This window comes from Rhizobium sp. N324 (assembly GCF_001664485.1).
In the GTDB taxonomy this organism is placed as follows: Bacteria; Pseudomonadota; Alphaproteobacteria; order Rhizobiales; family Rhizobiaceae; genus Rhizobium.
The window spans coordinates 2882892-2994483 of the sequence record NZ_CP013630.1; the positions used below are offsets into that span (position 1 = coordinate 2882892).

Genomic DNA, 111592 nt, shown 5'->3' on the forward strand with positions numbered 1-111592 from the left:
CCAGGCTCGACCCCGGCGGCACCACCTCGCTACCGTCCCAGCCGAAGCTGTAGGCAAGGCGATGAACCGGCACCACTTCGCGAAACGAGCCGCGCGCAAAGCGGGCGCCGGTGACGTTGACGAGATAGAGCCCGCCCGGCTGCGGCTCGACCTCAGCTTCCGTTCCCATCCAGCGCAGGATCTTTTCCGGGTCGGTCATCAACGCAAACACTGCGGCCGGCGGCGCCGCGATATGCGCCTCGCGGTGAACGACGAGGGGCTCTTGCATATCTCTCTCCCATGGTTTGCTATGGTCTTCCCTCGCCTTGCGCGGGAACGGCGCGCTGCTGTTTTGACGGGGTGTCCTCATCGGAAGCATGTAGGCAAACGTGCACATTCAGCAAGGGCGATGGAGACATTGCCTCCGACGCTGGCTCGTCACCGTGCCCTTCGCGTGCGCCCAATGCACTCGCTCCTGTCGTCGCTCGCCCCCTCAACTGCCTTGCCCTTCGGGCCACTCGCGCCATTCCCATTCCCACACCACAATGAAAGCATTTCACCCTATTGCCAGCCGGCCACCTTCCCCCTATTGTCCCCGCCGTTCTCAGGGCGGGGTGAAAGTCCCTACCGGCGGTATGCAGTTTCGATTGCGAGCCCGCGAGCGCCTTCTAAGGAAGGGTCAGCAGATCAGGTGAGATGCCTGAGCCGACGGTCATAGTCCGGATGAAAGAGAACGCGCGTTCCCACCGCCCTTGCGGCTGTCGGGGACGTTCGTGATCGCCTTGGGTGATGTGTCTGTTCGCCAAAGGAGATTACCATGACACCCACCCGCTACGCCTTTATCAAAGCCAGCTGGCACGCCGACATCGTCGACCGCGCCCTTGACGGCTTCTATCAGCTCGTGCCGCCCGAGCAGGTCGATGTGTTCGATGTTCCCGGCGCATTCGAGATGCCGCTGCTTTCCCGTGATCTTGCCGCAACCGGGCGCTATGGCGCCGTCGTTGCTGCCGCTTTCGTCGTTGACGGCGGAATATACCGCCACGAATTCGTCGCCCAGGCCGTGGTCGACGGGCTGATGCGCGCCGGCATGGATACCGGCGTGCCGGTGCTGTCGGTTTCGCTGACGCCGCATCAGTATCAGGAAACCGAGCACCATAAGCAGATCTACCGCGCGCACTTCATCGAGAAAGGGCGGGAGGCCGCAAAAGCCGCGCTCACCATCGGGAAGACACGCGCCGCTCTTGCCGCGTAAGGCGGTTCCTCCGAACCGAGGCGGCGGGACCGATCCCGCCGTCTTCATCAGGTCAACGCCGACAGAATAATTGATTCGACGCCCCCGCCGCGCTGTGGTCCACTCCACCCCGACATGTATCGCCATTCTTAATGCATCCAGAACCCCAAGGAGCTGAAGATGAGCAATGCAATGCGCAGTGAACCCCCTATCGCAAATCCGAAAACACGGCCGGTCGACACCAAGCTCGAAGTGGTCGTCATCCCCGTTTCCGACGTCGACCGCGCCAAACGTTTTTACGACGGGCTCGGCTGGCGGCTCGACGCCGATTTCGCCAATGATGCCGATTTCCGGGTGATCCAGTTTACTCCGCCCGGCTCCGGCTGCGCGATCATATTCGGCAAGAATATAACCGCCGCAGAACCCGGCTCCGCCCAGGGGCTCTACCTCGTCGTCTCCGACATCGAGGCCGCCCGCCGCGACCTCATCGCCCGCGGCGTCGAGGTCAGCGACGTGTTTCATGACGCATCGGGCGTCTATGCCGGCAAGGACGACCCCTATCTCTTCGGACGGCTGAGGATTGCCGGCCGCGATCCCGATCACCGCAGCTATCGCTCCTTCGCCTCGTTCAAGGATCCCGACGGCAATGGCTGGCTGTTCCAGGAAGTCACGGAGCGCCTGCCCGGACGCATCGACGCCGACGAGACAGCCTTTGCAACGTCGAGCGATCTTGCATCAGCGCTGCGCCGCGCGGCCACCGCCCACGGCGAACACGAAAAGCGCAACGGCGGCAAGCACGACGAGAACTGGCCGGACTGGTACGCCGAATACATGGTCAGCGAACGGGCCGGCCGGGAGCTGCCGTTATAGATGGCGGTAGAGGGACGCAGACGCTCGTCGCGTCTGTGTTCCCTCTTAATAATGATGCAGTCCGCTTGCCTTTCGCTTGCCGCTCAAGGCGAGGCGAAGGACAATGGAGGACGTGCCGTGTGGCCCCCTCATCTGCCTGCCGGCATCTTCTCCCCGAGGGGAGAAGCGGAATCGCGGCAGCGCCTCGCCTCCCTTGAAACCTCGGCTTGCGAATGAAGGTCGTCCGGCCTACCCCCTTCTCCCCAGCGGGGGTCCGAAGGACGGGGCGAGACCCGTGGCTCGACCCAGGTCGATGCCGGCAGGCAGATGAGGGGGCCACACGGCACGTCTTTCATTGTCTCTCGCTTCACCCCGAGCGAAAGTGATGGCAAAAAAACCCGTCACCGCTCGAAAAAATCCCGCCACTGTTTCTCGCCAACCAGGCAATCCGTCACGGGCGCATCCCCCGCTATCTCCCGCACCGTCGCCGGCGGCGAAAGGCCGCTGATCTCCAGCACCAGCTTGCGGCGCACGGCGACGGCGAAATCCTCGATCTTGTGGACCGGCAGCACGAAGGCGCCGGGGCCGCCGATGACGCAATCGGCGTAATATTTGTCGAGCCCGTCGGGCGCATCGGAAGGCCGCAGCATGATGGCGAGGCCGTTGATGACCATGCCCGCTTCCACCGCCCTGTCGCGGGCTGGCGTCACGGGATTGCCGGAATTGTTCGGGCCGTCGCCGGAGACGTCGATCACCTCCCGCCGACCCCGGAAGGGACCAGCGATGATCATGCTGGCGCCTTGGGCGATGGCGGTGGAGATCGAGGTGCGCCGCTGCGTGGCGATCGGCCGGGCTTCGAGCTTGCCGGCAAAGGCGATCGCGTCCTCTTCCGTTTCGATCACCTGCCAGTCGATCACCGAATCCTGGACGACATAGCCTGCCCATTCGAAATAGCTGATAGCGATGCGGCCGGTCAGGCCGCCCTTCACCGCATCGATGAATTCCTTATGCTTGAGCGCCTCGACATACCCCTCGCGCTGAATGCCGATCTCCTCGAAATCCATCGACCGCGAGGTGTCGACGGCAAGCACGAGGCTGACGTCGACCTCGTTCGCGCCTGCCTGCGCGATCGGGGTGAGGCCAGAAAGACCCATGAGCACCGCAACTGTCGTCAGCATCGGTCAATCCCCGAGCCATCCAAGCCCGGCAACTCTAGCACACCTTGATCGAGGAAGGACGCACCGCCACGCGCGCGGCTTCAATTTTCGGTGATGAAATTGCTCAATGCAGCGGAAGCCACAAGGGGGTTTTCCATGCTTTCAGCGCGTCGAGGAAGACCTGCAGCCTGGCGGGCATGAAGCGGCGTGTGGGATAGACGGCATGGACGAAAATTGCCTCGGACGACCAGTCGGGCAGCAGCCGGATGAGTTCGCCGCTTCTGATCTTATCGTCGCAATAGGTGGAAGGCAGCAGACCGATGCCATGTCCACGGTAGGTGAAGGCGCTCACCGCTTCGAAATCGCGGCTCGAGACCGGCCCCGAAACCTGCTGGCGGACCAGCGTGCCACCGCTGACAAGCTGCCATTCCGCTTCGCCGTTGCGGCCGTTCAAGAGCACGCACTGATGCTCTTTCAGGTCATCGGGCCTTGATGGAAGCGTCCTGCCCTTCAGATAGTCCGGCGCGGCGACCAGATAGCGCACGCTTTTCCCGAGCCGCTGCGCGACGATCGAGGAATCCTGGAGTTCGCCGAAACGGATGCCGAGGTCGATATTCTCGGCGATCAGATCAAGGAACAGGTTGGTGACGAAGAGATCGACGTGGATCTCAGGATAGGCCTTCAGGAAGGCCGAGACGAATTCATAGAAGACCTCCTGTCCAAAGATGACAGGCACCGAAATCTTCAGGAGACCTTCCGGCTTTCGCTGCCTTTCGGTCAGCGCCTGCTCGGCATCGAGAAGATGGGCGAGCGGCTCGCTGCACCTGTCGTAGTAAGCCCGGCCCTGTGCGGTGAGGTTGAGCTTTCGGGTGGTTCTCTGGATGAGCGTCACACCGAGCTGCTCTTCCAGCGAGGTCACTTTCCGGCTGACGGTCGAGACCGGCATGGCGAGCGAATGGGCGGCGCGGCTGAAGCTGCCATACTGCGCCACCCTCACGAAAACCGCGATGTCGTTCAGGTCTGCCATGCAGCCATTTTTGCATGTGTGCAAAAGAGAATCCAGATATTTCCATCTAATCGAAGAATAGGGTTTTCGCCATATTCACTTGGCGAAAACGATCACAATCCGATGGAGGCGCATTCGCAGCAGCCCCATCCCGAGCGACCCCGCCTTCGTGAGGCCCGCGTTGCCCGGCCAAACTATGGAGTTCAACATGACTACTGGAAAGACTGTCATCGTCACGGGCGCCTCCCAGGGTATCGGAGCCGGGCTCGTCAACGCCTTCATCGAGCGGGGCTATAACGTCGTCGCCACCTCGCGTCAGGTCAGCGCCTCGGACGCCTTGCAGGCGTCGGACCGACTGGCACTCGTCGACGGCGACATCGGCGACGCCGAAACCGCCGCGCGGGTGGCGCAGACGGCAATCGACCGGTTCGGCGCGATCGACGCGCTGGTCAATAATGCCGGGATTTTCTTGGCCAAGCCGTTCGTCGATTTCACGATGACCGACTTCAGGCAGCTGTCCTCGACCAATCTCGAAGGCTTCATTCACCTGACCCAACTGGTCGTCAGGCAGATGCTCGCCCAGAAATCCGGCGGCAGCGTCGTCAGCATCACCACACCATTGACGGATCATCCGATCGCCGGTTTCTCCGCCTCGGTGTCGATGATGACGAAGGGCGGCATCAACGCCATCTCCAAGAACCTGGCGATGGAATATGCGAACGAGGGAATCCGATTCAATACGGTGGCTCCCGGCGTCGTCGACACGCCTTTGCACAAGGACAATCCCAAGGCTTTCCTCAGCACGCTGTCGCCGATGCCGGGCATTTCGAACGTCGGGGAAATCGCCGATGCGGTCGTCTTCCTGACCGAAGCTTCGCGCGTAACCGGGGAGGTGCTGCACGTCGACGGCGGCGCGCATCTGGGCAAATGGTAAACCACCCGCAAGCGCAGGCAGCCGGCGCAGAACGACGGCTGCAGGAACTTGGCATCACGCTTCCCCCGCCGCCGACACCCCTGGGGGCCTATGTCGAGGCGGTGAGGACCGGCAACCTGGTCTTCTTCAGCGGCATGTTGCCAGTCATCAACCGCCAGCCGCGCTTTGTCGGCCGCTTGGGCGGCGCGCTGACAGCCGAAGACGGCCGGAAGGCTGCTGAAACGGCGACGCTCAGCGCATTGGCGGCCGCCAAGGACTATCTCGGCTCGCTGGACAGGGTCGTCGGGATCGTCAAGCTTGGCGTCTACATTGCCACCGAAGGCGAGTTCCGCGACCACCCGAAGGTCGCGGACGGAGCGTCAGAAATCCTGCTCCAGGTCTTCGGCGAGGAAAAACTCTCCGGCCGCGTCGTTCTAGGCGTCGCCAGCCTGCCGCTCGGCGTGCCAATCGAACTCGAGCTCGTTCTTCAGGTCGAAGATTAAAAAATGCAGGGCGCGCTTCGGCGCGCCCTGCATTCTTGGCTTAGCTTACCCTCAGCCCGATCAGGGTGCTTCACCACACACCTTCACATCGCCACCAACAGCAGCACGTAAGCAATGACACTCACCATCAGGCCGCGAAATGCAAAGGTAACGCAGCGGTATTTGCTGCGGGCGATGGCGGAGAGGATATTGGCGTTTTCCAGATATTGGTCGAAGAGGTAGCGTTCGTCGCGCCTGAGTGCCGCGTCGAAGAACAGGTCGCGGTGGTTGTGCCAGGCGCCCCAGAACAGCGAAGTCGAGCTATCGAGACGGCGCGGCAGCACGACGAGGATCGCCGACAGAATGGAAAAGACCGAGGCTGCGGCAAGCAGGCCCGAGAACAGCATGTTGCCTGACGTGCCGGCGACATAACGGGCCGGGTTGAAAACTGCCCTCACCTCGCTGGAGCTCACCAGGAAGGCCAGCATGAATGTAAAGATATAGGCGGCCTTTTGATCGGATATCTTGATCTGATCATAGAATATATCATTGATTTTCTTGATATGGTCGAAATACTCGACGCCGATATCCGCGCTCGACGGCTGACTTAGCATAACCTCAGTTGCAGTTTCGAATTCGCTCACGTGAATACTCCACCCTCAAGTGTTTCCCTGATATTACACTTGGCGGCGAAAGCAAGAACACGTGTGCAACATGCTTGACTTTTCCACGCTACACGGACAAACGGGATGTGGGGATGGGGTCTGGGTCATGCGGGGTTATTCCAAGAACATCTGTCGCGCGGGGATGGCGCTGGCGCTTGCTCTGCCCGGTTTCGGGCCGTCGGCGATGGCCGAGCCGGTGCAACGTGCAACACCGGTCGCCGGTTCGGTCATCGCCCGCAAGGCAGGCGAAGAGGTCCGTTTCATCGACGTGTCGAACTGGCGTGTCGTCGATATCAATCAGGATCTCCTGACCGGGGACGTGCTGCGCACCAATGCCAACGGCCAGCTCGCCATCGTCTTTTCCGATCACACCCAGGTTCGCCTCGGCCGCAATTCCTCGCTGCAGGTCAAGAAAATGGCGGCCACCGGCGACACCACACTGGAGTTGCAATCGGGAACGATCTGGGCGCGCGCCGAGCGCGGCGGCCAGGGATTGACAGTCGAGACCCCTGCGGCAGCAGCCGCCATCCGCGGCACGGACTGGACGATGACCGTCGACGGCTCCAGGACCTCGATGATCGTGCTGGAAGGGCGCGTGGCGCTCAGCAACCCGCAGGGCAGCGTCGAGGTGAACGAGGGCGAAGGCGCGGTCGCCACCATCGGCCAGGCACCGCACAAGCTCATCAGCGTCAATCCTGATGATCGCGAACAGATGCTCTTCTATCTGGACCTGCGCGACGGCTTCAGCCTGATGCCGACCTCGCCGCTGCGGGCCGACCGCATGGCGACCGAACGGCGCCGCCTGCTGGCGCTGCCGCCGGAGCGCCGCAGCATCGAAGACTGGCTGGAACTTGCCGAAGTGCAGAGCGCCTTCGACGGGCGGCAAGCCGCAGCGGCAACGTTGCAGAACATTCGCGGCCGGAAGCTGACACTCGCCCAGCAGGCCCGCGTCGACCTGCTCGATGCCACCATCGCCGGCTCGGAAAAACGCTATGGCGATGCCGCCAGGCTCTTCCAGAAGGCGCTGCCGCATCTCGACCCGACACGCCGCAACATGGCGCAATATGGCGGCTATTTTTCCCGTTCGCTGGCTGACCCCGCCCATGCCGAACCGCCGCCGGCCAACACCACCGGCCCCTATGGCGCGATCATGCAGGCCTACACGACGGGATTTCTGGAAAACCCGCGTGCAGCCCTCGAAATTATCAAAAAAGCGGAACAGCGCTATCCCGATGACCCGACCTTGCCGGCGGTCCGCGCCCAGCTGGCGCAGCTCACCGATGACCGCGAGCAGATGAAGGAAGCGATAGAACGCTCGCTGGTGCTCGACCCTGATCATCCGATGGCGTTGTCGGCCCGCGCCAGTTACAGGGCGGCCTACGAAAGTGACATCAAAGGCGCGCTTGACGATCTGAACCGCGCCATCGAGCTTGCCCCCGGCGCGTCCGGCACACTGAATTCGCTCGGCTTGCTGGAGAGTTCGCGCGATGCCGATGGCGAGGCGGAAAAGGCTTTCAAGAAGGCGATCGAGCTCGATCCGCAGGATCCGCTGCTGCACGCCAATCTGGCGATGCTCTATCTCGATCAGTCGCGCATGAAGGAAGCCAAGCGCGAGATCGATACCGCGATCGCGCTCGATCCGTCCTTCGACATCGCCCTGCTTGTCCGCGGCCGCTACTACCTGCAACGCGGCGAGAGGGACAAGGCGATGCAAGACCTGCTCGCCGCCAGCACCGCCAATCCGGCACACTCGCAATCGCAGCTGATGCTCGCCGCCGCCCATTACGAAAAGGGCGACCGGCTTCCCGCGGAGCAGGCGCTCGAAAATGCCGATCGGCTCGATAAAAACGATCCCGTCATTTCCGCCTTCCGCACCGCCGTCGATATCGACGATTACGACGCCGACGGCGCAATCCGCAACGCCCAAGAGTTTCTCCGCCGATCCCGAGCGCGTGGGGGCGATTACAGCGGCCTCGGCGCCAATGCGAGCGCTGGTTCGACGCTCAACAACGCTTTTCGTCTGCAGGGCCTGGACGCCTGGGGCCGCTATTACGGCGATGCGGCATTCGACCCCTTTAAAGGCACCGGTTATGTCGACCAGTCGATCAAGGGCAGCATCTTTCCTTACGTGAACGCGACGAGCTTCAGCGATGACAATGTCATCCAGTACCGCGGCAACGCGTCGAGCTACTCATCCTTCATCCAGGGCCTGCTGCTCTCTCCGCATATGCTGTCGGGCCGTTCGCGCTCGGCATCGCTGTTCGATGTGCCCTTTATCGAAGGCTCGCTCGGCGGCGGCATCAACAGCATCGACGGCCACAGCCGCCGCATCGGCGAAGCCGATATCCAGGGCTATTCAAACGAGACGATCCCGATCAGCTTCTATGGCAACCTGACCTGGGAGGAGCTGGCGCTCGATCGCGACTACCGGGATTTCGGCGGCGTCCAGACGGACAACAAGCTGTTGAGCGCCAACGGTTACCTGACCGCGACCGTCACGCCCGACGATCGCGTGGTGGCCTTCGTCAACCATGGCAAGAATGATGGAACACTGAGCGCATTATCCTCAAACACCGGGTTCATGGAACTCGTGGCCGGTATTCCTTTTCCGCTGCCGCTCTACACAACAGAGGAAACCGCACGCGAAAGCACATATGCCGGCCTCGGCTGGAGCCACACGTTTGCGTATGAAAACGTGCTGAATGGAGCACTGCTTTATTCAGGAAGCAAGTCGAAGACGAGCAGCGCGCTTGATGTCGACCTCGACCCGCTGTTTATCCGCGCCGGGGTTCCCTTCATCATTCCCTTTACCAATGTCACTCAGGAGACCGAATCCAAAACCTATATCGGCGCTCTCAGCCATTCCATAGGCGCCGGACCTTTGACATTGCGCTACGGCATCGAAGGCGGCTGGATGGACGTCAGCAGCACGGTCGATACGACGCTCCTGGGCTTTACAGCTCCTCCCGATCACACCGAGAACACCATCGATATCGGCCGCGCCTATGTCGATGTGCTGCATGAGATCACGCCCGACCTCAAGGGCGAATATGCCTTGTTCGCCACGCGCCTTGAGGGCGACGGCATCGACATCAGCCGGCTGGAGCCGCGTTTCGGCCTCGCCTGGGCGCCGATTCAAAATCACTGGCTGCGGGCCGCCTTCATGCGTCAGAGTTTCGATGCGGCCGTTCCGACGCTTGCCCCGATCGGCATACTCGGCCTGCAGGCCAACCAGTTTTCCGCCAACCCGCAGGGCTATACGGATACGGTCGCCCTGCAATGGGACGCCGAATGGACCGACCGCTTCTTCACTTCGGTCGAATACCAGCATCAGGAACTGCACGATTTCTCCGTCGATTTTCCGCTGATCTCGCTTCCCTCCGATACCAGCCTGCCGATTTCGCGCGGCAGCATCGATCGCGCTGCCGTCACCGCCAACGTCGCGCTCGGCAACGGGTTCGGTCTTTCGGCCACCTATGCCTATATGGATTCGGAGAACAGGGACCCGCTCGAGCCGATCTATGGCGGCCCCCTTCCCTTCATACCGCAGAATTCAGGGCAGATTGCGCTGACCTGGGTCAACGAAGCCAAGGTCAAGGCAACAGTTGCCGCCAACTATGTCGGCGAGCGCGACGGCGATCGCTTCGGCACCAAGCTCGACGATTACTGGAGCCTCGACGCCCACCTCGTCTGGGAACCCTTCGACAAGCGCATGGAGTTCGAGGCCGCCGCCTATAACCTGCTCGACGACGATTTCGAGGTCACGCCCGGCGTGCCCGGCTGGGGCCGCGCCTTCAAGGGCACGCTCAAAGTCCGCTTCTGATGCGCACACAGGACAAGCCACGGCAGGCCGGGCTTGATGGCGGCCAAGTGGTAAGCCGCCGCCTCCGGCTGCTGGTGCTGTCGCTCGCCGTGCTGATTGCCATTTCGCTGCTGTCACGCCTGCCCGCCTGGTCGCTGCTGGAACTCAGAAGCTTCGACTATCTCTCGACCGTCGACGACCCGCGTCCGCCGCCGGGCGGACCCGTCATCGTCGCGATCGACGAGCCCTCGCTCGCCGATATCAACGCGCAATGGCCCTGGCCGCGCAGCCTGCATGCCGAGCTCGTCAGCCAGTTGCGTGCAGCCGGCGCCCGCGTCATCGGCCTCGACATCATCATGGCCGAACCCTCCAACCCCGGCAATGACGCGGCGATCGCCAAGGCCGTCGGTCCCGACACCGTGCTTGCCGGCGACGAAACGCTGATCGAAACACCGCAGGCCTCGCAGCTGATCCGCGCCACGCCGCTGCCGGCGTTGACGCAAGCGGGTGCGGTGACCGGCATCGCCTCGATCGATCTCAGCGGCGACGGCATCTTCCGCCGCATTCCGGGCTATGAGGACGGCTTTGCCGCCATGCTCGCCAAGGCCTCGGGCGCGGAGTCGGAGATCCTGCCGGCCGGCCGGCTGATCCAGTCCTTCGGCCCGGCCCGCAGCTACCCGACAGTCTCCTATTACCAGGCGCTCGACCCGGAGAATCTGCTGCCGCCGGGTTATTTCAAGGATCGCGTCGTCCTCGTCGGCCTCAGCCTGCAGAATGCGCCCGCCATCGACAAGGGTGGCGTCGACGCCTTCGCGACACCCTATACGGTTCACACCGGCAAGCTCGTCCCCGGCGTCGAAATCCAGGCGACGATTTACGACAATATCCGCTACGGCCTGTCGATCCGCGACGCACGCCTGCCGGCGGTCGCCGCCTGCATCCTGATCTCGGTGCTGCTGGCCGCCGCGACCGTCTGGCGCTCGACGGGATGGCTGACGATCGTGACCAGTGCGGCGGCTCTCCTTGCCTTCGCGGCCGTCAGCTTTGCAGGCATCCGGCTTGCCCATGTCTTCGTTTCGCCGCTCGGGCCCACGGTCGCCTATATCGCGGTCGCCTTCGGCCAGGCCGCCTTCGACTATGCGGAAGAGCGCCGCAACAAGCGCCAGATCATCCGCGCCTTCGCCCAATATATCTCGCCCGATCTCGTCCGGCGCCTGTCGAACGACCCCTCGCAGCTGAAGCTCGGCGGCGAGCGGCGCACGCTCTCCGTGCTGTTTTCCGATGTGCGGGGCTTCACCACCATCGCAGAAACGCTGAAGGATGATCCGGAGCAGCTGACCGGTCTGATCAACCGGCTGCTGACGCCACTCTCCGACGTGGTGATGGACCACGGCGGCACGATCGACAAATATATGGGCGACTGCATCATGGCCTTCTGGAATGCGCCGCTCGACGATCCCGACCACGCCCTCCACGCCGTGCGCGCCTCGCTCGCCATGCAGGCGGCGATTTCGCGGCTGAACAATCAGCTGGAGCGGGAAGCGGCGACACGCGGCAGCAAGCCGCACGTGCTGAAGATGGGCGTCGGCATCAACACCGGCGAATGCATCGTCGGCAATATGGGCTCGACCCGCCGCTTCGACTATTCCTGCCTCGGCGACAGCGTCAACCTCGCCTCGCGCCTCGAAGGCGCCTCGAAAAATTACGGCGTGGCGCTGCTGCTCGGCGAAGAAACCGCAAGACAAGTCGCCGCCAACTACACGGTGATCGAACTCGACCGCATCATCGTCAAGGGCCGCACCGTGCCCTCGCCCGTCTTCACCGTCGTGCACAAGGCCGATGCGAAAGCGCTGACCAACCACCAGGCTTTCATCGAGGCGAAATATGCCGGCACGCTCGCCCCGTCCGATCCGACCTTCGATAAGCTGGCTGCGGATATACCGGAGCTTGCCGGCTATTATGCGATGGTGCGGGATGCACTGACAGAAGGCGGGGAATGATTGTCATGCGTAGGGAACCTATGCTACCGGCGGCCACTTTCGGCTCTTCGCGGACATCAACGTCGCCGCTAAAAGCCCTTAGTGAAATTTGGAACCGGCACCATGCAGCAGACCATTACACTCAATGTTGGGCCGCATCTTTCCGATGATCAATGGAAAACGATCGGGGAGGTTTACCGCAGCATGGACGGTTGGGTCGAAGGTACCCAAATGCCCTGTTGGTACGGCGAAGAAGAGTATGCTGATTACATTACAGCATCAGCCGAACCAAGCGGCCTTATCCTCGAAGGCAATGTGGAGCCCGGTCTGTGGACGGGTTGGATATCAGTGATTTGTGCAAGGCTGACAATGACACTCGGGTTTCCGGTACATGATGCCACCATGTAGATGTAGCGCTCACCACCATATCCGAGTTTGGCCCGAAGCTGTCATTGTGGGGATTACAGTTTGGTTTCGTCCAGGTGCTGTGGTAGGCGGTTAGCAGGGGCCGCTTACTTTGTTCGCCACTCGCCAAGCCAAGGACTTTTCCACGCGAGCGATCTCGATCCTCGACGCTTTGCCTTTCTCAAGTATCAGCATAGCCGGTGTTGAACCATATGCACATGCTCTTCGAAGAGCCTCGAGAACAGGGCCATTTATGAGCAGATAATCACCCAGATCAACACAGTTAGGTTCGCCTGTGTCAATCAGATTGCCGTAAGAATCACACCGCTCAGTGTAGTGAAAATTGTTTGCTGCAGCTGAAAGCCGATTAACGGCAGCGGTCGCGCTGAACATGTCCCGGAAGAGACATGTGATAAGAAAGATACAGCCGACGAGCACGCTGACCCTGTAAAGGCCAAGAGCAAGACTAGGGTTGGCTTCATCATCCTGCATTATGTGCGCCTCGGCTTTGGGGCAGACGTAGAATACGATGGATACTATCGGCTTTGAAGATGATCGCAATGTCCGCTATTGGCGCACCGCGGTCGCCCGCATTCTTCTGACACCAGATCCCATTACTGACAAACACAGGAAGCGACGCGTGCCAGAATTCAGCTGTTGGTTTTGCGGCGAAACCATAGAAGAAGATGATGTAAAAGCCGTCCATATCGAAGTGTCCAACCTCTGGTTTGTCGGAGAAGATCAACCGACCCAAACACTCTGGGCTCATTCCGAATGCGCGAAAACAAAACTCAGTCATATGTACAGGTTTGATCCCGATGATCTCATCAACCCGCAATAAATAAACGCCGCGCGTTGCTCTTGTGGAAAGGCGCATTGGCAAGGGCCTGACGGCAGATGCGGCCATCCCGGCTGCGGCTCAGAATCCGCCGAGCACGGAGCCTAACGATCCGCAGGCCGCAGCCTTGCAATTTCAGGGGCAACGACTGCGATGAACAGTCCGGGATCGCCGAGCGCCCTCGCAGAGAGCATCGCGCCATGGACGGAAGCCATCAGCATTTGCGCCTGCTCTTCCGGCCGCCGGTCCAGCCGGAACAGGCCTTGCTCGACGCCTGCCTGCAGCACGGAGGTCAGCCATGCCGCCAGCCCCTGGAAATGGGCGCGGACGCGTGAGGCGACCTCGTCCGGCAGCATCTGCACTTCGCTCGCCAGCATCGCGCAGACGCAGAAAGGCTGCGAGGCATCGCGAATGCATGTGTGCCAATAGTTGATGTAGAGATGCAATTGGTCGGCGGGGCTTGCAGCCTGCTCGCGCAGCGACTGCAAACCCGCCTCCGCCTGCTTGACGTAACGATCCACCAGCACCGAAGCCAGCTCCGCCTTTGTCGGAAAATGATGGTGGATGCTGGCCTTCCTGATGCCGATCGCAGCCGAGATGTCGGCATAACTGAAGCCGTTGTAGCCGCCCGCCACGATGAGCGACTGGGCGATGTCGAGAATTTTGTCGGACGTCGAAGCCGTTGATTTCATGGCGCCGCCTACCTTCTGGTAGGCAGATTGTCAAGTCTTTCGCTGCATCGCCGGTATCAAAAGAAGGTGTGCGACCGCGGCGTTGACTCCACTTTTTGATCTACCTACTAGTAGGCAGACAATCACGAAGGAACCTGCCGATGCCAACTCAATCTTCCCTCCAGTTAGACTGGTTGAGATCCTATTATTTCACGCGCGCCGCCTTCTCGGTGATCTGGATTGCCGCCGCCATTCTCCTTGCCGGGCAGCCACGCGCGGCGGCCTTTCTGCTGGTGGTCTATCCCCTGTGGGATGCGCTGGCCAATCTGGTCGACGCCCGGGTCAATGGCGGCCTGCAGGCCAACCCGTCCCAGACGTTGAACGTCGCCGTCAGCACCGTCACGGCGCTCGCCGTCGCCATTGCGCTTGGCTACAGCAACTACGCGGTGCTGGCCGTGTTCGGGACTTGGGCGATCCTCTCGGGCCTGTTACAGCTCTATACCGGCGTAAGGCGCTGGCGCATCTACGGCGCCCAATGGGTCATGATCCTGAGCGGCGCGCAATCGGCCCTTGCCGGGGGCTACATGATCAGCCAGTCCTCTGCCGCCGCCGCGCCGACGATCCTCGATATCGTGCCCTATGCCGGGTTCGGCGCCTTCTACTTCCTGCTGTCATCGATCTGGGTTGTCGTCGCAGCCCGTCGCAAGGCACATGCATAGGCGCTGCCGGTCGGCGCGGCGGCGATCTGAAGTATTGCTGCCGCCGCTCATTCCCATGCTCCCAGCGGAGTTTTGCGGGAGACGCCCGCCGTCTTTCGCGCTATGAAGAATGGTCAGAATTCCCGCCCATAGACCCCGAGGTCACTTCCATGACTTTGAAAGTTCTCTTCATTGGCGGCACCGGCCAGATCTCCTATCCATGCGTCGAGCGTGCCGTTGCCGAGGGTCATCATGTCAGCGTCTACAATCGCGGCTTGAGAAGTGCTGCCTTGCCCGCGGGGGTGACCTCGATCGTCGGCGAATTGGGATCGAACACCTATGCGGATCGCGCCAAGGCCAATTATGACGTCGTCTGCCAATTCATCGCCTTCACCCCGGATCAAGTGGAGCGCGACATCGCGCTGTTCTCGGGCAATTGCGGCCAGTATATTTTCATCTCTTCGGCCTCCGTCTATGAAAAGCCGCCGCGTCACTACGTGATCACCGAGGAGACGCCGGCGATCAATCCCTACTGGCCTTACAGCCAGGCCAAGATCGCCTGCGAAGACCTGCTCAAAAAGGCCGGCAACCTCGCCTGGACGATCGTCCGCCCCAGCCACACCGTCCGCACCGGCCTGCCGATCATGATGGGCGACAGCGATGTCATGGCGAGACGCATGCTGGACGGTGAACCCATCATCGTAGCGGGCGACGGCCACACGCCCTGGACGCTGACCCGCTCAATCGATTTCGCCGGGCCTTTCGTCGGGCTTTTCGGCAAACGAGCCGCGCTCAACGATATTTTCCACATCACCTCCGATCGCGCGCATATCTGGGACGATATCCAAAAGACGATCGCAAGATTGCTGGGCGCCGAAGTGAAGATCGTCCACGTGCCGACGGACACGCTGATCCGGTACAATCCGGAATGGGCAGGCCCGCTGCTCGGCGACAAGGCCTGGACGGCGATCTTCGATAATTCGAAGGTCAAGCGCGTCGCGGGCGACTTCACCTGCGCCGAGAGCCTCGATGAAATCCTGGCCGAGCCGATCATGCACCTCAAGCAGCGTCTGGCCACAAGCCGTCCGCCGAGGGGTGAACTCGATGCTCTGATCGACAGGATCTGCGCGGCCCAAGGCGCACTCGGCTAGGATCAGGCTCCTGAGCGCTTGCGCCTGGCAGCCTGGTTATTCCAGGCGCCGTGCCTCCAGCGGCGCGTCCTGCCTGAAGCCTTCGAAATAGCGGCCGCCATGCAAGGCAAGCTCGCCGTCGGCGAAAGCCAGCAATCTCGCACCCTCGCCGCCAGCCGCCAGCCTGAAGGCCGCGTCGAATTCCGCCGCCAGTTGCGCATCGAGCCTGCCGATAAGACGCGGCGCCCACTTTCCGCGACCGGTCCATTCGCCGCGTCCGAGGAGAATGAGATCGGCGAGCTTCTGATAGAGTTGCGCGGCGATCGCCGCGATTTCTTCGGGCGGGCGCGTCCCACGCAGATCGGCAAGATCGGTGACCTGATAGCGCAGCATATCGTAGCGCGCCCCGGCAAGCGGTTGCGGCCCTGCAGCCAGCATTGCCGCCGCCTTAGCCTGCACGAGATGCGCGCGCTTGATATCCGGTCCCACTACGCGACCCGTGGCGACCATGCTGGCCATGACAGGGCAGCCGCTCTCCGCGTCGGCATGGATATAATGCGCCAGCGTCTCTTCATCGTGGACAAAGGCCTCGACCGGGAAGCCCTCATGGGTGAAGGATTCCCGCCAGGCTCGTTCCACCGACGAAAACACGACGACGAGGTCGATATCCGAAAAGGCTGTACCTTCGCCGCGCAGCAGCGAGCCGGTGGCGTAAGCGAAAGCGGCCCCGGTATAACGGTTGGCGAAGCAGCGGCGGGCGGCGGCGAGCGCCCGCTCCGCAAGAATATGTTTCTGGATATCGTCCACGATCTCGTCCTCGAATGGCCACAGACGAGCGGACATGAAAAAACCCGCTCGTTTCCGGCGGGTTGGGTCTCGGCAGCAATGAACGGAATTCAGTTCACGCGCCTGCTACCCACCGCCCAGGCGGTGGTGCTAGACATCATCGAAACTGCAAAAATCCCGTTCATACAGGCAAGGGTATCCCCTGCCGGCGGGAGCGTCAATCTGCTGAGAATGCTTCCCCGGCGCATTGTTTTCCGTCTAAGATGCCCCAAGACTCGTCAACCAGGAAGAGCCCGCTCATGTCCGATCCCGCCACTGTCATCCCGCTTCCCAAACCGGTTCTGCTGCCGGTCGAAGGCAGCGATGAGCGCTTTCCGGTGCGTCGCGTCTATTGCGTCGGGCGCAATTATGCCGACCATGCGATCGAAATGGGCCATGATCCCACCCGCGAACCTCCCTTCTTCTTCCAGAAGAATGCCGAGAACCTGCTGCCGGCAGGCAGCGCTTTTCCCTATCCGCCCCTCTCAAAGGACGTGCATTACGAGGTCGAATGCGTGCTGGCGCTGAAATCCGGCGGCGCGAATATCGAGGCCGGGCAAGCGCTCGACTGCATTTACGGCTATGCCGTCGGCATCGATTTCACCCGGCGCGACCTGCAGGGCGAGGCCAAGAAGCTCGGCCGCCCCTGGGAAGTCGCCAAAGCCTTCGAACATTCGGCCCCCGTTTCGGCCATCATACCGGCGAGCCGCCTCGGCCACCCCGGCGAAGGCCGGATCTGGCTGGAGCAGAACGGCAAGCGGGTCCAGGACGGCAATCTCAACCAGATGATCTGGAAGGTGCCGGAGATCATCGCCGAGCTGTCGAAGCTCTTTACCCTGGCGCCCGGCGATATCATCATGACGGGCACGCCCGCAGGCGTCGGCGCGGTTACCAGGGGCGACCGCATCAGTTGCGGCATCGACGGCGTCGCCACCTTATCGGTCGAGGTCGTCTGAGGAGAGAGCCATGCCCGTCTATGCGCTCGGCGGATCGACGCCGAAACTGCCCGCCGCCGGCCTCTATTGGATCGCACCGGACGCCAATATCATCGGCCAGGTCGAACTCGGCGAGAATGTCGGCGTCTGGTTCGGCGCCGTGCTGCGCGGCGACAACGAGAAGATTACCGTCGGCGAAGGCACCAATATCCAGGAAGGCGTGATGGCCCATACCGACATGGGCTTCCCGCTGACCACGGGCAAAGGCTGCACCATCGGCCACCACGCCATCCTCCACGGCTGCACGCTGGGAGACAATGTGCTGATCGGCATGGGCGCCACGATCCTGAACGGCGCCAAGATCGGCAACAATTGCCTCGTCGGTGCTAATGCGCTGGTGACCGAAGGCAAACAATTCCCCGACAATTCCCTGATTGTCGGGGCGCCTGCCCGCGCCGTGCGTCTGCTCGACGACGCCGCAATCGACGCCATCCGCCGCTCGGCGGAAAACTACGTGGCCAACTGGCAACGCTTCGCTCGCGATCTCAAGCAGATCGGCTGATCGGGCAATTGAGAAGTGGTGGCCAGTCCCTCCTGGGTGCACCTCCAGATGAGGCCGGAGAGAGGTGGCAGTCTACGGCGCAGGCGTCTTTTCAGACGCGCAAGGAAGGCTGCGGCATTTCGAATTGCTGTCGCGGCCAGGCATCCGGCTGACAGCTCCAGGCCGATCTCGTTGAAAAACCTTATTCGGCAGCTTCGAGAAACTGGCTGTTTCGTGAGGAAGAGGCAAGAGCCTGAACCCTGGCTTCCGCCTTGGCGATCAGCTGGTAGAATTCGTCCTGCGCTTCGACATCCAATTGAATGACGGCATTGACGTCATCCGGCGTATCGCAAACGCAGGCGACAGCCGAAATGGGACAGATGCCGCCGGGGTAACGCTTGCCGGTTCCGGTATAGGCGCGACGGCCCCAACGCTCGGAATAGACCGTTTCTTCCCGCTCGAGATGCAGGATCGTTCCCTTGCAGGCAGTCACAATCGCCGCCTTGCCGTAGGCGAACCAATGATAGTTCAGCTTTCGGAGAATATATTTGCCGGTGATATCTTCGCCAGCCAGTTCGGCAGGGTTTTCAATCATTCTGATCATGAAGGCTTCCCTCAACGTTTGCAGAATATCCTTCATCTCTCCTTACGCGGCAAGTCAAAAAACGCTGCTTTTGGAGGCACTTAGTCACAAAGTGTTTCCGATTCTTACATCAGGCGCGCACCAGGCGCCGGGTTGGACACACAATTCTTCGTCGAATTTACCGCTATCTGCACCCAATTTTGGCGTTGTTCGCGGTGGCGCCGGGCATCTTGGCGTCTAAACGGCGACGCCCCTTAAGAGAACTCACCCGCGCGGGGACCGGCAAGCGTCACGCGCCAACTCGTCCGCGATTGGAAATCCTGAGTGGCCAGAAACGTATAGCCCGTCGTGCGCCAGGGCCTGACCGCGCTGCTCAGATTGTCGAGCACAAAATCGCCGCCATCCGTCCGGGCAATGAGAACGACATGGTTTTGATCATGCGGCCCAATGACCACCGAAAGCGCCAGCCGGTTCGATGGAAAACCAGCCTCGACCAGGTCCTTCATCTTCTGGAGAGCGTAGTCCTCACAGTCGCCACGGCCCGCAACCGGGAGCGACCAGACATCTCCGTGGGAAGACGGACGGTCTTCTGCGGGAACAATGCGTCCGTTTACGGCACGGTTGACCTTTTGAAGAAGCGCTATGCCTGCCGTGTCGTCCCGCTGTTGCCCCGCCATCCTGCCGCACAGCCACTTGTACTTGGCGCAGGCCGCCGCGAAGCCAACGGGCGCGCCGATGCTTCGCGTCACAGGCAGCGACGACCCGGCAACAGCCTGGAAAGGCACAAGAAAACATAAAATTGCAGCAAGAGAAAAGAGGCGCTTCATAGCCGATTCTCCTTATTTCCTCGCAGACAATAACACGGCAGGAATAAAAATTTATTAAAATTTTATACTTGCGAATTTAACCTTATTGTAGGAGCGACACAGATTAACCATCGATTATTATTCACGTTAATTCATTGTTAGTATAAGAAATCTCCCCATTAACATTCGGTTAACCTTGGGAGACGGTTGAAATGATCAGCAGAGCATCGAAATTCAGCGTCGCCGTTGCTTTTCTTCTGGCAAGCAGCAGCCTGGCAACGGCAGCCCCGGCAGTCGTGAATTGCAATACCGCCGTGCGCGGCACACTCGAATACCGGCTGTGCATGCCGACGCGATCCATTCCGGCCGGCAGCAAGTTCAGCCCGAGGGATAGCGACCCCAACAGCCTGGGCACCGGCGGCGGCAAGAAGTCATCGAGCACCAGCTCGACTTCCGAGAACAGCGGTAAAGGCGGCGGTGATCAGGTTGCGGACGGCGGCGGAAACGGCACTGACGACAACGGTAGCGACGACACCGGCGACAACGGCGACAATGGTGGCGACGACACCGGCAACAATGGTGGCGACGACAACGGTCACGGCCACGGCCACGGCCATGGCCATGGCCACGACCATCATGGCGATGGCAAGGGCGGCAAAGATCATGATCATGGCAAGGGCGGCCATGGCAAAGACAACCACGGCGGCAAGGACCATGACCATCACCGCGGCGACAAAGGCGGCAAGGATCACGGACACGGCAAGGACGGCCCGGGCAAAGGCGACAAGGAAGGTCACGGCAAAGGTGGCAAGGACGGCCGTGGCAAGGGCGACAACGACGGTCCGGGCAAGGGTAGCAACGACGGTCCAGGCAAGGGCGACAGTGACGGCCCTGGAAAGAGCGATAACGGCGGCTCTGGCAAGAGTGACAATAGCGGCTCCGGCAAGAGCGACAATGGCGGCTCCGGCAAGGGCGATAATGGCGGCTCCGGCAAGGGCGACAATGGCGGCTCCGGCAAGGGCGACAATGGCGGCTCCGGCAAGAGCGACAATGGCGGCTCCGGCAAGAGCGACAATGGCGGCTCCGGCAAGGGCGACAATGGCGGCTCCGGCAAGAGCGACAATGGCGGCTCCGGCAAGAGCGACAATGGCGGCTCCGGCAAGAGCGACAATGGCGGCTCCGGCAAGGGCGATAATGGCGGCTCCGGCAAGGGCGACAATGGCGGCTCTGGAAAGAGCGACAATGGCGGCTCCGGCAAGAGCGACAATGGCGGCTCCGGCAAGAGCGACAATGGCGGCTCCGGCAAGAGCGATAATGGCGGTTCCGGCAAGGGCGATAATGGCGGCTCCGGCAAGGGCGACAATGGCGGCTCCGGCAAGAGCGATAATGGCGGCTCTGGCAAGAGCGATAACGGCGACTCTGGCAAAGGCGGTTCCGGCAAGGGCGGATCGAACTGAGCTTGCCATTACGGCAGCGTAAAAGGTGAGGCCGGTCTCCGGCCTCACCTTTCTCGGCTTCAGCGTCAATCAGCGGCCATTGCCATTCTGAAAAAGAGAAATGGCGACAAACCCGGTAGGCTTGGCTTCTCCCGGCAGATTATTCGGCAATTGTCTGGTCTACGGTATAAGGGCTATCTCCCTCCGCCAACACAAGATCTGGCGGAAAACACCCACCCCACCCTCCTGTGCTCGTCACAGGAATCCAGCGCGCCCAAGGCCTTGGGCGCGAGACACTCTTTGAAAATTAAGGAAGTCATTCACCGCGCGGACGCGCGGTGGCTGGATTCCTGTGACATCCCTCGGGCGAAGCCCGAGGCCACAGGAATGAGGGTGGAGGGAGCGGCGCTCTCCGCCAACTTTCCCCCGTCACATTTCTCCTCTGCTGCCTGTCAGCGAGATGCGACCTGCTAAAGAACGCCGCACGCCCTACGCCGCACAGGCCTCGCACAAACCGCGGATCTCGATCGTCGTCTTCTCGGGCTTGAACTTCTGCCCTCGCACCCAGCCCATCAGCCGGTGGTCGACCTCGTGGTCGTGGAACTCCATCACCTGGCCGCAGCTTTCGCAGATGGCGAAGGCGACGATGCCGTGGCTGTGGCAGTCGTCGCCCGGATGGGCGCAGGCGACGAAGGAATTGATGCTCTCCAGCCGGTGGACGACACCGTATTCGAGCAACTTTTCCAGCGCCCGGTAGACCTGCAGCGGCGCGCGAAAACCGTGATCGCGCAGCTTGTCGAGGATGGTATAGGCGCTGAGCGGCCCTTCGGCCTTTTCGAGCACTTCGAAGACCAGCGACTGGTTCTTGGTGAGTTGCGGTGTCGTCATGAGCCTTGTCCTTGCATGACTGCGCGGCGCCGCCTGAGGGGAAGCAGGCTGAGCATGAAGAGGATCAGCGCCGCGACCACGATCGAGGGACCGGAGGGCGTGTCGTAGGTGAGCGAGCCGAACAGCCCGCCGACGACGGCAGCCGCCCCGATGACCGAGGCGAGCACCGCCATGATCTCCGGCGTCGCCGAAAAGCGCCGCGCCGCAGCCGCCGGAATGATCAGCAGCGAGGTGATCAGCATGATGCCGACGATCTTCATGGCGATGGCGATTACCACGGCCATCAGAAGCATGAAGAACAGCCGCGCCCGCTCCGGCTTCAGCCCCTCGGCCTCGGCAAGCTCGGCATTGACGGTTGCCGCCAGCAGCGGCCGCCAGAGCCAGGCCATCGCCACGAGCACGAAGAGCCCTCCACCCCAGATCAGCGCGATGTCGGTCGTTGAAACAGCAAGGATGTCGCCGAACAGGAAGGCGATAAGATCGATCCGCACCCAGCTCATGAAGGCGACCATGACGAGGCCGATCGCCAATGTCGCATGCGAGAGGATGCCGAGCAGCGCATCGGCCGACAGCGCCTGGCGCTTCTGCAGGAAGAGCAGCAACACCGATACGAGAGCTGCGACGGCAAAGACGGCCAGCGTCAGATTGAGTTCGAAGAGCAGCGACAGCGCGACGCCGAGCAGCGCCGAATGGGCGATCGTATCGCCGAAATAGGCCATGCGCCGCCAGATGATGAAGCAGCCGAGCGGCCCTGTCGTCAGTGCCAGCCCGACGCCGGCGAGGATGGCGCGAACGAAGAAATCGTCAAGCATGGCGGCCCTCCCCACTGTGGGAATGAGCATGCGGGTGCTCATCTCCATGATGATCATCATGATCATGGGCGTGAGCATGGTCGTGCGCGTGACCGTCATGCGCATGATGCCCGTCCTCAGGGAAGCAATGATCGGTGACCGTGCCGTCGGCATGCTGCACCCGCCCGTCCGGCAGATGGGTATGGTCATGATGATGGCTGTAGACGGCGAGCGTCTGCGCCGCGCGGCTACCGAACAGGCGCACATATTCCGGGCTGCGGCTGACGGCTTCGGGCGTGCCGCGGCAGCAGACATGGCCGTTGAGGCAGATGACCGTGTCGGTCTCCGCCATGACGACGTGCAGATCGTGCGAGATCAGCAGGATGCCGCAGCCGCTGGCATTGCGGATCGATTTGATCAGATCGTAGAGCGCGATCTCGCCGGAGAAATCGACACCCTGCACCGGCTCGTCGAGCACCAGCAGATCGGGTTTGCGGGCAATGGCGCGCGCCATCAGCGCCCGCTGGAATTCGCCCCCGGAGAGATGCTGCACCTCGGCATTCAGCATATGGTCGATGCCGGCGGCTTCGAGCGCGGCACGCATGTCGCGTTCCGGCAAGGGCCCGGTCAGCGTCATCAGCCGGCGCACCGAAAGCGGCAGCGTCCAGTCGATCGCAAGCTTCTGCGGGACATAGCCGACCTTCAGGCCGGCCAGACGCTCCACCCTGCCCTCATTCGGCGTCAGCACACCGATCGCCGCCTTGGCGCTCGTCGATTTGCCCGAGCCGTTCGGCCCGATCAGCGTGACGATCTCGCCGCGCGAGACAGAAAATTCGACGCCGCGCACAAGCCAGCGGCCGTTGCGCAGAACGCCGACATTCTCAAGCGAAACCAGCGGTTCGCCCTTCGTATTTGCGGGAGAGAGCATCAAATTTTCCGACAGCGCTGTTGCATCCTGCTATTGCACACGTTATAGCATAACGCAATTGATGTAATAACATAACATCTGCAATTCAAGCGGAGCATCCGATGATACGCGCCCTGGGCCCAGCCCTGAAGACCTTGGCCCTTAGAATTCCGGCCGCCCTCGCCCTCCCGGCGCTGGCCGTGCCCGTCCTGCTCTTTGCCGGCACCATGCAGGCGGCCGACGCGCCCGTGGTCGTCACCTCGATCAAGCCGATCCATTCGCTGGTTGCAGCGATCATGCAGGGTGTAGGCGAACCGGAACTGATCGTCGATGGCGCCGCCTCCCCGCATACCTACAGCCTAAAGCCGTCGAATGCGCGCGCGCTCCAGGAAGCCAAGGTGATCTTCTGGACCGGCCCCGGTCTCGAGGCTTTCCTGGAAAAGCCGTTGCAGGCGCTCGGCTCGAAGGCCAGCATCGCCGAACTCGACAATGCCCCCGGCCTCGTCAAGCTGCCCTTCCGCGAAGGCGGCGCCTTCGAGCCGCATGAGGATGGCGATGAGCACCATGGCGCTTCGGCCGAAGGTGAAGACCACGATCATGCCGCCGATACCATGCACGACCATGACCATGAGCATGAGCATGGCGCCTTCGACACGCATCTCTGGCTCGACCCGATGAATGCCAAGGCGATGGCCGCCATGATCACCACGACGCTGGTCGCCGCCGATCCCGCCAATGCGCTGACCTACCAGGCCAATGCCAAGGCGCTGGACGACGAACTGACGGCGCTTGACAAGGAGATCGCCGCCACTGTCGCTCCCGTCAAGAACAAGCCGTTCATCGTCTTCCACGACGCTTACCAGTATTTCGAGCACCGCTACGGCATCCGCGTCGCCGGTTCGATCACCGTCAGCCCGGAAACCATTCCCGGTGCGGAGCGCGTTTCGGAGATCCACCGCAAGGTCGGCGAACTCGGCGCCACCTGCGTCTTTGCCGAACCGCAATTCGAGCCGCGCCTCGTCAGTGTCGTCACCGAGGGCACGAGCGCCAGGTCCGGCGTGCTCGACCCCGAAGCGGCAACGCTGAAGGCCGGCCCCGATCTCTACTTCACCCTCATGCGCGGCATCGCCGAGAGCATGAAGGATTGCCTCTCCAGCGCATGATTGTCATGCGGCACCGCAGGGAGAGCTGAGGCGGAAAGAGGCGGATGACCCCGTTCCGCCTTTTTTCGGCTCAATTTATGTAATGATATAACATTAATAAGTGAGGTTTCGTGGACAACAGACTTCCGGTCACGGTGCTCTCCGGCTTTCTCGGCGCCGGCAAGACGACGCTGCTCAATCACGTGCTCGCCAATCGCGAAGGCATGCGCGTTGCCGTCATCGTCAACGACATGAGCGAGGTGAATATCGACGCCGCGCTCGTGCGCGATGGCGGCGCCAATCTCTCTCGCACCGAGGAGCAACTGGTCGAGATGACCAACGGCTGCATCTGCTGCACGCTGCGCGACGACCTGTTGAAGGAAGTGCGCCAGCTCGCTGATCAGGGCCGCTTCGATTACCTGCTGATCGAATCCACTGGCATCGCCGAGCCCCTGCCGGTCGCCACCACCTTCGAATTCCGCGACGAGAACGGTCAGAGCCTTTCCGACATCGCGAGGCTGGATACGATGGTGACCGTCGTCGACGCCGCCAACCTGCTCGCCGATTATGCCTCCGCCGACTTCCTCGCCGACCGCGGCGAAACGGCAGGCGATGGCGATACCAGAACCATCGTCGACCTGCTGGTCGAGCAGATCGAATTCGCCGATGTCGTGGTGCTGAACAAGATCGGCAGGGCAAGCGAAGCGGAACGCGACGCCGCGCGGAAAATCATCACCGGCCTCAACCCGGATGCGCAGCTGATCGAGGCGGATTTCGGCAAGGTGGCGCTGAGAGAGGTACTCGGCACCGGCCGCTTCGATATCGACAAAGCCGAGACCCATCCGCTCTGGTACAAGGAGCTGCACGGCTTCAAGGACCATGTGCCGGAGACCGAGGAATACGGCATCCGCTCCTTCGTCTATCGCGAAAAGCGGCCCTTTCATCCGGCAAAATTGCAGGCCTTTCTCGACAGGACATGGCCCGGCGTGGTGCGCGCCAAAGGATTCTTCTGGCTGGCGACGCGCCCGCATCATGTCGGCGAGATCAGCCAGGCGGGCGCGCTCGTGCGCACCGGCAAGATGGGTCTCTGGTGGGCGGCGGTGCCGCGCGAACAATGGCCGCTGGATCAAGGCTTCCTGAACGCCCTCGGCCCCTATCTCGACCCCGTCTGGGGCGACCGCCGCCAGGAAATCGTCTTCATCGGCGCCGATCCGATGGACGAGGCTTGGATCAGGCGAGAACTCGACGCCTGTCTTGTCGAAACCGAAGCCTTCACGCCCGACCGCTGGCGCAACCTGCCCGACCCTTTCGCCAGTTGGAACAGGCAGGCGGCATGAAGGCGACGGCAATCGAATCCTACCGCTGCATCTGCACGGAATGTGAACCGCTGCCGCCGATCGACGGGCTGCATCCGTTGACGCATGAGGGGAATGGCGAGGTTGATCGAACACCAAAGGGATTGCTTGGTATTATCGCCAAGAGGATGACGGCTGCACGGCGGCAGAATTAGGCGGGGCCGCTCCCCACGCTCCCTCATCCCTGTCCTCGGGAGCCCGAGGACAGGGATGAGGGAGCGTGGGGAGAGCAACGACGCTGATCGAGACGGCGTTCTGCACCAGACGGTGTCTTCACACAAGTCACCAACGGAAGCTCTACACCCCTCCCAGAACCGGAAAGGGCGGCCAAAGCCACCCTTCCCTTGTCCCCATCAGCGACCCGCAGTGATGCTGGAGATCACACCGCTGGTGACGCCGATCAGCAGGTAGTCATTGTCGGCGCGGACCCAGCGATAGCCGCGCGGCGGGGGCGCCAGCCGGTAACGGCGGTAGTCGTTGACGTCGTGAAAGCGGCGACGCTCGCTGGCGTTGACGCGGTAGCCCTTCTTCCAGTGCGGCCGCACGACCGTTTTCTCGACGATCACCTTCTTCTGCACGACGACAGGCGGGCGGCGATAATCATCAGCGCTGGCCTGGGAGACAACCATCGGGGAGAGAAGGAAGGAAGCGGATAGGAGAGCTGCAAAAATCTTTTTCATGTCGGGCTCCTTATGTTCGGCGCAGGAGGAAACTAGGCCCGAAAAGATGAACCGAAACTGAAATTTAAATTAAACTTTCGTAATGGAATCCGAGGCCTGGGGCGCAGGGCTTATATTCCAGGTTAGACTTATGCACCTTTATGAATAACAGGGGCTGCAACCGGCAAGGCGCCCCTGAAGATCCGATTCGATTTTCGGAGGGATTGGGCGCAGATTCATTCATGGAGCATCCTTTGCGCGTCCGATCCAGCGCCCGGCGCTGTCGGATCATCGTGTGGGATCGCTCGATCTAACAGTGATGGAGGAAATCATGCCCGGCATCAGCATGCGCTACATCGTCGACGACGTCGACGCCGCCCTGGAATTCTACACGAAACATCTTGGCTTCTCAGTCGCTCTTCATCCCGCGCCCAGCTTTGCCATCCTGACAAGAGATGGTTTTCGTCTGCTCGTCAGCGGCACGACCGGTCCGGGCGGCGCGTCCCAGGCAATGCCCGACGGGCGAAAACCTGAACCCGGCGGATGGAATCGCATCCAGATCGAAGTCGCCGACTTGGAGGCGGAAGTTGCCACGCTGCGCCAGGCGGGCGCGCGTTTTCGCAACGAGATCGTGCAGGGCATTGGCGGCAAGCAGATCCTGCTCGAGGACCCGGCCGGAAACCCGATCGAACTCTTCGAAGCGCCGAAGAGATAAACGCCAGGCGCATCAATCATGCGTGCGACTGCGCATTCTTGCGTGCAGCACCAAGAAACCGCACATCTGACGACAGCCGGCATCGGCATCACCGCTGGAAGAATGGCGACCCGCGCCTTGCTACCTGTGTGCGAGCGTGTAGTTTCGGGCGAGCAGCAATTCAGAGGTAGGGAAAATATGTCCGAATCCGCGGGCGGCGTCTTCGACTATGTCGGGATACTAGCCGTGCTTCTTCTCGTCGCCGCCAACGGCTTCTTCGTCGCCGCCGAATTCGCGCTGGTTTCGGTCAGGCGCAGCCGCGTTACCGAACTTGCCGCGGCAGGCCGCATGAACGCCTCCGCCCTCCAGCGCGCCGTCGACAATCTCGATGCCAACCTTGCCGCCACCCAGCTCGGCATCACCATCTCGTCGCTGGCGCTCGGCTGGGTCGGCGAACCGGCGCTTGCCCACCTGATCGAGCCGCTGCTGTCCTGGCTGCCCGGGCAATGGGCGGCAACCGGCGCGCATACCGTCGCCATCGTCATTGCCTTCGTCATCATCACGGCACTCCACATCGTGCTCGGCGAGCTGGCGCCGAAAAGCCTGGCGCTTCAGCGCAGCGAGGCCACCTCGCTTGCCGTGGTCCGTCCGCTCGGACTCTTCCTGGTGCTGTTCAAGCCGGCGATCTTTGTTCTGAACGGCATGGGCAATCTTGTGCTCAGGGCCGTCGGCCTTCGCGCCGGAACCGGGGAATCATCGTTCCATTCACCGCAGGAACTCAAGCTGCTGGTCGCCGAAAGCCAGGAGGCCGGCCTTCTCAACCAGGTGCAGCAGCAGCTCGTCGAGCGGGTGTTCAATATCGGCGACAGGCCGATCTCCGACATCATGACCCCGCGTCTCGATATCGAATGGTTCGACGCCGACGACAGCGAGGCCGAGATCCTGAAGACCATCCGCGAATGCAGCCACGAACAATTGCTGGTCGCCCGGGGCTCGATCGACGAACCGATCGGCATGGTGTTGAAGAAGGACCTTCTCGACCAGGTTCTCGACGGCGGCAAGGTCCGGCCGATAGAGGTGATCAAGCAGCCGCTGGTGCTGCATGAGGGCACCTCGGTCGTGCGCGTGCTCGACAGTTTCAAGGCCTCACCTGTCCGCCTCGCCATCGTCATCGACGAATATGGCAGCCTGGAAGGCATCGTCACCCAGACCGACCTGCTCGAAGCCATCGCCGGCGACCTGCCGGGATCCGACGAGGAGCCCGACATCGTCGTCCGCGAGGACGGGTCGCTGCTGATCGACGCGATGATGCCGGCCTTCGACGCCTTCGAACGGCTGGGCCTGCGTGATCGCCCGGATGCCGATTTCCATACGCTTGCGGGCTTCGCGCTGCATCAGCTTCAGCACATCCCTGAAGCCGGCGAAACCTTCGTTTTCGATAGTTGGCGCTTCGAAGTGCTCGATATGGACGGCATGCGCATCGACAAGATGCTGGCGACGCGCATCTCCGCGGAAGGGGCGGAAGGCTGATGCATGTCGCCCAGGATAACGACATGCATAAAATAAGCGTTAGCTGACGGCCAGCGTCCAGAGCATTCCCGATATCGCACAGGCAAGCAGCGTGGTGATGACCGACGTCTTGAACCGGAAGATCGCGATGGCGGCGGCGGCCGACAGCGCCATTGCTGCCGGCACGGCCGATTGCAGCACGGGAATATCGAGCCGCAAGCCGCCAAGATGGACGGTCGCGACATCGGCAAACAGCGTGTGCAGGCCAAACCAGATGGCAAGGTTGAGAATGACCCCGACGACCGCCGCGGTAATTGCCGACATCGCGCCGGCGAGCGCCACATTGCCGCGCAGTTTTTCGATGAAGGGCGCGCCAAGAAAGATCCAGAGGAAACAGGGCACGAACGTCACCCAGGTCGTCAGGATCGCGGCAAGTGTGGCGGCCAGCATCGGATCGAGCGATCCGGGATTGCGATAGGCGCCCATGAAGCCGACGAACTGAAGCACCATGATCAGCGGCCCCGGCGTCGTCTCGGCCATCCCCAAACCATCGAGCATCTCGCCGGGTTTCAGCCAGCCGAAACGCTGCACGGCCTCCTGTGCGACATAGGCGAGCGCTGCATAGGCACCGCCGAAAGTGACGACCGCCATCTTGCTGAAGAACAGACCGATCTCGGTGAAAACGTCGTGTGCCCCGAAAGCCGCATAGAGGGCGGCGACGGGCACGAGCCAGAGCGCCAGCAGCAGCGCCGATATGCGCAGGGACCAACCGAGATTGGGGCGCGCATGATCGGGTATGCCCTCCCCGAGCGCGGACTCGGCATCGGACAGCACCGCACCGCTTCCGGCCTTGTGCCCACCGCCGGTTTGAAAGGCGGCCAACCCGAGCCTGCCGCCGAGGAAGCCGGCGATGGCGGCGGCAAGCACGATCAGCGGGAACGGCACATGGAAGAGGAAGATGGCGACGAAGGCGGCCGCCGCGATCGCAAGCATGACCTTATTCCTGAGCGCGCGGCTGCCGATGCGAATAACGGCCTGCACGACCACGGCAAGCACCGCCGCCTTCAACCCGAAAAACAGGCCGGCGACGATTCCGACGCTGCCATAGGCCGCGTAGATATAGCTGAGGCAGAGGATCGACAGGAATCCGGGCAGGACGAACAGCAGGCCGGCAACCAGACCGCCCAGCGTGCGGTGCATCAGCCAGCCGATATAGACGGCGAGCTGCTGCGCCTCGGGTCCGGGGAGCAGCATGCAATAGTTCAGCGCATGCAGAAAGCGGTGCTCGCCGATCCATCGCTTCTCATCGACGACGATCCGGTGCATGACGGCAATCTGGCCGGCCGGACCACCGAAGCTCAAGGCGGCGACGCGCAGCCACACCTTGAGGGCCTCGCCGAAGGAGACGCCGTGGTGATGCCCCTCGCCCGCATTTCTCTCCATCATTTTGCCCGCGGGGCCGTTGTCCGTCATCTCGGCCATCTCATGCCCTCTTCTTCGGATTGGGCCAGTTGTGGGTTTCCTCGGTCGCGTCCCGGCACCAGCGGAAGAAGGCATCATAGAGAAGCATTCCGGCTTCGAGTTGCTCCAGATCGTCGGAATACATGCGCGACAGGCCGAGCGATGCGGCAAGCAGCCCAGGCGCCTCGGGCGCGAGATCGAGCCTTGCGGTATCCGCCGCCCTGACGATCCGCGCCAGACGAAGGAGCGGCTCCGAAGCCAGGCCGAATTCCTCGACCATCACGTCGAAGGTACAGAGTTCGCCGCGATGGCTCCAGAACACCCCTTCGATATCGAAGGGCACCGCCCCGAAACGCTCGCCGACCGTTAAAACCTCGGGCGCCGGCACGAACAGGAAGACGGCGTTCGGATCGACGAAGCGCCGGATCAGCCAGGGACAGGCGATGCGGTCGATCTTCGGCCGCGCCCGCGTCACCCAGACGGTGCGTCCCTTCGCGTCGCGGCCCGGCAGCTTTTCCTCAGGCACCGCCGCTCCCCCAGCAATCCAGGCTTCGAAGCCGCCTTCGAGACTCTCGGCAGCGATCCCGGCATGGCGCAGATAGGCGGCCACACCGTGGCTGAGCTTGCTGCCTTTTTGACAGACCACAACGACGGCATCGGCATCGACGCTGCCCACCCAGGACGCGACTTCGGCATGGTCGAGCCGGACCGAGCCCGGAACCAGGCGCGGATCGAGCCCGAAGTCCTCCTGAGTGCGGACATCGATAATGCGAGGCGCACCCGGGGTTCCGATGAGGCGGCTGAGTTTGTCGGCAGAAATTTCCAGAAATGACGGCATGACGCGTCCCTCCGTTGATCGGCAATAGTGGACGCGATTCTTCAGCATGGCGCCTCGTGGGGTGATCGCAACCCCATGGCAAAATCATGCGCAAACAGACCCCATCGTGTCAAGACGGCGCTTGAAGGGAACAGAGACGCGCAGCCCATTCGGGTCGGTTGCAGCCCGAAAACCCCTGATATCAACCGCTTCCCGGCGCCCTCACGGAACAAAATGCGCACTTCCGCATTCTTCCTTCACCGAAAGAGGAGAAAGTACCATGACGTACGACCCCAATAATGCCAACGATCCAAACCGCCCGCTGAACCCTAATCTGGATCTGCGCACCACGCCGAGCGCGCGCAGCAATAATACGTGGGTTGTCTGGGTCGCTGCATTGGCCGTGATCGCTGTCGCTGCATTCGCCTATTCGCAGTGGAGCACCCCCGGCACATCCCCGGATACGACAGCCTCCACGACTCAATCAGAACCGGCGCCGGCACCGGCCAAGCCGATCGCCCCGACCGACAACAGCGCAACGCCCGCACCGGCACCAGCACCGGCCACTCCGCCGGCTGCCCCTGCCCAGCAGTAAGCGCCAAAGGAAGCCGGTCAGCACCGGCTTCCTTTTCTGCCGTGGGCTCTTGAACATCGTCAAATCGCGATTATATTAGAGACATTGAATTTGTCTCTGACGGCTGACCACGGAGGTACTGGCAGCCGTTATCGAGACAGATTGAGGAAGGGTCGGTGCGAGTTTCGCCCGGCCTTTTTTCTTGACCTCATCATCGATGAATCGAAGTCGGCGCTTGAGACCTGAGCGGCCGCGCTGATCGGCTGTTACTTCGGGATGCGATTATAGAAGGACTGGGGGTCGTACACACACTCGTAGTCGAGAAGGCAGATCTTGCCGTTGGCATCCCTGATCCTTGCCGTGTCGTACTTGTCGCCGAGATTGCACCTGGCCGGCGGATAGCGAAAGCTGCGGCCGCCAAAGCCCATGCGCACGAACACTGCTTTGTCTTTGCGGATGATCTGTGCAAGCGCCTCGCAACTATGATCCCTGGCGTTGACCTCCACCGCCTCGACGGCAAGGGCTGCGGAGGGAAACAGCAGCGCAGCCGCCAGAACAATGCTTTTCATGAAAACTCCTGAATGTGGGAGGACGTTGCGACCAAAGATCATCCCGCTCTATGGAAAATTATAGGGCGACGCGGGGTCGTAGACGCAGGCATAATCGAGAATGCACTGCTTGCCTTGAGCATCGCGGAAACTCGTGCTGGTGCGCTTGTCGCCCATGCTGCATTGCGCCGGCGGATAGCGGAAACTACGGCCGCCGAAGCCGACGCGGACAAAGACCTTTTTATTCTGACGGATGATCTGCGCAAGCTCGCCGCAGCTATACGCGCTGGCCTTGACCTCCTTCGCCCCAGCGGCAAAGGCCGGCAGCGGCAGAGACAATGCGACAATTACGATGAAGCTTCTCATGGAACCCTCGGTTTGTGAGAGGGAGATAGGGCGTGGTGGTCGATGCGGCGAGCCTTGCTGACGATATGAACGACACCGCCCGTTTATCAAACAGTTTCCGCCGGGCCTGAATATCCGGCTCAACTGCAAAATGTATCGATCTTTCGCGAAATTTGGAGATGGCGACCACGCGGAGAGATTGCGAGACAATGTCCCTTCTTATGAGACCCGCTCACGGACAACGCTGTTTTGCCGCTTGCCGCTGAAATTTCGTCGCGTCTCAGCATGCTCCGGAAACCGCACCTGTCCGTGACGGTTTAGGACGCGTTTCCTTTCAACGCTTCCACAAAACGGATCACGTCCCCGACCATGCTATCGTTCAAGATATCGTTGTGACCCACGCCATCATAAATCAACATGCGCTTGGGCTCAGGTGCGATGCGGTACAACGCCTGTCCCGACGAAAGCGGGATGCTGTCATCAAGCCGGCCATGAAGGAACAACTTCGGCTGATTTACTTTGCCTATGTTGAGGTCCGAGCGAAAGGGATCCTTGAGGAGAAGCTCGACCGGGAGGAACGGATAACGCGTCTGCGCGACCGAGAGAACCGACAGGTACGGAGAGACGAGAATGACGCCCGCAGCCGGCCGCTGCCCGGCCGTATTCACAGCGACGCCGGTGCCAAGTGACCGGCCCAGCACAACGATCTTGCTTCCGGCGCGTGCCGAAAGCCAGTCGAACGCTGCGAGACCATCTGTCAGCAGCCCGTGCTCACTGGGTGAGCCGGTCGATCCGGGATAGCCGCGATAAGAAATCGCCAGCAATCCGATGCTCCGCTCGGCCAGCGCCCGTGCGAGAAACGCGTAATTGTCGACGCGGTCACCGTTTCCGAAAAACAGGAGCACGCAGGGCTTGTCGCTGCCGCCCTGGCTGTACAATCCTTGAAGCATCTCTCCGTCCGGCGTCTTGATGTGGACCGTCTCGCCCCAACTTGTGTTCTCCGGAACAGGCGTGACGCCGGCTCCGGGATAAAGCAGGGCGCGCTGAGAAAGATAGACCAGACTGACGAACGCCATGTAGGCGATGACGGCCATCAGCGGCAAGATCAACAAGTACCTTGTAACGCTCACGAAGAATGTATCCGCCGGTTTGGCAATGTCAGAATTCTTTGCACCAACCGCAGCCCGTTGCGGCGTGGTGTGCTCAGCCGAGCAGCAAATATACGCACAAAGCGTTGCCGTAGAGAAGACGGCGCCCCCGCGAACGTCCCGAACGAGATCCCGGCGTCCCTGCCATTAAAGCCATGCCGGTCGGCTGATCGCCAGGACAGCGCCGCATCCGAACAGGTCCGAGGAACGAGCTGTCTCCGTCCATCCGTCGGCCATCGCGAGAAGTATGCGTGGAAAAGAGCGCTTATGCCATGTCGCGCGAGGGGTTTTGATGCCCTCTTTACGCGCCGCAGCCTGCACATCAAATTGAGAATTTGGTGGGTGATGTAGGGCTCGAACCTACGACCCGCTGATTAAGAGTCAGCTGCTCTACCAACTGAGCTAATCACCCGTCCGCGCTTGGCTGCGCGGTGTGACGGGGCGTATAAACAGGATCGGCAGGCTTGTCCAGCGCATCGGCGAAATTTCTTTGGTTAATCGCGAAGATTTTTCGGCATGGCTGAAATGCAGGACATAAGCCGGCAAACCGCAATCGAGTTTCGGCAAGGATTAGGCGCAGATTCAACGTGATAGAGGGCCACGCGTCTGTCGGACGCGCGGCGTTCCGATGAAATCAAAGGTCGAGCGTGCCGCTCGCCAGCCGCACGGCCTGGCCGCCGATCCGGGCATTGGAGATCGCCCCGCCGTCGACATCGATATGCAGGTGAATGAAGGATGGCCGGCCCATCTCGACGCCCTGCTCGATCATGATCGGGTGATGCCCGTCCGTCAGCCGGTCGAAATGGTGGATTGCGCCGGAAAGTGCGGCCGCCGCCGAGCCGGTGGCCGGATCTTCGACGATCCCCATGCCGCTTGCAAACATACGCGCATGGAACTTCGCCACGTGATTGACGCCGCCGCGGCAATAGACATAGGCCGAAGCAAGCGCACCCTCGACGAAGGGCACGATCTTTTCCCAAAGCTGCGGATCGAATTCCACCCGCTGCGCGGCTCCGACATCGTGCACCGGAATGAGCAGGAAGGGAACGCCGGCGCTCCAGACCGACGGCACGTGATTTTCGAAGCCGATCTCGGTCACCTTCAGCGACAGCGCATCGGCCATGCCGAGCTTGTCGAGCGGCATGATGGCCGGCTGTGATTTCCGCGGCAGGTCGAATTCGGCAAAACTCGCCTCGCCCTCCCGCAGCCGCACCGCGCAGCGCACCGGCCCGACATTTTCCTCAAGCACCGTCACGAGATCGAGCGTCGACGCGCCATGCGCCCGCTCGGCCAGCGCTACCGCCGTGCCGACCGTCGGATGGCCGGCAAACGGCAGCTCGCGCCCGGGCGTGAAGATCCTGAGCTTCGCCGCATAGGCGGGATTGCTCGAAGGCTGCACGAACACCGTCTCGGAGAGATTAATCTCTCGGGTGATCGCCTGCATCGCCTCGTCGCTGAGATCGTCTCCGTCGAAGATCACCGCCAGCGGGTTGCCCGCAAGCTTTCGATCGGTGAACACGTCATAGACGCTGTAGCTTCGCGCCACATCGGCCTCCTTGAATCGGTCATCGCGCCGCCAACCTGCCCGACCAAACGGCCGAGTGCAAGGCGCTAAGTCAGATGGATGCAAGGAGCCAAACTGGAGCCTGTCCTTCGAGGCTCCGGCCTTCGGCCTGCAAGCCTCAGTATGGGACGTTGGAGAATACCGCACTTCTCTCCAACCTCATCCGTCCCCGAAGTGGCCTCGAAGGACGAGGTTGGCCTTCCGCCCTCGTGCCTCTTACGCGCCCGCCTTGCCGAAATACCAGCTAATCACCGGCAGCATGGCGATATTATAAGGATGGGCCGAGGGGTCGGCCGAGCGGATCGCCACCGCACCGGCGATCTCCTTGTCCTCGGCGACCAGCATGTGGGCCTCGATCCGCTTCACCATCTCGGCCGCCGTCATGTCGAAGCGGAAGAGCCGCATGAGCGCTACCGTGCGTCTGGAATGGCTGGCATAGAGCTCCTGCCCTGCCACGGAATCGGAAAGGTCGAGGCCGGTCTCCTCGTGGACTTCGCGGCGCATATTGGCCTCGATGTCGCAGCGCCCGTCGACGATATCCTCCTGCTCCAGCGATCCGGCGGCGAAATAGACCTGGCCGGGATTGGCGGTATGGGCGCCCATGCGGATCGCCACCAGCGCGCCATCGGCGCTTTCGAGCACCGGATAGGCAAAGATATGCAGGCCGCCCTGGCGCTGCGGCTGCCGGCGCCACCACATGAAAGCGGAAAAGGGCGTAACATAGCCCTCGCCCGCAATCCCGTCTTCGCTGAACGACAGCCGCTGCTGGAACACCAGGCGGCCGTCGAACAGCGCCGGGTTGGCAGCGGTTTCCTTGGCCCAATTGTCGCGGATCGCCGCTTCCTCGGCGATGACGAAGGGATGGGCGCCGGGCAGCACACGCAGGTCGACGCCGGCGATCGGGAAAACCGTCGCTTCCGGCGGCCAGCCGGCGAAATCATCGGAGAAATCGCTGTTTGCAAAATTCATCTTCAAATTGGTTTTCATGTTCGCTTTCAGGGGAGATCCAGTGTCATGACGACGGGGCAGTGATCGGATGCCTTCGGCCGGTCCCAGCCAGTGCGTGGATACCGCTCCACCTCCTGGCCTGGCGGAAAGACGGTGCGGTAGGGTTGGCCGTTGCGGATAATTTCCGGCAGGCGGCCGGCATTATGGGCGGCGAGCTCCGGCGAAAGCCAGAGATAATCGAGCTGGCAGAGCCACTGCTCCTGCGGCCCGCGCGCATGATAGAGCGTCCAGCGGTCGAGGGCCGCGCGGCGGCGCACTACATTTTCGGCAAAGCCGTCATGGCTGAAAACATCGAGCGCGCTCTCGCTCTCGTCGTGATGTTCGAAACGATAGCCGGTTCGGCGTCGGCCGATGACATCGACGCGCTCCTGGTAATCGTTCATGTCGCCGCAGATGGCGAAGCTTTTCTTGCCTGCGTGACCGGCGCCGAAGCGTTCCTCGATAATGCGGCGCACGGCGCGCGCCTCGGCGCGGCGGATCGGCATCGTCGATTGCCGCCCGTCCAGCCCGTCGCGCGGATTGCCCATCGATTTGAAATGCACGACGTAGAGCAGGAACGGCCGGCCGCCGATCAGCAGATCGAGTTCCAGGCAGTCGCGCTTGAAGATCTTGTCGTCGATGCGGTTGGTGAGCGCCAGCTCCTCGTCGAAGAGATCGAGATCGCGATAGGTCGTCATCGCATGGCTTCTGACATCCTTGACCTCGATCTTCTGGCCGTCACGGGTTTCCTCGCGCATCAACACGGCGACATCGATGCCGCGGCTGTCATTGCCCTCGACCAGATATTTCTGCCGATAGCCGTTTCCGACCATGCGGAAGAGATAGCCGTATTCGAAGGCCTGAAGCGCGGCCATATTGTCGATTTCCTGCAGGCAGAGGATATCGGCATCCGCATCGGCGATCGCCAGCGCGGTCATCTGTCTCGTATCATCGGTGGCGGCGATCACCCGCGCCTGCTCGAGCTGCTGATAGACGCCCTCGCTCGACACATCGAAAAGCTTGATGACTCGGTCCTGGCGCAGCTGGTTGCGGAAGCCGGTGAAATCGAATCGGGTCAGCAGATTTTCGACGTTGAAGGTGGCGAGGCGAAGCGACATGGCGAAGGTCCGGTTGCGGGCAGTACCTTATCCGGCAATCGCACGAGTAAAAGACGGCGGGGCGAAGAAATATGCGGACAAATGCCCTCTACGCCCTAAATATGGCTGGGCGGACTTGAGGTGGCGCCGTCGTGAGGTTGGCTGTGCCCGCCATCAGGACTGCTCGACGAACTCCCATTGCTCGAACTGCCATGTAATTCACTTGGCTTAAACGTTCGAGTTTTCCATTCGCCGTCCCGTTTCTGCCGCTCTAAAGATGGGCATCCCTGAAGCACGCTCGCGGCACTCAAAAGAACGGCCGAAAGCACGAAAACGGATCGAATACGCCTTACTTGAATTGGCATGCAAATATGGTCCCTTAGTAGACTGATTATCGCGCAGTCTTTGCTTGGTCCACTGCGCTCGCAATAACTTAGCCGTTTGCCTTACATCGTGGATGGCTAGATCGAAGTCAGAAGAGATATTCAACTTTTGCACGATTCGAAAGAAGATAACCGCAATTTTCAATCTTATATTATCGAGCTTCAGCCTGGCTCACTATGAAAGTCGAGCTTTCCTCGATCAAAGCCGCCAGCCGACGCGGATCACGACACGCACCGCCTCGCCGGGCACGACAGCAACGCGGCTGAAGGCGCGCAGCGTCTGGCCGTTGCCAAGCGTGAGTTTGACGGCATAACGTTCTCCTTCGAAGAGAACGGTTTCGACAATTGCCGGAGTCCCCTCGCCGCCGATAATCACGTCTTCCGGCCGCACCAGAATATCGGCGCCATCGGTATTGGCCGCCTCTAGCGCATCCTGCAGTTCGTCCCACTCCAGATGGCGTTCGCCGCCCATCACCGGCAGCCTCAGGATCGCCCCGCGTCCGATCAGGCCGCCGACGATGCGGCCCTCCGGCCGGGCATAGATTTCGGCCGGCGGCGCCACCTGCAGCAGGCGGCCTTCAGACATGACGGCGACGTCGGTCGCGAGCGCCATCGCCTCGCTCTGGTCATGGGTGACGTAGATCATCGTCGCGCCCGAGCGCTGGTGGAACTCGCGGAAGGTTTCTTCCATCTCCTGTTTCAGGTGCCGGTCGAGATTGGCGAGCGGCTCGTCGAGCAGCACAACGTCGGGCGATGTCACCAGGCAGCGGGCGAGCGCCACGCGCTGGCGCTGGCCGCCGGAAAGGTCGGCCGGACGCCGCTCGGCGTAATCGGCAAGCCAGACGGTGGAGAGCGCCTCGCCGATCTTCGCCCGGTAAGCCTCGCCCGAAATGCCGCGTACCTTCAAGGGGTATCCGACATTGTCGGCAACACTCATATGCGGCCAGAGTGCATAGGATTGGAACACCATCGCCATGTTGCGCTTGTCAGGCGGCAGCGCCTGGGCGGCATCGGCCAGTAGCCGCTCGCCGAGATGGATCGAGCCGTCGGAGGGCGTCTCGAAACCGGCGATCATCCGCAGTACCGTCGTCTTGCCGCAACCGGAAGGCCCGAGCAGCGCCAGGAAGCCGCCCTCGCGCACATCGAGCGAGAAATCGCTGACGGCCGCTCGTCCGGTGCCGAAATCCTTGGCCAGCCGGTTGAGGATCAGTTGCGCCATGGGACCACCCCTTTCGGCAGGCGTTTCGCCAGGAGTTCAAGGAGCAGCATCATGACGACCACCATCAGGACGACGAGCACCGACAGCGCCGAGGCAAAGTCGGAGCTGCCGCTATCGTCGAGATTATAGATTGCGACACCGAGCGTCTGGGTGCCGGCCGACCAGAGCAGCGCCGAAATCGTCAGCTCGTTGCAGGCAATCAGGAAGACGAGGATGACGGAAGCGCCGGCAGCCGGCGCAATCAGCGGCACGATGATATCGAAAAGCCGCCGGAAGAAGCCGGCACCGGAAAGCCGTGCTGCCTCCTCCAGCGCCGGGTCGAGCTGGTGAAAGGCGCTGACGACCGGCTTCAGGCTGACGGCGAAAAAGGAGGAGAAATAGGCAATCAGGATGATCCAGATCGTGCCGTAGAGCGACACGTGCAGGAGCGGGATGGGTGCGGCGAAGACCAGGATGAAGGCAACAGCCATGACGATGCCGGGAAGCGAATAGGGTATCTCGATCAGGCTCGCAATGATGCGGGAAGCCGCATCCTTCCGCCGCGTCAGCATATAGGCCGCAAGCACGGTCACCACCAGGAGACAAGCGGCGGTGGCGCCCGCAAGCGAGATCGAGTTGACGAAAGCGGTGCGCGTCACCGCCTGCCGGAAGAGGATCTCCTCGAAGGCATGCAGCGACATGGTCTTGAAGTTGAGCGGCACGCCGTAGGCCGGAACCAGTGCGCCGGCGACGAGCGCGAAGAAGGGCGCGGCGAGCATGAAGAACAGGATTGCCCAGAGGACCGGCGTGAAGAGAAACCGCCAGGCGCCGAGCTCGAAGGCGGCACTCGCCCCCGACAACCCGATGACGCGGTAATCGCGGCCTCTGAGCGCCCGGTCCTGGATCATCAAGCCAGCCACCGAGATCATAGCGATGATTGCCGACAGAACGGCGACATCACCGAAGGTGCGGCTGGTGAAGGCGGAAAACTTGGTAAAGATCAGAGTCGGCAATGTGAAGATCGAGGCCGGAATGCCGAGAATGGCGGGAATGCCGAAATTGCCGGTGCAGGAGACGAAGGAAATCGCTGCGCCTGCGATGATGCCGGGCAGCGACAGAGGCAGGATAATATCGCGGAAGACCCGGAAGCTGGAGGCGCCGGACAGCCTTGCGGCCTCGACGCCATCGCGTGGCAGCGTCATCAGCCCGGCCCGAAGCGCAAGATAGACCAGCGGCGCATGCTGTACGCCATAGAGCAGCGCGATCCCGCCGACCGAATAGAGCGGCTGCGGCGAGCCGAGCGGCGGAGCGATTGCGAGCGCCTTCAGTAGCGGGCTTGATGGCCCCGACATCTGTACCCAGGCCAGCGCCGTCACCTGCGGCGGGATCATCATCGGCAGCACGAAGAAGAAGCTGAGCGGGCCCTTGCCGCGAATATCGGTCAGCGTCAGCAGGAAGGCGAAGAGGCAGCCGATGACGAGCGAGATCATTGTGCCAAGAACCGATGTGACGATGGTGTAGTAGGTCGCCGACCAAAGCGACGGCGCGCTCAGCACATCGATCACGCCGCCATTGGCGAAGGCCGCGATACCGACCATGGCGAGGCGGGCGAGCGGCAGCACGCTGAGGATCAGGACGGTGATGACGACAAAGGGAAATAGCCAGGCGGGCTGGCTGTTTCCGGTTCTGACATAGCCGTGCATGGAAGGATCAGTTCGAGCCGTAGATGCCCGAGAAGGTCTTCAGATCCTGATCGCTATTCTTGAGCGCATCTGCGGCATTGATCGGCAGGACCTTGATGGTGTCGCGCGCCGGGAAGCCTTCCGGAACCTTCATGCCGTTGCGGGCCGGAATATAGCCGAGCTTCAGGAAGCCCTCCTGCCCCTTTTCAGAGAGCACGTAATCGACGAACTTCTTGGCGGCCTCGGCATTCTTGCTGCTCGCCAGGATGCCGACCGGCTCGGTGACGGCCGAAACGCCTTCGCTCGGGAAGACGAACTCGACCGGAGCGCCCTTGGCCTTCTCGCGGATCGGCAGGTAATCGACGACCATGCCGTAAGCCTTTTCGCCCGAGGCAACCGACTTCAAGACGGCGCCGTTGCCGCCGGCGGCGATCGCACCGTTTTCGGCAAGAGACTTGTAGAAATCCCAGCCGAGGCCGGGAACGGCGGCAAGCGTCTGAGCGTGGATGAGGGCCGCGCCCGAAGCGAGCGGGCTCGGCATGGTGACGAGGCCCTTGGCTTCCGGCTTGGTCAGGTCCTTCCAGCTTGTCGGCTTCATACCGGCCGAAGTGTTGTACATGATGCCGGTGGTGATCAGCTTGGTCGAGTAATAGTAGCCGTCGGCGTCATAAAGGGCGGCGTCGTACTGTGCGGCCTCCGGCGACTTGTAGGCCAGCAGCTTGCCGTCTTCCTTCAGGCGCTCCAGCGTTACCATGTCGGCGATCAGCAGGATGTCGGCGACCGGGTTGCCGGCCTGGATCTCGGCCTGAAGCTTGGCGATGATCTTCGGCGTGCCGTCGCGCACCCAGTCGACCTTGATATCGGGATTGGCGGCCATGAAGCCATCGACCGTCGCCTGCGCGTCTTCGTTCGGCTGGCTGATATAGAGAACGAGGTTTGCGGCCGAAGCCGGGATGGCGAAGAGGCTCGCGGCGACAAGGGCGGCGGAAACGATCGTTTTCATCGGAAGGGTCCTCGGGATTGCGTCACCCCTCCCTTATTAGGGGTCGTTGACAGAGATGTGACAGGGCGCCGCAGCTGCCGAGGCCGCTCGCGACCATGTGGCAAAGCCGGTCGATCGTGTCCGCACCTTGAGAAGCAGACCGTTTGATCATCCTCGCCTGGACGTAATTGAAAGCGTAAGCTCCAGCAGGCCAAGCGCTTCACGCAGGCGTGAACGTCCCGCCATTTGCCATCGGGCCGCTTTGCGGTACGTCATTGACGTTTCGATCAGGCACATTTCGATGAAGGAGGAGTTTTAATGGAATATCGTTCGCTCGGCCGTTCCGGCCTGAAAATCTCCACATTGACCATGGGCACGATGACCTTCGGCGGCGTCGGATGGGCCAAGACCGTCGGGGACCTCGGCGTCTCCGAGGCGCGCAAGATGATCGATATCTGCATCGATGCCGGCATCAATCTCATCGACACTGCCAATGCCTATTCCAACGGCGAATGCGAAAATATCATCGGCGATGTGCTCTCCGGCAAGCGGCCACAAGGCGTGCTGCTCGCCACCAAGGCCCGTTTCGGCATGGGTGACGGTCCAAACGACCAGGGCCTGTCGCGCTACCACCTGATCCGGGAATGCGAAGCGAGCCTCAAACGCCTGAAGACCGATGTCATCGATCTCTATCAGGTGCATGAATGGGACGGCCAGACCCCGCTCGAAGAGACGATGGAAGCCTTGGACACGCTGATCAAGCAGGGCAAGGTGCGTTACGTCGGCTGCTCGAACTATTCCGGCTGGCACATCATGAAGGCGCTCGGCATCGCCAACGAGCACCGCTACCAGCGCTTCGTCAGCCAGCAGATCCACTATACCCTGGAGGCCCGCGACGCCGAATACGAGTTACTGCCGATCTCGATCGACCAGGGCCTCGGCGTGCTGGTCTGGAGCCCGCTTGCCGGCGGCCTGCTCTCGGGCAAACACCGCCGCAACCAGGCCGCGCCCGAAGGCACGCGCCAGTTCGCCGGCTGGACCGAACCGCCGATCCGCGACGAGAACCGCCTCTGGAACATCGTCGAGACGCTGGTGGCGATCGGAAAGGAACGCGGCGTCTCGGCCGCTCAAGTGGCGCTCGCCTGGCTGATCGGCCGCAAGGCGGTGACCTCGGTCATCATCGGCGGCCGCACCGAAGCCCAGTTCCGCGACAACATCGCCGCCGCCGAACTGAAGCTCACGGACGAGGAGCGCAAACGCCTCGACGCCGTCAGCCTGCCGCCGGTGATCTATCCCTACTGGCACCAGCTGAACACCGCGAGCGACAGGCTTGGTGAAGCCGATCTCGAACTGTTCGGCCCGCATCTAGAGCGATAGGTGACCCTGACGGCGCCGTAGCCAACCGCATCGACTGCGGCAAGAGCGAAACGACGATCTTCTGATTGGCGCTCTGGCTTGCTCCCTCTTCTCCCCAGCGGGGAGAAGGTGGCCCGAAGGGTCGGATGAGGGGGCCACACGGCACGCCTTTGCTTGCCTTCGCTTACGCACAGTGCACTCGCGGCTGTGCCGCTCACCCCCTCATCTGCCTACCGGCATCTTCTCCCCGCTGGGGAGAAGGGACTCGTGGCAACGTCTCGCCTAACCTACGACAATCAGCCGCCGATCTCCGCCGAGATCAGTGCGCCCAGCCGACCAATGCCATCCTCGATCATCTGCTCGTTGGCGCAGGAGAAGCTGAGGCGGCAAGTGTTGGCGCCGGAGCCGTCGGCGAAAAAGGCCTTGCCGGGGACGAAGGCGACCTTGACGGTTTCCAGCGATTTCGCCAAAAGCTTGGCGCCGTCCATACCTTCCGGCAGCGTGATCCAGATGAACATGCCGCCTTCCGGCTTCGTCCAGCTCGTGCCTTCGGGCATATATTTTTCGAGTGCTGCCAGCATGCAGTTGCGGCGCTTCATATAAGCGGCCTTGATCTTGGCGACCTGTGCGTCAAAGCCCCGATCCGCAACGTCTGATATCGCCATTTGGTTGATCGTCGAGGAATGCAGGTCGGCGGCCTGCTTCATCAGCACCAGCTTGCGGATGACAGGCGCATTGGCGACGATGAAACCGACGCGAAGGCCGGGCGCCAGCGTCTTCGAGAAGCTGCCGCAATAGATCGTGCGCGTATCGTTGATATGGCCCTTTTCGGCGATCTCCAGCGCCAGGATCGGCGGGATCGGGTCGCCGTCGTAGCGTAGCGACTGATAGGCCGCGTCTTCGATGACGGCAATGTCGAGCTCTTCGGCCAGCGCTAAAACCTTCCGGCGGCCATCGAGATCGACCGTTTCGCCGGTCGGATTGGAGAAATCGGCGGAGAGATAGGCGAACTTCACCTTGCCGCCGGCTGCCGCTGCGGCCGCACGGTAGGACTCAGGCGTCCGGTTGCCGTTCGGCGTCAGCTGATCGTAGGCCGGTTCATAGGCATTGAAGGCCTGCAATGCGCCGAGATAGGTCGGCCAGGTCACCAGCGCCGTATCGTTCGGCGAGAGGAACAGCTTGCCGAGATAATCGAGGCCTTGCTGCGAGCCGGAGACGATGAAGACATTGTCGAGGTCGCAGGGGACGCCGAGATCGCCCATCTGCCGGACCAGCCACTCGCGCAGCGGCTTGTAGCCTTCACTGACCGAATATTGCAGCGCGGAATTGACGGCAGCGCCATCGAAGATATCGGCATAGGCCTTCTTGAACTCGCGATCAGGAAACAGCGCCGGATCCGGAATGCCGCCGGCGAAGGAGATGATGTCGGGCCGGTCGAGAAGCTTCAGGAGCTCGCGAATTTCGGATGCGCGCATGCGCGACGAGCGCGATGCAAACATGGTGTCCCAGTTCAGCATGGAGTTTCCTCGTATTTTTTTCTAGACAGCCGACAAACCACGCGGCGGAAATTATGTCAATAATACTGACCTATTTTCTTGTCGCGGTGACATGTGGGAAATCTTATCCTCCAAGGTTTTGGATGTTCGGGATTTCACTTGATGTAGACGCCGTCCGATATCGAAGACGCTCGGTTGCGAATTTGCTGCTCGACGGCAGCCACAGCAAAGGATTATTCCTCTGATCAAAATCGAAACCGGCTGATTCAGACCTTTCCAAGACCAGCTCGGCGGCGGTAGTGTCGCCGCCACTATTCAATTTACTATCAAGGTGCCAGCAATGACCGTGACGTCGGCCTCTCCTGAAATCAAAATCGAACTCCACAAGTCTCCCGTATCGGACGCTGATCGTATTCAGGCACTGGAGGCGCCCGGCTTCGGCAAGCTCTTCACAGATCATATGGTTCTGGCACGCTGGACTGCCGAGAAGGGCTGGCACGATGCAAAGGTTACGCCCCGGCGGCCCCTGGAACTAGATCCTGCGAGCGCCGTGCTGCACTATGCTCAGGAAATCTTCGAGGGCATGAAAGCCTACAAGGCGGACGATGGCCGGATTCTGCTCTTTCGGCCTGAAGAGAACGCACGCCGCTTCGCGCAGTCGGCGACCCGCATGGCGATGCCTCCGGTGCCCGAAGAACTCTTCCTGAAGGCGGTCGAAGAACTGGTCCGCGTCGACAAGGCCTGGATACCCACAGGCGACGCTAGCCTCTACCTTCGTCCCTTCATGTTCGCCAACGAGGCGTTTCTCGGCGTTCGTCCGGCTCAGGAATATGTCTTCTGCATCATCGCCTCTCCGGTCGGAGCCTACTTCAAGGGCGGCGCAAAGGCGGTCTCCCTATGGGTCGAGACCGAATATACCCGGGCAGCCGCCGGCGGCACGGGTGCCGCAAAATGCGGCGGAAACTACGCAGCCAGCCTCGTGGCGCAAGCCGAGGCGACGAAGAAGGGTTGTGATCAGGTCGTCTTCCTTGATGCCGCAGAGCATCGCTGGGTCGAAGAACTCGGCGGCATGAACGTCTTCTTCGTGATGAACGATGGATCGGTGGTGACCCCGCCCCTTGGCGGCACGATCCTGCCGGGCATCACCCGGGCTTCCGTGATCGTGCTCGCCGAGGAAAGAGGCTTGCGCGTCGAGCAGCGTCCCTACTCGTTCGCGGAATGGCAAGACGACGCTGCCAGCGGCAGGCTCGTCGAAGCGTTCGCTTGCGGCACTGCCGCAGTCCTGGCGGGCATCGGCCTGGTTCGACATGCCGGCGGCGAGTTTCTGGTCGGAGACGGACAGACCGGCAAGTTGACCAGCGAACTGCGCCAGCAGCTCGTCAGTCTGCAGAAGGGCGTAACGAACGATGAGCATGGCTGGACACGCCTGATCCCGGCCTGACCTTCGGACGTTCCACGCAAACGGCGGCGTCAACCGACAGGGTGGGCGCCGCTCTCCGTCGCCCGCAAAGCCGTCGGGGCAGAGATATATTCCGCCCTCGCCGGAGCAAGCCTATACCGCGATATGCATGGTGGTGCCTCCGACACGATGCTTGCCCACCGTGCCGCGGAGACAGCCGAGCACCATGATGCGGATATTCTGACCTGCGACGCCGATTTCAAGGATTTCGAGCGGGTCGTCCATATCGATAAAAAGACTGACCTTGATGTGACCCAAGTGTTCGACGGCGGCGCATAACGCTTCTATCATAAAGCGGGAAATGGTGATCTGGCGTCGGGGACGCCGAAACCGGCATGCACGGACGGCACTGAATTCAATGGCGAAAATGACGATCTCTCTCCCGGATGATCTGGCGGACTACGTCGCACGCCGTGTTGCAGGCGGCGGATATAGCGGTGCCGGCGCCTATCTGGCGGAACTCGTCCTGAAGGATCAGAACCACCGCAAGCTCGATGACGAAGAAGTACGCGAGATTCTGAGGCTGGCTGAGGAAAGCGGCATCAGCGACCGGCGCATTGCCGATATTCTGATGGAAACAAAGGCGAAGCTGCGTGACCACCTATAGGCTGACCCGAACCGCAGACGCCATTTTGTCGGGCATCGACGAATATGCCAGCCTGCATTTCGGCGAGGCGCAGGCGGATGCCTATCTTCTCGATTGGGACAGGATTTTCGTGCTTCTTTCGCGCGTGCCCTCCATGGGAGACGAGTGCGACGAACTTGGCTCCGGCCTCCGCCGCCTCCTCCACATGCGCCACGTCGCCTTCTACCGCGAAATACCGGACGGCATCCTCGTCATCGACATCATCGGCGCCGACCGGCTTCCCGAAAGACATCTTCAATCCAAACGACACTCCCCAACGGCCGACCCGCATGCCTCGTGACAGCACCTCCACCTTTTATGAAGAAAACGCCGAGACATACGCCAACCGGGCGCGCAGCCTGCCGAAGCGGCAGCTCGATGCCTTCCTCGCCGGTATAACACCGGATGGCGCAATCCTCGAACTCGGCTGCGGTGGCGGCCAGGACAGCGCCTACATGCTGTCGCAGGGTTTCGATGTGACACCGACGGATGGCTCGGCCGAGCTCGCCAGACAGGCGGAAGCGCTGATCGGCAGGCCGGTGAAGGTCATGCGGTTCCAGGAGCTCGACGCCGACAGCGCCTTCAACGGCGTCTGGGCGCATGCGAGCCTTCTCCATGTCCCGAGGCATGAGTTGCCCGATGTCTTCGCCCGCATCCGCCGGGCGCTGAAAATCGGCGGCCGCCTCCATGCAAGCTTCAAGGCGGGCGAAGCGGAAGGCCGTGACGGCTTTGGGCGCTACTACAACTACCCTTCCGCCGAATGGCTGTCACAGCTTCTGACCAAAGACGGCTGGCGCAACCTCGCCATCGCCGAACACGACGGCGGCGGCTATGACGGCAAACCGACACGGTGGATCACTGTGAGCGCAAAACGATAGAGGCCGGAGCTTTCACTCCGGCCTCTTGTGTTTAATTCATCGGAACTGCTTAGTTCACGGACTTGTCGACCAGCTTGTTCTTGCCGATCCAGGGCATCATGCCGCGCAGCTTGGCGCCGACTTCCTCGATCTGGTGGCTGTCGTTGTTGCGGCGGATGCCCTTGAAGCGGGCAGCACCGGAGCGGTATTCCTGCATCCATTCGGAGGTGAACTTGCCGGTCTGGATGTCCTTGAGGACGCGCTTCATCTCGGCCTTGGTTTCTTCGGTGATGATGCGCGGACCGGTGACGTATTCGCCCCACTCGGCCGTGTTGGAGATCGAGTAGTTCATGTTGGCGATGCCGCCTTCATAGATCAGGTCGACGATCAGCTTCACTTCGTGCAGGCACTCGAAGTAGGCCATTTCAGGCGCATAGCCAGCTTCGGTGAGCGTTTCGAAACCGGCGCGGATCAGCTCGACGAGACCGCCGCAGAGAACGACCTGTTCGCCGAAGAGGTCGGTTTCGCACTCTTCGCGGAAGTTGGTTTCGATGATGCCCGAACGGCCGCCGCCGACGCCGCAGGCGTAGGAGAGAGCGAGTTCAAGCGCATTGCCGGACGCATTCTGGTGAACGGCCACGAGGCAGGGAACGCCGCCGCCCTTTTGGTATTCGCCGCGAACGGTGTGGCCCGGGCCCTTCGGCGCGATCATGACGACGTCGACCGAAGCCTTCGGCTCGATCAAGCCGAAGTGAACGTTGAGGCCGTGAGCAAAGGCGATGGCTGCGCCGTCGCGGATGTTCGGCGCGATGTCGGCCTTGTAGATGTCGGCCTGCAGCTCGTCCGGCGTCGCCATCATCATCAGGTCGGCCCAGCCGGCGGCTTCGGCAACCGTCATGACCTTGAAGCCATCGGCTTCGGCCTTCTTGACCGTGGGCGAACCGGCCTTGAGGGCGATGACGAGGTTCTGGGCGCCGCTGTCCTTGAGGTTCAGCGCATGGGCACGGCCCTGCGAACCGTAGCCGATGACGACGACCTTCTTGGCCTTGATGAGGTTGAGATCGGCATCACGATCGTAATAGACGCGCATTTGAAGTTCCTTCCCTTGTGCTTGTCATGTTGACTGTCATTAAGGCGAAATCAGCCGAGAACCGGCATTTCCGCCAATACCTTCTCCGTGCCGTAAAGCCGGAGGAAGGCGGTCACCGCCCTCTCCGCCTGGCGCGCGGTATCCTTGAGGCCGGGCTCTCCGAGTAGCATGCGCACATGCAGGTCGGAAACAACCAGGCCGTAAAGCGTGTGATAAGCTTCGTCGGCATCGGAAAACCGCAGCAGCCCTGCCCTCTTGCCGGCGTCGATCAGCGCCATGGCGCGGCGGTCGATCTGCCGGCGGCCGCGCTCCAGCAGCAGCTTGCCGAGCTTCGAGCCGTCGCGGTTCGACTGGCCGATCGCCAGCCGGTTCAGCGCCAGCGAGACATCACCGGCCAGCACCTCAAGCAGGTCGCGCGCGAAAATGACCACATGGTCGTGCAGGCTCGCCGCCGTCAGCCGCTCACCATTGCGCTCGAAGGTGCGCACCTTGCTCGCCTGATAGGCAATCATCGCCGACAGCAATCCGTCGCGGTCGCCGAACCACTTGTAGAGGCTTTCCTTGGAGCAATTGGCGGCGCGCGCCACACCCGAGGTCGTCAGCGCCTTCTCGCCGCCATCGACGAGCAACCGCAGCGCCTGCTCCAGAACGGCGTTCTGGCGCGGCGAAAATTCGCTCGGCTCTGCAGTATCGACAGACAAGATCAGGGCTCCCATGTACGTACCGTACGGTACGGTTCGTGAGCTTTATGCGGCAAACCGATCGAGCCGTCAAGCGGGCTCGGCAGATTTTTATACGGGAAAGCCCGGCACCGCACCAGAATTGGATAGGCGGAGACGCTGCGGGGACTGCATAATGTTGCGGAACCCTACTTGCCGGAGCCTCTATGTCGCGCCTTTCTGCTGCCCTTCTCCTGGCCGGAGCGATGCTCCTCGCCGCGACGCCCTTCACCGGTCGCGCCGCCGCGCAGTCGGACAACGAGGTCTATAATCGCATCGAAGAGCTGCACGGCGATGCCGCGGGCTTCGACCGGCCGCTGCGCCAGCTCGTTCTTGCGATGCGCTCCGGCGATGCCGAGACCGTCGCCGGCCTTGCCGAATATCCGCTAACCGTCAAGGCCAATGGCGAGACCTATGATGTCGAGAACGCCGAGGATTTCATCGAGAATTTCGATGATCTGGTGACGTCGGAGACCCGCCGCGCCGTCGGCCATCAGCAATATCAGGACCTCTTCGTCAACAGCGACGGCGTCATGCTCGCCAACGGCGCCGTCTGGATGGGCGCGGTCTGCGACGGCAACGCCTGCGAGGAGAGCCATTGGGCGATCATCGCCATCAATAATTAGCCCCGAAGCGTTTGTCGTGCAGCGATGTCAGGCATCGCTGCGAAGCTTGCGCGCGAGCGCCTGAAGCTCCTTGAAGACTTCGTAGCGTTTGCCGTGGAGATTCGAAATCTCACCCTCAGACGGCTGAAAGCGTGTTTCCACCCTGGTGAGTTCGCTCATCGCCGCGCGCACATCGGCAAATTGGCGGCCGGCGACGGCGCCGAGGATGGCCGCCCCGAGCAGCACCGGCTCTTCGGCCTTCGTGGCGACCACCGGCTTGCCGCTCGCATCGGCGAGCACCTGGCGCACGAAATCGTGCTGGCCGGCGCCGCCGCTGATGACGATATTCTCGACGGTGACGCCCGCCCCGGCCTGCGTTTCGATGATCTGCCGGAGGCCGTAGCCGATGCCGCAAAGCCCAGCGATATAAAGGCAGACCAGGCTGTCGACATCCCGCTCCATGCCGAGACCGGCAATAACAGCCCGGGCATGTGGATCGGCAAAGGGCGCGCGGTTTCCGAGGAACTCGGGAACGACATGCAGGCCGACCGCCAGCCTGACGGCATCGGAAGCATGGCCCGCCTTGCCGGCGGCCATGTCGGCAAGCAGGACCGGCAGCGCAACGCCTGCGTCCTTCGCAAGCTCTCTCGCCTCGCCGGCCGCCGGATGGAAGGAGAGAAGATGGTCGATCGCCGCGCCGGCGGCGCTCTGGCCGCCTTCGTTCAGCCAGAGGCCCGGCACCATCGCCGAATAATAAGGTCCCCAGACGCCTGAAACGAAAGACGGTTCTGCCGTCGAGGTCATCGTGCAGGAGGAGGTCCCGAAGACATAGGCAAGATTGGCCTGCGGATCGGCGCCGACGGTACCGACGCCGCCGGCATGGGCATCGATCAGCCCGGCCGCGACGGCCGTGCCCGGCACCAGGCCGAGTTCCTCAGCCGCTGCAGCGGTCAGTCCCTCGCCGAGCGCCGAACCGGGCTCGACGATCGCCGTGCCGATGCGGGCAAAACCTTCGTCTGCCAGCACTCCGAGCCCGATCTGATGGAAATAGCTGCTGTCCCAGCGCTTTTCATGGGCGAGATAGGTCCACTTGCAGGTGACGGTGCAGGTCGAGCGCGAGAGGTCGCCAGTTGCCCGCCAGGTCAGGAAATCCGCAAGGTCGAAGAACTGCCAGGCCGCATCGAACACCTGGGGGCGGTTTTCCCTGAGCCAGAGAAGCTTGGGCGTTTCCATCTCGGGCGAGATGCGGCCGCCGACATAGCGCAGCACGTCATGCCCGAAGGCGTTGATACGCTCCGCCTGCGGGACGGCGCGGTGGTCCATCCACACGATGATGTCCCGGTCCGGATCTTCCGAAGGCCCGACGGGCAGCGGCTTGCCGCCTTCGCCGAGAACGACGAGCGAGCAGGTGGCGTCGAAACCGAGCCCGACCACGGAGGCCGGATCGACGCCGGCGGCAGCTACCGCCTCCCGCACGGCCGCGCACACGGCGCGCCAGATTTCGCTGCTCGATTGCTCGACGATGGAACCGGCTTCATGAAACAGGCTGATATTCCGCTTGGCGGAGGCAAGCATGCTGCCGGCCATATCGAACAGGCCGGCCCGGGCGCTGCCAGTGCCGACATCGACGCCGATGACATATTTGGCATCCGCTTCCGGGGGGTGGAATGTATCGCTCATGGTCTCTCGCTTCAGATCGCCTGCGATCGGGTTGACGGGCAGTTTCAGCCGGATTTCAAACTCTGTGTCTGGATTGATCGCCTTCAGGGAGGCTGACATTACGCAGTCGCGGCGCCATGGCAAGGAGGCCAACATGCTGGGCAGATGCCGTCACAGCCTTCCTCCGACATTTTCCAGAATGGCGGTAAGTTCCCCCGCCCCTGTCGCAACGGCGGCGGCTCCGGCGGCATCGAGCACCGCGCGGCGGCCGGGCCTCGGATCGGCCGGATCGACGAATCCGATGGCCGTCATGCCCGCGGCAATTGCCGACGCCACGCCGTGGACGCTGTCGTCGATCATGACGCATTTGCCCGGACGGGCCCGGAAGCGCTCGGCGCAATGCAGCAGCAAATCGGGCGCCGGCTTCGGCCGCGAGACGGCTTCGGCGCTGAACACATCCTCGCCGAAGGCGCGCCAGAGATCGAGCTTGCCCAGGCTGTTGCGCAGCCGCCGCATTGTGCTGTTCGAGGCGACGCATTTCGGACGGTCGAGGCCGTTGACGACCTCGGCAATGCCGGCAATCGGCGTCAGCGAACGGGCGAATTCGTCGAATAGATGAAGATGCCACCTCTCGAACAGCGCGGTGACGTCGGCGATCCCGAATTCGCGCCGGCACATTTCGGCGATGATGCTTTCCGAGTTGCCGGTGAATTTGACATGGGCTTCTGCCGCGCTGATGGCAATGCCGGCGCCTTGCAGCGTTTCCGCAAGCGTACGGCTGGCGATCGGCTCGCTGTCGATCAGCACACCGTCGCAATCGAATATCACGAGGTCGATGCTGTCCATGGCGCCTGGCATGTTGGGATGATCGATGCGGCTATCGAGCATGCCTCACCTCCGTGCCTGCAGGGCGAGATCCGGCCGGTCCGTGGTGATCTGCCGGATCGGTTTGGCGAGCCAATATTCGAGATCGCGCGTTTCGTTCGGAACCCAGGCCCCGAGCCGGTCGACCGGCACGAGCCGGGTGATCTCGTCCCACTTCGCCTGCAGCAGCGATTTTTCCACGGCGATGATGTCCGAATATTGCTTCATCAGGTTGAGGCCGCTCGCAAGGCCGAGGCGCTCGGCCGACTTGGCGTCGAAGGACGACAAGGTGCGAACTCCCGGAGCGGCGTTGCGAATATCGGCAAGCACGTCGGGATGAAAGCTCGTCAGGATCGAGCGCTCCACAAGACCAATCCGCTCGACGGCGGCAAATGCCTTGGCCGCCAGCCCCTCGTAAGGCGTCCCATCGGCATGGTTCTTCAGTTCGATATGCAGCTCAAGCGGCGTGTCCTTGAAGACGGCAAGGACCTCTTCCAGGGTCGGGATCGCCTCCGCGTCGCTGTTCCTGAGGCGGATTTCACGATGTTTTCCGGGGGCGAGATCGGCGACCGGCCCATGTGCATCCGTCGTGCGTTCGAGCGTCGGGTCATGAATGACGAGGATTTCGCCGGACTTCGTCAGATGGATGTCGAATTCCACGCCATCGACCGGCATTTGCGCAAGGTTGCGGAAGCCCGAAAGACTGTTTTCAGGCCAGAGATTGCGGCCACCGCGGTGGCCGATGATATGCACCATCGTCTGAATATCCTTGAGATCTTCGTGTTACTTTCCGGAGTCCACCAGCCCCTTGGTGAACCAGCGTTGCATGAAGAGAATGACGGCCGCAGGCGGCAGCATGACGAGCAGCGCAGCGCTCATCGCAATGTTCCAGGCAGGCGCGGAGTCCGAGACCGGAACGAGCTGCTTCAGCCCGAGGACCGCCGTTCCCATGTCCTTGTCGGTGGTGAAGAGCAGCGGCCACAAATACTGGTTCCAGCCGTAGAGAAACAGGATGATCGACAGTGCCGCGATATTGGCGCTCGACAGCGGCAGCAGGATATCCTTGAAGAATTTCAGCGGACCGGCGCCATCGAGCTTGGCCGCCTCGCAAAGCTCGTCGGGAACGGTGAGGAAGAACTGCCGGAACAGGAAGGTTGCCGAGGCCGAGGCGATCAGCGGCAGGATCAGGCCGCTATAGCTGTTGACCATGTTCCACTTCAACGACGCTTCGATGCTGTATCCCGTCAGCCGCTCGACGATACCGGAAAGGCCGATCGTCCCGGCCAGCCAGCGAAGCGGCCCGGCGGCATCGGCGACCGCTTCATAGGTCGGGATGATGCGGACCTCGACCGGAAGCATCAGCGACACGAAGATCAGCCAGAACGCCGTCATGCGAAATGGGAAGCGGAAATAGGTGACGCCGAAAGCGGCGATCAGCGAGATCGCCAGCTTGCCGACGACGATGCCGGCGGTGACGATGATCGAATTCAGGAACAGTCGGGAGAACTCGCCCTGCTGCCAGGCGGCGGCCAGGTTTTCGAAGAAATGCGAGCCCGGCACGACCGGGAACGGCGCCTGCTGTACCTCCTGCAAGGTGAGCGAGCCGGCGACGAAGGCGAAGTAGAGCGGCAGGCAGACGAAGACCGCGCCGATGAGCAGCACCGCGTGGCAGAAGATCGATAGACCGAGATGGCGTTCGGGCATGACTACACCTGGTAATTGACCTTGCGCTCGAGCGCACGGAATTGAACGATGGTGAAGAGGATGGCGATCAACATCAAAAGCACCGACTGGGCGGCCGACGAGCCGAGGTCGAGCTGCACGAAACCATCCTGATAGACGTTGTAGACCAGGCTGTTCGTCGCCCCCGCCGGACCGCCGCGGGTGACCGCGTCGATGATGCCGAAGGTCTCGAACAGTCCGTAGACGAAGTTCATCACCACGAGGAAGAAGATCGTCGGCGAGATCAGTGGCAGCGAGATGGTGAAGAAGCGCCGAACGGGCCTTGCGCCGTCGAGCTTTGCGGCCTCGAGGAGAGATACAGGCACAGCCAGCAATGCGGCGACAAGAAATATGTAGTCGTAGCAGACATTCTTCCAGACCGAGGCGATGGTGACCAGCAGCTGCGCATCGAGCGGACGCCGGTTCGGATCCCATTCGAGACCGAGCCCATGCAGGAATTGCGCAGTCGGCCCAACCGCAGGATTGAACAGGAAGGCCCAGATCACCCCTGAAATGACCGGTGCGATCGCATAAGGCAGCAGGATGATGCTCTTATAGATCCCCCTGCCCCTGATCACGAAATCGGTCGCGAAGGCAAACAGGCCGGCAAGCAGAAGCGTTGCTGCATTCTGCGCGACGGCGAACCACAGCGTGAACAGCGCGCTGCCGCGATATTCCGGACTGGCGAACAGATTGTAGAAATTCTCCAACCCGACGAAAATCTGCGTGCCGCCGAAAGGATCGACCTGAACGAAGGCCAGCGACAGCGCCTTGTAGGACGGGATGAAAAAGAAGAACAGGAGGATCAGCAGCTGCGGTGCGACCAGGCCAAAGGCGAGCCAAGGCTTGTTGAAATGAGCCGACTTCAACCCGGCCTCCGAGGGCTGCGTGCTCCTCCGGCCTGTCCACGGAAGATCCGGGATGCGAAGGCGCCTGGCGGCGCCCTCCATCTTTCCGAAGGTCCTACTTTGCCGCATGTAGCTGCTCATACTGGCGAAGGATCTGGTTTCCGCGAGCCGCCGCCGCGTCCAGCGCCTGCTGCGGTGTCTTCTGGCCGGTCCAGACACCCTGGATCTCTTCCACCAAAAGCGCCATCGACTGGTTATGGTTGCCGAAGCGGAAGCCGCGCGAATTGTCGGTCGGCGTGCCACGCGTGAGCTGGAGAATGGCGATTTCGCGGGTCGGGTGATCCTTGAAATAGCCTTCGGACTTGGCCTGCTCATAGGCGGCGTTGGTCACCGGCACATAGCCGGTCTGCTTGCTCCACCAGACCTGCGTCTTCGGTGAGGCGATGAAGTTGAGAAAGGCGGCAGCACCGGCATATTCCTCCTCCGACTTGCCTTTCAACACCCAGAGCGCGCCGCCGCCGATGGTGCTGTTCTTGGGCTCAATGCCCTCCTCATGCGGCAGGAACGTTGCGCTCCAATTGAATTTTGCGCCGCTCTCGACGGCAGCATGCGCCGCGGTGGAGGCCACATAGGTCGAGCAGGTGCCAGACGTGAACAACTGGTCGGGCGAGAGGCCCTGGCCGGCGATCTGCAGGATGCCGGCGTCGAGCCACGTCTTCAGGCGCGTCACCTGACCGACGACCAGCGGGCTCTTGTTGAAGATGAACTCGGTATCGAGGCCGCCGAAACCGTTCGCCTTGGTGCCGTAAGGCTGATCCTGGATTGCCGCGTAGTTTTCGATCAGGCTCCAGTAGAAGTCGTTCGCCAGCGCCATCTGGCACTTCGAAACGCCCTTCTCCTTGATGGCGCTGAGCTGCTTGTCGAGCTCCTGCCAGGTCTCGCCCGGCTTGTCGAAACCGGCTGCCTTGAACTGATCGGCATTGTACCAGAAGATCGGCGTCGAGCTGTTGAAGGGCATCGCCGCCGGCTTGCCGTCGACGAGATAGAAGCCGGCCACCGGGGCAAGGAAATCGTTCCAGTCGATCTTGTAGCCTTCCTTTTCCATAAGCTCCGGCACCGGAATGACGGCGCCGGAATTGTACATAGTCAGGAAGCCCCGCTCAGCCGCCTGGATCAGCACCGGCTGCTGGTGGACACGGTAGGCGGCCACCATCGCCGCCATGGTTTCCTCGTAATTGCCTTTGCCGATGCCGACGACCTCGTATTTGTCCTGCGAGGCGTTGAAGTCGGCAATCAGCTTGTTGGTGATCTCGGCGAGGCGCCCGCCGGCCGCGTTCCACCATTCGACCTTGACGCGATCGGCTGCGCTGGCGTCACCCGCTGCTGCCAATCCGAGCGTCACCAGTGCTGCACCCGCCGCGAACGAGCGGATCGTCCGCCGCAAACGGGCGCCCATCGAAGACTTTGCCGTCATTTCGTTTTCCTCTCCATAGCCGTTGTTCGCCGACCGGCGCGTTTAGCCCCGGTCAACCCCTCCCAGAGTGGCGATAAAACAAGGTTGGGCCACTTGTTACAAATGTCAATAGCATGTTACAAATGTATGACGATGCCCGAGGAGGATGCCATGGCAGCGATCGAACTGATCGATCTGAAGAAAAATTACGGAGCGGTTCCGGCGGTAAAAGGGATCAATCTCAGCGTCGCCGACGGCGAAATGATCGTGCTTGTGGGGCCTTCGGGATGTGGAAAATCGACCTTGCTGCGGATGATCGCCGGCCTCGAAGCCATCAGTTCCGGGCACCTCAGAATCGCCGGAAACGACGTCGGCCATGTCGATCCGGCCGACCGCAACATCGCCATGGTCTTCCAGAATTACGCGCTGTATCCGCACATGACCGTTCGGGAGAACCTCGAATACGGCTTGAAGAACCGCCGCGTGCCGCGCGGCGAGATCGACCGGCGGATCGCCAACGCCGCCGGCATTCTGGAGATCGGCGAGTTCCTCGAGCGCCGGCCCCGCCAGCTCTCTGGCGGCCAGCGCCAGCGCGTCGCCATGGGCCGTGCGATTGTCCGCGATCCCGCCGCCTTTCTGTTCGACGAGCCCTTGTCCAATCTCGATGCGAAGCTGCGCGTGCAGATGCGCGTCGAAATCCGCAGGCTGCAGCGGCAGCTCAAGACCACGAGCCTCTATGTCACCCACGACCAGCTCGAGGCCATGACGCTCGCCGACAGGCTGGTCGTCATGAACGGCGGCCGGATCGAGCAGATCGGGACGCCGATCGAGGTCTATCGCCGCCCCGATACCGTCTTCGTTGCCGGCTTCATCGGTTCGCCGCCAATGAATCTGATCGATCTCGATGAGCTCGGCCCCTGTGACCTCGCGCTTCCCCGAGACACGGATCTCATCGGCATCAGGCCGGGTGCGATCAATCTCGGAGATGGATCGGCGCATGATCTCCGGTTCGACGCTCATGTCGAGTTGATCGAGACCGTCGGTGACGAGAACAACGTGCATCTGCGCATCGACGGCAGCGATAAGCGCATCGTCGCGAGCGTCCCTACCGATCGACATATGCAGGAAGGCGACCGCACTTCGTGCCATGTACGAAGGGACGGTTTGCATCCCTTCAACAGGACGACAGGGCGGCGAACCGATTGAGGGGAGTGAAGCAGATGACGGCTGGCGCTTGCGATTGACAAGCGTCAGGGATTTGAGATCCATGGCCATCGAATTGGAGGCGCAGATTATTGCATGTCACAGAACAGAGGTGCTTCTTTCCAGCCCACCGCGCTCCCCGACGAGCAATTGCAGGTGCGTGTGGTCTGGCTTTATTACATGGAGGGACGCACCCAGGGTGAGATTGCAGAAGCGCTTTCGACCAACCGGCTTCGCGTCAACAAGATCATCGCCGAGGCGCGCCGATCCGGCCTGGTGACGATCACCCTCAATTCCCGGCTGACATCCTGCGTCGCCCTGGAACAGCAGTTGGCGGCGGAATTCAACCTCAATCGGGCGATCATCGTGCCGACGCCGGAAGATGCGGAACTCATTCCCGTCCTGCTCGGCCAGGCCGCCGCCGATTATCTCGTGCAATTGCTGAACGGCGGCAACATTCGCGGCGTCGGCGTCGGTTGGGGCGCGACGTTGCGCGAGATGGTGCGTCACATGCCGTCACTCCGGCGCCCTGATCTCTGCGTCAATTCGGTCATGGGCGGGCTGACGCACGGCATCGAGATCAATACGTTCGACATTGCGAGCGATCTCGCCCGCCAGCTCAACGCGGAATGCGCCTATCTCGCAGCGCCGATCTATGCCGGCAGCCCGGAGTCGCGCACCGCGATCATCAAGCAGGACGTTTTTGAAACGGCCTTTCGGCAGATCGAGGCCAATGACGTCATCGTGCTCAGCATTGGCGACATGACCGAACGCTCGCTGCTGATGCGCTACGGTCTGCCGAGCAGCATCGATATCGAGGAACTGGTCACAGCCGGCGCCTGCGGCGATGTTCTCGGCCAGTTCGTCGACAAGACAGGGCGGCCGATCGAACACGCGATCAACAGATGCGCGATCGCTCCCGAACTCGAAGCCCTGCGCGCCATTCCGAACGTCGTCTTCGCCTCGGGCGGCCTGAACAAGGCGCAGGCTATCGCCGCCGTGCTGCTGTCGGGCCTGGGCAACGTGCTGATCTGCGATGAAGAGACGGCCCGGCAAGCCCGACAGCTTGCGCTAAATCTCCAGGCAGCTGGCGATTCATAGAGCGGCCGCGCAACCGGCAGGCACCGAAGTGGGCTCCGCCGGCACCGCTTTGTCGATCGCGTAGAGCTTGGCGAAACCGGCATCCTCGACTAGCGTCAGACCGGCCGGCATCAAGGCCCCGACATAGCGGTCGGGAGCATCCGCGTTGACGACGAGGATGAAATCGAAACGTCCCCGCCAGTCCGACAGATAGGGCGTGAAGTTTTCATAGACCTGCATCATTGCCGGGCACAAAAGCACGCCGATCGACAACAGATTGCCTTCGGGGACCGCGATCTCAGACCATGGCGCCAGAACCGATAGCGGCTGCTTGCCTTTCGCGGTGAAGAGCGTCGGCACGAACGCATGCGCGAAGGGCGTGGCAAGCGTCGGCAGGTGCCAGAAGGTCTCCTCTCTCAGGAAAAAATACCGGCTGGAGTGCGCAAGGCCGCTCACCGTCTTGGGATCATGCTCCAGAGGCAGAACGGCCGCGCCGACCGGCACCTTTTTGAGTACGGTCTCGACGGCGGCGACGTCCTTTTGTCCCAGCCACCAATTCCAGCCGATCCAGCCGGTCCGGCCGAAAACCGCGAGATTAACGACGAGCGCCAGCAACAGCGCCTGTCGGCGTGGCAGATTGGCGAAAGGACACACCATCGCCATGGCGACGAGTGCCGTCATGATCGGAAAGCGCCAACTGATCCATCCGGTGCCGAGCATGTGGCGAGGTGAAACACAGGAGAGCAGCAGCAGGCCGCCGGCGGCCACGGCAAGACCGGCATGGATGCGGATATCGCCCGCGCGTACGGCACGCGTGCAGATGAGGATCAGCGGCAGAACCAGCACCACGTCTACCACCGGGATATACGAGGTGATGGCGGAGAGCAAATTCATGACAATCAGGAGGACGCCGTCGTTCCAGGCAAGGGCAAGGCCGTTGCCACCGGCATTGGGTAAAGCTGGCGCACGGAGATAGAGTGCGAACGGCGGCAGGACACAGGCGCCCAGCGCCAGCGTCAAACGGCCGGCGAGCCTCAGCAGCCCTACCCTCGATCGCAAGATGTCGAAACGCCAGGAAAATTCCAGGCCGCAAACGATCGCCATATAGAAGCCGAGCGAGAAGATATGCATCACCGTCAGCATCAGCGCGGCGGCAAGCCGCCAGGCAAAAAGCAGAGCGAGATTTCCGCGCTGCAGCCGCAGGTCGACGCAGCCGAAGACCAAGGCCATGCCGAGGCCAATCTGGAAATTGATGAAGCCGCCGATCATGGTGGCGCACCAGCCAAGCGACAGCATGGCGATCTGCCAATAGTGGCGGCCGCCGAAAAGCGCCCGGTGCAGGCTGATCGCGCCAAGCGACGGCAGCACGATCGCCAGGAAAAGGAACGTCCGTGCCAGCCTATCGGCGCCGACAATAGGTCCCAGCCAGATGGCGAGAAGATCGATGCCGACGTTGGTGAAGGTGCGGCTCCAATCGATCGCGTAGATCTCCGGAAACGGCTGCTCGCTGATCCCGCCGGAAAGGAGCCAGATGCGGGCATAATGATTGGCATAGTCGAGCACCGGCGGGAAGGGAAAGAGCACGACAAGGATCGCAACAAACCCGACGAAAACGAGGATCGCAACGGTAGAATCCTGTCGGGTGATCAATCCCCCAGGCTCGGCCGTGGCAAGACGAGACTCCGCAATCCGGTCCATCAGCCGATCCGACTGTTCTTTTGCAAGCTGCTCTTCTGCTGCGCAGGCGGCTCACCGGCTACGAAGGCCGCATCCAGCGCGGCGCGCTTGTCGCCGGCGCTCATTTCCGAAAAAGCCGTCGGCAGCTCGGCATGTTCGCCTCCGCGCAGGATGGTCTCGATCATGAACATCGGCCGCCTCTTGCTCTCCTGCACGAGGCGGCCGAGATATTCGCCGATGATGCCGATGCAGATCAGCTGGATGGCGCTGAAGGCGCTGACGGCGGCCATGATCGACGACCAGCCGGTGACCGTTTCATCTTGCAGCCAGCGCACGAAAGTATAGACGAGCAGCGCCATCGCGACGCCGGCGCTGATCATGCCAAGCCATGTGGCGATGCGCAGTGGCGTCGTCGAAAAGCTGGTGATCGCATCGAGCGCGAAATTGATCATCTTGCGCAGCGGATATTTCGTCGTGCCGGCAAAGCGGGCGTCACGCTCATAGGGCAAAGCGACCTGCCTGCCGCCGATCCAGCTGACCATGCCGCGGATGAACCGATCGCGCTCCGGCATCGCCAGCAGGATATCGACGACGCGCCGGTGCATCAGCCGGAAATCGCCGGTATCGCGCGGGATCGTCACGGAAGCGAGCCTGGAGAGCGCACGATAGAAAAGCGAAGCGGTGGCGAGCTTGAACCAGGTTTCGCCTTCGCGCCGCGTGCGCTGGCCGTAGACGACGTCGGCGCCGCGCTCCATGATCGGCATCATCATCAAAAGCAGCTCGGGCGGATCCTGAAGATCGGCGTCGATCAAAAGAACACGCTCGCCGCGCGAGGCGGAAAGACCGGCCGTTGACGCCAGCTGGTGGCCGTGATTGCGCAACAGACGCACGCCGAGGACCTGCGGCACTTTTGCGGCCAGTTCCGAAATGATCTCCCAGGTGCCGTCGGACGAGCCGTCGTCGACGAGGATGAGTTCGAAGGCGTCGCCGGCAACGCTCTGCGCGGCCGCGCCAGCGCGGCGGCAGAATTCGCGCAGGCCCTCTTCCTCGTTGTGACAAGGCGCGACAATGGAAAGAAACGGTGCTTGCGTCATGCGGACGGCGGTGCCTGCTCGATTGATGGCACCAGCCTAGCCAGGAAACGTCAAACATCCTTTAATGACCGGATGGCAGCGCCGAATGTCCTTGAGCGCTATTCCGCGGCGATGATCTCGCGCCCGCCGTCGACGTCGCGAGCCGGTGAAGCGCCGTAGAGGCGGCTGTATTCGCGGCTGAACTGCGACGGGCTTTGATAGCCGACCCGGTGGCCCGCCGTGCCGGCATCGAGACGCTCGACGAACATCAGCCGGCGCGCTTCATGCAGGCGGAGCTGTTTCTGATACTGCACCGGCGTCATCGCGGTGACCGATTTGAAGTGGTGATGGAAGGATGAGACGCTCATGTTGACACGGTCGGCAAGATCTTCGATGCGCAGCGGCCGGGCGAAATTTTCCTTCAGCCAGGCGACGGCGCGGGCGATCCTGTTACTGTGGCTGTCTGACGTGGCGATGTTGATCAGACGGGCGCCATGCGGGCCGGTCAACACCCGGTAGAGAATTTCCTGCTCGATCAGCGGCGCCATGGCGGGAATGTCGCCTGGACGATCGAGCAAGCGCAGCAGGCGGACGGCGGCATCCATCAGCTCCGGCGGCGCGACGTTCACCACCATGCCGCGCTGCCCGTCGGTATGAGCGGCCGGGCGGGGAATATCGATGCGGCTGAGCAGCTCCAATAGCTTTTCGGAATCGATCGCCAGCCCCAGGCAGAGATGCGGAACCTCGGGGCTTGCCTCCGTGACCCGCCAGGCGACCGGCAGGTCAAGCGAGGTGAGCAGATAATCCCCCGTCCCGTAGCTGATCTGTTCCGTGCCGAGCTGCAGGCTCTTGGCTCCCTGCAGCACGAAGGCAAAACAGGGCCGGTAGCTGCTGTGTAAGGGATCGCTGGGCCTGGAGCGGCGGCTGACGTGAAGATTGCCGATGGCAGTGGAAAACTCACCGTCGCGAGGCGCAAAGCGCATCGCGATATCGACGATCTCCTGATAGGGGCTGAAGGGCAAAGTCATGCGGCAACTCTCTCTGTCAGCTGTCTGACTGTCAGCTGTCTGGCGCGGGCGATACCGCCCTTATCTAGAGTGTCTTTGCCATTTCGCAAACAGGCCGGCGTCTGACTTTTGCAGGATCGTGCAAGAAGCTGAGAGGATCGCTCTAACGCCCTTGCCAACATCCGGGCAATAGTCCGCCATCCCGCTCAACCCCTCCCAACCCCAAAGGAAGCTTCAGATGGCTATCGCAAAAGGCTATGCCGCAACCGACGCGTCGCAACCGCTGACCCCCTTTACCTTCGAACGTCGCGAGCCCAACGATGACGACGTCGTCATCGCGGTTCAATATTGCGGCGTCTGCCATTCCGACATTCACCAGGCCCGCAATGAATGGGGCAACTCCATATTCCCGATGGTGCCGGGCCACGAGGTTGCCGGCGTCGTTTCCGCCGTCGGCTCCAAGGTCACGAAATTCAAGGTCGGCGACCGCGTCGGCGTCGGCTGCTTCGTCGATTCCTGCGTCGGCTGCGCCGCGCGTGATCTGGATTACGAACACTACCTGCCCGGCCTCGTCCCGACCTATAACGGCTACGAAGCCGATGGCACGACCCCGACCTTCGGCGGCTATTCCGACTCGATCGTCGTCAAGGAAGGCTATGTGCTGCGCTTCCCCGACAATATTCCGCTCGATTCCGGCGCTCCGCTGCTTTGCGCCGGTATCACGCTCTATTCGCCGCTCGCGCATTGGAAAGCCGGTCCCGGCAAGAAGATCGCGATCGTCGGCATGGGCGGTCTCGGCCATATGGGCGTGAAGATCGGTGCTGCCATGGGGGCCGACATCACCGTGCTTTCCCAATCGCTGTCGAAGAAGGAAGACGGCCTCAAGCTCGGCGCAAAGGACTATTATGCAACGAGCGACGCCGAGACCTTCACCAAACTCGCCGGCACCTTCGACCTGATCATCAACACGGTCGGCACGGCAATCGATTGGAACGCCTATCTCAACCTGTTGAAGTCTGACGGCACAATGGTTCTGGTCGGCGTTCCCGAGCACCCGGTTCCGGTCCACGCCTTCTCCGTTATCGGCGGGCGCAAGAGCCTTGCTGGCTCGATGATCGGCTCGATCAAGGAGACCCAGGAAATGCTCGACTTCTGCGGCAAGCACAACATCGTCTCGGAGATCGAGAAGATCGACATCCAGAACATCAACGAAGCCTACGAGCGAGTCGTCAAGAGCGACGTCCGCTACCGCTTCGTCATCGATATCGCCTCGCTGGCGGCTTGAGGACATCAGAGGCGGCTCCTTCGGGGGCCGCTTTTTTATTGATGGGCCGGCATCCGCCATCCGTCCCCATGCTGAGGTGGGTAGCCCTTAGGGCGAAGCCTCGAAGCATCCCCCGCCAACGCCGCCTCTGCCGCCATGTCAGAGCGCCCGCCTCCTTTCTTCCGAGGCTCCGGCCTTCGGCCGGCGCATCTCAGCATGAGGCTCGCGTGGACCGCAACCGCAGCAGATATTCGACCGGGTTGAACGGATCAGGCCCTGAACGCCGGCGCAGGCGCGGTGCCCCGGCCATAGCAGCATGGTGATCGAAAGCGGTGTCCATTGTCCCTGCGCCGCTCGTCAGGCCCGGCAATTGCTGCTGGACGCTTTGAACCATCTGAGACGCCAGAGTGCCTTCGAGCCGCGCCACGCCATCGGCGATCACGGAATGCGACGTCGCCGCAGCGGATTTCGCCAGCAAAGTGAGCACACTGCTCAGGCTCTCGACAGGCGCTTCCAGATGAAAGCGATCGAAAGGCTCGCAGACGACCGTTTGCGCAGCCGACAGCGCCGTCGCCAGCACTAAGGGCGTTAACTGCCGGAAATCGGCGGCGGTGCTTGCGGGCGAACTGTGCCGCGCCGCCGTCATCACCACGTGGCAATCGATGACCTGCCAGCCGAAAACACCTTGCTTCAGCGTCTCGAACACGGTTTCCTCGACCGCCCGGTAAAAAGCGATGGGCATCTGGCCGACTTCCACCTCCAACGCGAAGCTGTTGCCGGCGCCGGCATGACGCGGCTCGACCCGCAAACCGATAGTGGCCAGAAACGGATTGGGGTCCTTGAAGAGGATCTGCAGGCCCGTGCCGATTCCCAGAGGTTTTTCCACCAGGATCACCGTGCTTTCCTCGAACGTCGCCTCAAGGCCGAAATCCGTCAGCAGCGTCGATTGGATAACCTCCTTCTGCACCTCGCCATAGAGCGAGACAAAGACCTCACTTGTATCCTCGTTCCGGCGCAGGTTGATCAATGGATCCTGCTCGGCCATCTGGGTCAGCGCCAGCCAGAGAGCCGCATTTTCGGAGGGTCGCCGGGCAAGGACGCGGGTTTCGAGCGTCGGCGGGGCAAAGTAAGCCCGTCCGCCCGAGGCGGGATCGCCGCCCACCGCATCGCCGATCCGGGCACCGGCAAGGCCGCTGACGCGGGCGATCTGGCCGGCGCAGAAGCTCGCGACGCCGTGGCTGTGGCCGGCTTCGAACACATGGATCGCAGTCACCCGGTCCGCGCCCTTGGGCAGATCCAGATATTGCCGCAGCCGCACGGTGCCCGAAGTCAGGTAGAGATAGGCGCGCTTTTCGCCGCCCCAGCCACGCTCGATCTTGAAGATCTTGCCGGCGACCGGCCCGTCCGGATCAAGCCGCCGCTCGGGCAACAGCGTCGCGATGGCCGAGCTTAGTGCCGGCACGCCGGCGCCGGTCATGGCCGCCCCTGCGAAGACGGGATGCACCAGGCCCCTTGCCACCTGATCGGCCAGGCTCCGCCCGAGCCTTTCCGTCGTCAGTCGTTCGGGGGCGAGCACATAATCGTCGAGCAGCGTCTCATCGTTCTCGCCGAGCGCCTCGCAAAGCGCCGAAAAAAGCGGCTCGTTTCCCGTCGCCAGAGCTTCCACCCGTGCAAACTTGCTGCCAGCACTGATGACGGAAGACATCGCGATGGGACGCACCGCCAGCTGAGCGGCAAGCGCCTCCAGCACCTCGTCATACCGGGCGCCGAGGCGATCGACCTTATTGACGAAGAAGACGAAGGGAACGCCGAGCCGCCGCAACGCCCGCACCAGCACACGCGTCTGCGCCTGCACGCCTTCGACCGCCGAAACGACGACGACCGCGGCATCCAGCAATCCGAGCACCCGCTCGACCTCGGCGATGAAATCGGGATGGCCGGGCGTATCGATCAGATTGACGATCCTGTCGCCGATCGCAAACGACACCACAGCCGCCCTGATCGTGATGCCGCGTTGCCGTTCGAGTTCGAGATTATCCGTCTGTGTATTGCCGGTATCGACGCTGCCGAGCTTGTCGATGACGCCGGCGTCAAAAAGCAGTCTTTCGGTAAGGCTAGTCTTGCCTGCATCCACATGGGCGAGGATGCCCAGATTCAAAGTGTGCATGAACCACCAACTTCTCAGAATTTCGAACGTGATTTTCGTGAGAAGTGAATCGGCGCATTGGAACCTCTATCCGTTGATACGGCTGGATACGACACCCCAAGTGGTGGTTGGGAGACGCGGGCGAGATGCTATGGCGGTGTGGGGAGATGTGTCAAGCGTGGCTACTACTGCTTTGCGGCTCCGGCCGTCGGCGCGTACGCCCCGGGCACAACGATCAGCCCTCATGGTGAGGGTGAGGAGCAAGCAATCGATCCAGTGAATCGATTGCAGCGACGAACGCAGGGCCGTCTCGAACCACGAGGGCGGGTGGCTGCATGCCTATATCCCTCGGTGAAACGTTGGTGGCCGGCCTCGTCCTTCGAGGCCCCTTCGGGGCACCTCAGGATGAGGCCGGAGAGACGGCACAGGACGCCTACCCCTCCTCCCGCATCGTCTCCCGCTGGGTGATAAGCCGGGCGCTGTGCTGGCCGCTGAGATAGATCCACAGCCAGCTCCAGGCGACGGAGAAGCGGGAGCGGGTGCCGATCAGGAAGTAGATATGGGCAAGGCCCCAGATCCACCAGGCAATCCAGCCCTTCAGCTTGATCCGGCCGAAATCGATGATCGCCGCACTTTGGCCAATCGTCGCCAGGCTGCCTTGATGCCGGTAGCGGAAGGGTGCAGGCGCCGGCTTGCCCGACAGGCGAGCGCGGATGACCTTGGCGACGTAGCCGCCCTGCTGCTTGGCCGCCGGCGCGATACCCGGCACCGGTTTGCCGTTCTCACGCATGACCGAGGCCGTGTCGCCGATGACGAAGACCTCGGGCAGACCCGGCGCGCTCAGGTCTTTTTCGACGACGACGCGCCCTGCCCGGTCGGCCGGCACGTCAAGCCAGCGGGCCGCCGGCGAAGCGGTGACGCCGGCCGCCCAGACGATCGTGCGGCTGGTGATAAATGTCTCGCCGATCCGGACGCCATCGGCGCTGCATTCGGTAACCGGCTTGCCGAGATGGATCTCCACCCCAAGCTTCTCCAGCGCCTTTTGAGCATAGGCCGAAAGCTCCTCAGCGAAGGCCGGCAGCACCCGCTGACCGGCCTCGACAAGCACGACGCGGGTCTTGCGCGTATCGATGTTGCGGAATTCCTTCGGCAGGGTGAAATGCGCCAGTTCGGCGATGATGCCGGCAAGCTCGACGCCGGTCGGCCCGGCGCCGACGATGGTGAAGGTCAGAAGCGCGTCGCGCACGGCGGGATCGCCCTCCATCTCCGCCTTCTCGAAGGCGAGCAGCACGCGCCGGCGGATTGTCGTCGCATCCTCCAGCGTCTTCAGGCCCGGCGCCACCGGCTCCCATTCGTCGCGGCCGAAATAGGCATGGGTCGCCCCGGTCGCCAGCACCAGCGTATCGTAACCGAGAGTCATACCGTTGCGCAGCGACACCATCTTGGCGCCGGCGTCGACATCGGTGACCTCGCCGAGGAGCACCGTCACATCGGGTCGATCGGCATAGAGGCGGCGGATCGGCCAGGCGATCTCCGAGGTGGAAAGAATGGTGGTCGCCACCTGATAGAGCAGCGGCTGGAAGAGATGATGATTGCGCCGGTCGACGAGCGTGACCTTCACACCCGCCCCCTTCAACCCGTTGACGAGCTGCAGCCCGCCGAAACCGCCACCGACAACGACGACATGATGATCGCTCACGCACTGCCCCTTTTGCGCCATTTCGCTCGAAACCAATGTGGCTTTTGCCGCGAATGTTGCAACCGCCGTTTCGGCATGCCTGCCCTGCGCCGCCGACGGCAGTCGGGGCGTACAGGATTATTGGTTTTCAGGTAATCGGGTCCGGCGAAGCTTATGGAGCGGAGATCAGAAAGAGTTATAGCTGCCCAGGCCGAGCCTCGGTTGAGGTGCAGCCTGGAACCAGTTCACAGCACAGATGCATAACCCGCCGATCAATAGGAACCGACGCACTGGCGACGGGGCCCGTGATAGGGCTGGAAGGTATTGTCGTAAGCCCTGTACGAACGATAGCGCGCATAGCACCAAGCCTCGTGGCTCCCGCCGCCTCCATAATAGGCTGACGATGCATAGGCGCGATAGGGCCGGCCGTAATAGCGGTAGGGCGCACCGTAATAGCCATAGGGCCGACCGTAGTAACCGTAGGGCCGACCGTAATAGCCGTATGGCGAGCCGTAATACGAGCCGTAATAGGGCTGGGCCAATGCGCCGCCTATGATCGTACCAACGGCCAGACCACCTAAGGCCCAGCCCCAGCCCGATCCATGACCATGATGATAGCCGCCGTGATGGCCGCCACCCCAGTGGCCACCTCGGCCACGCCATTGCACCTGCTCTATCTGCTGCTGAGGTTCGATCCTGGGTGGATTGATAGCCGGAAATGCCTGAGCCGGCGTGACGCCGGGGATCCCTATGATCAAGCATAACGCAGCGACGGTTAGCTTTCTCATGACTGTCCTCCTCTACTCCTCCAAGAGGAGAGAATATCCTCCCCTCCTCCTGAACCAAAGGTGAACGTAGTATGTCGAAAAACGTTCCATATAGCCACGAATTAATCGCTATCGATGGCGCGGAGAACTATCGGTTTCTCCTCTGGAGCATGATGCCGAAAAATGTGAGCGGTTTTCGGATGGCGCCATGCCCTAACTATTTAATGTAGAAGAGGATTCAGATTTAGGCCGACTTGGCCTGAAATCATCCTGTTCTGGGCAACGATCACCGGGCATAGCCCACGGGTATCGCCATCCCATGTTTCAATTCTTCCATCGAGATCGACGCTGAGACGTCGAAGAGTTCCAGCTTGCGCACGATCTGCTTATAGATGACGTCGTAATGCTCGACGCGCGGCAGCACGATCTTCAGGATGTAATCGTGATTGCCGGTCAGCCGGTGTGCCTCGACGATCTCCGGGATGTCGCCGATGATCCTGCGGAAGGTTTCCGTCCATTCGTCGGAATGATGCGCTGTCTTGACGAGCGCAAAGACCGTCGTCGGCACGCCCATCCGCTCGCGGTCGAGCACGATGATGCGCCGAAGGATATGGCCGCTTTCCTCCAGCCGCTGGATGCGCCGCGAACAGGCCGAGACCGACAGCGCCACGCGCTCGGCCAGATCGGTCACGGATATGCCTGCATCCCTCTGCAGCATGTCGAGTATGCGTCTGTCGCGGTCATCCAGCATGTGTGTAAATCGTACCTCACGCGCCAATTTTGCGCAATTTACCGAAATTGCGCAAAATCATAGCATACATCCTCCACGGAGGACAAACAACGCAAACACCCCGCGCCGTCATTGCGGCATCATTTTCGAAAGTTCAGAGCATGGGAGCATGAAGAGATGGAAACGATCGGCCTGATTGGCGGCATGAGTTTCGAAAGTTCGGCAGTCTATTACCGCCTGGTCAACGAGATGGTGCGCGCCCGCAAAGGCGGCCTTGCCTCGGCCGAACTCATCCTGCATTCGGTCAATTTCGAGGAGATCGTCGCTCTTCAGAAGGCCGGCGACTGGGCTGGAGCGGCCCGCCGCCTCGGCGAGGTGGCGGAACGCCTGGAGGCGGCGGGCGCCGGCTGCGTTCTGATCTGCACCAACACCATGCATCTGATAGCTGACGAGGTTGCGGCCAAGGTATCCGTGCCGCTGATCCATATCATCGACGAGACGGCGAAATCGCTGCATGCCGCCGGCCGCAAGCGCCCGCTCTTGCTCGCCACCCGCTACACGATGGAGCATGGCTTCTACGCCGACCGCATGAAGAACCACGGCCTGGATATCCTGGTGCCCGACGCCGCCGACCGCACCACCGTGCACGACATCATCTTCAACGAACTCTGCGCCGGCAGGGTGCACGACAGTTCGCGCGAAAAGCTGATCGACATCATCGACCGCGCCATGGATAACGGCGCCGACAGCATCATCCTTGGCTGCACCGAAATCTGCCTGATCCTCGATCCTAACCGCCTGCCATTGCCGGGCTTCGACACGACCACGATCCATGCCCGGGCGGCCGTCGAGTTCGCACTTGGCGCGGAGGACGCGGAAACGGAAGAGGCAGCGTGAGCGCGCAGTTAATTAGTTGACCCAGTCAACCAAATGCATGACAAACGTTTCCATCAGGAGATTTTAGTCAGCTGTTCGGACAGTCGCCAACCTCTCTTCCGTCATGCTCGGGCTTGTCCCGAGCATCTGCCTCCGTTCGATAGGGCAGCAGATCCTCGGCACAAGGCCGAGGATGACGCCGAGCGAGGAGCGAGCCTTATCAGGTCTGGCCACATCTCCATCTGGAGATCACCATGCGCGATATCGCCCTCATCGAAACCGCCCGCGATTTCAACCGCTTCTATACGAATTTCCTCGGCTTGCTGAACAAGGCCTATCTCGACTCTCCCTTCACACTGACGGATGCCCGCATCCTCTTCGAGATCGGCTCGCATGACGGTATCAGCGCCGCAGCCCTTGTCCGCGACCTGCATCTCGACCCAGCCTATCTCAGCCGCATCCTCAAGCGCTTTCGCGCGGAAGGGTTGATCGAGACCAGCCCCGATCCGGCCGATCTGCGCAGCCAGATCATCAATGTCACCGATCGGGGACGCGAGCAGTTCGAAGAACTCGGCCGGCGCGCCAATGCCCAGATCGCCGCCCGTTTCGACAATCTGGCGGTCGGTGAGCCGCAAGCCGTCGTCTCGGCCATGGACACGATCCGCGCTCTGCTCGACCCGGCGGCGAAGCCCGCCCCCGCCATCATCCGCGCCCATCGCGCCGGCGATATCGGCTGGATCGTGCAAAGCCAGGGCCGCTTCTATGCCGAGGAATATGGCTGGGACCTGCGTTTCGAGGCGCTGGTGGCCGAAGTCGCCGGCAAGTTCCTGGCCAATTTCGATCCCGAAAAAGAATATTGCTGGATCGCCGAGCGCGGCGGCATCAATGTCGGTTCTGTCCTTGTCGCCAATGGCGGTGACGGCATCGCCAAACTGCGGCTGCTTTATGTCGACAAATCAGCCCGCGGGCTCGGGCTCGGCAAGCTGCTGGTCGACGAATGCATCCGCTTCTGCAGGAAAAAGGGCTACGGCGAACTCCAGCTCTGGACCAACGACATGCTGGAGACTGCCCGCGCCATCTACGTCAAATCAGGCTTCCGCCTTGTCTCCGAGCAGAGACATCGCATGTTCGGCCCCGAGGCGAATGGCCAGAACTGGGCCCTCACCCTCTGACTTGCTGCGGTGCAAAAATTTCGCTTGATTTGGAAACGATCATTTCCTAATTAGGCGGACATGAACGCAGCGCCCCTTCACGAGAAGACTCGAAGCCGCGGCCGCCCTCGGGAATTCGACGCGGAGGCCGCACTCGATGCCGCGCTGTGCGTCTTTTCCGAGCGCGGCTACCACGCCGCCTCGATCAGCGAGCTTACCGAAGCCATGGGGCTTGCCGCCGGCAGCGTCTATAAGGCGTTCGGCGATAAGCGCGGCATCTTCCTCGCCGCCTTCGACCGCTACCGCGCCGTGCGCCGTGGCCTGCTCAGAGCCGAACTGGATCGTGTCGAAACTGGCCGCGACAAGCTGCGTGCACTCGTCACCTTCTTTGCGGCCTCCTCGCACGGGCAGATCGGCAGGCAGGGCTGCCTCGTCGTCGGCAGCGCCGGCGATCTCGCCCTCTTTGACGAAGAGGCGGCCGAGCGCGTCGCCGCCGCCTTTGCGACCGACCAGACGCTTCTCGCAGACCTGATCTGCCTCGGACAGTCCGACGGCTCGATTTCGGCGGAGCTCGATATATCGGCGACGGCACTTGCCCTCCTCTGCCTCACCAAGGGCATGCGCGTCATCGGTAAGACAGAGCGCAGCGGCGAAGAAATGGCCGCCGCTGCCGAAGCCGCGATGAAGCTGGTCACCTGACATTTCCCCCAGGGGAATGCCGGCATTCCCCTGGGCGCCCGGAAACGGGTGGCCGCCGGCAGACCGATTTGGGATCAATCCTTTCCATCATACCGGAGTTTCCGATGAGCATTTCAGCCACCGCGCCTGATAAGGCCATTCCACGGGCGCTCTCCCCCTGGCTCACCTTTCTTTTCGCCGCCGCCTGCGGGCTGGTGGCCGCCAATCTCTATTACGGCCAGCCGCTTGCCGGGCCGATCAGCGCCGAGCTCGGCTTCACGCCGGCCGCAACCGGCCTGATCGTCACGCTGACGCAGATCGGCTACGGCCTCGGCCTGCTGCTGATCGTGCCGCTCGGCGACCTCACGGAGAACCGCCGGCTGGTGCTGCTGCTGGTTGCCGTCTCCGCTGTTGCGCTGATCGGCGCGGCGCTGTCTTCGACACCGACCGCTTTCCTCGCGGCCTCGCTCTGCATCGGCCTGTCATCGGTCGCCGTTCAGGTTCTAGTTCCCTTCGCCGCCAACATGGCGCCCGATGCGACGCGCGGACAGGTCGTCGGCAATGTCATGAGCGGCCTGCTCTGCGGCATCATGCTGGCGCGCCCCTTCGCCAGCTTCGTCGCCGAGGCCTCTTCCTGGCATGTGGTCTATTACGTCACCGCAGCGCTGATGATCGTGCTCGCCGTCGTCCTGCGCGCCAACCTGCCGGTCCGCCGGCCGAAGACGAAGCTGCGCTACGGCGAGCTGCTCGCTTCCATGGGCCACCTGGCGCTGACCTCGCGCGTGCTGCAGCGCCGCGCGCTTTACCAAGCCGGCATGTTCGGTGCCTTCAGCCTGTTCTGGACGACGACGCCCTTGCTGCTCGCGAGCCCGGCCTTCGGCCTGACGCAGAACGGCATCGCCCTCTTTGCGCTCGCCGGTGCAGCAGGCGCCGTCGCCTCGCCGATCGCCGGCCGGCTCGCCGATCGCGGCATGACCAAGATCGCCTCGACGATCGCCATGCTGCTCGGCATGGCCTCCTTCCTGATCAGCCATTTCGCCGCCGATGGATCGCTCACCGCCCTGATCCTTCTGACCGCGGCGGCGATCACGCTCGATTTCGGCGTGACCACCAATCTCGTCTGCGGCCAGCGCGCCATCTATGGGCTGAACCCGGAACATCGCAGCCGGCTGAACGGCCTCTTCATGGCGACCTTCTTTGCCGGCGGCGCCCTCGGCTCGGCGCTCGGCGGCTGGGCCTATGCGACCGGCGGCTGGACGATGACGGCCTGGATCGGCTTCGCCTTCCCGGCGCTCGCCTTCCTGCTGTTCCTGACGGAAGGGCGCAGCAAGTAGGAAAGTCGCGCGCATAGTCCTGAAAATCGGAGTCGATTTCGGGACTATGCGCGGGTTAAAATAAGAGAACCGCAGGATTTTCTGGTTGTGACAGGGATGCTTCCGGCATGGAAATGGATGAAGAAAAGATCGACGATGCCGTTCTCGCTTTGCTCTGGCTGACACTGCATGACGGCGATCGCGCCTGGAAAGGTTTCGACTGGGACGTCATGGATCGTTTGTACAAGAAGGGTTTTATTGCCAATCCGGCGGGCAAGGCCAAGTCGGTCGTTCTGAGCGACGAAGGGTTGCAGCGCTCGGAGGAACTGTTTCGCGCGCTGTTTACCCGCGCGAAGTGATAGAGGCTCTCACCATCCTAGCTGTCGGCTGAATCGAAACGCGAGCGGGCGGCGCGAACGGCATCGTGGTTCGCTTCCGCCCAGTTCAACAGCTGCGACAGCGGCAGGTAGAGCGAGCGGCCGAGTTCGGTCATCGAATATTCGACGCTCGGCGGCTTGGTCGGGAAGACCTCGCGGGCGATATAACCGTCCCTCTGCAAATCACGCAGCGTCTGCGTCAGCATGCGTTGGGAAATGTCGGGAAGCATCCGCCGCAGCTCGCCGAAGCGACGGGGCTCGGCCGCCAGCACTTCGAGCAGCAGCGTCGACCATTTGCCGCCGATCTGCTGCATCATGTCCCTGACCGGGCAATTGGAAAAATCGAGGCCGGCAAGATCGATCTCGCGCCGCGCCCCCGGCATCCTGTTCTTCAGACTGACGACCGCGCCGCTCATGAGCTGGTTCCCTTTTGGTAACGTAGAGCCGAAAAACTGCCTCCTTTACACTGTCAAGTCAATTCCTATTCTAGCGCTGCTCTCTTTTTGAGACCACCAATCAACACAGAAGGCCAACGCAGAAGGAACTATCCATGAGCGAAACAATCCTGGTCACCGGCGCTGCCGGCCAGCTCGGCCAGCGTGTCATCCACCACCTCCTCGAGACCTATAAGGTCGCCCCCGGCACGATCGTCGCGGCCACCCGCAGCCCCGAAAAGCTCGCTGACCTCGCAAACAAGGGCGTCCTCACCCGCAAGGCCGATTTCGATGACGCCGCCGGTCTAGAAAAGGCTTTCGCCGGCATTGACCGGCTGCTGATCATCAGCACCGATGCGCTGGATACGCCCGGCAAACGTCTCGCCCAGCACCAGGCGGCCGTCGCTGCCGCCGTCAAGGCAGGCGTCAAGCACATCGCCTATACCTCGATGCCGGCGCCGGACGATTCGCTCGTTACCTTCGCGCCGGACCATCTCGGCAGCGAAAACGCCATCAAAGCGAGCGGCATCGCTCACACGATCATCCGCGACGCCTGGTATCACGACAACTACATGCATAGCATGCCGCACAACCTGCAGGGCGGCAAATGGTACAGCGCCACGGGCGTCGGCAAGGTCTCGACGATCTCGCGTGACGACTGCGCCCTGGCGATCGCCGCAGCCCTTGCCTCCGGCACATCGGAAAGCGCCACCTACACGCTGACCGGTGCGGTGTCTCTGAACAACCGCCAGATCGCCGCCATCATCTCGGACGTCGCCGGCAAGCCGCTCGAAGTCGTCGACGTCAATGACGAACAGCTCGGCCAGGGCATGCGCGGCGCCGGCCTCCCCGGCTTCGTCGCCGACATGCTGGTCTCCGCCGACGCCAACATCCGCGCCGGCAAGTTCGATATCCTCACGGGGGATTTCACCAAGCTGACGGGCAAACGGCCGCAATCGCTGAAGGATTTCTTCGTGGCGCACAAGGCTGCTTTGACGGCTTCAGGCAACGCCGGAAGCCATTGAGCTTTCCGCTCATCCCTGCGCTCGCCGCAGGGATGAGCGGACTCCGATTCTGGACACTGGATCCCTCAACGTCAGATGTGTCGATCACCGCACCGACGCGCAGGGTCGTCCCTCAGAATTGCGAAACGAAGCCAGGCGGTTTTTCCCTGAGGTCAAGTCCGTATTCAAGCTCGGCCCGCATCCAAAGCACACCGCTTTCATAGGGATCGTCGGACATTGTCTCAGTTCGCGCGTCGGCGGTATTGCTGTCAGGCCAGTTCTTGACGCACGCGACGCTCTCGCGTGTCCGCTCATTCCGATCGATTGCACACCATTCTCGTCTTTCGTCGAGCGGAACCCATGCGAGACCATTCTGGAAACAGGTGATGGCCCGATATTTCGGCTCGACGACGATGTTCCCGGCGGCATCCTCAATGCCCCAAAGCAAGGTTCCGTTCGAATTCCCCGAGACGCGCTGTCCACCATCGCGTCCGCAACGCAACTTTAATCGCCGGTCTTCCAGGCGGCGAGGCTCGGAGACTTCAAGTCCTGATGCGTCGATCCAAAACTTCCGCCCATCCTTCGATACCGCATAGACGCCGGAATCGGGCGACATCTCATCGAACTGTGGAGCGAGGGCCATCACACCGTTGCTAACCATTGTTCCCCATTTGCCCTGAACCTCGACGGCAGCATAGCCATCGTTGAAACCAAATTGGCTCTGAAATGACGGCGGATCGACAAGCAGTTTGCCGTCCTGCTTGAGAAACCCCCATTTTTCTTTGTACCGAACCGATACGGGGAATTCGCAACTGATGTCCATATCGTCAAAAAGATATGAAACCGTCGGCTCTCCGTCCGCTCCGACGACCTGAATGCGGTTGCCGCGATGCAGGAATTTGATACCCGAAGGACATGCCACCAGCGCCTTCCCGTCCTCCGGATTGGGCACCAGATCCCCGGCGCGGTTGAGCCCGATCCACTGGCCGTCGACCAATATCCTGGCCGCTTCGCCGGGATAATCCGGCAGTCTCGCATCGTCAAACAGACGACCGCCAAGTAACCGACCCGCCTCGTCTAGGACGCCAAACTTCTGGTCTTTGGCCACACGGTAAAAACCGTTTCGATAATCCTGGATCCTAAATTGCTGTGGGACGAGAATAGTTTGGCCGTCCCGGCCGATCACGCCGCATTGGGTGGCGTCGGCCCGGTCACGTTGGCTGGACTGGCCTTTGCGTCCTGCCGAACCGCCGTAACAGACAATTGCTCTTCCTCCACCGAGTTTACTGGCTGTTTCGAATCGAGGCTCGAGTTTCCAGGTTCCGTCGGGAGCAAGCAATCCGTATCGTTTATCTCCCGGTTGAGCGGCCCAAACGAAAGTGCCGAATTCGAATTCTTTAATGGCCAGCTCGTCCTTCAGGATCTTTCCTGAAGGCAGATCGACGAGCAGATAAGGTGGATCGTTCCTCTCAAGCAACAGTTCCCCGAACGTGAAACGCAGCATGCCAAAAGAATCCCCTGCGACCGCTTTGCCGGGGCGAACGAGCGCCGCCCCGGCTCCGAATGGAATGGCGCGCGCATAGTTCGGTGACAGCAGAAACTTTCCCGTTCTGTCGATAATTCCTGCCTTGTCACCGACCACCACTTCGGCGTGGCCTTTGCGAAATCCGCGGGCAAGGTCGAACGCAGGCGCGATCACCATCTCGCCACTCGAATTGATATAGCCGAATTTGCCCTCGGAGCGCACAGCGGCCAGCCCCTCCGAGAAAGGAAGCGCAACTTCGAACTTGCGATCAATCCGCGGTTCGAACGTCGCTCTGTCGATATAGCCGCAAAGAGCGTAGACGCCGCCGCACCTTTCCACCCATCTTTCCGGCCGGGGATCGGCTACGCCGGTTCCAACAAAGCAGAGCAAACACGCCCAGGCCGCCGCAACAAACGTAAATTGACGTGTAACAACTCTCATCATAGCACCCCCCGGTTGAAAGAACTAGGAGATGCTCCTGTGTTGGAAGTATGGCCGATCCGCAGGTCGGCTGTCACAAGCACAGGAATCCTGCGCCCTCACTCGCGCGCACGGGAAACCCTTGCAGCATATCAAATTGGTCGCCGTTAACACTTAAGAAGGAAACAACCCTTCCTCAAACCGCCTGACCACACGCCCGGCAGAACCGCCGCACCGTCTCGGCCATGCCATACTCAAGCGCATCGGCGGTCAGCCCATGGCCGATCGAAACTTCGGCAAGCGCTGGAATGCGCTTCACCAGACCCGGCAGGTTTGCGACCGTCAGGTCGTGCCCGGCATTGACGGCGAGGCCGATCGCCAGCGCCGCATCCGCTGTCCGGCCGAGTGCTTCGAGGATCGGGGCCGCCCGTTCCGGTGCGTCGTAGCAGCCGCCATAGGGACCGGTATAAAGTTCGATCCGGTCGGCGCCGACGGCCTTGGCGATCTCGACGGCTTCAGCATCCCCGTCTCCGTCGGCAAACAGCGAGACCCGGCATCCCATCGTCTTCAGCCGCGCGACGGCATCAGTCAGGAACGCCCGATGTTTGCGGAAATCCCAGCCGTGATCCGAGGTCGCCTGCGCGGGATCGTCCGGCACCAGCGTCACCTGCTCCGGTGCTGCTCCGGCGCAGAGGTCAAAAAACTCCCCCGTCGGATAACCTTCGATATTGAACTCGGCCTCGGGGAATTCGTCGTCGATCAGGTTGCGGATGACGGAAAGGTCGGAAAAACGGATGTGCCGCTGGTCGGGGCGCGGGTGCACCGTCAGGCCGCTGGCGCCCGCGGCAAGCGCTATTCGCCCAAGCGCTTCGACGCTCGGCCACGGCAGGTCGCGCCGGTTGCGCAGCATGGCGATCGCGTTGAGGTTCACGGAGAGTTTGGCGGGCATGGCTGATATCCATCGGTGCTGAAACGGAGGCCCTGCTTTTAAGCCAAGTGCCTTGAGATGACCAACGAGATTCGCAGATGGATGCGATGTCGATCGTTGATGAGCATTGCTGTCGGTGGGGCATTAGCCCTCCCCGCGTACCGTGAATAGTAATTCCCGTCACCCGTGAAGACGGTCGACCCACGCTGCAATGCAGCGCATGTTTTGCTGCAGCACCCAGAAATCAGGTCGTTACGTTGCTATCCCATTTAAAAGAGATTACTTTTAGCACTTATAAAAAAGATCGTTCACGCATAACGTGGACATTGTATCGCGTAAACGTAGGCCGCGTACTGCTTCTTTTCCCAATGACAAGAACGCCCAGAGGAAAACCCCACTCGCCGCGCCTGGGAAGCAACTGGCAAATCCGCATGAGGTGCAACACGATGCCCTAGGAGGGTTCATGCCAGACGGTTCCAAACGCCTGTTTGCTGCCGCCGGTATCGCTTCGGAGGCCCGGTCGAAATACCGGTTCCTGCCTTCGGCCGCGCTGCCGCCGGATCTACCGGACGGTCCGGTGCCGATCGCCGATATGGCCAACGCATTCGGCGTTACGCACAGGACACTGCATTTCTACGAAGAAAAGGGGTTGATTTCCGCCAATCGCATCGGCCTGATGCGGGTCTACGGCCAGGATGACGTGATGCGCATGGCAGTCATCACCGTCTGCCGCGAGACCGGCATGCCGATCGCCGTCATCCAGGAATTGATGGACGAGCTTCGCAAGGCCGATTCGCAGGAAAGGGCCGAGGCGATGTTCCGCGAGGTGCTGCAGGTGCGCAAGCGCGAGCTGACGGCCGAGATGTCGACGCTGCACCGCCAGCTCCAGCAGGTGGGCGACCTTCTGGATTACGACGAAAATATCGAAGAGCCGCCGCTCAACGACAACCAGGACAGCGCAAGCCTGACCCCGCGGGAGCGGCGTTGCCTGGAACTGATGGCGGAGGGCTATTCCACCCAGCGAATCGCCCGGGCGCTCGACCTGAAGCATGATGAGACCAGGGATCTCGAAGCCGGAATCATCCTGAAATTCCGTGCCAACAACCGCTTCCAGGCAATCGCCAAGGCCGTGCTGCTTGGGATCGTGCAGGCCTAGTCCGATACGTGCCCGACGGCCGCCACCGTCGCCTTCCCAAGATAGAAAGGCGCGATCGAGATCGCGAGTCGCGATCGAGGTCAGCGCACGATCGTCAGCGTCTCCGCCGCGCGCGTGATCGCCGTATAGAGCCAGCGTTCCCGCGTATCGCGAAAGGCCCAGCTCTCGTCGAAGAGCACGACGTCGTTCCATTGCGAACCCTGCGCCTTATGAACGGTCAGCGCGTAGCCATAGTCGAACTCATCGTAGCGTTTGCGGGTGTTCCAGGGAATCTCGCCCTCGACCTCCTCGAAGGCCTGTTTCAGGAGCTTTATCTTGGCAGCCCCCCGATCCATGTCGTCGTCCTCGGGCCGGACGAGCAGGTTGATGCCGGGTTTCGTCGTTTCCTTGGACGAGGTCATCACCTGCCAGAGCGAGCCGTTGAGCAGGCCTTTGGCGGGATCGTTGCGGAGGCAGACGAGCTTGTCGCCGGTCTGCGGATACTCGGCATTGAAGCCTTTCAACTCGCGCAGGCGCTGATTATAGCGCCGCCGCGTCCTGTTGGTGCCGACGAGCACCTGGTCGGCATCAAGGACCAATTGCTGCGTCACCTCGTTCTTCGAGATCACCTTGGCCGTGCCGTAATCGCCATACATCACCTCATTGCCCTCACGCACCTGCATGGCGAGCTTGATGATCGGATTGTCGCGCGCCTGCCGGTGAATATCGGTGAGCAGGTAATCCGGATCCTGATTGGTGAAGTATCCGCCACCGCTGACGGGCGGCAACTGGCCGGGATCGCCGAGCACCAGGATCGGCGTGCCGAAGCTCATCAGATCCTTGCCGAGCGCCTCGTCGACCATCGAGCATTCGTCGACGATGATCAGCGCCGCCTTGGCGACCGGGCTCTGCCGGTTGATCGAAAACATCGGCGCGATCGAGGTCTTGCCGGTTTCCTCGTCCTCGACTGCCTCCTCGCCGCGCGGCCGGTAGATCAGCGAATGGATCGTCTTCGCATTGGAGGCGCCGCGCGAACGCAGCACTTGCGCCGCCTTGCCGGTAAAGGCGGCAAACAGCACGTCGCCGTCGACATTCTCGGCGAAATGCTTGGCAAGCGTCGTCTTCCCCGTTCCGGCATAGCCGAACAGGCGAAAGAGCGGCGAGCGCCCCTCATTCAGCCATTTCGAAACAGCCTTGAGGGCTTCGTCTTGTTGCGGCGCAAATTGCATGATCGGACGACTTGGCAGGATTCGCGGACGTTAGGCAAGGCGGAAAACCGCAAATCGCCCGGCGGGACGATCATCCGTCCCACCGCCGGTCCATGCCGCTGGCGCACATCGACGGGTCCTGCCCGATAGCGTCGGTCAAAAAATCCAGAACTGTCTTGACGCGCAGCGGCATGTTTCGTCTTGAGGGATAGACGACGGTGATCGGCAGCCGGCTCGGCTGAAAATCTTCCATCACGGGGATCAGCCGGCCGGCGGCGATATCGGGTACTGCGATGATATGGGAGAGCACCGCCAGACCCGCGCCGGCAAGCGCCGCCCGGTGAATGGCAACCGCGCTACAGGCGGTCAGCCGCGGCGCGATCCGAACCGAAATGTCTTCCGACCCATTGGAGAACGACCATGTCGCAACATCGCCAGCCCTGTCGTAGCACAGGCACTCATGCTCCTTGATGTCCTTCGGTGTCCTCGGCGGCGCCTTGCGCGCGAGATAGGCGGGCGATGCGACCAGGAAGGCCGTCGTCCAGCCGATCCGCCGGCAGACGAGGCTGCTGTCGGCGACCGAGCCCAGCCGCACTTCGAGGTCGAGGCGCTCCTCGATCATATCGGAGCTTTGCTCCCTGAAGAGCAGTTCCACGGAAAGTTTCGGATGGGCGGCGAGAAGATCGCCGAGCCGCTCGCTAAGGTAGAGGCCGAGCGGTGCCGGAACACTGAGCCTGACCTTTCCGGAAGCCATGGCTCCATCCGATCCAGTGGCATCGCCGAGCTCCTCCACCGCTTCAATAATTTTGAGCGCCATCGGCAGCATCCGTTCCCCTTCCGCCGTCAGCGACAGGCCACTGGTCGTGCGGTGCAGGAGGCGGGTATTGAAATGGCCTTCGAGGGCTGCGACCTGCCGCGAGACCGCCGGCTGCGTCACATCGAGATCATGTGCCGCCGCCGAAAACGAGCCCGTCTCGACGACGCGCTGGAAGGTCCGCAATGCCGAAACGATATCCATATCTGCCCCTCATACTTTTGCGCATAGGCTTTATGCAGGCAGCCTAGGCTGGAATGGCTTTACAGTCCAGCAATTAAGGATATCTTTTATCCATAAGGATATTACACATCCTTAATTAGAGGAGAAATGACATGAGCCAGCGATTGAACTACGCCCAGCAGTCCCCCGAGCTTTTCAAGAAATTCATGGAATTCAGCATGGCGCTGAGAAGCAGCGTCATCGACGAGAAGCTGCAGGCGCTCATCGAAATCCGCGCCTCGCAGATCAACGGATGCGGCTTTTGTCTCGATATGCATGTGAAGCAGGCAAAGATCCACGGCGAGACGGAGCTGCGGCTCCACCACGTCGCCATCTGGCGGGAATCGAACCTGTTCGTTCCCCGCGAGCGCGCCGCCCTTGCCTGGACCGAAGCGCTGACGAAACTTCCAGAAGGCGGCATTCCCGACGAGATTTACGAACGGGTTCGCGGCCAGCTTTCCGAAAAGGAAATCTCCGACCTGACCTTCGTCGTCATGGCCATCAATGCCTGGAACCGCGTCAATGTCGGCTTCAAGACCGTGCCCGGTTCGGCCGACAAGGCCTACGGCCTCGACAAGGCTGGCTTGAACTAAACCTTACAATTTATTGAGAAGATTCACCTTTGACGCCGCCGCACCCCGGCGGCGAACGGAGACCTGTTATGAAAATCGTTGTCATCGGCGGAACCGGCCTCATCGGTTCGAAGACTGTCGCCCGCCTGCGCCAGAAGGGACATGAGGTGATCGCCGCCTCACCGAATTCAGGCGTCAATACGATCACGGGAGAAGGGCTCGCAGAGGCGCTCGAGGGTGCCGAAATCGTGCTCGATCTTGCCAATTCGCCCTCCTTCGAAGACAAGGCCGTTCTCGAATTCTTCGAGACGTCGGGGCGCAATCTTCTCGCCGCCGAGAAAGCGGCCGGCGTCAAGCATCATATCGCGCTCTCCGTCGTCGGCACCGAGCGTCTGCAGGACAGCGGTTATTTCCGCGGCAAGCTTGCCCAGGAAAAGCTGATCAAGGCGTCGGGCATCCCCTATACCATCGTGCATTCGACGCAGTTCATGGAATTCCTGAACGGCATCGCCCAGTCGGGCACGGTCGGCCAGACGGTTCGCCTGTCGCCGGCCTATGTGCAGCCGATCGCCTCCGACGACGTCGCCGACGCCATGGCAGATGTGGCGCTCTCCGCGCCCGCCAACGCCGCGATCGAGATATCAGGTCCGGAACGGGCGCGCTTGAGCGAACTGGTCGCCCGATATCTGAAGGCCATGAACGACCTGCGTGTCGTCGAGGCCGATCCGGAAGCGAAATATTTCGGAGTTCGGCTCAACGACCAGTCGCTCGTTTCCGACGACAGGCCGCGGCTCGGTTCGATCACCTTCGAACAATGGTTCGCGAAATCCGCCCGGCCGAAGTGATTTTGTCCCTGGACGCGGCCACTGGGACGCGTCCTGCCACCCCAGCAAAGTTGGAGATTCCCATGATCAGAGCTTCATTCCTCGCCGCCGCCCTCGTCTGCCTGGCGGCCACCGGCGCCGGCGCCCACGACAGCAGCAAATCTGCCAAGGTCACCCTCGTCTATGAACACCCGCTTCCGAACGTGCCCGGCAAGAGCATCAAGGGCGTGCTGGTCGAATATGGTCCCGGTGGCTTCTCCGAAGGCCATACCCATCCCGACTCGGCTTTCATCTACGCCACCGTGCTTGAAGGATCGATCCGCAGCCAGGTCAATGACGGCCCGGTCAAGGTCTATCAGGCCGGCGAGAGTTTTTCCGAAATGCCGGGCGACCGCCACGGGGTCAGCGCCAACGGCAGCGAAACGAAACCCGCCCGCCTGCTCGCCGTGTTCGTGGTCGACACCAACCAGAAAGAACTGACCTACCCCCTCAAGAAATAAGGCGCCGCCAAACCCGTCCGCGCCGGGCCGATGCTTGCGCGGGCGGCCGACATGCTCAATCATATGCCGCCCCTCCCGGAGACAGAGAGATGATCTACGACGCACTCTTCGGCAAGCCTCTGATATCGCTGATAACAGTCGGCTTCGCCGGTATCGTCGTCTGGTACTTTCTCTCCAGCCAGCGACCGACCACCCGGCTGGTGGTGCAGATCCCCTTTTTTGCCGTGATGACGCTGATCCTGGTCGGCAGCGGCATCGAACCCCACCGATTTCAAGGATATGGCTCCGAAGATCCGCAGGCCTTGCTCGTCATTCTCGCGAAAACGCTCTGGTGGATTCATCTGGCGTGGGCTGTCATCGGTTTCATCAGGCTGTATCTGGTTCTGGAGGGCAGTCCCCGAGAGGCCCGCCTGCTGCAGGATCTCGTCATCGGCGTCGTCTATATCGGCATGGCCCTGTCGGTTCTGGCCTTCGTCTTCGGCGTACCGATCGGCACCCTCGTTGCGACCTCGGGCGTGGTCGCCATCATTCTCGGCCTTGCGCTGCAAAATACGCTCGCCGACGTCTTCTCCGGCATCGCGCTGACACTCGGCCGGCCCTATGTCATCGGCGACTGGATTCTTTTGAGCGATGGCACGGAAGGGCGCGTCGTCGAGAGCAACTGGCGCGCGACCCATATCCTGACCAGCGCCAACAATGTCGTTGTGCTGCCGAACAGCTTTCTGGCCAAGCTCGGACTGACCAATGTCAGCCGGCCGGACGAGAGCCATCTGCTGATCCTCACGATCCGCATCGCTCCGACACGGATGCCGGCATCGGTTCGCCACGTCATGGCAACGGCGCTCGCAAGCTGCAATTCCATCGTGCGCGAGCCGCCGCCTGTCGTTGCGTTGAGGGGACTCGACGCCACGGCGCTGGAAGTCGAGCTGCAGTTCCGGGTAACGAGCCCCAGCCAGCGTGTGCCGGCGCGAAACGAGGTGCTCGATCTTGTCTATCGCCACTGCAAATCGGCCGGCCTGCTTCTCGCCGTTCCGGCGGCGGCCTCGGTCCTGACGGGCGATCTGCCGACCGAAGAGAGCGCACGACTGCCGCGTGTGACGCCGCTCGAACTGATCGAGGCCATTCCGATCTTTGCGACGCTGACGGCCGATGAAAAGCAAAAACTCGCCGAGACCGCCGCCGTGCGTGAATTCCGCAAAGGCGACGTGATCGTGCGGGAGGGCGAAATGCTGCCGTCGCTGATGATGGTGCGGGCCGGCATTGTTACGGCGCGACATCAAGATGGGGAACGCGGTCGACTCGCACCCGGTGATTTTTTCGGCGAGACCGGACTGCTCGCCGGCATGCAGGAAGTCTGCACCCTGGAGGCTCTAACGCCGGTGACCGTCTATGAAATCGATCAGCAAGCCTTCGCGCCGCTACTGAACGAGCGTCCGGCGCTGGCTGAGGAAATTGCCGAAGATCTCGCCAGCCGCGCGGAGCGCTTTCGCAACGGCGCCGCCCTGCCGGCGGAACCCGCCGCCCACAGCCCGCATGCCATTCTGAAAACCATCAGGACCATCTTCAGGGGGTAGTCAGCCGGCGCGCTTGAGAACCCATTCGAAGGTGCTCCGCCAGAGGTCAGCCGGCACGTCCTCGGACAAGGTGCCGACCAGGTCGGAAAGCCGGACCCGCCTCAGCGTATCGCGCCAAGCCTCGTCGGCTTCCCACATGACGCGGGCGACCGCGCAAGGCTTGCTGTCGCAGTAGCCGGCCGGCCGGCAGGGATTGTTCTCCCGGATATTCGTGCAGGTGAAGCTGCGCGCCTTGCCCTCGACCGCCTCGACGATCTCGAGGAAATTGATCTCCGACGGCGTCCGCGCAAGCCTGTAGCCGCCGCTCGGGCCGAGCGTGGTCTCGACCAGCGATGCCTGCGACAGGCTCTGCAGCGCTTTGGAGAGATATTCCTTCGGCAGGCCATGAAGCTCGGCGAGCGCCTTGGTGGAAAGATACCTGCCCTCGGGCAGGCTCGCGAGAATGGCGCAGCAATGGAGCGCCCACTCGACCTGGCTTTTCAGGATCATTCAGCAACTCGCGTGATACTGGTTCTGCGAACGGAATTAAGGATAAACACTATCCGCAAATCGACATGATGTAAATGACCGCGCAAATTGGCCTCCGCCCCTGCCCGGGGAATGTCGGTACGGGCTCTCGCGTGCCTCCTGCCCTAAAATTTTCCATGCGTCGGGAATAAAACCGCCGCGTCTCGTGTCTCATCTGAGGTATCGCAAAATTGCGTGCCCAGTTCTCAAGGAGAGACATCATGAAATCCGTGAAATTCCTGTCCGTCGTGGCCGCTGCGGCCCTCGCCGCAACCGCTGCTTTCGCAGCCGCTCCCGTCAAGGAAGTCGAATCGGCCAAGGGCAAGGTTCTTGCCGGCGAAAACGGCATGACCCTCTACACATTCAAAAAGGACGCCAAGGGCGTTTCCAACTGCAATGACGATTGCGCCAAGAACTGGCCGCCGCTGATGGCCGCTTCCGATGCCAAGGCCGATGGTGCATATTCGATCATCGATCGGAAGGATGGCACGAAGCAATGGGCCAAGGACGGCATGCCGCTCTATTACTGGGTCAAGGACAAGAAGTCGGGCGACATCACCGGCGACGGCGTCGGCGGCAATTGGGACCTTGCCAAACCTTGATCGCAGGGGCCTTGATCATCAGAAAGCGGCTGGCGTGAAAACACCCGCACCTGAAAGTTTCGAGGGCCAGATCCTGGCCCTCCTCCCCTCGCTCAGGCGCTATTCGCGCAGCCTGACGCGTTCGGATGCCGATGGCGAGGATCTGCTCCAGGATTGCGTCGAGAAGGTGCTGGCGCGCCGCGGACAATGGCGTGGCCGCAACCTGCGCGGCTGGGTCCTGACCATCATGACCAATCTCTACCGCAACGGCCGGCGCGGCAAGGCGCGCGACGGCCTGGTCGAACTCGACGCCGCCGAGGATATCGCCACCCCCGAACCGCCGGCCGATCCGCTGGCGCGTGCCCGGCTCGACGATGCGTTGAACAGCCTTTCGGAGGAGCACCGCGCCGTGCTGATGCTCGTGGTCATCGAGGGATACACCTACGGCGAGGTCGCCGCCGCCCTCGATATCCCCATCGGCACCGTCATGTCCCGGCTGTCGCGCGCCCGCCACCGCGTCGCCGAGCGGCTGAAAGCCGATAACGTCATTACGCTTCGGAGACCGAAATGAACGAGACCAACCCGATCGTCACCGAAGCCGATCTTCACGCCTATGCCGACGGCCAACTGCCGGAAGCGGCGCGCGCCCGCATCGAAGCCTACCTTGCCGACAATCCCGACGAGGCGGCGCTGGTCGCTGAATGGCAGGCGCAGAATAGCGGCATCCGGTCGCTGTTTTCAGGATATGAGCAGGCGAAGGACACGGACGCCCTGCTCGTATCACCCCCGCGCACCGTCTCGTCGGAGTGGAGACGCCTGGCGATCGCCGCCGCGGCCCTCGTCGTCTTCGCGCTCGGCGCCGTCAGCGGCCATTACGGCCCGGCACTTCTGACAAAGCCGGAGCTGCAGCTTGCCGGCTCCGAAACCCTGCCGAAGCAGGCCGAGACCGCTTTCTTGGTTTATGCCGCCGAGGTTCGCCACCCGGTCGAAGTCTTCGCCGACGAGGAAGCCCACCTCGCCACCTGGCTCGGCAAGCGCCTCGCCATCCAGAACCTGAAGATCCCGAACCTGCAGCCGCTCGGCTTCAAGTTGGTCGGCGGCCGCCTGCTGCCGGTCGATGACAGACCGGGCGCCATGTTCATGTACGAGAACCAGGCCGGCGAGCGCCTGACCGTCATCGTCGGCCGCAACACCGAAAACCGTACGACGAGCTTCCGCTTCGCCTCATCGGGCAATCTCGAGACCTTCTACTGGATCGACGGCGAACTCGGTTATGCCGTCACCGGCGAAATCACGCGTGAGACCCTGCGCGGTGTGGCCGAGGAATGCTATCGGCAGTTCCCTTCGTGAGAATCAGCGCTTTGGATCGTTGGCAAGTTCGATCGGCTGCCCATGCGGCGTGGCTTCGGCGGCCCGCTGCCAGCTCTGCTGCAGGTCGAGAATGGCAGATGCATCCGCTATGCCGCGGCTGACGAGCAGTTCGGAAAGGGCCGCCACCCAGCAGTCGAAATAATCGCTGCCATCCTCGGCGCGTTGAGGCTTGTGCAATTCTTTCGACAGGACTTCCGCCCATTCGCCCCAGGCAAACAGCCCCTTCTCGTGCAGATGCACCGTCATGGCGAAGGCCTCCGCCGCCCAAGGCTCGGGAAAGACCGGATCACCCTCCGGCGACCTCGGCAACCCAAGCGATTGCGCCAACTGAGACGGCGTCTCACAAGTGCTCAAGATAGCTCTCCCACGCATCGATGGAGACCGTCAGCGACGGATCCGCTCCTTCGCCCCAGATCTCACCGCCGCCGAAGACGACCGTATAGAGCCATTGCGGATTTTCGCCGCGGCCATGCGCATTATCGTCGGGGAAGACGAATGCCCCTTGCACCGCCTCGACGACGCCCGTCTTGGCGCGCGCATAACGCGGCAGCCGCGTATGGGTGGCCGGATTGAAATTCCTCGTCCTCACCGCCTCTCCGACCGCAAAGCGCGGGGCGGTTTCGACAGGACGATCGCAAGGCCCGCCTTTCGCCAGCGCGCCCGGCACCATCTCTGCCTTCAGCATCCGCTTCGGCACCGTGCCTGCCTGCAGCTTTCGCCCGGAGACCAGCTCCTCGAGCGTGGCAAAACCGTGCCTTGCGAGCAGCATCTCGACACCGCGGATCCAGATCTCGTAATAGCTGGCGGCGAGATAATCGGCCGGCGGAATATTTTCGCGCGCATGCCGACTTTCATCGATCGTCCAGACGCCGAAAGCGCCGCAGGAAAGTGTGATGCCGAGGGCCCGCTTTTCCCATTCGGCGTGGAAACAGGGCTCGTCCTTTTCGGGCGCGACAGGCCCGAAACCCATCTGCCCGCCGAGATCGTGCGGTCCGTTCATGGAAGAGCCTCCGGGCTGCCGGCAATGGCCGTGCCGATCATCGCATCGCGGCTGACGAGGCCGGCCAGTGCGGCTTCGTCCATTCCGTCCGTGCCCTCAGGCCGCTCGGGGATCACGAGATAACGCAGCTCCGCCGTCGAATCCCAGACACGGATCTTCTTCTCCTCCGGCAGCGTCAGGCCGAATTCGGCAAGCACGCCGCGCGGATCGATGACGGCGCGCGAGCGATAGGCCGGCGCCTTGTACCACACCGGCGGCAGCCCGAGCACCGACCAGGGATAACAGGAGCAGAGCGTGCAGACGATGAGATTATGGGTCTCGGCCGTGTTGAAGACGGCGCGCATATGCTCGCCCTGCCGGCCGGTATAACCGAGGCTCGCAATCGCCGCTGTCGCATCACGCTTCAGCCAGTCGGCGAAATCGGCATCGCTCCAGGCCTTGGCGACGACATGCGCCCCGTTCCTCGGCCCCACCTTGGTCTCATAGGTCTCGACAATCGCATCGATCGCCGCCGGATCGATGAGACCCTTCTCCGTCAGCAGCGTTTCCAGCGCTTTGACGCGGGCCTGCATGTCGGAATAGTGGTTGTCGTGGTGATGAGCATGTTTGTGGTGGTGGTGATCGGCATTGTTGTCGTGGTCGTCGTGCATCGCAATATCCTCCCGGAACGCGGATAGGCGCCCCACTTACTCTCGCGCGGCCGAAGGATGGGCAAGGTCAACCCCTTGCACCCTCTTCTCCCCAGCGGGGAGAAGGTGGCCCGAAGGGTCGGATGAGGGGGCCGCACGGCATGCCCGTCATTGTTGCCCTTCGCTTGCGCTTCGTGCATTCGCGACCTTGTCGCTCACCCCCTCATCTGCCTGCCGGCATCTTCTCCCCGCTGGGGAGAAGGGGAATCGCAGCAACGTCTCGCCCAATCCAAAACATCAAGCCGTCTCCCTTCCTTCTACCACACACCACACCCCCGCCAAGCCCTCCTATCCCACTCAAACTTTTCCGCTAATCTCCCGCCATGAACATTCTGATTCTCGGTGCAACCGGCTTCATAGGCTCCGTCGTCGCAGCCCGGCTCGTCGCCGAGGGGCATGCAGTGACCGGGCTCGGCCGCAATCCCACGCGTGCCCGCCTGAAACAGCCGGCGATAAACTGGCGCCGGGCCGATCTCTCGCATATGACGAAAGCGGACGACTGGGATGAGATCCTCAACGGCCAGCATGCCGTCGTCAATTGCGCCGGCGCCCTGCAGGACGGTCTCTCGGACAATCTGGCGGCCACGCAAGCCGAGGCGATGCTGGCGCTCTATGCCGCCGCCAAACGCGGGTCGCAGCCTCTGATCGTCCAGATATCGGCGAGGACGGCCGGCGCGGCGGGCGACCTGCCCTTCCTCGCCACCAAGCGCCGGGCCGACGAGGCGCTGGCGGTAAGCGGCCTGCCTTGCCTCATCCTGCGCCCTGCCCTCGTTCTCGGCCGCAATGCCCATGGCGGTTCGTCGCTGCTCAGGGCGCTTGCCGCCCTCCCCCTGGCGCTGCCGCTCGTCCATGCCGAAAGCCCGGTCGAAATGCTGTCGGTGGACGATGTGGCGGAAGCCGTGTCGCGGGCGGTTGCAGTCGGCCTCCGCGGTGATATCGATCTCGCCGACGACGAGACCCTGACGCTTGCCGATCTCGTCAGCCTTCACCGGCAATGGCTGGGCCTGCCCCCCGCCCGCGTCTTTTCCCTTGCGCCGTGGCTTGCAAAGCCCGTCATGTGGCTTGCCGATGTCGCAGGGCTGCTCGGCTGGCGCTCGCCGCTGCGCTCGACGGCGATGACGGTCATGTCGGAGGGCATACAAAGCGCAAAGGGAGAAAGCGGCCTCGTCGCGACATCCGCTGCGGCAGCCCTATCAGCCAATCCATCCGGCGTGCAGGATCTCTGGTTTGCCCGGCTCTACCTGCTGAAACCGCTCGTCATATCGGGGCTCTCCGCCTTCTGGCTGCTCTCCGGCCTGATCCCGCTGCTGGCGTTGCAGAAGACATCCGCCCATTTCCTGCCGTTCATGCCGGAGTCCACGGCCACCGCGCTGACGCTTGCAACTTGCCTGATCGACGTGGCGCTCGGCGCTGCCGTGCTTGTCCGTCCGCTCGCCAAACGCGCGCTTCTCGGCATGCTGGCTGTCTCCTTCGCCTATCTCGCCGGCGCCAGCCTGCTCGAACCGATGCTCTGGCTCGATCCGCTCGGTCCCCTCGTCAAGGTGCTGCCGTCGATCTTACTGACGCTGACGGCCCTTGCCACACTGGATGAACGCTGATGCTCGAGCAATGGCTGCTGCTTGCCCATGTCATCGGCGCGACCGTGCTCTTCGGCACCGGCGCCGGCATCGCCTTCTTCATGGTGATGGCGCATCGCACGCGTGATTCCGTTCTGATCGCCCACGTCGCCGGAACCGTCGTCATTGCCGATACGATCTTCACCGCTACGGCCGCCATTTTTCAACCCGTGACCGGATATCTGCTGGTGCGCTCGATCGGCTGGGAGCTGACGGAAGGCTGGATCGCGCTGTCGCTGCTGCTTTATCTTCTCACCGGCCTGTTCTGGCTGCCGGTCGTCTGGATCCAGATCCGCCTGCGCGATTTCGCCCGCGCCGCGGCAGCATCGGGAGGCGCCCTGCCGCCGGCCTATTTCAGCCTCTACCGCATCTGGTTCGCCTGCGGCTTCCCGGCCTTCTCAGCCGTCATCGGCATTCTCTGGCTGATGCTGGCGAAGCCGTCGATCACCCTATTTTAGCATCGGCCAGAGGCTCGCCACCAGAAGCACCGCCATACTGATATTGAACCATTTCAGCCGCACCGGATCGGAAAGCCATTCCCGCAATGCCGAGCCGAAGCCTGCCCAGGTCGAAACGCTCGGCACGTTGACTGCCGCAAAGGCGAGGCCGACGAGAAGCACGCTGACGAGATAGAGCTCGGGATTGGTATAGGTCGCCATCGCGGTGACCGCCATCACCCAGGCTTTTGGATTGACCCACTGAAAGGCCGCCGCTGAAAAGAAAGACATTGGCTTGACGGCGCTCTTGCCTTCGCTAAGCGATCGCGACGAGGCGATCTTCCAGGCGATCCAGACGAGATAGGCGCCGCCGGCAAATTTCAACGCCGTATAGACTGCCGGCATCGTATGCAGCACCGCGCCAAGTCCAAGACCGACGCCGATGAGCAGCGAGAAGAACCCGACACCGATGCCGAACATATGCGGGATCGTTCTGCGGAAGCCGAAATTCACGCCCGAGGCAAAGAGCATCATATTGTTCGGCCCCGGCGTGATCGAGGTCGTGAAGGCGAAGAGTACGAGGGCGACAAACGTATCCAGCGGCATGAGACCTCCCGAACCGGCCTTTTCCAGCCTGTTCATTTAGGTCAGCATAACTGTCCAAAATTACCCATGCCATTGCATTATTGTCATGGTGACAGGATTACTGGAAAGATGGCGACACGGCCCAATCTTTTGCCGAGGAAGAAACCCATGCAGGACGACCCGATTCCATCCGTCAAATTCCCGAACGGCGCTGAGGTGCCGGCGCTCGGCCAGGGAACATGGGCCATGGGCGAGGATGCCGGCCATGCCAGGGCCGAGATCGAAAGTCTCAAAGCCGGCATCGATCTCGGCATGACGCTGATCGACACCGCCGAAATGTACGGTGACGGTGGCGCCGAGGAGATCGTCGGCCAGGCGATCAGCGGACGGCGCGACGAGGTCTTCATCGTCAGCAAGGTCTATCCCTGGAATGCCAGCCTGAAAGGCACGATCGAAGCCTGCGAGCGCAGTCTGGAACGGCTCCGCACCGACCGCATCGATCTCTATCTCCTGCACTGGCGCGGCAGTCATCCGCTGGCCGAAACCGTTGCGGCCTTCGAAATGCTGAAGGCCTCAGGCAAGATCGGCGCCTGGGGCGTTTCCAATTTCGACACCGACGACATGGAGGAATTGCTCACCGTGCCCGACGGCGCCAATGTCGCCGCCAACCAGGTGCTCTACAACCTCTCCCGCCGCGGCATCGAATTCGATCTCCTGCCCTGGTGCCAGAGCCGCCGCATCCCGGTTATGGCCTATTCACCGATCGAGCAGGGACATATCCTGCACCATCCCGAGCTGATCCACATCGCCAAGGCCTATCAGGCGACACCAGCGCAGCTGGCGCTGGCCTTCCTGCTCGAACGCGACGGCGTTATCGTCATCCCGAAAACGTCGAATCCCGAACGCGCGGCTGAGAACCGCGACTGCGTCTCGCTTGAGATCACCGATGAGGACTGGCAGGCATTGGACGCCGCCTTCCCGCCGCCGACAAGCAAAAAGCCGCTGGAGATGCTGTGATCTCCAGCGGCTTTCGGCACGATTGCACTGCCGGGCTTACATTCCCTGCGCACCACGGTTCATCGCCGCGATGCCGGTGCGGCAGACCTCGATCAAGCCGAGCGGCTTCATGATCGCGATGAACTGATCAATCTTGGAAGACTTGCCGGTGATCTCCAGAATGAAGTGATCGATCGTCGCATCCACCACCTTGGCGTGGAAGGCATCGGCAAGGCGCAGCGTCTCGGCGCGCATCTCGCCCTCGCCGATCACCTTGACCAGCGCCACCTCGCGCTCGATCGGCCGGTCCTGGCCGAGTTCGCGGGCGCGCACTGTCAAATCGACGACGCGGTGTACCGGTACGATGCGCTCGAGCTGCGCCTTGATCTGCTCCAGCACCTGCGGCGTGCCGCGCGTGACGATGGTGATGCGGGAAAGATGCGCCTGATGCTCGGTCTCTGAAACCGTCAGGCTCTCGATATTGTAGCCGCGGCCGGAAAACAGGCCGATGACCCGGGCAAGGACGCCCGGTTCGTTATCGACGAGAATGGAAAGCGTGTGGCTCTCGATCGCCGCCGTTTCCGGCGAGATGAAGTAGGCGGAGCCCGTGGGCTGTAGGTGTGCGTTCATGGTCTTGAGTTTCCTCTTCCCTGTCGCATAACCCCGAAAATGGAAAACGATTTTCGGAAAGGATTATGCGCAAATTAAAAATGTCAGACGAGCGCGCGGCCCTTGGCGTCGATCGCATTGGCGACCGCTTCGTCGGTGGCTTCATCAGGCAGCAGCATTTCGTTATGCGCCTTGCCCGAGGGGATCATCGGGAAGCAGTTGGCGAGATTGGCAACCCGGCAATCGAAGATCACCGGCTTCCTGACCTCGATCATCTCGACAATGGCATCGTCCAGGTCATCCGGCTTTTCGCAGCGCAGGCCGACGGCGCCATAGGCTTCCGCCAGCTTGACGAAATCGGGCATCGCCTCGGTATAGGAGTTCGACAGACGGTTGCCGTGCAGCAATTGCTGCCACTGGCGCACCATGCCCATATACTGGTTGTTCATGATGAAGATCTTGATCGGCGCATCGTGCTGGATCGCCGCCGACATTTCCTGAATACACATCTGGATCGATGCGTCGCCAGCAATGTCGATGACGAGGCTGTCGGGATGGGCGATCTGGACTCCAAGGGCCGCCGGCAGACCGTAGCCCATCGTGCCGAGGCCGCCCGATGTCATCCAGCGGTTCGGCTGCTCGAAGCCGAAGAACTGCGCCGCCCACATCTGATGCTGGCCGACTTCGGTGGTGATGTAGGTATCGCGGTCCTTGGTGTGCGCATAGAGCCGCTCCAGCGCATATTGCGGCATGATGACGTCATTGCTCCTCGTATAGGCGAAGGAGTTGCGCGCCCGCCAGCGGGCGATATCGGTCCACCAGTCTTCGAGGCGGTTCTTCTCCGGCTTCTTCGGCAGCGCCCGCCACAGGCGGACCATATCTTCGAGGACATGCCCGACATCACCGCGGATGCCGATATCGACACGGACGTTCTTGTTGATCGAAGACGGATCGATATCGATATGGATTTTCTTCGAATTCGGGGAAAAGGCATTGAGGCGGCCGGTGATGCGGTCGTCGAAGCGGGCGCCGATGCAGACCATGACGTCGCAGTCATGCATCGCCATGTTGGCTTCGTAGGAGCCGTGCATGCCGAGCATCTTCAGCCAGTTCTTGCCCGAAGCCGGATAGGCGCCGAGGCCCATCAGCGTCGAGGTGATCGGGAAACCGGTGAGTTCGACCAGCTCGCGCAGCAGCTTGGAGGCCTCGGGGCCGGAATTGATGACGCCGCCGCCGGAATAGATGATTGGACGGCGCGCAGTCGCCATCAGCTCGATCGCTGCATGGATCTGGTTGAGGTCGCCCTGGATTTTCGGCTGATAGCTCTTCTGGATCGTGTAATCGGCGGGCGGCGTATAGGTGCCGGTGGCAAACTGCACGTCTTTCGGAATATCGACGACGACGGGGCCCGGACGGCCGGACTGTGCGATGCGGAAGGCCTCGTGAATAACGGCGGCGAGCTGGTTGACGTCCTTGACCAGCCAGTTGTGCTTGGTGCAGGGCCGGGTGATGCCGACCGTATCGCATTCCTGGAAGGCGTCGGAGCCGATCAGCGGGGTCGGAACCTGACCGGTCAGGCAGACGAGCGGGACCGAATCCATCAGCGCGTCCTGCAGCGGCGTGACCGCATTGGTGGCGCCCGGACCCGAGGTGACCAGCATGACGCCGACCTTGCCGGTGGAGCGGGCGTAGCCTTCGGCCGCATGGCCTGCTCCCTGCTCGTGACGGACGAGGATGTGCTTGACCTCTTCCTGCTGGAAGATCTCGTCATAGATCGGCAGAACCGCGCCGCCGGGATAGCCGAAGATATGTTCGACGCCGTTGTCCTTCAGCGCCTTGAGAACGATCTCCGCTCCCGTCATCCGATTGCCTGCCGCCTGATTGTCCGTGCTCATCTGTCTGTTCCGTTTATGCTGGGATTTGCGTTTGTGGCCGGAAGCCCGAATTTCGGGCATAAAAAAAGGCCCCGGAGGAGCCTGTCATCTAGCGCATGGGTGGCTACCGCCGGATGGTTACACCATCCTGCCCATGCGCTTTCCCACCACGATAAGAGCCATTGCGATTTTCATGGTCGGAAGTGATAGACAGAAAATTTCGCAGCGTCAACGCATGCCGCAATAAAAATCCGGCTCCAGCCTTTACCCCCTGAAATCCGTGGCCTGAAGAATTTGTTAAAGGATTAACTTTATTCTTTTCCCCTATTGTAGGGAGTAGCCCTTTGCTCAACAACGACTTGCGCGTGTCTGGCAAGGCAGGCGAGCACGATCGCCGCGATGGCCATGCGCCGGGAAATCGCTTTCTCGGCCGCGTCGTTGCGTGCAGCGGATCCAGGGCGACGATCGCCGCCGTCGCCGAAGACGGCGGCACCGATCTGACCGAGCTCTGGTCCGTCGGCCGGCTGATTTCGATCGGCGTTGGCCGCAACCGCGTCGTTGCCCTCGTCTATCAGATGAACACCGGCGGCCATGCCTGGGGCGAAGGCGAGGACAATACGTTCAAGATCGAGACCGAGCTGCTCGGCGAAGTCCGTGTCGATGAGGACGGGCACGAGGAATTCTCCACCGGCATTTCGCGTTATCCGTATCTTGGCGCCATCGCTCACCGCATTCGCGCCGCCGACCTGATGCGCATCTACGATGCCGGAGAGGGTACGACCGCCGTCATCGGCAAACTGACGCAGGACGAAAGCATCGATGCGGCGATCCACATCCCCTCGATGCTCTCCAAGCATTTCGCCGTCGTCGGCTCCACCGGTGTCGGCAAGTCGACGGCCGTGTCGCTGCTGCTGCATAAGGCGATCGCAGCCAACCCGAAACTGCGGGTGCTGATCCTCGATCCGCATAACGAATTCGCCGCCGCATTTCCCAAGCACGCCGTCACCATCGATACCGATACGCTCGACCTGCCCTTCTGGCTGATGCGGCTGGAGGAATTCGCCGAAGTCGTCTTTCGCGGCCGCCCGCCGGTGCCGGAAGAGCTCGACATGCTGCGCGATATCCTGCCCGAGGCCAAGCGCGCCTTCCGCGGCAGCGACAACTCGCTGGTGCGCCGCACCACGGAAAAGAGCTCGATCACCGCCGATACGCCGGTCCCCTACCGCATGGCCGATCTGCTGGCGCTGATCGACGAGCGCATTGGCCGCCTGGAAGGCCGCACGGAAAAGCCCTTCCTGCGCTCGCTGAAGATGCGTCTCATCGCCGCGATCAACGATCCGCGCTATCACTTTATGTTCTCCAACAATACGATCAGCGACACGATCACCGAGACCATCGCGCAGATTTTCCGCATTCCCGGCGAGAACCGGCCGATCTGCACCTTCCAGCTGGCCGGCATTCCCTCCGAGGTGGTCAATTCGGTCGCCTCCGTCCTTTGCCGCATGGCCTTCGAAGTGGCGCTGTGGAGCGAAGGCGCCATCCATATGCTGGTCGTCTGCGAGGAAGCCCACCGCTACATCCCCTCCGATCCCAGCCTCGGTTTCGTGCCGACGCGCCAGGCGATCGCCCGCATCGCCAAGGAGGGCCGCAAATACGGCGTCTCGCTGGGGATCATCACCCAGCGGCCGGGTGAACTCGACCAGACGATCCTGTCGCAGTGCTCGACGCTGTTTGCCATGCGCCTGGCCAACGACCGCGACCAGGAAATCATCCGCTCGGCCATTCCCAACTCGTCGATCTCGACGACGAGCTTTATCTCCTCGATCGGCAACGGCGAGGCGATCGCATTCGGCGAGGCGATCAGCGTGCCGATGCGCATGCGCTTTTCCCGCGTCGACGAGAGCTTGCTGCCGAAGGCTGCCAGCGCCAACAGCAAACACAGCGAGGAAGATCCGGATACGGTCGATCTGCGCAAGATCGTCACCCGCATGCGGGCGGTGACCGTCGGACCCGACATTTCGAATTTCCAGCAGAGCTATGCTGCCTCAGCGGCAGCCCCCGAGGAGGTTGACGCGACCGACGAGGATATCGACGACAAGCCCTATGCATCGCCTGCCCTCTCGTCTGCTCCGCTCGAATCCTACCGGCGTGAGCTGCTGCCGCAGGCACCCCGGCTCGACCCCGCCGCGCCGCCGGCGATCGATCCCCGGCTGGACGCGCTCCGCCGCGAGATGCGCCGCGAAGAACCGGTCTTTCCCCGGCCGGCACCGCCAACGGATCAGCCCGCGGTCACCCGCCGGGAGCCCGGCACGTCGCTCCGCGAAAGCATCCTGAAGAAACCGCTGAGCAGCCTCTACAACAAGGATTGACGTTCCAGCGCGATCAGCGGCTCGGCCACCTGAAGGACACGCTGCCGGTCCGCGGCTCCGAGCGGCATGAGAGGCCGCGGCAGCTCCGCCCGGGTGAGCAAGAGATGCTCGACCAGCATATAGACCACGCGGATGCTTCCGAGTTCCTTGAACATCCTCCAAAGCGGCTCAAGGAGCCCATCGAGCCTGCGTGTTTCGTTGCCGTCGCCTGTAATCGCCGCCTTGGTCAGGGCAAGGGCTGTGCGCGGCAGCAAGCCGCCGACGACGCTGTACCAGGCCTCGGCGCCAGAGAGCAGCGCCTCGGCCGCACCCCAGTCGCCGCTATAGCCGATCGCGAGATCGGTCTTCTCGCGCAATGCGGCGAGTTCCCCTCGCACATCGCCGTCGGCCGGCAGAGGCATCTTCACCGCCTTGATCGTCTCGATATCGGAGAGGCGCCGCAGTAGCTCGCGGCTAAAGGTGAAGTGGGTCGTGCCGGGATTGTTATAGATGCAGAGCGGCAGCGCCGCCGCCTTCGTGACCGCCAGGAAATGCTGGTAGACCTCTTCCTGGGTCAAGGGCGTGTAGGACACCGGCGCCAGCAGAAGCGCATCCGCGCCGGCCGTTTCGGCATCCCTCGCAAGGTCGCAAGCGCTGTCTGTCCGCAGAGCGCCAACACCGACAACGATGGGAACACGCCCTTTGACGCATTCGACCGCCGCCTCGATGGCCCGCAACCGTTCCTCGCGCGTGAGGTAGGCATAGATCCCAGTGCTGCCGAGAAGGCCGATGGAGGCGACGCCCGCATCACACAAAGGCTCGAGCAGACGGCAAAGGGCTTCGGTGTCCACCCGGCCATCCGCATCGGCGGGGGTTGGCGGAAAGGCCGAAAGAACATGAAACGGAGATGATGAAGACATGATGCGATCCTGAGAAAAGCGGTCAATGGGAGAACAGCAGGCGCGATCCAGCGCCCGCGAAGAAGATGGCGAGGCTCCCCTCGATCCAGCGGCGCGCCCGCGCATAACCGCGCACCATAGGCGCCGTCGAAAACAGCACGGCATAACCGGAAAATATCGAGACCCCGAGGAGCACGCATCCGCCGAACGCCGTGACGGCGGTCTCGGGCGAGGCGCCGGGCTTCAGACCGAGCGACATGATTGCGACCCAGGCCAGAACCGCCTTCGGGTTTCCGAGGTGCATCAGGATCCCGCGGCGATAGAGTGCGCCGAACTCCGCAGCAGGCCGGGCGAGTTCATCCGCCGGCGCATCCCGGGCAGTCGCCGAGCGGGCTGCTTTCCAGGCGAGCCAGAGGAGGTACAGCCCGCCCGCGATCTTGAGGACCAGCAGCGCGTGGGCGTAGCGAACAAGCAGTGTCGAGATGACCGTAACCGCGATCAGCCCCCAGCATGTCGACATTGTTATCACTCCGGCGGCAAGCGCCAGAGCCGGCCGGCGTCCTTGCCGCATCGCCACGTTCATGATGGCCATGTTGCTTGGCCCGGGACTGCCTGCCGCGATGACATAAGCGATATAGACGACGAGAAGATCTTGCATGTCCATGTTTCCGAAATCGGCCAATTCACTTCCTTCTGCGCTAGAATTGGTCCATCATGAAGCACCATTTTCAACAATCTTCATGGACCATTTTGCAATGTCGAAGCGGCGCAGCACCATCGAGATCCCATCGCTCAAAACCATCGACCGAACCGCCGATGTCGGCCGCCAGCTTGCCCAGGCTCTGCGCAGCGCGATCTCACGCGCAGAACTCAGGCCTGGCGAGCGCCTCCCTTCGACGCGCACCCTTGCTGCGTCCTTGAAGATAGCCCGCGGCACCGTCGTCGGAGTGTTCGATCAACTGACCGCCGAAGGCTACCTCGAAGCGAGGGTCGGGGCCGGAACAAGTGTCGCCTCGGCCCTGGTGGACGCAACGCCGCCGTTTCCGCCCGCACCGGCAGCGCCGCCGGGCGCGGATGCCTTCGATCTGCCCTTCCCGGCGGCCCGGCTGATATCGATCGCCCGCGCCCTCACCCCTCACCCGCCCATTCCCTTCGCCATCGCCGTCCCGGCTGCCGGTATTGCGCCGGACGACAACTGGCGCCGTCTCGGCAATCGCGTGCGCGCATCGAAACAGGCAGCCCCCGCAAGCTATCAAAATCCCATGGGACTGCACGAGCTGCGGGTCGCCATCGCCGACCATGTCCGCCGCGCACGGGCCGTTCACTGCGAGCCGGAACAGGTGATCGTCACGTCGGGTACCCAGCAGGGCCTCTATCTGGCGGGGCGTGTCCTGCTGTCGCGCGACGATCCGGTATGGACCGAGGATCCGGCCTATCCCGGGCTCACGGCCGTGCTCGACGATCTCGGCGCACGGACACATCGCATCCCGGTCGATGCGCAGGGAATGAACGTGGAACGCGGCCTCGAACTTTGCCAGCAGGCGCGCGCCGCCTTCGTCACCCCTTCGCATCAATATCCGGTCGGCATGCCGCTCAGCATGGCCCGGCGCAACGCCCTGGCCGCCTGGGCCGACCAAAACCGCGCCTGGATCGTCGAGGACGATTACGACAGCGAGCTGCGTTATGCCGGGCACCCCTTCCCCTCGATGCAGGGATTGCGCCCCTCCCGCGTCATCTATCTCGGCACTTTCAGCAAGGTGCTCTTTCCATCGCTGCGCCTCGGCTATGTCATCGCCCCTGCCGCGCTCGCGGAAGCCTTCGCCGGCGCGCGCGCCATTCTCGACCGGCACTCGCCGACCGCAGAACAGCACGTCCTAGCCGCCTACATGAGGGAAGGCTATTTCGAAGCCCATATCCGGCGCATCCGCGGCCTCTATGCCGAACGCCGCGCAATCCTGCTCTCAAGCCTCGAGCGGGCCTTGCCTGAGGGATGCCGTATTCAGCCGAGCGACCAGGGCATGCACATTCTTCTATGGCTGCCCGAGGGGACCGACGACGTGCAGCTCGCAGCCCAGGCGCTATCGGCCGGCCTTGCGGTGCGCGCGATCTCGCCCATGTATGCCGCACGGCCGGCGCGCCCCGGCCTGATGCTGGGATTCGGTGGATTTCTGCCGGACCGGCTGCAGGCGGCGGTTGGCGAACTCGTCAAATTGCTGAACCTGCAGATCTTCGGAGGCGGAGGCGAACGCCGAGGCTAAAGCATCAGCCGTTCCCAGCTGTCGTCCATCTGGTTGCGGAACCATGTCATTTGACGCTTGGCATATTGCCGCGTCGCCGCGGCCCCCTTCTCCAGCACCTCGTCACGCGTCATCCCGCCATTGAGCATCGCCGCGATCTGCGAGACTCCGATCGCCTTCATCACAGGCGCCTCGGCCGGCAGGTCGAGCGCAAGCAGCGCCCTCACCTCGTCTTCCGCGCCTTGGTCCAGCATCTTTTCGAAACGCCCGTTGATGCGCTGATGCAGCACCGCCCGGTCCGGCAGCACGACGATCTTGCGAGCCTGGCCAGCGTCGATCACCACGGGTCCCGACCGGCCCTGGAAATCGGCGATTGACCGTCCCGTCGCCTTGAACACTTCAAGCGCCCGGACGATGCGCTGCCCGTCCTGGCGATTGAGGCTTGCCGACATGGCAGGATCGATAGCCTCAAGTTCGGAATGGAGCCCCTCCGGCCCCTCCGCAAGCAGCCGCGTCCTGAGTTCCTCCCGCAGGTCCTCCGGGATCTGCGGCATGTCGGAGAGGCCGCCGGTCAGCGCCTTGAAATAAAGACCGGTGCCGCCGACGAAGACCGGCAGCCGGTCGGCGGCCCTGAGCGACGGCAGCAGCGTCGAGACATCGCGCAGCCAGCTGCCGGTGGAATAGGCCGCACCTGCCGGCACGTGGCCGTAGAGATGATGCGGCACACCCTGCATCTCCTCTTCCGACGGGCGCGCGGTCAGCACCCGCAGCGTATCGTAGACCTGCATGCTGTCGGCGTTGACGACCACGCCGTCATGGCGCTTGGCCAATTCGACGGCGAGCGCGGACTTGCCGCTGGCGGTCGGCCCGGTTATCAGGATCGCGTTCACTGTGCTCAGAAGGTTTTCCATCATGGCTCTCGTTGCCACGCTTGTTGCCAATCCGTCAAATCCCGTGCTGACACCCAAGATCGCCGAACAGGCGGCCGAAGCGGTGAACGCTTCCGGCCTCTACTGGCTGGCAGACGGCATCGCCTGCGACATCGCGCTGCGTGACGGCACGGATGCGCCAGCGGCCGAGGCTAATATTCTTGCCGTCATATCAGGCGCGCCGATCGACCTCGTGATCCAGGAGCAGGAGAGCCGCCGCAAGAAGCTGCTGATCGCCGATATGGATTCGACGATGATCGGCCAGGAATGCATCGACGAACTCGCTGCCGAAGTCGGCCTGAAGGAGAAGGTCGCGACCATTACCGCCCGCGCCATGAACGGTGAGATCGCCTTCGAGCCCGCTTTGCGCGAACGCGTCGCCCTCTTGAAGGGCCTGCCGACATCGGTGGTCGACGGAGTGATCGCCAAGCGCATCACGCTGACGCCGGGCGGCCCGGAACTGATCGCCACCATGAAGTCGAAAGGCCATTACACCGCCCTCGTCTCCGGCGGGTTCACCGTCTTCACCAGCCGCATCGCCGCCACCCTCGGCTTCGACGAGAACCGTGCCAATACGCTGCTCGAAGAGGGCGGCATCCTCTCCGGCTTCGTCGCCGAACCGATCCTCGGCAAGCAGGCGAAGGTCGATGCGCTGAACGAGATTTCGGCTCAGCTCGGCATTTCGCCTGAAGACGCGATCGCCGTCGGCGACGGCGCCAACGACCTCGGCATGCTGCACCTCGCCGGCGCCGGCGTCGCCCTCCACGCCAAGCCCGCCGTCGCCGCCGAGGCACAGATGCGCATCAACCACGGCGACCTGACGGCGCTGCTCTATATCCAGGGCTACCGGAAGACGGATTTCGTGACGGGTTGAATGTTCAATCGTGCTACAGAAAATGAATGAGAAAGCGAGCTTTGACTGACGAACAGCTAGCAGAACTTCGCGCCTTGGAAGCGCTTGAGGATAAACATATCGTCCGGAAATAGAGGATGACCGCTGGCGGTTCGCGCGAAAGGGCAATCTCCGAAGGCCCTCAAATAGCTCACCATCTCTGGACGGCTAATCCCCCCGGTCGATCCGAGCCATTCGGCACGCTATCCAACGCGTCGGCATGGAATTTGGCGCGAACGCTTACCCCAATCTTCCTCATCCCTGTGCTCGTCACAGGGATCCAGCGCGCCCAAGTCCTTGGGCGCGGGAGACTCCTTCTCCGTGCAGAAGCGTCATTCACGGCGCCGACGCGCCGTGGCTGGATTTCTGTGACGAGCACAGGAATGAGGGAGGAAAAGTTGCGCGAGAACAGGAAACGCAGCGGCTCGGCACCGCCGCAGTCCCCTTACTCCATCGGCACCGCCACAAAGCGCAGATCGCCATTCGCCGATGCGATCATTAGCTGGGCGTTCCGGCGGCCCTCCTGCTTCAGCGATTTCACCTTGGCGGCGACCGCGTCCGGCGACTTCATGAACTCCTGCGCCACCTCGACGATCACGTCGCCGGGCTTCAGCCCTTTTTCGGCCGAGGCGGAGCCGGGCGTCACCTCGGTCACGACGACACCGTCGACGCTTTCGGCGATGCCGAAAGCCTTGCGCGTCTCGGCGCTCAAAAGCGACAACGACAAGCCGAGCACATTCTTCGGCGTTGATGCATCCGGTGACACCTGGCCCTGCCCCTGGCCCTGGTGCTGGTCCGGCGCGCCCGGTGCAGGCTGGGCCTGATCGCCGGAATCCGGCTGGTCCATGTCGTTGTTCTCGTCCGGATCCGGGGTGATCACGCCGTCACCCTGCGAACCGTCGGGCGCCGCGTCGCCGGATGCCGCCGCCTGATCGCTGTCCTCGAGCCGGCCAAGCTTGACCTTGACGGTCTGCTCCTTGCCGTCGCGCAACACTACCACGTCGACTTCCTTGCCGACCGTGCTTTCCGCCACGACGCGCGGCAGATCGCGCATTTCGCTGACGGTCTTGCCGTCGAATTTCAAAATGACGTCGCCTGCCTTGATGGAACCGTCGTCGACCGGGCCGCCCTTGATGACGCCGGCGACCAGCGCGCCCTTGGCACTGTCGAGCCCGAGGCTGTCGGCGATATCGTCGGTCACCGGCTGGATGCGCACGCCGAGCCAGCCGCGCCGCGTCTCGCCATATTCACGCAATTGGTCGACGACGCCGGAGGCAAGCTCGGAGGGGACCGAGAAGCCGATGCCGATCGAGCCGCCGCTCGGCGAAATGATCGCCGTGTTGATGCCGATCACCTCACCCTTCATGTTGAAGAGCGGCCCGCCGGAATTGCCCTTGTTGATCGCCGCATCCGTCTGGATGAAGTTGTCATAGGGGCCGGCATTGATATTGCGGCCGCGCCCGGAAATGATGCCGACCGTCACCGAGCCGCCGAAGCCGAACGGGTTGCCGATCGCCATCACCCAATCGCCGATCCGCATCGTGCTGGAATCGCCGAATTTCACCGATTTCAGCGGCGTCTTCGGCTCGACCTTCAGCACCGAAAGGTCGGTTTTCGTATCCGTGCCGATCAGCTTTGCCTTGAGCTTCGAACCATTGGCGAAGTTGACTTCAATATCGTCGGCGCCCTCGATCACATGGTTGTTGGTTACGATATAGCCGGTCGGGTCGATGACGAAGCCGGAGCCGAGCGAGCTGACATTGTGGTTGCCGCCCTTGTTGCCCTGCTTCTTGTCGAAGAAGTCGTTGAAGAACTCCTGGAAAGGCGAGCCGTCGGGGGCGCGCGGCGCCGGGCCGACACCCTCGTCGTCCTTCACGTTCTGCGAGGTCGAGATGTTGACCACGGCGTCGAGCAGCCCCTCGGCGAGATCGGCGACCGACGCCGGACCGTTGTTCGGCACGCCGGCTTGAATTGGTGCGGCCGGCTGCGGTGCAGCGGCTGCAGGCGGCGTGGGCGCAGGAGCAGCCGTTTCCGGAGTAGCCGGAGCGGGTGCGACAACAGCTGGTGCTGTCGTTTCAGGCGCGGTTTGCGCATAGGCGACCCCGTTCATGCCGGCATGCGCAATCATTGCAGCGCTGGCCATAAGCGCGAGCGTTCGTCTGAAGGGCGAGCGATTCGTGGGGGCCATCAAGCTTCCTCTTAGGGGGTAAATGCGCACATTGAGCACCAGCATAAGGCGGAATGATGGAGGGCGAAATCACCTTTTCGCGAAATCCCCGTGCAATATGACGTACCCTCGCAAAAGCCTGATTATCTCGACCTTTTCACGAAAAAAGGGCCGGCACTCGGGCCGGCCCTTTCAGGATTGTCGGGATGCCAATGGCATCCCTTTGCCGTCAGTTCGCCGGCTGCGCGGGTGCTGTGGGAGCAGCCGCGCCGGGAACTGCCGCAGCCGGATTTGTCGGCGCTTGCAGGGCGCCGGCGGCATTGTCGAAATAGCGGAAGAATTCCGTATTCGGCGACAACACCAGCGTCGTATCCTGCGACGAAAGCGCCGAGGAGTAGGCAGCCATCGAGCGATAGAACTCGAAGAAAGCCGGATCCTTGCTGAAGGCGTCGGCGAAGACGCGGTTGCGTTCCGCATCACCTTGACCGCGCAGGATTTCCGCATCGCGCTGGGCGCCCGCGGTGAACTCGACGACCTGGCGGTCGGCGACGGCCCGGCGCCGCTGACCTTCTTCATTGCCCTCCGCGCGGATGCGCTCGGCTTCGGCCAGGCGTTCCGAGCGCATGGCGTTGTAGGTGTTGGGCGCAACCTCGGGCGAAAGGTCGGTGCGGCGGATGCGAACATCGTCGATATGCAGGCCGAGATTTTCGGCATCCGTGCGCAGGTCGTCCCGGATCTCCAGCATCATCGCGACACGTTCTTCCGAGAGTGCGGCATTGTAGTCACGCAAGCCGTAGACGCGGCGAAGCGATGAATCGAGCTGCGCTCTCAGCCGCGCTTCCGCGGCCTCGCGATCGCCCGACACCGTTTCGCGGAAGCGGCGAACATCCGAGATATTGTAGATCACGAAGGCATCGACGTCGAAGGTCTGGCCGTCCTGAACCTGAACGCGGATATTGTCGAGATCGAGCCTCAGCGCCTGCTTTTCCACCAGTTGGACGCGGTCGGCATCCATGAACCCGAAGGGCAGCTTGAAATAGATGCCGGGTTCGGTCTTGACCGACTGGATCTGGCCGAAGCGGACGACGATCGCCTGCTCGCGTGCATTCACCACGAAGATCGACGAATAAAGCCCGACCAGCACGATGGCCAGGATGACGAGAATGATGGGAAGTCTGTTCGATGTCATGGTTCAACCTCCCTGCTGCGCCGGCTTGCCGATCTCGTTGAGCGGCAGATAGGGCAACACACCCTGCTTCTCGTCGATGATGACCTTCTTCGAATTCTTCAGCACCTGTTCCATCGTTTCGATGAACAGCCGCTTGCGGGTCACTTCGGGAGCCTTCGAATATTCGTCGTTGATCGCGGTGAAACGCTGGGCCTCACCTTCCGCCTCCTTGACGACACGGTTCTTGTAGGCCGCCGCATCTTCACGGATTCGTGCCGCATCGCCTCGCGCCTGGCCGAGCTTCTGGTTCGTGTAGCGGTTGGCATCTTCGATCGTGCTGTCGCGGTCACGGCCGGCACGCTGCACTTCTTCGAAGGCATCGGCGACTTCGCGCGGTGGCGCCACGTTCTGGATCGTCACGCCGGTCACGGTCACGCCCGCGCCATAGCGGTTCATCGTATCCTGCACGATATTGAGCACATCCACTTCGATCGGCTGACGATTGCTGCGGAAGGCGTCCTGTGCCGGACGGCGCCCGACGATTTCGCGCATGGCGCTGTCGGAAACCTGCTGCAGGGTCTCTGCCGGATTTTCGACGTTGAAGAGATAGGCCTTGGGATCGCTGACGGTATAGAACACGGCGAACTGCACATTGATGACGCTCTTGTCGCTGGAGAGCATCAGCCCGTTCGAGGACGATGCAGAGGTCGCGCCGATATTCAGCTGTTGCACGGTCACCTTGACCGTCTCGACGGATTCCATCGGCCAGAAATGGAAATGCAGGCCGGGCATCGAAATCTCTTCCTTCGGCTTGCCGAAGCGCAGCTCGACGCCGCGTTCGTCCGGCTGCACCACGTAGACGCACTGGATCAGCCAGAAAACCGCAACGACCGCCGCGACGATCACCGCCACGCCGCCGTTGAAACCGCCGGGAACGATGTTGCGCAGCTGGTCCTGACCGCGCCGGATGATATCTTCCAGATCGGGCGGTCCGCCCTTGCCGCTGCCACCGCCCCGCGGGCGGTTCGGCCCCTGGCCCCATGGTCCCTGATTATTACCGCCGCCGCCGCCCCAAGGGCCGCCGCCGCCATTCTGATTGCTCCAGGGCATCAAAACCTCGTTGTTCGTTAAGTCTTCCACGCATCCGGAACCGTGGGGGCTGACCGGTGGATGCGTTGGTGACCGTTATAGGTATCGCCGCATCGGCTTTCAACGCAACGTGAGAAACTTGGTCAATTTAATTGGAAAATAGTTCATTTTCAGCCGTGGCGGCGCTCATAGACGACGTAGCGCGTGGCATAACCGTCCTTCTCGCCGGCCGGAACCGCGAGTGTTTCCCCTGCCCGCCAGATCTCGGGATCGATCGCAGGGAACGATGCATCTCCATCGAGATCGGCCTCGACATGCGTGATGCACATCCGATCGGCCAGACCGATCGCCTGGGCATAGACCTGCCCGCCGCCGATAATGCAGATCTCGTCGACACCAGTTTCACGCGCCAACCTGTCGGCCGCCGTCATCGCCTCCGGCAGCGAATGCGCCATGGAGACATCGGGATGATCTATCGCCGCCTGCCTGGAGATGACGACGTTCGGCCGCCCCGGCAGCGGCTTTCCGATCGATTCATAGGTCTTGCGGCCCATGACCACAGGCTTGCCCAATGTCAACGCCTTAAAGCGCTTAAGATCGCTCGACAGCCGCCAGGGCATGTCGCCGTCGCGGCCGATAATACCGTTTCGGGCAACGGCTGCGATAATGGTCCTGCGGATATCAGCCATGGAATGTCCCGGATCAGACGGCGATCGGCGCCTTGATGCTGGCATCGGCCTCGTAGCCGATCAGCTCGAAATCGTCGAAGGTGAAGCCGAAGATATCCTTCGCATCAGGCTTGATGCGCATGAAGGGCAGCGGCTTCGGCCGGCGCGCCAGCTGCAGCTTCGCCTGGTCGAAATGGTTGTGATAAAGATGGGCATCGCCAAGCGTATGAACGAAATCGCCGGGCTTCAACCCCGTCACCTGAGCCACCATCATCGTCAAAAGCGCGTAGGAAGCGATGTTGAACGGCTTTCCGGCATTCCACATTTTTTATCACCTTTTTTTATCAATCTAGGCAACATCTCGAAAAATGAAGGGTGATGCGAACCAGGCCGAAGCAAGCATGAACCATTGCTAGAGCAGCTTTGGACTGGATCTAGGCAATCGCCTTGAAAAAGGCGACAGACGCGAACAGAGCTCGGGCTTGTAGGCCAGCGCCCTTTGAATAGCAAGATTCTTTGCGCGATACGTTGATTCGTCAGTGGCCGACACAATCCAAAACTTCGGCCGATAGGGCAGCTACGCCTGGGGTGCGCATGCGGAGATAGTAGGCGGCGCTACGACTTACACGAGGACGGCAAGCCGAGCTTCAGCGGACGCTCTGTCTCCTCGATCGATATCCCGAAGTAGCTGCCTCTTCTCTTCCGACTTTGTTAGCCGTCTGTTTGTCGTCTCCAGATGAAGCTCTTTCTGACGAATTTCTCCATCGAGTTCCTGCGACTTGAACTCTTTGCCCCGCCTCAAACGACGGTCGAGCTCTCGTCCGATATAAGGTTTCAACCCCTCTGGCGAGAGGTGGTTGGTATCCTTATGTACGCGGGTGACCAGCGTTTCGATGAAACTCGAGTTCGGGCTCAGTCCTTGTATTGTCGAGCCGTAGGCGTCGAGCGCGACGCAAATCTTCTTCGTTACATAAGTTGCACGGAACCGATGGTAGCTGCAGTCAAATATCCCAGCTTTACGGAAACACTCGATGGATATCTTCGTAAGGCTGTCGCCTTGAAGAACTTCGCCAGTCTTTTGCGAAAGAAAGACAAACTGGCTCGGCGGTCGTCCCTTCTTCAAATTTACCTCGACGATCGCAGCGCGCTCGACGTCGACGTAGTCTAGGGTGACATCCAGAAGGAACAGGTCGGGATAGATCGTGTGCCAAGTCCCCCCTTTTGTGAAGATTTTGATACCCCATCTGCTGCCCCTTGATCGGAGCTCGTCGAGCTGCTCGCGAGTCGGAAGATCAGTGAGGCGAACGCCGAGGACCGATGCTCGCCTCGCGCCAGTGTACTCACCCCATAGAAACAATAAGGTATCGCGGGTCGCATGACGGTGCGACGCGGCTACACGATGAACATTACGGATTCCCGGTTCGTCGGGCGTGCCGCGATCCGCAGCGTTGCCACGCTTATCGCGTAGCGTGACAATCGATACCCACTGTCGGATCCGCCGACCGCTTGGCATTACGCCATAGTGCACCCGACCTGTGACAGGTGGTCTCTGCCTTTGGCTCTGCGCTTGATCTAACTCGACCACACCACGGATACGCCCAGTTTTCTCAGCCCAAGTGAGAAAGCGAAAAATTACGGAAAGATAGTTGTTGAAGGTCCTTGCCCATATGTTCCGCCCTTCGTCATTCAAGATCGCGGCGTCAACATGTCGAATCGAACTGCGATAGTTGCGAAGGCGGCCGTCGGTGAGATGCCTCAGCTGCCATCCCTTCTTTCGGCAGTGCCGAAGAAATCGTCTGAGGATGCTCGCGTCCCTTTTCGCCGTCAGTAAGCTTACCCCGTCCTTCACTACGCGATCTCGTAGAAAGTCGGAGGCATCCTCGTCGATCCTATCACCCCACAAAAGGACGGGTATAGTGTAGGTTTCACCGTCGAATTCGAAAGTTACGAATTCGATCTCGCCAGTGTCTAGCCGGTCGAGACGAGCTTTCGTTTCCACGAGGTCAATAACATTCGACTGTGGACCGTCTAGCCCCTTCTCTATGTCGGCAACCCGGACTTGGTGGCTGACAAAAAGCTCCGACGCCAACTCGTCAAACTCGGCGGTGATCCTCCGGAGCGCAGTGTTCTGTCTAAGCGCCGACCGACCAACCCCCAGCAAGTCTGCCAGCCAGCCGCGTTTGACCCCCTTCTCATCTGCTTCGAGTCTGCCGGAGGCTCTGGCAGCATCCAAGGCTTCCTGTCCACGACGACCGTGCGCAACCGCTTTGTCCCGATTGGACAAACCACGAAGATCGCCCCAGATATCATCAAGGTTTTCCAGCTTCATTCGACTAACCGCAGATATGGCGTTTTGCCCCGTCGCTTTCTTCCTGGCCTGTCCTGGCGCGGGCTAGACCGCGGCTCAGCTCGAGCGTTGTGTCCAGGGGCCTCTTCGGTCAGCGCCCGTAGTCGCTTCAGTTCCGCTACTGCGCTGTCGCGTTCGTCTTCGACTTTGCGCAACCGCTCGATCTCGCGGCTCATTGCCTTGGCGTCCTCGGCCTCGAGCCGCGCCTTCGACCATTGAGCGAGATAATCGCGCCTTGCGATCCGTTCTTGCATCTCCTCAGGCGTCAACACAGGCGTCGTTTTCGGCTTCTCTGTCCGCTGTTCCTGGGTAGGTCGCCGTTTGTTTATCGACTCTAAAAGCCTTTTGATCTCAGAGACCAGCCCTCCGCATGTGGGATGCGTCCTCGTGAGAATGTTTGTGTTGGTCACTGGAAACACACCGACCTGCGGCATCAGAAAATCTCGCGTGCCATCCAGCGTCTTAGGAAACGTCGTCCAGTCCTCGACCGTCGCCTTGCCTTCGTCGACCGCCGTGAGATAATCTCGCAACCGCTTCACACGTTCTTCGTTAGTGGGGAGCTTCTTTCGAGCACGGTTCTCTTTATCGCTCATTTGAGACATCCTCCAATTGCAATGCCGGTCGGGGCTCGAGCTTTCCTCGGAACGCTAGAAACTTCATGGTCCGCTCGTCCTGAAGTTCTTGAAACAATGTTCCCTCGAGTAGCGCCGGGACCGGCTCGCCGCGTAACTTGATAACCTCGTCCATCACTGCCCTTGTCTTGCGGGCAGACAAGCAGAATGGACAACCAGACCCACAGACCTCCGGTGCTGCATGGGTAAGGTCAGGTCCTTGCCCTTCTTTGCCGCTCAGTCGGCGGCAGAACTCCCTCGGCGCTCTTCCCGAATAGTTCCAATGAAAACAAATACCCCAGTCTTGCATGATGACCATAACACCATGATTTTTGAACAACTGGGCGACGGCGGACGCCACGTTTCTCATCGTTACGACTTTGAGGTTGTCTTTGATGACCGCTTTGATCTTTTCGCCGAGCCTTAGGATCGTGAGCGCGGGCGTCCCGCCATAATTCTCTTGTCCTTCAAGAACGCTTTCGACGACGTTCTGGACGTACCGCCACTCCTCTTCGTCCCAAAGGGCTGCAACATCCGGGTCAAGCGCGGTGTATCGACGGGTGACGGATATATTTTCCTGGTCGAGCATGTTAGCCACGCCCTCGATGGAACTCTCGTATTTCCAATAGTACAAGGTAGGCGAAAACCGTCGGAACTGACGAAGTTGCCAGTGCCAGCGCTCCCATTCCGAAGTTTTGCTTCGGAATTTTGGTAACTTGTAAACGGACGCAAGGTGGTTGGCTCCGCTGTTGGTAAAGTTAACCAACTCTGCCCGGCGATCGTGCACATTCGAGAACTGAAACATCCGCGGAGAGGCGTCTGGAGGAAGGTACGTCATCACCGCTTCAAGCTGCTGCACAGTGAAAACGACAGCTTCGACTGCCGGCATCAAGCGGACGTCCGGACGCCTTTTTTTCAGCCTTGGCACCTTGATCCACCATTGCCCCGACGGATCTTTGTACAAGCAATCTTTTTCGAGCATGCGGATTTGCGCGGGACGCACCGGCAGGTGTGCGAGAAGAAGCCCGAAGCTATTCTTCAGCAACAATCTCATTTTCGCGTTGATTGCTCCTGCGAGTTCGCGACTGACGGATGCGCTGGCAGCTAGACGCTCCTTATATTCCTTAACTACCGAAGGACCGTCGATAGCCACGGCGCGCCCAAAGTGGTGAGCAAACTCGAATACCAGACGCGGGGGAGGAATGGGCGTGTGTTGAATTTGATCAGTCTTGCGGTCAGCCTCCTCCTCGGGAGCAACGGAGATGGGGTCGACCTCAATGCTGCGTGCATCCATATGGAAGCGCAGTGCATACATATGGTCGCAGACAATGAAGGAGCGATCATAAGCGCTGCGAGTTGGTTTCCTAGTTGGCGACG

At 61.9% G+C, this 111592-nt stretch carries 110 protein-coding genes, 1 tRNA gene, 1 pseudogene and 1 riboswitch (2 of these 113 only partly in view); of the genes and pseudogenes, 49 read left to right on the forward strand and 63 right to left on the reverse strand.

Annotated features, from left to right (window positions below; all coding sequences use genetic code 11):
* A protein-coding gene (locus AMK05_RS13940) for an SRPBCC family protein (RefSeq protein WP_064839302.1) crosses the window boundary here: on the reverse strand, positions 1-268 show its 5' portion. 179 nt of this gene lie to the left of the window's left edge; the window shows 268 of its 447 coding nt (coding positions 1-268); its start codon is at positions 266-268; the stop codon falls past the left edge of the window.
* 307 nt (positions 269-575) lie between these two features.
* A riboswitch (FMN riboswitch) is annotated at positions 576-718 on the forward strand.
* Between the two features lie 78 nt (positions 719-796).
* Here AMK05_RS13940 and AMK05_RS13945 point away from each other — a divergent pair.
* Together AMK05_RS13945 and AMK05_RS13950 are read left to right on the forward strand one after the other, a co-directional pair.
* Entirely contained in the window at positions 797-1231 is a 435-nt protein-coding gene (locus AMK05_RS13945; protein ID WP_064839309.1) for a 6,7-dimethyl-8-ribityllumazine synthase, read from the forward strand.
* Positions 1232-1390: 159 nt separating this feature from the next.
* On the forward strand, positions 1391-2080 hold the full coding sequence (locus AMK05_RS13950; RefSeq protein WP_064839310.1) for a VOC family protein: 690 nt from the start codon (positions 1391-1393) through the stop codon (positions 2078-2080).
* A gap of 380 nt (positions 2081-2460) precedes the next feature.
* Here AMK05_RS13950 and AMK05_RS13955 read toward each other — a convergent pair whose 3' ends face one another.
* Both AMK05_RS13955 and AMK05_RS13960 read right to left on the reverse strand, forming a co-directional pair.
* Entirely contained in the window at positions 2461-3237 is a 777-nt protein-coding gene (locus tag AMK05_RS13955; protein ID WP_064839314.1) for a DUF1194 domain-containing protein, read from the reverse strand.
* A gap of 103 nt (positions 3238-3340) precedes the next feature.
* On the reverse strand, positions 3341-4243 hold the full coding sequence (locus tag AMK05_RS13960; RefSeq protein ID WP_064839315.1) for a LysR family transcriptional regulator: 903 nt from the start codon (positions 4241-4243) through the stop codon (positions 3341-3343).
* A gap of 187 nt (positions 4244-4430) precedes the next feature.
* On the opposite strand from AMK05_RS13960, the gene AMK05_RS13965 reads away from it, so the two are divergent.
* Both AMK05_RS13965 and AMK05_RS13970 read left to right on the forward strand, forming a co-directional pair.
* Positions 4431-5156, forward strand: coding sequence for an SDR family NAD(P)-dependent oxidoreductase (locus tag AMK05_RS13965; RefSeq protein ID WP_064839316.1), 726 nt, complete (start codon positions 4431-4433; stop codon positions 5154-5156).
* The gene (locus tag AMK05_RS13970; protein WP_064839323.1) at positions 5150-5638 is read left to right on the forward strand and encodes a RidA family protein; all 489 of its coding nucleotides are present in this window, start codon (positions 5150-5152) and stop codon (positions 5636-5638) included. Before AMK05_RS13965 ends, AMK05_RS13970 begins: the two co-directional genes overlap by 7 nt.
* A gap of 83 nt (positions 5639-5721) precedes the next feature.
* Here AMK05_RS13970 and AMK05_RS13975 read toward each other — a convergent pair whose 3' ends face one another.
* Complete coding sequence (locus tag AMK05_RS13975; RefSeq protein WP_064839324.1) at positions 5722-6261, reverse strand: Pycsar system effector family protein; 540 nt, start codon at positions 6259-6261, stop codon at positions 5722-5724.
* A gap of 127 nt (positions 6262-6388) precedes the next feature.
* Here AMK05_RS13975 and AMK05_RS13980 point away from each other — a divergent pair, with 127 nt between their 5' ends.
* From AMK05_RS13980 to AMK05_RS34560, 4 genes are all read left to right on the forward strand, one after another.
* Positions 6389-10105, forward strand: a complete 3717-nt coding sequence (locus tag AMK05_RS13980; protein ID WP_064839325.1) for a FecR domain-containing protein — start codon at positions 6389-6391, stop codon at positions 10103-10105.
* The gene (locus AMK05_RS13985; protein ID WP_064839326.1) at positions 10105-12084 is read left to right on the forward strand and encodes a CHASE2 domain-containing protein; all 1980 of its coding nucleotides are present in this window, start codon (positions 10105-10107) and stop codon (positions 12082-12084) included. The genes AMK05_RS13980 and AMK05_RS13985 overlap by 1 nt, the downstream gene beginning before the upstream one ends.
* Before the next feature lie 102 nt (positions 12085-12186).
* Positions 12187-12471, forward strand: a complete 285-nt coding sequence (locus tag AMK05_RS13990; protein WP_064839327.1) for a hypothetical protein — start codon at positions 12187-12189, stop codon at positions 12469-12471.
* A 526-nt stretch (positions 12472-12997) separates the two neighbouring features.
* Positions 12998-13309 (forward strand): hypothetical protein, encoded by a 312-nt coding sequence (locus AMK05_RS34560; RefSeq protein ID WP_143535835.1) that lies wholly within the window; start codon positions 12998-13000, stop codon positions 13307-13309.
* A gap of 101 nt (positions 13310-13410) precedes the next feature.
* On the opposite strand, the gene AMK05_RS14000 is transcribed toward AMK05_RS34560, so the two are convergent.
* Entirely contained in the window at positions 13411-13998 is a 588-nt protein-coding gene (locus tag AMK05_RS14000; protein ID WP_064839330.1) for a TetR/AcrR family transcriptional regulator, read from the reverse strand.
* Between the two features lie 140 nt (positions 13999-14138).
* On the opposite strand from AMK05_RS14000, the gene AMK05_RS14005 reads away from it, so the two are divergent.
* Together AMK05_RS14005 and AMK05_RS14010 are read left to right on the forward strand one after the other, a co-directional pair.
* Positions 14139-14696, forward strand: coding sequence for a DUF308 domain-containing protein (locus AMK05_RS14005; protein WP_064839334.1), 558 nt, complete (start codon positions 14139-14141; stop codon positions 14694-14696).
* A 149-nt stretch (positions 14697-14845) separates the two neighbouring features.
* Positions 14846-15826, forward strand: coding sequence for an SDR family oxidoreductase (locus AMK05_RS14010; RefSeq protein ID WP_064839335.1), 981 nt, complete (start codon positions 14846-14848; stop codon positions 15824-15826).
* 36 nt (positions 15827-15862) lie between these two features.
* Here AMK05_RS14010 and AMK05_RS14015 read toward each other — a convergent pair whose 3' ends face one another.
* On the reverse strand, positions 15863-16648 hold the full coding sequence (locus AMK05_RS14015) for a nucleotidyltransferase domain-containing protein (RefSeq protein ID WP_442966231.1): 786 nt from the start codon (positions 16646-16648) through the stop codon (positions 15863-15865).
* Positions 16649-16890: 242 nt separating this feature from the next.
* On the opposite strand from AMK05_RS14015, the gene AMK05_RS14020 reads away from it, so the two are divergent.
* Together AMK05_RS14020 and AMK05_RS14025 are read left to right on the forward strand one after the other, a co-directional pair.
* Positions 16891-17586: a fumarylacetoacetate hydrolase family protein gene (locus tag AMK05_RS14020; protein WP_064839336.1), complete on the forward strand. Its 696-nt coding sequence runs from the start codon at positions 16891-16893 to the stop codon at positions 17584-17586.
* Positions 17587-17596: 10 nt separating this feature from the next.
* Complete coding sequence (locus AMK05_RS14025) at positions 17597-18127, forward strand: gamma carbonic anhydrase family protein (RefSeq protein ID WP_064839338.1); 531 nt, start codon at positions 17597-17599, stop codon at positions 18125-18127.
* 181 nt (positions 18128-18308) lie between these two features.
* Here the strand turns inward: AMK05_RS14025 and AMK05_RS14030 are convergent, their stop codons facing one another.
* Together AMK05_RS14030 and AMK05_RS14035 are read right to left on the reverse strand one after the other, a co-directional pair.
* Positions 18309-18710 (reverse strand): hypothetical protein, encoded by a 402-nt coding sequence (locus AMK05_RS14030; RefSeq protein WP_064841380.1) that lies wholly within the window; start codon positions 18708-18710, stop codon positions 18309-18311.
* 233 nt (positions 18711-18943) lie between these two features.
* Positions 18944-19516 carry a transglutaminase-like cysteine peptidase gene (locus AMK05_RS14035; protein WP_064839340.1) on the reverse strand — a complete coding sequence of 191 codons (573 nt, stop codon included), beginning with the start codon at positions 19514-19516 and terminating at the stop codon, positions 18944-18946.
* A gap of 191 nt (positions 19517-19707) precedes the next feature.
* Between AMK05_RS14035 and AMK05_RS14040 the strand changes: the two genes are divergently transcribed.
* Complete coding sequence (locus tag AMK05_RS14040; protein ID WP_064839342.1) at positions 19708-20952, forward strand: hypothetical protein; 1245 nt, start codon at positions 19708-19710, stop codon at positions 20950-20952.
* Between the two features lie 468 nt (positions 20953-21420).
* Here the strand turns inward: AMK05_RS14040 and AMK05_RS14045 are convergent, their stop codons facing one another.
* The 3 genes from AMK05_RS14045 to AMK05_RS14055 are packed head-to-tail and all read right to left on the reverse strand — an operon-like array spanning position 21421 to position 23538.
* Positions 21421-21819, reverse strand: a complete 399-nt coding sequence (locus AMK05_RS14045; protein ID WP_064839344.1) for a Fur family transcriptional regulator — start codon at positions 21817-21819, stop codon at positions 21421-21423.
* Positions 21816-22631, reverse strand: a complete 816-nt coding sequence (znuB, locus tag AMK05_RS14050; protein WP_064839346.1) for a zinc ABC transporter permease subunit ZnuB — start codon at positions 22629-22631, stop codon at positions 21816-21818. The genes AMK05_RS14045 and znuB overlap by 4 nt, the downstream gene beginning before the upstream one ends.
* Entirely contained in the window at positions 22624-23538 is a 915-nt protein-coding gene (locus tag AMK05_RS14055; protein ID WP_064839348.1) for an ATP-binding cassette domain-containing protein, read from the reverse strand. The genes znuB and AMK05_RS14055 overlap by 8 nt, the downstream gene beginning before the upstream one ends.
* 101 nt (positions 23539-23639) lie before the next feature.
* Here AMK05_RS14055 and znuA point away from each other — a divergent pair, with 101 nt between their 5' ends.
* The 3 genes from znuA to AMK05_RS35240 all read left to right on the forward strand — a co-directional run bounded on the left by znuA (position 23640) and on the right by AMK05_RS35240 (position 26169).
* Positions 23640-24680: a zinc ABC transporter substrate-binding protein ZnuA gene (znuA, locus tag AMK05_RS14060; protein WP_064839350.1), complete on the forward strand. Its 1041-nt coding sequence runs from the start codon at positions 23640-23642 to the stop codon at positions 24678-24680.
* 110 nt (positions 24681-24790) lie between these two features.
* Positions 24791-25996: a zinc metallochaperone GTPase ZigA gene (gene zigA, locus AMK05_RS14065; protein ID WP_064839351.1), complete on the forward strand. Its 1206-nt coding sequence runs from the start codon at positions 24791-24793 to the stop codon at positions 25994-25996.
* The gene (locus AMK05_RS35240; RefSeq protein ID WP_171899788.1) at positions 25993-26169 is read left to right on the forward strand and encodes a hypothetical protein; all 177 of its coding nucleotides are present in this window, start codon (positions 25993-25995) and stop codon (positions 26167-26169) included. Before zigA ends, AMK05_RS35240 begins: the two co-directional genes overlap by 4 nt.
* A gap of 198 nt (positions 26170-26367) precedes the next feature.
* Here AMK05_RS35240 and AMK05_RS14070 read toward each other — a convergent pair whose 3' ends face one another.
* Positions 26368-26694 carry an RcnB family protein gene (locus AMK05_RS14070; RefSeq protein WP_064839352.1) on the reverse strand — a complete coding sequence of 109 codons (327 nt, stop codon included), beginning with the start codon at positions 26692-26694 and terminating at the stop codon, positions 26368-26370.
* Between the two features lie 310 nt (positions 26695-27004).
* On the opposite strand from AMK05_RS14070, the gene AMK05_RS14075 reads away from it, so the two are divergent.
* Together AMK05_RS14075 and AMK05_RS14080 are read left to right on the forward strand one after the other, a co-directional pair.
* Positions 27005-27388: a VOC family protein gene (locus tag AMK05_RS14075; protein ID WP_064841381.1), complete on the forward strand. Its 384-nt coding sequence runs from the start codon at positions 27005-27007 to the stop codon at positions 27386-27388.
* Between the two features lie 177 nt (positions 27389-27565).
* Positions 27566-28897 carry a hemolysin family protein gene (locus tag AMK05_RS14080; RefSeq protein ID WP_064839353.1) on the forward strand — a complete coding sequence of 444 codons (1332 nt, stop codon included), beginning with the start codon at positions 27566-27568 and terminating at the stop codon, positions 28895-28897.
* A 39-nt stretch (positions 28898-28936) separates the two neighbouring features.
* Here the strand turns inward: AMK05_RS14080 and chrA are convergent, their stop codons facing one another.
* Together chrA and AMK05_RS14090 are read right to left on the reverse strand one after the other, a co-directional pair.
* Positions 28937-30358, reverse strand: a complete 1422-nt coding sequence (chrA, locus tag AMK05_RS14085) for a chromate efflux transporter (RefSeq protein WP_064839355.1) — start codon at positions 30356-30358, stop codon at positions 28937-28939.
* A 1-nt stretch (position 30359) separates the two neighbouring features.
* Positions 30360-31175, reverse strand: coding sequence for a chromate resistance protein ChrB domain-containing protein (locus tag AMK05_RS14090; RefSeq protein WP_064839357.1), 816 nt, complete (start codon positions 31173-31175; stop codon positions 30360-30362).
* A 259-nt stretch (positions 31176-31434) separates the two neighbouring features.
* Between AMK05_RS14090 and AMK05_RS14095 the strand changes: the two genes are divergently transcribed.
* Positions 31435-31749, forward strand: a complete 315-nt coding sequence (locus tag AMK05_RS14095) for a hypothetical protein (protein ID WP_064839359.1) — start codon at positions 31435-31437, stop codon at positions 31747-31749.
* 245 nt (positions 31750-31994) lie between these two features.
* Here AMK05_RS14095 and AMK05_RS14100 read toward each other — a convergent pair whose 3' ends face one another.
* The 10 genes from AMK05_RS14100 to AMK05_RS14145 form a co-directional block, all read right to left on the reverse strand.
* Positions 31995-32297: a hypothetical protein gene (locus AMK05_RS14100; RefSeq protein WP_064839360.1), complete on the reverse strand. Its 303-nt coding sequence runs from the start codon at positions 32295-32297 to the stop codon at positions 31995-31997.
* Positions 32298-32345: 48 nt separating this feature from the next.
* The gene (locus tag AMK05_RS14105) at positions 32346-32642 is read right to left on the reverse strand and encodes a hypothetical protein (RefSeq protein ID WP_064839362.1); all 297 of its coding nucleotides are present in this window, start codon (positions 32640-32642) and stop codon (positions 32346-32348) included.
* Between the two features lie 296 nt (positions 32643-32938).
* Positions 32939-33751, reverse strand: coding sequence for an alpha/beta hydrolase (locus AMK05_RS14110; protein ID WP_064839364.1), 813 nt, complete (start codon positions 33749-33751; stop codon positions 32939-32941).
* A 354-nt stretch (positions 33752-34105) separates the two neighbouring features.
* Positions 34106-34181 (reverse strand) — tRNA-Lys (locus AMK05_RS14115).
* 222 nt (positions 34182-34403) lie between these two features.
* Entirely contained in the window at positions 34404-35315 is a 912-nt protein-coding gene (locus AMK05_RS14120; protein ID WP_049733535.1) for a PhzF family phenazine biosynthesis protein, read from the reverse strand.
* Between the two features lie 234 nt (positions 35316-35549).
* Positions 35550-36320, reverse strand: coding sequence for a hypothetical protein (locus AMK05_RS14125; protein ID WP_064839366.1), 771 nt, complete (start codon positions 36318-36320; stop codon positions 35550-35552).
* An 8-nt stretch (positions 36321-36328) separates the two neighbouring features.
* Entirely contained in the window at positions 36329-37438 is a 1110-nt protein-coding gene (locus AMK05_RS14130) for an endonuclease/exonuclease/phosphatase family protein (RefSeq protein WP_064839368.1), read from the reverse strand.
* Positions 37439-37999: 561 nt separating this feature from the next.
* On the reverse strand, positions 38000-39019 hold the full coding sequence (locus AMK05_RS14135; RefSeq protein WP_064839370.1) for an ABC transporter ATP-binding protein: 1020 nt from the start codon (positions 39017-39019) through the stop codon (positions 38000-38002).
* Complete coding sequence (locus AMK05_RS14140; protein WP_064839372.1) at positions 39007-40701, reverse strand: ABC transporter permease; 1695 nt, start codon at positions 40699-40701, stop codon at positions 39007-39009. The genes AMK05_RS14135 and AMK05_RS14140 overlap by 13 nt, the downstream gene beginning before the upstream one ends.
* A gap of 7 nt (positions 40702-40708) precedes the next feature.
* Positions 40709-41683, reverse strand: a complete 975-nt coding sequence (locus AMK05_RS14145; RefSeq protein ID WP_064839374.1) for an ABC transporter substrate-binding protein — start codon at positions 41681-41683, stop codon at positions 40709-40711.
* A 297-nt stretch (positions 41684-41980) separates the two neighbouring features.
* Here AMK05_RS14145 and AMK05_RS14150 point away from each other — a divergent pair, with 297 nt between their 5' ends.
* A complete protein-coding gene (locus tag AMK05_RS14150; RefSeq protein WP_064839376.1) occupies positions 41981-43039 on the forward strand; it encodes an aldo/keto reductase in 1059 nt (352 codons plus the stop codon).
* Between the two features lie 275 nt (positions 43040-43314).
* Here the strand turns inward: AMK05_RS14150 and AMK05_RS14155 are convergent, their stop codons facing one another.
* A complete protein-coding gene (locus AMK05_RS14155) occupies positions 43315-44535 on the reverse strand; it encodes an aminotransferase-like domain-containing protein (RefSeq protein ID WP_064839378.1) in 1221 nt (406 codons plus the stop codon).
* A gap of 319 nt (positions 44536-44854) precedes the next feature.
* Here AMK05_RS14155 and AMK05_RS14160 point away from each other — a divergent pair, with 319 nt between their 5' ends.
* The 5 genes from AMK05_RS14160 (at position 44855) to AMK05_RS14175 (ending at position 47476) form a co-directional block, all read left to right on the forward strand.
* Positions 44855-45955 carry a branched-chain amino acid aminotransferase gene (locus AMK05_RS14160; protein ID WP_064839380.1) on the forward strand — a complete coding sequence of 367 codons (1101 nt, stop codon included), beginning with the start codon at positions 44855-44857 and terminating at the stop codon, positions 45953-45955.
* A gap of 147 nt (positions 45956-46102) precedes the next feature.
* Positions 46103-46252: a hypothetical protein gene (locus tag AMK05_RS34565; RefSeq protein ID WP_237352105.1), complete on the forward strand. Its 150-nt coding sequence runs from the start codon at positions 46103-46105 to the stop codon at positions 46250-46252.
* Positions 46253-46331: 79 nt separating this feature from the next.
* A complete protein-coding gene (locus AMK05_RS14165; protein ID WP_064839382.1) occupies positions 46332-46580 on the forward strand; it encodes a hypothetical protein in 249 nt (82 codons plus the stop codon).
* Entirely contained in the window at positions 46567-46899 is a 333-nt protein-coding gene (locus AMK05_RS14170) for a type II toxin-antitoxin system RelE/ParE family toxin (protein WP_064839384.1), read from the forward strand. The genes AMK05_RS14165 and AMK05_RS14170 overlap by 14 nt, the downstream gene beginning before the upstream one ends.
* Positions 46889-47476, forward strand: coding sequence for a class I SAM-dependent methyltransferase (locus AMK05_RS14175; RefSeq protein ID WP_064839386.1), 588 nt, complete (start codon positions 46889-46891; stop codon positions 47474-47476). Before AMK05_RS14170 ends, AMK05_RS14175 begins: the two co-directional genes overlap by 11 nt.
* 49 nt (positions 47477-47525) lie before the next feature.
* Here AMK05_RS14175 and ilvC read toward each other — a convergent pair whose 3' ends face one another.
* Together ilvC and AMK05_RS14185 are read right to left on the reverse strand one after the other, a co-directional pair.
* On the reverse strand, positions 47526-48545 hold the full coding sequence (ilvC, locus tag AMK05_RS14180) for a ketol-acid reductoisomerase (RefSeq protein ID WP_064839388.1): 1020 nt from the start codon (positions 48543-48545) through the stop codon (positions 47526-47528).
* Between the two features lie 50 nt (positions 48546-48595).
* Positions 48596-49261, reverse strand: a complete 666-nt coding sequence (locus tag AMK05_RS14185; protein ID WP_064839389.1) for a TetR/AcrR family transcriptional regulator — start codon at positions 49259-49261, stop codon at positions 48596-48598.
* 170 nt (positions 49262-49431) lie between these two features.
* Here AMK05_RS14185 and AMK05_RS14190 point away from each other — a divergent pair, with 170 nt between their 5' ends.
* A complete protein-coding gene (locus AMK05_RS14190; RefSeq protein WP_064839392.1) occupies positions 49432-49890 on the forward strand; it encodes a hypothetical protein in 459 nt (152 codons plus the stop codon).
* Positions 49891-49917: 27 nt separating this feature from the next.
* Here the strand turns inward: AMK05_RS14190 and AMK05_RS14195 are convergent, their stop codons facing one another.
* The 6 genes from AMK05_RS14195 to AMK05_RS14220 all read right to left on the reverse strand — a co-directional run bounded on the left by AMK05_RS14195 (position 49918) and on the right by AMK05_RS14220 (position 56436).
* Positions 49918-51549: an FGGY-family carbohydrate kinase gene (locus AMK05_RS14195; protein ID WP_064841382.1), complete on the reverse strand. Its 1632-nt coding sequence runs from the start codon at positions 51547-51549 to the stop codon at positions 49918-49920.
* A 150-nt stretch (positions 51550-51699) separates the two neighbouring features.
* Positions 51700-52416: an HAD family hydrolase gene (locus tag AMK05_RS14200; RefSeq protein ID WP_064839393.1), complete on the reverse strand. Its 717-nt coding sequence runs from the start codon at positions 52414-52416 to the stop codon at positions 51700-51702.
* A gap of 3 nt (positions 52417-52419) precedes the next feature.
* Complete coding sequence (locus AMK05_RS14205; RefSeq protein WP_064839396.1) at positions 52420-53148, reverse strand: glycerophosphodiester phosphodiesterase family protein; 729 nt, start codon at positions 53146-53148, stop codon at positions 52420-52422.
* 27 nt (positions 53149-53175) lie between these two features.
* On the reverse strand, positions 53176-54096 hold the full coding sequence (locus tag AMK05_RS14210; RefSeq protein ID WP_064839398.1) for an ABC transporter permease subunit: 921 nt from the start codon (positions 54094-54096) through the stop codon (positions 53176-53178).
* 2 nt (positions 54097-54098) lie between these two features.
* Complete coding sequence (locus AMK05_RS14215; RefSeq protein WP_171899830.1) at positions 54099-55064, reverse strand: ABC transporter permease subunit; 966 nt, start codon at positions 55062-55064, stop codon at positions 54099-54101.
* Positions 55065-55077: 13 nt separating this feature from the next.
* Positions 55078-56436: an extracellular solute-binding protein gene (locus AMK05_RS14220; RefSeq protein ID WP_064839402.1), complete on the reverse strand. Its 1359-nt coding sequence runs from the start codon at positions 56434-56436 to the stop codon at positions 55078-55080.
* Between the two features lie 150 nt (positions 56437-56586).
* Between AMK05_RS14220 and AMK05_RS14225 the strand changes: the two genes are divergently transcribed.
* Both AMK05_RS14225 and AMK05_RS14230 read left to right on the forward strand, forming a co-directional pair.
* The gene (locus AMK05_RS14225) at positions 56587-57621 is read left to right on the forward strand and encodes a sn-glycerol-3-phosphate import ATP-binding protein UgpC (RefSeq protein WP_064839404.1); all 1035 of its coding nucleotides are present in this window, start codon (positions 56587-56589) and stop codon (positions 57619-57621) included.
* A gap of 93 nt (positions 57622-57714) precedes the next feature.
* Positions 57715-58719, forward strand: coding sequence for a sugar-binding transcriptional regulator (locus tag AMK05_RS14230; protein ID WP_064839405.1), 1005 nt, complete (start codon positions 57715-57717; stop codon positions 58717-58719).
* Here the strand turns inward: AMK05_RS14230 and AMK05_RS14235 are convergent.
* The 3 genes from AMK05_RS14235 to AMK05_RS14245 form a co-directional block, all read right to left on the reverse strand.
* A complete protein-coding gene (locus AMK05_RS14235; RefSeq protein ID WP_064839407.1) occupies positions 58714-60396 on the reverse strand; it encodes a hypothetical protein in 1683 nt (560 codons plus the stop codon). The two genes, AMK05_RS14230 and AMK05_RS14235, sit on opposite strands and share 6 nt — an antisense overlap.
* Positions 60396-61469, reverse strand: a complete 1074-nt coding sequence (locus AMK05_RS14240; RefSeq protein WP_064839409.1) for a glycosyltransferase family 2 protein — start codon at positions 61467-61469, stop codon at positions 60396-60398. The genes AMK05_RS14235 and AMK05_RS14240 overlap by 1 nt, the downstream gene beginning before the upstream one ends.
* Positions 61470-61567: 98 nt before the next feature.
* On the reverse strand, positions 61568-62476 hold the full coding sequence (locus AMK05_RS14245; RefSeq protein WP_064839411.1) for an AraC family transcriptional regulator: 909 nt from the start codon (positions 62474-62476) through the stop codon (positions 61568-61570).
* Positions 62477-62693: 217 nt separating this feature from the next.
* On the opposite strand from AMK05_RS14245, the gene AMK05_RS14250 reads away from it, so the two are divergent.
* Positions 62694-63740 (forward strand): NAD(P)-dependent alcohol dehydrogenase, encoded by a 1047-nt coding sequence (locus tag AMK05_RS14250; protein ID WP_064835280.1) that lies wholly within the window; start codon positions 62694-62696, stop codon positions 63738-63740.
* A gap of 190 nt (positions 63741-63930) precedes the next feature.
* Here the strand turns inward: AMK05_RS14250 and AMK05_RS14255 are convergent, their stop codons facing one another.
* The 4 genes from AMK05_RS14255 to AMK05_RS14265 all read right to left on the reverse strand — a co-directional run bounded on the left by AMK05_RS14255 (position 63931) and on the right by AMK05_RS14265 (position 69061).
* Entirely contained in the window at positions 63931-65886 is a 1956-nt protein-coding gene (locus AMK05_RS14255) for an elongation factor G (protein ID WP_064839413.1), read from the reverse strand.
* A 412-nt stretch (positions 65887-66298) separates the two neighbouring features.
* Entirely contained in the window at positions 66299-67564 is a 1266-nt protein-coding gene (locus tag AMK05_RS14260) for an NAD(P)/FAD-dependent oxidoreductase (RefSeq protein WP_064841383.1), read from the reverse strand.
* A gap of 251 nt (positions 67565-67815) precedes the next feature.
* Positions 67816-68331 (reverse strand): BA14K family protein, encoded by a 516-nt coding sequence (locus AMK05_RS33350; RefSeq protein WP_082336840.1) that lies wholly within the window; start codon positions 68329-68331, stop codon positions 67816-67818.
* A 265-nt stretch (positions 68332-68596) separates the two neighbouring features.
* Positions 68597-69061 (reverse strand): Lrp/AsnC family transcriptional regulator, encoded by a 465-nt coding sequence (locus AMK05_RS14265; protein WP_049733561.1) that lies wholly within the window; start codon positions 69059-69061, stop codon positions 68597-68599.
* 156 nt (positions 69062-69217) lie between these two features.
* On the opposite strand from AMK05_RS14265, the gene AMK05_RS14270 reads away from it, so the two are divergent.
* The 5 genes from AMK05_RS14270 (at position 69218) to AMK05_RS14290 (ending at position 73417) form a co-directional block, all read left to right on the forward strand.
* Positions 69218-69937: an aspartate/glutamate racemase family protein gene (locus AMK05_RS14270; RefSeq protein WP_064839415.1), complete on the forward strand. Its 720-nt coding sequence runs from the start codon at positions 69218-69220 to the stop codon at positions 69935-69937.
* Between the two features lie 233 nt (positions 69938-70170).
* Positions 70171-71088 (forward strand): bifunctional helix-turn-helix transcriptional regulator/GNAT family N-acetyltransferase, encoded by a 918-nt coding sequence (locus tag AMK05_RS14275; protein ID WP_064839418.1) that lies wholly within the window; start codon positions 70171-70173, stop codon positions 71086-71088.
* A 60-nt stretch (positions 71089-71148) separates the two neighbouring features.
* Positions 71149-71766, forward strand: coding sequence for a TetR/AcrR family transcriptional regulator (locus AMK05_RS14280; protein WP_064839420.1), 618 nt, complete (start codon positions 71149-71151; stop codon positions 71764-71766).
* 104 nt (positions 71767-71870) lie between these two features.
* A complete protein-coding gene (locus AMK05_RS14285; RefSeq protein WP_064839422.1) occupies positions 71871-73079 on the forward strand; it encodes an MFS transporter in 1209 nt (402 codons plus the stop codon).
* A gap of 107 nt (positions 73080-73186) precedes the next feature.
* On the forward strand, positions 73187-73417 hold the full coding sequence (locus AMK05_RS14290) for a DUF6429 family protein (protein ID WP_049733566.1): 231 nt from the start codon (positions 73187-73189) through the stop codon (positions 73415-73417).
* 17 nt (positions 73418-73434) lie between these two features.
* Here the strand turns inward: AMK05_RS14290 and AMK05_RS14295 are convergent, their stop codons facing one another.
* A complete protein-coding gene (locus AMK05_RS14295) occupies positions 73435-73851 on the reverse strand; it encodes a winged helix-turn-helix transcriptional regulator (protein WP_003593493.1) in 417 nt (138 codons plus the stop codon).
* Between the two features lie 134 nt (positions 73852-73985).
* On the opposite strand from AMK05_RS14295, the gene AMK05_RS14300 reads away from it, so the two are divergent.
* The gene (locus AMK05_RS14300; protein WP_064839423.1) at positions 73986-74894 is read left to right on the forward strand and encodes an SDR family oxidoreductase; all 909 of its coding nucleotides are present in this window, start codon (positions 73986-73988) and stop codon (positions 74892-74894) included.
* A 112-nt stretch (positions 74895-75006) separates the two neighbouring features.
* Here the strand turns inward: AMK05_RS14300 and AMK05_RS14305 are convergent, their stop codons facing one another.
* On the reverse strand, positions 75007-76842 hold the full coding sequence (locus AMK05_RS14305; protein ID WP_237352106.1) for a WG repeat-containing protein: 1836 nt from the start codon (positions 76840-76842) through the stop codon (positions 75007-75009).
* A 172-nt stretch (positions 76843-77014) separates the two neighbouring features.
* Positions 77015-77767, reverse strand: coding sequence for a pyridoxine 5'-phosphate synthase (locus tag AMK05_RS14310; protein ID WP_064839427.1), 753 nt, complete (start codon positions 77765-77767; stop codon positions 77015-77017).
* Positions 77768-78209: 442 nt separating this feature from the next.
* On the opposite strand from AMK05_RS14310, the gene AMK05_RS14315 reads away from it, so the two are divergent.
* Positions 78210-78902, forward strand: coding sequence for a MerR family transcriptional regulator (locus AMK05_RS14315; RefSeq protein WP_064839429.1), 693 nt, complete (start codon positions 78210-78212; stop codon positions 78900-78902).
* Positions 78903-78982: 80 nt separating this feature from the next.
* Here AMK05_RS14315 and AMK05_RS14320 read toward each other — a convergent pair whose 3' ends face one another.
* Positions 78983-80110 (reverse strand): ATP-dependent DNA helicase, encoded by a 1128-nt coding sequence (locus tag AMK05_RS14320; protein ID WP_064839431.1) that lies wholly within the window; start codon positions 80108-80110, stop codon positions 78983-78985.
* Positions 80111-80180: 70 nt separating this feature from the next.
* Positions 80181-81107, reverse strand: a complete 927-nt coding sequence (locus tag AMK05_RS14325; RefSeq protein WP_064839433.1) for a LysR family transcriptional regulator — start codon at positions 81105-81107, stop codon at positions 80181-80183.
* A gap of 131 nt (positions 81108-81238) precedes the next feature.
* On the opposite strand from AMK05_RS14325, the gene AMK05_RS14330 reads away from it, so the two are divergent.
* The 4 genes from AMK05_RS14330 to AMK05_RS14345 all read left to right on the forward strand — a co-directional run bounded on the left by AMK05_RS14330 (position 81239) and on the right by AMK05_RS14345 (position 84595).
* Positions 81239-81718 carry a carboxymuconolactone decarboxylase family protein gene (locus AMK05_RS14330; RefSeq protein WP_064839436.1) on the forward strand — a complete coding sequence of 160 codons (480 nt, stop codon included), beginning with the start codon at positions 81239-81241 and terminating at the stop codon, positions 81716-81718.
* 68 nt (positions 81719-81786) lie between these two features.
* Positions 81787-82542: an SDR family oxidoreductase gene (locus AMK05_RS14335; RefSeq protein ID WP_064839440.1), complete on the forward strand. Its 756-nt coding sequence runs from the start codon at positions 81787-81789 to the stop codon at positions 82540-82542.
* A gap of 62 nt (positions 82543-82604) precedes the next feature.
* Positions 82605-83021 carry a cupin domain-containing protein gene (locus tag AMK05_RS14340; RefSeq protein WP_064839443.1) on the forward strand — a complete coding sequence of 139 codons (417 nt, stop codon included), beginning with the start codon at positions 82605-82607 and terminating at the stop codon, positions 83019-83021.
* Positions 83022-83110: 89 nt separating this feature from the next.
* Entirely contained in the window at positions 83111-84595 is a 1485-nt protein-coding gene (locus AMK05_RS14345; protein ID WP_064839446.1) for a cyclic nucleotide-binding domain-containing protein, read from the forward strand.
* Here AMK05_RS14345 and AMK05_RS14350 read toward each other — a convergent pair whose 3' ends face one another.
* The gene (locus tag AMK05_RS14350; RefSeq protein WP_064839448.1) at positions 84596-85084 is read right to left on the reverse strand and encodes an RrF2 family transcriptional regulator; all 489 of its coding nucleotides are present in this window, start codon (positions 85082-85084) and stop codon (positions 84596-84598) included.
* Between the two features lie 239 nt (positions 85085-85323).
* Here AMK05_RS14350 and AMK05_RS14355 point away from each other — a divergent pair, with 239 nt between their 5' ends.
* From AMK05_RS14355 to AMK05_RS14365, 3 genes are read left to right on the forward strand one after another with little or no spacing between them, the layout of a single operon-like run.
* Entirely contained in the window at positions 85324-85704 is a 381-nt protein-coding gene (locus tag AMK05_RS14355; RefSeq protein ID WP_064839450.1) for a COG4315 family predicted lipoprotein, read from the forward strand.
* A gap of 34 nt (positions 85705-85738) precedes the next feature.
* On the forward strand, positions 85739-86254 hold the full coding sequence (locus AMK05_RS14360; protein WP_064839452.1) for an RNA polymerase sigma factor: 516 nt from the start codon (positions 85739-85741) through the stop codon (positions 86252-86254).
* Positions 86251-87033 carry an anti-sigma factor family protein gene (locus AMK05_RS14365; RefSeq protein ID WP_064839454.1) on the forward strand — a complete coding sequence of 261 codons (783 nt, stop codon included), beginning with the start codon at positions 86251-86253 and terminating at the stop codon, positions 87031-87033. Before AMK05_RS14360 ends, AMK05_RS14365 begins: the two co-directional genes overlap by 4 nt.
* A 3-nt stretch (positions 87034-87036) precedes the next feature.
* On the opposite strand, the gene AMK05_RS14370 is transcribed toward AMK05_RS14365, so the two are convergent.
* The 3 genes from AMK05_RS14370 to nthA are packed head-to-tail and all read right to left on the reverse strand — an operon-like array spanning position 87037 to position 88704.
* A complete protein-coding gene (locus AMK05_RS14370; protein ID WP_064839456.1) occupies positions 87037-87408 on the reverse strand; it encodes a nitrile hydratase accessory protein in 372 nt (123 codons plus the stop codon).
* Entirely contained in the window at positions 87395-88054 is a 660-nt protein-coding gene (gene nthB / locus AMK05_RS14375; protein WP_064839458.1) for a nitrile hydratase subunit beta, read from the reverse strand. The genes AMK05_RS14370 and nthB overlap by 14 nt, the downstream gene beginning before the upstream one ends.
* Positions 88051-88704, reverse strand: a complete 654-nt coding sequence (gene nthA / locus AMK05_RS14380; protein WP_064839461.1) for a nitrile hydratase subunit alpha — start codon at positions 88702-88704, stop codon at positions 88051-88053. The genes nthB and nthA overlap by 4 nt, the downstream gene beginning before the upstream one ends.
* Positions 88705-89066: 362 nt before the next feature.
* Here nthA and AMK05_RS14385 point away from each other — a divergent pair, with 362 nt between their 5' ends.
* Entirely contained in the window at positions 89067-90341 is a 1275-nt protein-coding gene (locus tag AMK05_RS14385; RefSeq protein WP_064839463.1) for an SDR family oxidoreductase, read from the forward strand.
* On the forward strand, positions 90341-90817 hold the full coding sequence (locus AMK05_RS14390) for a DUF2269 family protein (protein ID WP_064839465.1): 477 nt from the start codon (positions 90341-90343) through the stop codon (positions 90815-90817). The genes AMK05_RS14385 and AMK05_RS14390 overlap by 1 nt, the downstream gene beginning before the upstream one ends.
* Here the strand turns inward: AMK05_RS14390 and AMK05_RS14395 are convergent.
* Positions 90809-91402 carry a LysE family translocator gene (locus tag AMK05_RS14395; protein WP_064839467.1) on the reverse strand — a complete coding sequence of 198 codons (594 nt, stop codon included), beginning with the start codon at positions 91400-91402 and terminating at the stop codon, positions 90809-90811. The genes AMK05_RS14390 and AMK05_RS14395 overlap by 9 nt on opposite strands.
* Before the next feature lie 147 nt (positions 91403-91549).
* Here AMK05_RS14395 and AMK05_RS14400 point away from each other — a divergent pair, with 147 nt between their 5' ends.
* Positions 91550-92398 carry an aldo/keto reductase gene (locus AMK05_RS14400; RefSeq protein ID WP_064839469.1) on the forward strand — a complete coding sequence of 283 codons (849 nt, stop codon included), beginning with the start codon at positions 91550-91552 and terminating at the stop codon, positions 92396-92398.
* Between the two features lie 36 nt (positions 92399-92434).
* Here AMK05_RS14400 and ilvN read toward each other — a convergent pair whose 3' ends face one another.
* Together ilvN and AMK05_RS14410 are read right to left on the reverse strand one after the other, a co-directional pair.
* Complete coding sequence (gene ilvN, locus AMK05_RS14405) at positions 92435-93007, reverse strand: acetolactate synthase small subunit (protein ID WP_064839471.1); 573 nt, start codon at positions 93005-93007, stop codon at positions 92435-92437.
* Positions 93008-93090: 83 nt separating this feature from the next.
* Positions 93091-94881 (reverse strand): acetolactate synthase 3 large subunit, encoded by a 1791-nt coding sequence (locus tag AMK05_RS14410; protein WP_082935661.1) that lies wholly within the window; start codon positions 94879-94881, stop codon positions 93091-93093.
* 323 nt (positions 94882-95204) lie between these two features.
* Between AMK05_RS14410 and AMK05_RS14415 the strand changes: the two genes are divergently transcribed.
* Entirely contained in the window at positions 95205-97229 is a 2025-nt protein-coding gene (locus AMK05_RS14415) for an ATP-binding protein (protein WP_064839473.1), read from the forward strand.
* On the opposite strand, the gene AMK05_RS14420 is transcribed toward AMK05_RS14415, so the two are convergent.
* On the reverse strand, positions 97214-98128 hold the full coding sequence (locus tag AMK05_RS14420; RefSeq protein ID WP_064839474.1) for a dihydrodipicolinate synthase family protein: 915 nt from the start codon (positions 98126-98128) through the stop codon (positions 97214-97216). The genes AMK05_RS14415 and AMK05_RS14420 overlap by 16 nt on opposite strands.
* Before the next feature lie 22 nt (positions 98129-98150).
* Positions 98151-98765, reverse strand: coding sequence for a LysE family translocator (locus AMK05_RS14425; RefSeq protein ID WP_064841385.1), 615 nt, complete (start codon positions 98763-98765; stop codon positions 98151-98153).
* 97 nt (positions 98766-98862) lie between these two features.
* Between AMK05_RS14425 and pdxR the strand changes: the two genes are divergently transcribed.
* Positions 98863-100365 (forward strand): MocR-like pyridoxine biosynthesis transcription factor PdxR, encoded by a 1503-nt coding sequence (pdxR, locus tag AMK05_RS14430; protein WP_190237345.1) that lies wholly within the window; start codon positions 98863-98865, stop codon positions 100363-100365.
* Here pdxR and miaA read toward each other — a convergent pair.
* A complete protein-coding gene (gene miaA / locus AMK05_RS14435; RefSeq protein ID WP_064839477.1) occupies positions 100362-101258 on the reverse strand; it encodes a tRNA (adenosine(37)-N6)-dimethylallyltransferase MiaA in 897 nt (298 codons plus the stop codon). The genes pdxR and miaA overlap by 4 nt on opposite strands.
* On the opposite strand from miaA, the gene serB reads away from it, so the two are divergent.
* Positions 101257-102147, forward strand: a complete 891-nt coding sequence (gene serB / locus AMK05_RS14440; protein WP_064839479.1) for a phosphoserine phosphatase SerB — start codon at positions 101257-101259, stop codon at positions 102145-102147. The two genes, miaA and serB, sit on opposite strands and share 2 nt — an antisense overlap.
* Positions 102148-102610: 463 nt before the next feature.
* Here the strand turns inward: serB and AMK05_RS14445 are convergent, their stop codons facing one another.
* From AMK05_RS14445 to AMK05_RS14480, 8 genes and pseudogenes are all read right to left on the reverse strand, one after another.
* On the reverse strand, positions 102611-104353 hold the full coding sequence (locus AMK05_RS14445; RefSeq protein ID WP_064839481.1) for a Do family serine endopeptidase: 1743 nt from the start codon (positions 104351-104353) through the stop codon (positions 102611-102613).
* Positions 104354-104561: 208 nt separating this feature from the next.
* Positions 104562-105521: a protease modulator HflC gene (gene hflC, locus AMK05_RS14450; protein WP_064839483.1), complete on the reverse strand. Its 960-nt coding sequence runs from the start codon at positions 105519-105521 to the stop codon at positions 104562-104564.
* A gap of 3 nt (positions 105522-105524) precedes the next feature.
* Positions 105525-106610 carry an FtsH protease activity modulator HflK gene (gene hflK / locus AMK05_RS14455; protein ID WP_064839485.1) on the reverse strand — a complete coding sequence of 362 codons (1086 nt, stop codon included), beginning with the start codon at positions 106608-106610 and terminating at the stop codon, positions 105525-105527.
* A 149-nt stretch (positions 106611-106759) separates the two neighbouring features.
* Complete coding sequence (locus tag AMK05_RS14460) at positions 106760-107278, reverse strand: dihydrofolate reductase (protein ID WP_064839487.1); 519 nt, start codon at positions 107276-107278, stop codon at positions 106760-106762.
* 13 nt (positions 107279-107291) lie between these two features.
* Positions 107292-107570 (reverse strand): annotated as a pseudogene (gene thyA / locus AMK05_RS14465) (thymidylate synthase); the annotation flags it as partial.
* A 309-nt stretch (positions 107571-107879) separates the two neighbouring features.
* Positions 107880-109586, reverse strand: coding sequence for a hypothetical protein (locus AMK05_RS14470; RefSeq protein WP_064839491.1), 1707 nt, complete (start codon positions 109584-109586; stop codon positions 107880-107882).
* Positions 109583-110197: a hypothetical protein gene (locus tag AMK05_RS14475; RefSeq protein ID WP_064839493.1), complete on the reverse strand. Its 615-nt coding sequence runs from the start codon at positions 110195-110197 to the stop codon at positions 109583-109585. The genes AMK05_RS14470 and AMK05_RS14475 overlap by 4 nt, the downstream gene beginning before the upstream one ends.
* Positions 110187-111592 carry the 3' portion of a hypothetical protein gene (locus AMK05_RS14480; RefSeq protein ID WP_143535837.1) on the reverse strand. Its footprint extends 622 nt past the window's final position, so the window shows 1406 of its 2028 coding nt (coding positions 623-2028); its start codon lies beyond the right edge, outside the window; its stop codon occupies positions 110187-110189. Before AMK05_RS14480 ends, AMK05_RS14475 begins: the two co-directional genes overlap by 11 nt.

What these genes read in the sequence shown, in the direction of transcription:
- AMK05_RS13945 (WP_064839309.1), top strand. Translation starts at nt 797, where the DNA reads ATGACACCCACCCGCTACGCCTTTATCAAAGCCAGCTGGCACGCCGAC.
- AMK05_RS13950 (WP_064839310.1), top strand. Translation starts at nt 1,391, where the DNA reads ATGAGCAATGCAATGCGCAGTGAACCCCCTATCGCAAATCCGAAAACA.
- AMK05_RS13955 (WP_064839314.1), bottom strand. Translation starts at nt 3,237, where the DNA reads ATGCTGACGACAGTTGCGGTGCTCATGGGTCTTTCTGGCCTCACCCCG.
- AMK05_RS13960 (WP_064839315.1), bottom strand. Translation starts at nt 4,243, where the DNA reads ATGGCAGACCTGAACGACATCGCGGTTTTCGTGAGGGTGGCGCAGTAT.
- AMK05_RS13965 (WP_064839316.1), top strand. Translation starts at nt 4,431, where the DNA reads ATGACTACTGGAAAGACTGTCATCGTCACGGGCGCCTCCCAGGGTATC.
- AMK05_RS13970 (WP_064839323.1), top strand. Translation starts at nt 5,150, where the DNA reads ATGGTAAACCACCCGCAAGCGCAGGCAGCCGGCGCAGAACGACGGCTG.
- AMK05_RS13980 (WP_064839325.1), top strand. Translation starts at nt 6,389, where the DNA reads ATGCGGGGTTATTCCAAGAACATCTGTCGCGCGGGGATGGCGCTGGCG.
- AMK05_RS13985 (WP_064839326.1), top strand. Translation starts at nt 10,105, where the DNA reads ATGCGCACACAGGACAAGCCACGGCAGGCCGGGCTTGATGGCGGCCAA.
- AMK05_RS13990 (WP_064839327.1), top strand. Translation starts at nt 12,187, where the DNA reads ATGCAGCAGACCATTACACTCAATGTTGGGCCGCATCTTTCCGATGAT.
- AMK05_RS34560 (WP_143535835.1), top strand. Translation starts at nt 12,998, where the DNA reads ATGGATACTATCGGCTTTGAAGATGATCGCAATGTCCGCTATTGGCGC.
- AMK05_RS14000 (WP_064839330.1), bottom strand. Translation starts at nt 13,998, where the DNA reads ATGAAATCAACGGCTTCGACGTCCGACAAAATTCTCGACATCGCCCAG.
- AMK05_RS14005 (WP_064839334.1), top strand. Translation starts at nt 14,139, where the DNA reads ATGCCAACTCAATCTTCCCTCCAGTTAGACTGGTTGAGATCCTATTAT.
- AMK05_RS14010 (WP_064839335.1), top strand. Translation starts at nt 14,846, where the DNA reads ATGACTTTGAAAGTTCTCTTCATTGGCGGCACCGGCCAGATCTCCTAT.
- AMK05_RS14015 (WP_442966231.1), bottom strand. Translation starts at nt 16,648, where the DNA reads ATGTCCGCTCGTCTGTGGCCATTCGAGGACGAGATCGTGGACGATATC.
- AMK05_RS14020 (WP_064839336.1), top strand. Translation starts at nt 16,891, where the DNA reads ATGTCCGATCCCGCCACTGTCATCCCGCTTCCCAAACCGGTTCTGCTG.
- AMK05_RS14025 (WP_064839338.1), top strand. Translation starts at nt 17,597, where the DNA reads ATGCCCGTCTATGCGCTCGGCGGATCGACGCCGAAACTGCCCGCCGCC.
- AMK05_RS14030 (WP_064841380.1), bottom strand. Translation starts at nt 18,710, where the DNA reads ATGATCAGAATGATTGAAAACCCTGCCGAACTGGCTGGCGAAGATATC.
- AMK05_RS14035 (WP_064839340.1), bottom strand. Translation starts at nt 19,516, where the DNA reads ATGAAGCGCCTCTTTTCTCTTGCTGCAATTTTATGTTTTCTTGTGCCT.
- AMK05_RS14040 (WP_064839342.1), top strand. Translation starts at nt 19,708, where the DNA reads ATGATCAGCAGAGCATCGAAATTCAGCGTCGCCGTTGCTTTTCTTCTG.
- AMK05_RS14045 (WP_064839344.1), bottom strand. Translation starts at nt 21,819, where the DNA reads ATGACGACACCGCAACTCACCAAGAACCAGTCGCTGGTCTTCGAAGTG.
- znuB (WP_064839346.1), bottom strand. Translation starts at nt 22,631, where the DNA reads ATGCTTGACGATTTCTTCGTTCGCGCCATCCTCGCCGGCGTCGGGCTG.
- AMK05_RS14055 (WP_064839348.1), bottom strand. Translation starts at nt 23,538, where the DNA reads ATGCTCTCTCCCGCAAATACGAAGGGCGAACCGCTGGTTTCGCTTGAG.
- znuA (WP_064839350.1), top strand. Translation starts at nt 23,640, where the DNA reads ATGATACGCGCCCTGGGCCCAGCCCTGAAGACCTTGGCCCTTAGAATT.
- AMK05_RS35240 (WP_171899788.1), top strand. Translation starts at nt 25,993, where the DNA reads ATGAAGGCGACGGCAATCGAATCCTACCGCTGCATCTGCACGGAATGT.
- AMK05_RS14070 (WP_064839352.1), bottom strand. Translation starts at nt 26,694, where the DNA reads ATGAAAAAGATTTTTGCAGCTCTCCTATCCGCTTCCTTCCTTCTCTCC.
- AMK05_RS14075 (WP_064841381.1), top strand. Translation starts at nt 27,005, where the DNA reads ATGCCCGGCATCAGCATGCGCTACATCGTCGACGACGTCGACGCCGCC.
- AMK05_RS14080 (WP_064839353.1), top strand. Translation starts at nt 27,566, where the DNA reads ATGTCCGAATCCGCGGGCGGCGTCTTCGACTATGTCGGGATACTAGCC.
- chrA (WP_064839355.1), bottom strand. Translation starts at nt 30,358, where the DNA reads ATGGCCGAGATGACGGACAACGGCCCCGCGGGCAAAATGATGGAGAGA.
- AMK05_RS14090 (WP_064839357.1), bottom strand. Translation starts at nt 31,175, where the DNA reads ATGCCGTCATTTCTGGAAATTTCTGCCGACAAACTCAGCCGCCTCATC.
- AMK05_RS14095 (WP_064839359.1), top strand. Translation starts at nt 31,435, where the DNA reads ATGACGTACGACCCCAATAATGCCAACGATCCAAACCGCCCGCTGAAC.
- AMK05_RS14100 (WP_064839360.1), bottom strand. Translation starts at nt 32,297, where the DNA reads ATGAAAAGCATTGTTCTGGCGGCTGCGCTGCTGTTTCCCTCCGCAGCC.
- AMK05_RS14105 (WP_064839362.1), bottom strand. Translation starts at nt 32,642, where the DNA reads ATGAGAAGCTTCATCGTAATTGTCGCATTGTCTCTGCCGCTGCCGGCC.
- AMK05_RS14125 (WP_064839366.1), bottom strand. Translation starts at nt 36,320, where the DNA reads ATGAAAACCAATTTGAAGATGAATTTTGCAAACAGCGATTTCTCCGAT.
- AMK05_RS14130 (WP_064839368.1), bottom strand. Translation starts at nt 37,438, where the DNA reads ATGTCGCTTCGCCTCGCCACCTTCAACGTCGAAAATCTGCTGACCCGA.
- AMK05_RS14135 (WP_064839370.1), bottom strand. Translation starts at nt 39,019, where the DNA reads ATGGCGCAACTGATCCTCAACCGGCTGGCCAAGGATTTCGGCACCGGA.
- AMK05_RS14140 (WP_064839372.1), bottom strand. Translation starts at nt 40,701, where the DNA reads ATGCACGGCTATGTCAGAACCGGAAACAGCCAGCCCGCCTGGCTATTT.
- AMK05_RS14145 (WP_064839374.1), bottom strand. Translation starts at nt 41,683, where the DNA reads ATGAAAACGATCGTTTCCGCCGCCCTTGTCGCCGCGAGCCTCTTCGCC.
- AMK05_RS14150 (WP_064839376.1), top strand. Translation starts at nt 41,981, where the DNA reads ATGGAATATCGTTCGCTCGGCCGTTCCGGCCTGAAAATCTCCACATTG.
- AMK05_RS14155 (WP_064839378.1), bottom strand. Translation starts at nt 44,535, where the DNA reads ATGCTGAACTGGGACACCATGTTTGCATCGCGCTCGTCGCGCATGCGC.
- AMK05_RS14160 (WP_064839380.1), top strand. Translation starts at nt 44,855, where the DNA reads ATGACCGTGACGTCGGCCTCTCCTGAAATCAAAATCGAACTCCACAAG.
- AMK05_RS34565 (WP_237352105.1), top strand. Translation starts at nt 46,103, where the DNA reads ATGCTTGCCCACCGTGCCGCGGAGACAGCCGAGCACCATGATGCGGAT.
- AMK05_RS14165 (WP_064839382.1), top strand. Translation starts at nt 46,332, where the DNA reads ATGGCGAAAATGACGATCTCTCTCCCGGATGATCTGGCGGACTACGTC.
- AMK05_RS14175 (WP_064839386.1), top strand. Translation starts at nt 46,889, where the DNA reads ATGCCTCGTGACAGCACCTCCACCTTTTATGAAGAAAACGCCGAGACA.
- ilvC (WP_064839388.1), bottom strand. Translation starts at nt 48,545, where the DNA reads ATGCGCGTCTATTACGATCGTGATGCCGATCTCAACCTCATCAAGGCC.
- AMK05_RS14185 (WP_064839389.1), bottom strand. Translation starts at nt 49,261, where the DNA reads ATGGGAGCCCTGATCTTGTCTGTCGATACTGCAGAGCCGAGCGAATTT.
- AMK05_RS14190 (WP_064839392.1), top strand. Translation starts at nt 49,432, where the DNA reads ATGTCGCGCCTTTCTGCTGCCCTTCTCCTGGCCGGAGCGATGCTCCTC.
- AMK05_RS14195 (WP_064841382.1), bottom strand. Translation starts at nt 51,549, where the DNA reads ATGAGCGATACATTCCACCCCCCGGAAGCGGATGCCAAATATGTCATC.
- AMK05_RS14200 (WP_064839393.1), bottom strand. Translation starts at nt 52,416, where the DNA reads ATGCTCGATAGCCGCATCGATCATCCCAACATGCCAGGCGCCATGGAC.
- AMK05_RS14205 (WP_064839396.1), bottom strand. Translation starts at nt 53,148, where the DNA reads ATGGTGCATATCATCGGCCACCGCGGTGGCCGCAATCTCTGGCCTGAA.
- AMK05_RS14210 (WP_064839398.1), bottom strand. Translation starts at nt 54,096, where the DNA reads ATGCCCGAACGCCATCTCGGTCTATCGATCTTCTGCCACGCGGTGCTG.
- AMK05_RS14215 (WP_171899830.1), bottom strand. Translation starts at nt 55,064, where the DNA reads ATGGAGGGCGCCGCCAGGCGCCTTCGCATCCCGGATCTTCCGTGGACA.
- AMK05_RS14220 (WP_064839402.1), bottom strand. Translation starts at nt 56,436, where the DNA reads ATGACGGCAAAGTCTTCGATGGGCGCCCGTTTGCGGCGGACGATCCGC.
- AMK05_RS14225 (WP_064839404.1), top strand. Translation starts at nt 56,587, where the DNA reads ATGGCAGCGATCGAACTGATCGATCTGAAGAAAAATTACGGAGCGGTT.
- AMK05_RS14230 (WP_064839405.1), top strand. Translation starts at nt 57,715, where the DNA reads ATGTCACAGAACAGAGGTGCTTCTTTCCAGCCCACCGCGCTCCCCGAC.
- AMK05_RS14235 (WP_064839407.1), bottom strand. Translation starts at nt 60,396, where the DNA reads ATGGACCGGATTGCGGAGTCTCGTCTTGCCACGGCCGAGCCTGGGGGA.
- AMK05_RS14240 (WP_064839409.1), bottom strand. Translation starts at nt 61,469, where the DNA reads ATGACGCAAGCACCGTTTCTTTCCATTGTCGCGCCTTGTCACAACGAG.
- AMK05_RS14245 (WP_064839411.1), bottom strand. Translation starts at nt 62,476, where the DNA reads ATGACTTTGCCCTTCAGCCCCTATCAGGAGATCGTCGATATCGCGATG.
- AMK05_RS14250 (WP_064835280.1), top strand. Translation starts at nt 62,694, where the DNA reads ATGGCTATCGCAAAAGGCTATGCCGCAACCGACGCGTCGCAACCGCTG.
- AMK05_RS14255 (WP_064839413.1), bottom strand. Translation starts at nt 65,886, where the DNA reads ATGCACACTTTGAATCTGGGCATCCTCGCCCATGTGGATGCAGGCAAG.
- AMK05_RS33350 (WP_082336840.1), bottom strand. Translation starts at nt 68,331, where the DNA reads ATGAGAAAGCTAACCGTCGCTGCGTTATGCTTGATCATAGGGATCCCC.
- AMK05_RS14265 (WP_049733561.1), bottom strand. Translation starts at nt 69,061, where the DNA reads ATGCTGGATGACCGCGACAGACGCATACTCGACATGCTGCAGAGGGAT.
- AMK05_RS14270 (WP_064839415.1), top strand. Translation starts at nt 69,218, where the DNA reads ATGGAAACGATCGGCCTGATTGGCGGCATGAGTTTCGAAAGTTCGGCA.
- AMK05_RS14275 (WP_064839418.1), top strand. Translation starts at nt 70,171, where the DNA reads ATGCGCGATATCGCCCTCATCGAAACCGCCCGCGATTTCAACCGCTTC.
- AMK05_RS14280 (WP_064839420.1), top strand. Translation starts at nt 71,149, where the DNA reads ATGAACGCAGCGCCCCTTCACGAGAAGACTCGAAGCCGCGGCCGCCCT.
- AMK05_RS14285 (WP_064839422.1), top strand. Translation starts at nt 71,871, where the DNA reads ATGAGCATTTCAGCCACCGCGCCTGATAAGGCCATTCCACGGGCGCTC.
- AMK05_RS14290 (WP_049733566.1), top strand. Translation starts at nt 73,187, where the DNA reads ATGGAAATGGATGAAGAAAAGATCGACGATGCCGTTCTCGCTTTGCTC.
- AMK05_RS14295 (WP_003593493.1), bottom strand. Translation starts at nt 73,851, where the DNA reads ATGAGCGGCGCGGTCGTCAGTCTGAAGAACAGGATGCCGGGGGCGCGG.
- AMK05_RS14300 (WP_064839423.1), top strand. Translation starts at nt 73,986, where the DNA reads ATGAGCGAAACAATCCTGGTCACCGGCGCTGCCGGCCAGCTCGGCCAG.
- AMK05_RS14305 (WP_237352106.1), bottom strand. Translation starts at nt 76,842, where the DNA reads ATGATGAGAGTTGTTACACGTCAATTTACGTTTGTTGCGGCGGCCTGG.
- AMK05_RS14310 (WP_064839427.1), bottom strand. Translation starts at nt 77,767, where the DNA reads ATGCCCGCCAAACTCTCCGTGAACCTCAACGCGATCGCCATGCTGCGC.
- AMK05_RS14315 (WP_064839429.1), top strand. Translation starts at nt 78,210, where the DNA reads ATGCCAGACGGTTCCAAACGCCTGTTTGCTGCCGCCGGTATCGCTTCG.
- AMK05_RS14320 (WP_064839431.1), bottom strand. Translation starts at nt 80,110, where the DNA reads ATGCAATTTGCGCCGCAACAAGACGAAGCCCTCAAGGCTGTTTCGAAA.
- AMK05_RS14325 (WP_064839433.1), bottom strand. Translation starts at nt 81,107, where the DNA reads ATGGATATCGTTTCGGCATTGCGGACCTTCCAGCGCGTCGTCGAGACG.
- AMK05_RS14330 (WP_064839436.1), top strand. Translation starts at nt 81,239, where the DNA reads ATGAGCCAGCGATTGAACTACGCCCAGCAGTCCCCCGAGCTTTTCAAG.
- AMK05_RS14335 (WP_064839440.1), top strand. Translation starts at nt 81,787, where the DNA reads ATGAAAATCGTTGTCATCGGCGGAACCGGCCTCATCGGTTCGAAGACT.
- AMK05_RS14340 (WP_064839443.1), top strand. Translation starts at nt 82,605, where the DNA reads ATGATCAGAGCTTCATTCCTCGCCGCCGCCCTCGTCTGCCTGGCGGCC.
- AMK05_RS14345 (WP_064839446.1), top strand. Translation starts at nt 83,111, where the DNA reads ATGATCTACGACGCACTCTTCGGCAAGCCTCTGATATCGCTGATAACA.
- AMK05_RS14350 (WP_064839448.1), bottom strand. Translation starts at nt 85,084, where the DNA reads ATGATCCTGAAAAGCCAGGTCGAGTGGGCGCTCCATTGCTGCGCCATT.
- AMK05_RS14355 (WP_064839450.1), top strand. Translation starts at nt 85,324, where the DNA reads ATGAAATCCGTGAAATTCCTGTCCGTCGTGGCCGCTGCGGCCCTCGCC.
- AMK05_RS14365 (WP_064839454.1), top strand. Translation starts at nt 86,251, where the DNA reads ATGAACGAGACCAACCCGATCGTCACCGAAGCCGATCTTCACGCCTAT.
- nthB (WP_064839458.1), bottom strand. Translation starts at nt 88,054, where the DNA reads ATGAACGGACCGCACGATCTCGGCGGGCAGATGGGTTTCGGGCCTGTC.
- nthA (WP_064839461.1), bottom strand. Translation starts at nt 88,704, where the DNA reads ATGCACGACGACCACGACAACAATGCCGATCACCACCACCACAAACAT.
- AMK05_RS14385 (WP_064839463.1), top strand. Translation starts at nt 89,067, where the DNA reads ATGAACATTCTGATTCTCGGTGCAACCGGCTTCATAGGCTCCGTCGTC.
- AMK05_RS14390 (WP_064839465.1), top strand. Translation starts at nt 90,341, where the DNA reads ATGCTCGAGCAATGGCTGCTGCTTGCCCATGTCATCGGCGCGACCGTG.
- AMK05_RS14395 (WP_064839467.1), bottom strand. Translation starts at nt 91,402, where the DNA reads ATGCCGCTGGATACGTTTGTCGCCCTCGTACTCTTCGCCTTCACGACC.
- AMK05_RS14400 (WP_064839469.1), top strand. Translation starts at nt 91,550, where the DNA reads ATGCAGGACGACCCGATTCCATCCGTCAAATTCCCGAACGGCGCTGAG.
- ilvN (WP_064839471.1), bottom strand. Translation starts at nt 93,007, where the DNA reads ATGAACGCACACCTACAGCCCACGGGCTCCGCCTACTTCATCTCGCCG.
- AMK05_RS14410 (WP_082935661.1), bottom strand. Translation starts at nt 94,881, where the DNA reads ATGAGCACGGACAATCAGGCGGCAGGCAATCGGATGACGGGAGCGGAG.
- AMK05_RS14420 (WP_064839474.1), bottom strand. Translation starts at nt 98,128, where the DNA reads ATGTCTTCATCATCTCCGTTTCATGTTCTTTCGGCCTTTCCGCCAACC.
- AMK05_RS14425 (WP_064841385.1), bottom strand. Translation starts at nt 98,765, where the DNA reads ATGCAAGATCTTCTCGTCGTCTATATCGCTTATGTCATCGCGGCAGGC.
- pdxR (WP_190237345.1), top strand. Translation starts at nt 98,863, where the DNA reads ATGTCGAAGCGGCGCAGCACCATCGAGATCCCATCGCTCAAAACCATC.
- serB (WP_064839479.1), top strand. Translation starts at nt 101,257, where the DNA reads ATGGCTCTCGTTGCCACGCTTGTTGCCAATCCGTCAAATCCCGTGCTG.
- miaA (WP_064839477.1), bottom strand. Translation starts at nt 101,258, where the DNA reads ATGATGGAAAACCTTCTGAGCACAGTGAACGCGATCCTGATAACCGGG.
- AMK05_RS14445 (WP_064839481.1), bottom strand. Translation starts at nt 104,353, where the DNA reads ATGGCCCCCACGAATCGCTCGCCCTTCAGACGAACGCTCGCGCTTATG.
- hflC (WP_064839483.1), bottom strand. Translation starts at nt 105,521, where the DNA reads ATGACATCGAACAGACTTCCCATCATTCTCGTCATCCTGGCCATCGTG.
- hflK (WP_064839485.1), bottom strand. Translation starts at nt 106,610, where the DNA reads ATGCCCTGGAGCAATCAGAATGGCGGCGGCGGCCCTTGGGGCGGCGGC.
- AMK05_RS14460 (WP_064839487.1), bottom strand. Translation starts at nt 107,278, where the DNA reads ATGGCTGATATCCGCAGGACCATTATCGCAGCCGTTGCCCGAAACGGT.
- AMK05_RS14470 (WP_064839491.1), bottom strand. Translation starts at nt 109,586, where the DNA reads ATGAAGCTGGAAAACCTTGATGATATCTGGGGCGATCTTCGTGGTTTG.
- AMK05_RS14475 (WP_064839493.1), bottom strand. Translation starts at nt 110,197, where the DNA reads ATGAGCGATAAAGAGAACCGTGCTCGAAAGAAGCTCCCCACTAACGAA.